This window comes from Pseudophaeobacter arcticus DSM 23566 (genome assembly GCF_000473205.1).
Classification (GTDB): Bacteria; Pseudomonadota; Alphaproteobacteria; order Rhodobacterales; family Rhodobacteraceae; genus Pseudophaeobacter; species Pseudophaeobacter arcticus.
On sequence record NZ_AXBF01000005.1, the window covers coordinates 1 to 114,214 of the forward strand.

Annotated in this window: 103 protein-coding genes and 3 pseudogenes (1 of these 106 cut by a window edge); 59 read left to right on the forward strand and 47 right to left on the reverse strand. The window is 59.2% G+C overall.

Features of this window, described 5'->3' with window-relative positions; genetic code table 11:
• The first annotated feature begins 171 nt into the window (after positions 1 to 171).
• A complete protein-coding gene (locus ARCT_RS0101345) occupies positions 172 to 1,329 on the forward strand; it encodes an acyl-CoA dehydrogenase family protein (protein WP_027238495.1) in 1,158 nt (385 codons plus the stop codon).
• 21 nt (positions 1,330 to 1,350) lie between these two features.
• Here the strand turns inward: ARCT_RS0101345 and ARCT_RS0101350 are convergent, their stop codons facing one another.
• Positions 1,351 to 2,517: a CaiB/BaiF CoA transferase family protein gene (locus ARCT_RS0101350; RefSeq protein ID WP_027238496.1), complete on the reverse strand. Its 1,167-nt coding sequence runs from the start codon at positions 2,515 to 2,517 to the stop codon at positions 1,351 to 1,353.
• A gap of 28 nt (positions 2,518 to 2,545) precedes the next feature.
• Positions 2,546 to 3,691 (reverse strand): CaiB/BaiF CoA transferase family protein, encoded by a 1,146-nt coding sequence (locus ARCT_RS0101355; RefSeq protein ID WP_027238497.1) that lies wholly within the window; start codon positions 3,689 to 3,691, stop codon positions 2,546 to 2,548.
• A 104-nt stretch (positions 3,692 to 3,795) separates the two neighbouring features.
• Here ARCT_RS0101355 and ARCT_RS0101360 point away from each other — a divergent pair, with 104 nt between their 5' ends.
• The 10 genes from ARCT_RS0101360 to ARCT_RS0101405 all read left to right on the forward strand — a co-directional run bounded on the left by ARCT_RS0101360 (position 3,796) and on the right by ARCT_RS0101405 (position 12,913).
• Entirely contained in the window at positions 3,796 to 4,173 is a 378-nt protein-coding gene (locus ARCT_RS0101360; RefSeq protein WP_027238498.1) for a Zn-ribbon domain-containing OB-fold protein, read from the forward strand.
• 3 nt (positions 4,174 to 4,176) lie between these two features.
• On the forward strand, positions 4,177 to 5,328 hold the full coding sequence (locus tag ARCT_RS0101365; RefSeq protein ID WP_027238499.1) for a thiolase: 1,152 nt from the start codon (positions 4,177 to 4,179) through the stop codon (positions 5,326 to 5,328).
• 23 nt (positions 5,329 to 5,351) lie between these two features.
• Complete coding sequence (locus tag ARCT_RS0101370) at positions 5,352 to 6,209, forward strand: MaoC/PaaZ C-terminal domain-containing protein (protein WP_027238500.1); 858 nt, start codon at positions 5,352 to 5,354, stop codon at positions 6,207 to 6,209.
• 9 nt (positions 6,210 to 6,218) lie between these two features.
• Positions 6,219 to 7,355, forward strand: a complete 1,137-nt coding sequence (locus ARCT_RS0101375; protein WP_027238501.1) for a CaiB/BaiF CoA transferase family protein — start codon at positions 6,219 to 6,221, stop codon at positions 7,353 to 7,355.
• 65 nt (positions 7,356 to 7,420) lie between these two features.
• Positions 7,421 to 8,140: a transglutaminase-like domain-containing protein gene (locus ARCT_RS0101380; protein ID WP_027238502.1), complete on the forward strand. Its 720-nt coding sequence runs from the start codon at positions 7,421 to 7,423 to the stop codon at positions 8,138 to 8,140.
• The gene (locus tag ARCT_RS0101385; RefSeq protein WP_027238503.1) at positions 8,137 to 8,577 is read left to right on the forward strand and encodes a MaoC family dehydratase; all 441 of its coding nucleotides are present in this window, start codon (positions 8,137 to 8,139) and stop codon (positions 8,575 to 8,577) included. Before ARCT_RS0101380 ends, ARCT_RS0101385 begins: the two co-directional genes overlap by 4 nt.
• Positions 8,574 to 9,698, forward strand: coding sequence for an acyl-CoA dehydrogenase family protein (locus ARCT_RS0101390; protein WP_027238504.1), 1,125 nt, complete (start codon positions 8,574 to 8,576; stop codon positions 9,696 to 9,698). The genes ARCT_RS0101385 and ARCT_RS0101390 overlap by 4 nt, the downstream gene beginning before the upstream one ends.
• Complete coding sequence (locus tag ARCT_RS0101395; RefSeq protein WP_027238505.1) at positions 9,695 to 10,846, forward strand: acyl-CoA dehydrogenase family protein; 1,152 nt, start codon at positions 9,695 to 9,697, stop codon at positions 10,844 to 10,846. The genes ARCT_RS0101390 and ARCT_RS0101395 overlap by 4 nt, the downstream gene beginning before the upstream one ends.
• Before the next feature lie 33 nt (positions 10,847 to 10,879).
• Positions 10,880 to 11,689, forward strand: a complete 810-nt coding sequence (locus tag ARCT_RS0101400) for an enoyl-CoA hydratase/isomerase family protein (protein WP_027238506.1) — start codon at positions 10,880 to 10,882, stop codon at positions 11,687 to 11,689.
• 27 nt (positions 11,690 to 11,716) lie between these two features.
• Positions 11,717 to 12,913, forward strand: a complete 1,197-nt coding sequence (locus tag ARCT_RS0101405) for a phenylacetate--CoA ligase family protein (RefSeq protein ID WP_240476190.1) — start codon at positions 11,717 to 11,719, stop codon at positions 12,911 to 12,913.
• A gap of 181 nt (positions 12,914 to 13,094) precedes the next feature.
• Here ARCT_RS0101405 and ARCT_RS0101410 read toward each other — a convergent pair whose 3' ends face one another.
• Genes ARCT_RS0101410 through ARCT_RS0101420 form a run of 3 tightly spaced genes read right to left on the reverse strand, consistent with a single transcriptional unit; the run spans position 13,095 to position 16,321 of the window.
• Positions 13,095 to 14,261, reverse strand: a complete 1,167-nt coding sequence (locus tag ARCT_RS0101410; protein ID WP_036783917.1) for an acyl-CoA dehydrogenase family protein — start codon at positions 14,259 to 14,261, stop codon at positions 13,095 to 13,097.
• Positions 14,262 to 14,278: 17 nt separating this feature from the next.
• Positions 14,279 to 15,517: a thiolase family protein gene (locus ARCT_RS0101415; protein ID WP_027238509.1), complete on the reverse strand. Its 1,239-nt coding sequence runs from the start codon at positions 15,515 to 15,517 to the stop codon at positions 14,279 to 14,281.
• A 15-nt stretch (positions 15,518 to 15,532) separates the two neighbouring features.
• Complete coding sequence (locus ARCT_RS0101420; RefSeq protein WP_051360495.1) at positions 15,533 to 16,321, reverse strand: enoyl-CoA hydratase/isomerase family protein; 789 nt, start codon at positions 16,319 to 16,321, stop codon at positions 15,533 to 15,535.
• Positions 16,322 to 16,434: 113 nt separating this feature from the next.
• Between ARCT_RS0101420 and ARCT_RS0101425 the strand changes: the two genes are divergently transcribed.
• Positions 16,435 to 17,538 (forward strand): CaiB/BaiF CoA transferase family protein, encoded by a 1,104-nt coding sequence (locus ARCT_RS0101425; protein ID WP_036783920.1) that lies wholly within the window; start codon positions 16,435 to 16,437, stop codon positions 17,536 to 17,538.
• 22 nt (positions 17,539 to 17,560) lie between these two features.
• Here the strand turns inward: ARCT_RS0101425 and ARCT_RS0101430 are convergent, their stop codons facing one another.
• From ARCT_RS0101430 to ARCT_RS0101515, 18 genes are all read right to left on the reverse strand, one after another.
• The gene (locus ARCT_RS0101430) at positions 17,561 to 18,349 is read right to left on the reverse strand and encodes an SDR family NAD(P)-dependent oxidoreductase (RefSeq protein WP_027238512.1); all 789 of its coding nucleotides are present in this window, start codon (positions 18,347 to 18,349) and stop codon (positions 17,561 to 17,563) included.
• A 12-nt stretch (positions 18,350 to 18,361) separates the two neighbouring features.
• Positions 18,362 to 19,153 (reverse strand): ABC transporter ATP-binding protein, encoded by a 792-nt coding sequence (locus ARCT_RS0101435; protein WP_027238513.1) that lies wholly within the window; start codon positions 19,151 to 19,153, stop codon positions 18,362 to 18,364.
• A gap of 62 nt (positions 19,154 to 19,215) precedes the next feature.
• On the reverse strand, positions 19,216 to 20,454 hold the full coding sequence (locus ARCT_RS0101440) for an ABC transporter substrate-binding protein (RefSeq protein WP_027238514.1): 1,239 nt from the start codon (positions 20,452 to 20,454) through the stop codon (positions 19,216 to 19,218).
• A gap of 35 nt (positions 20,455 to 20,489) precedes the next feature.
• Entirely contained in the window at positions 20,490 to 21,542 is a 1,053-nt protein-coding gene (locus ARCT_RS0101445) for a branched-chain amino acid ABC transporter permease (protein ID WP_027238515.1), read from the reverse strand.
• Between the two features lie 3 nt (positions 21,543 to 21,545).
• The gene (locus ARCT_RS0101450; RefSeq protein WP_027238516.1) at positions 21,546 to 22,430 is read right to left on the reverse strand and encodes a branched-chain amino acid ABC transporter permease; all 885 of its coding nucleotides are present in this window, start codon (positions 22,428 to 22,430) and stop codon (positions 21,546 to 21,548) included.
• A gap of 15 nt (positions 22,431 to 22,445) precedes the next feature.
• On the reverse strand, positions 22,446 to 24,422 hold the full coding sequence (locus ARCT_RS0101455; protein WP_027238517.1) for an AMP-binding protein: 1,977 nt from the start codon (positions 24,420 to 24,422) through the stop codon (positions 22,446 to 22,448).
• Between the two features lie 25 nt (positions 24,423 to 24,447).
• Entirely contained in the window at positions 24,448 to 25,209 is a 762-nt protein-coding gene (locus ARCT_RS0101460) for an ABC transporter ATP-binding protein (RefSeq protein WP_027238518.1), read from the reverse strand.
• 839 nt (positions 25,210 to 26,048) lie between these two features.
• Positions 26,049 to 26,801, reverse strand: coding sequence for an SDR family NAD(P)-dependent oxidoreductase (locus ARCT_RS0101465; RefSeq protein ID WP_027238519.1), 753 nt, complete (start codon positions 26,799 to 26,801; stop codon positions 26,049 to 26,051).
• Positions 26,802 to 26,892: 91 nt separating this feature from the next.
• On the reverse strand, positions 26,893 to 28,056 hold the full coding sequence (locus ARCT_RS0101470; RefSeq protein WP_027238520.1) for an acyl-CoA dehydrogenase family protein: 1,164 nt from the start codon (positions 28,054 to 28,056) through the stop codon (positions 26,893 to 26,895).
• Positions 28,057 to 28,059: 3 nt separating this feature from the next.
• The gene (locus ARCT_RS0101475) at positions 28,060 to 28,854 is read right to left on the reverse strand and encodes a citryl-CoA lyase (RefSeq protein WP_036783923.1); all 795 of its coding nucleotides are present in this window, start codon (positions 28,852 to 28,854) and stop codon (positions 28,060 to 28,062) included.
• Positions 28,854 to 29,768, reverse strand: coding sequence for an SDR family NAD(P)-dependent oxidoreductase (locus ARCT_RS0101480; protein WP_027238522.1), 915 nt, complete (start codon positions 29,766 to 29,768; stop codon positions 28,854 to 28,856). The genes ARCT_RS0101475 and ARCT_RS0101480 overlap by 1 nt, the downstream gene beginning before the upstream one ends.
• Before the next feature lie 11 nt (positions 29,769 to 29,779).
• Positions 29,780 to 30,739: a hydroxymethylglutaryl-CoA lyase gene (locus ARCT_RS0101485; protein WP_027238523.1), complete on the reverse strand. Its 960-nt coding sequence runs from the start codon at positions 30,737 to 30,739 to the stop codon at positions 29,780 to 29,782.
• A gap of 4 nt (positions 30,740 to 30,743) precedes the next feature.
• A complete protein-coding gene (locus tag ARCT_RS0101490) occupies positions 30,744 to 32,750 on the reverse strand; it encodes an acetyl/propionyl/methylcrotonyl-CoA carboxylase subunit alpha (protein ID WP_027238524.1) in 2,007 nt (668 codons plus the stop codon).
• A gap of 10 nt (positions 32,751 to 32,760) precedes the next feature.
• Positions 32,761 to 34,368 (reverse strand): acyl-CoA carboxylase subunit beta, encoded by a 1,608-nt coding sequence (locus ARCT_RS0101495; RefSeq protein ID WP_027238525.1) that lies wholly within the window; start codon positions 34,366 to 34,368, stop codon positions 32,761 to 32,763.
• Complete coding sequence (locus ARCT_RS0101500; RefSeq protein ID WP_027238526.1) at positions 34,365 to 35,756, reverse strand: phenylacetate--CoA ligase family protein; 1,392 nt, start codon at positions 35,754 to 35,756, stop codon at positions 34,365 to 34,367. The genes ARCT_RS0101495 and ARCT_RS0101500 overlap by 4 nt, the downstream gene beginning before the upstream one ends.
• 26 nt (positions 35,757 to 35,782) lie before the next feature.
• Positions 35,783 to 36,943, reverse strand: a complete 1,161-nt coding sequence (locus ARCT_RS0101505) for an acyl-CoA dehydrogenase family protein (RefSeq protein ID WP_027238527.1) — start codon at positions 36,941 to 36,943, stop codon at positions 35,783 to 35,785.
• A 9-nt stretch (positions 36,944 to 36,952) separates the two neighbouring features.
• Entirely contained in the window at positions 36,953 to 37,732 is a 780-nt protein-coding gene (locus tag ARCT_RS0101510; RefSeq protein WP_027238528.1) for an enoyl-CoA hydratase/isomerase family protein, read from the reverse strand.
• Positions 37,729 to 38,910: an acyl-CoA dehydrogenase family protein gene (locus tag ARCT_RS0101515; protein WP_027238529.1), complete on the reverse strand. Its 1,182-nt coding sequence runs from the start codon at positions 38,908 to 38,910 to the stop codon at positions 37,729 to 37,731. The genes ARCT_RS0101510 and ARCT_RS0101515 overlap by 4 nt, the downstream gene beginning before the upstream one ends.
• 96 nt (positions 38,911 to 39,006) lie before the next feature.
• On the opposite strand from ARCT_RS0101515, the gene ARCT_RS0101520 reads away from it, so the two are divergent.
• From ARCT_RS0101520 to ARCT_RS0101550, 7 genes are all read left to right on the forward strand, one after another.
• Entirely contained in the window at positions 39,007 to 41,040 is a 2,034-nt protein-coding gene (locus ARCT_RS0101520) for an FAD-dependent oxidoreductase (protein ID WP_027238530.1), read from the forward strand.
• Positions 41,041 to 41,486: 446 nt separating this feature from the next.
• Positions 41,487 to 42,053 (forward strand): flavodoxin family protein, encoded by a 567-nt coding sequence (locus tag ARCT_RS0101525; RefSeq protein ID WP_027238531.1) that lies wholly within the window; start codon positions 41,487 to 41,489, stop codon positions 42,051 to 42,053.
• Between the two features lie 513 nt (positions 42,054 to 42,566).
• On the forward strand, positions 42,567 to 43,037 hold the full coding sequence (locus ARCT_RS0101530; RefSeq protein ID WP_027238532.1) for a MarR family winged helix-turn-helix transcriptional regulator: 471 nt from the start codon (positions 42,567 to 42,569) through the stop codon (positions 43,035 to 43,037).
• 397 nt (positions 43,038 to 43,434) lie between these two features.
• Entirely contained in the window at positions 43,435 to 43,968 is a 534-nt protein-coding gene (ectA, locus tag ARCT_RS0101535) for a diaminobutyrate acetyltransferase (RefSeq protein ID WP_027238533.1), read from the forward strand.
• A 36-nt stretch (positions 43,969 to 44,004) separates the two neighbouring features.
• The gene (gene ectB / locus ARCT_RS0101540) at positions 44,005 to 45,297 is read left to right on the forward strand and encodes a diaminobutyrate--2-oxoglutarate transaminase (protein WP_027238534.1); all 1,293 of its coding nucleotides are present in this window, start codon (positions 44,005 to 44,007) and stop codon (positions 45,295 to 45,297) included.
• A gap of 5 nt (positions 45,298 to 45,302) precedes the next feature.
• Positions 45,303 to 45,698 carry an ectoine synthase gene (locus tag ARCT_RS0101545; protein ID WP_027238535.1) on the forward strand — a complete coding sequence of 132 codons (396 nt, stop codon included), beginning with the start codon at positions 45,303 to 45,305 and terminating at the stop codon, positions 45,696 to 45,698.
• 1 nt (position 45,699) lies between these two features.
• Positions 45,700 to 47,124, forward strand: a complete 1,425-nt coding sequence (locus ARCT_RS0101550; RefSeq protein WP_027238536.1) for an aspartate kinase — start codon at positions 45,700 to 45,702, stop codon at positions 47,122 to 47,124.
• 546 nt (positions 47,125 to 47,670) lie between these two features.
• Here ARCT_RS0101550 and ARCT_RS0101555 read toward each other — a convergent pair.
• The 3 genes from ARCT_RS0101555 to ARCT_RS0101565 all read right to left on the reverse strand — a co-directional run bounded on the left by ARCT_RS0101555 (position 47,671) and on the right by ARCT_RS0101565 (position 51,340).
• Complete coding sequence (locus tag ARCT_RS0101555; RefSeq protein WP_027238537.1) at positions 47,671 to 48,525, reverse strand: SDR family oxidoreductase; 855 nt, start codon at positions 48,523 to 48,525, stop codon at positions 47,671 to 47,673.
• Positions 48,522 to 50,459, reverse strand: a complete 1,938-nt coding sequence (locus ARCT_RS0101560) for an AMP-binding protein (RefSeq protein ID WP_027238538.1) — start codon at positions 50,457 to 50,459, stop codon at positions 48,522 to 48,524. The genes ARCT_RS0101555 and ARCT_RS0101560 overlap by 4 nt, the downstream gene beginning before the upstream one ends.
• A 119-nt stretch (positions 50,460 to 50,578) precedes the next feature.
• The gene (locus tag ARCT_RS0101565; RefSeq protein ID WP_027238539.1) at positions 50,579 to 51,340 is read right to left on the reverse strand and encodes a glucose 1-dehydrogenase; all 762 of its coding nucleotides are present in this window, start codon (positions 51,338 to 51,340) and stop codon (positions 50,579 to 50,581) included.
• A gap of 126 nt (positions 51,341 to 51,466) precedes the next feature.
• Here ARCT_RS0101565 and ARCT_RS0101570 point away from each other — a divergent pair, with 126 nt between their 5' ends.
• Positions 51,467 to 52,804, forward strand: coding sequence for a TetR/AcrR family transcriptional regulator (locus ARCT_RS0101570; protein WP_036783927.1), 1,338 nt, complete (start codon positions 51,467 to 51,469; stop codon positions 52,802 to 52,804).
• A gap of 18 nt (positions 52,805 to 52,822) precedes the next feature.
• Here ARCT_RS0101570 and ARCT_RS0101575 read toward each other — a convergent pair whose 3' ends face one another.
• The 6 genes from ARCT_RS0101575 to ARCT_RS0101600 are packed head-to-tail and all read right to left on the reverse strand — an operon-like array spanning position 52,823 to position 57,807.
• Positions 52,823 to 53,227: a PaaI family thioesterase gene (locus ARCT_RS0101575; protein ID WP_240476194.1), complete on the reverse strand. Its 405-nt coding sequence runs from the start codon at positions 53,225 to 53,227 to the stop codon at positions 52,823 to 52,825.
• Positions 53,224 to 53,706 (reverse strand): PaaI family thioesterase, encoded by a 483-nt coding sequence (locus tag ARCT_RS0101580; protein WP_027238542.1) that lies wholly within the window; start codon positions 53,704 to 53,706, stop codon positions 53,224 to 53,226. Before ARCT_RS0101580 ends, ARCT_RS0101575 begins: the two co-directional genes overlap by 4 nt.
• 11 nt (positions 53,707 to 53,717) lie before the next feature.
• Positions 53,718 to 54,521 (reverse strand): enoyl-CoA hydratase-related protein, encoded by an 804-nt coding sequence (locus ARCT_RS0101585; RefSeq protein ID WP_027238543.1) that lies wholly within the window; start codon positions 54,519 to 54,521, stop codon positions 53,718 to 53,720.
• Positions 54,514 to 55,368 (reverse strand): SDR family NAD(P)-dependent oxidoreductase, encoded by an 855-nt coding sequence (locus ARCT_RS0101590; protein WP_027238544.1) that lies wholly within the window; start codon positions 55,366 to 55,368, stop codon positions 54,514 to 54,516. The genes ARCT_RS0101585 and ARCT_RS0101590 overlap by 8 nt, the downstream gene beginning before the upstream one ends.
• A gap of 10 nt (positions 55,369 to 55,378) precedes the next feature.
• Positions 55,379 to 56,578: an acyl-CoA dehydrogenase family protein gene (locus ARCT_RS0101595; protein WP_036783930.1), complete on the reverse strand. Its 1,200-nt coding sequence runs from the start codon at positions 56,576 to 56,578 to the stop codon at positions 55,379 to 55,381.
• A 14-nt stretch (positions 56,579 to 56,592) separates the two neighbouring features.
• On the reverse strand, positions 56,593 to 57,807 hold the full coding sequence (locus ARCT_RS0101600) for an acyl-CoA dehydrogenase family protein (RefSeq protein ID WP_051360496.1): 1,215 nt from the start codon (positions 57,805 to 57,807) through the stop codon (positions 56,593 to 56,595).
• Between the two features lie 132 nt (positions 57,808 to 57,939).
• Here ARCT_RS0101600 and ARCT_RS0101605 point away from each other — a divergent pair, with 132 nt between their 5' ends.
• The 5 genes from ARCT_RS0101605 to ARCT_RS0101625 are packed head-to-tail and all read left to right on the forward strand — an operon-like array spanning position 57,940 to position 64,140.
• Complete coding sequence (locus ARCT_RS0101605) at positions 57,940 to 58,725, forward strand: enoyl-CoA hydratase-related protein (RefSeq protein WP_027238547.1); 786 nt, start codon at positions 57,940 to 57,942, stop codon at positions 58,723 to 58,725.
• A gap of 21 nt (positions 58,726 to 58,746) precedes the next feature.
• Positions 58,747 to 60,546, forward strand: coding sequence for an acyclic terpene utilization AtuA family protein (locus tag ARCT_RS0101610; RefSeq protein ID WP_027238548.1), 1,800 nt, complete (start codon positions 58,747 to 58,749; stop codon positions 60,544 to 60,546).
• A gap of 11 nt (positions 60,547 to 60,557) precedes the next feature.
• Positions 60,558 to 62,027 carry an acetyl-CoA carboxylase biotin carboxylase subunit gene (locus ARCT_RS0101615; RefSeq protein ID WP_027238549.1) on the forward strand — a complete coding sequence of 490 codons (1,470 nt, stop codon included), beginning with the start codon at positions 60,558 to 60,560 and terminating at the stop codon, positions 62,025 to 62,027.
• Positions 62,027 to 62,530, forward strand: a complete 504-nt coding sequence (locus ARCT_RS0101620; protein WP_240476197.1) for an acetyl-CoA carboxylase biotin carboxyl carrier protein subunit — start codon at positions 62,027 to 62,029, stop codon at positions 62,528 to 62,530. Before ARCT_RS0101615 ends, ARCT_RS0101620 begins: the two co-directional genes overlap by 1 nt.
• Positions 62,531 to 62,532: 2 nt before the next feature.
• Entirely contained in the window at positions 62,533 to 64,140 is a 1,608-nt protein-coding gene (locus ARCT_RS0101625) for an acyl-CoA carboxylase subunit beta (RefSeq protein WP_027238551.1), read from the forward strand.
• Between the two features lie 145 nt (positions 64,141 to 64,285).
• On the opposite strand, the gene ARCT_RS0101630 is transcribed toward ARCT_RS0101625, so the two are convergent.
• Positions 64,286 to 64,897 (reverse strand): acyltransferase, encoded by a 612-nt coding sequence (locus ARCT_RS0101630; protein ID WP_027238552.1) that lies wholly within the window; start codon positions 64,895 to 64,897, stop codon positions 64,286 to 64,288.
• A 291-nt stretch (positions 64,898 to 65,188) separates the two neighbouring features.
• Here ARCT_RS0101630 and ARCT_RS0101635 point away from each other — a divergent pair, with 291 nt between their 5' ends.
• The 7 genes from ARCT_RS0101635 to ARCT_RS0101665 all read left to right on the forward strand — a co-directional run bounded on the left by ARCT_RS0101635 (position 65,189) and on the right by ARCT_RS0101665 (position 73,607).
• Positions 65,189 to 66,373: a lipid-transfer protein gene (locus ARCT_RS0101635; protein WP_027238553.1), complete on the forward strand. Its 1,185-nt coding sequence runs from the start codon at positions 65,189 to 65,191 to the stop codon at positions 66,371 to 66,373.
• A gap of 24 nt (positions 66,374 to 66,397) precedes the next feature.
• Positions 66,398 to 67,228 (forward strand): SDR family NAD(P)-dependent oxidoreductase, encoded by an 831-nt coding sequence (locus ARCT_RS0101640; protein ID WP_027238554.1) that lies wholly within the window; start codon positions 66,398 to 66,400, stop codon positions 67,226 to 67,228.
• Positions 67,229 to 67,407: 179 nt separating this feature from the next.
• The gene (locus ARCT_RS0101645; RefSeq protein WP_027238555.1) at positions 67,408 to 68,037 is read left to right on the forward strand and encodes a TetR/AcrR family transcriptional regulator; all 630 of its coding nucleotides are present in this window, start codon (positions 67,408 to 67,410) and stop codon (positions 68,035 to 68,037) included.
• 3 nt (positions 68,038 to 68,040) lie between these two features.
• Positions 68,041 to 69,639, forward strand: coding sequence for an acyl-CoA carboxylase subunit beta (locus tag ARCT_RS0101650; protein ID WP_027238556.1), 1,599 nt, complete (start codon positions 68,041 to 68,043; stop codon positions 69,637 to 69,639).
• Between the two features lie 10 nt (positions 69,640 to 69,649).
• Positions 69,650 to 70,444 carry a crotonase/enoyl-CoA hydratase family protein gene (locus tag ARCT_RS0101655; RefSeq protein ID WP_027238557.1) on the forward strand — a complete coding sequence of 265 codons (795 nt, stop codon included), beginning with the start codon at positions 69,650 to 69,652 and terminating at the stop codon, positions 70,442 to 70,444.
• Positions 70,441 to 72,444, forward strand: a complete 2,004-nt coding sequence (locus ARCT_RS0101660) for an acetyl/propionyl/methylcrotonyl-CoA carboxylase subunit alpha (RefSeq protein ID WP_240476198.1) — start codon at positions 70,441 to 70,443, stop codon at positions 72,442 to 72,444. The genes ARCT_RS0101655 and ARCT_RS0101660 overlap by 4 nt, the downstream gene beginning before the upstream one ends.
• Positions 72,441 to 73,607 (forward strand): acyl-CoA dehydrogenase family protein, encoded by a 1,167-nt coding sequence (locus tag ARCT_RS0101665; protein WP_036783935.1) that lies wholly within the window; start codon positions 72,441 to 72,443, stop codon positions 73,605 to 73,607. The genes ARCT_RS0101660 and ARCT_RS0101665 overlap by 4 nt, the downstream gene beginning before the upstream one ends.
• Before the next feature lie 157 nt (positions 73,608 to 73,764).
• Here ARCT_RS0101665 and ARCT_RS0101670 read toward each other — a convergent pair whose 3' ends face one another.
• The gene (locus ARCT_RS0101670; RefSeq protein WP_051360497.1) at positions 73,765 to 74,565 is read right to left on the reverse strand and encodes an IclR family transcriptional regulator; all 801 of its coding nucleotides are present in this window, start codon (positions 74,563 to 74,565) and stop codon (positions 73,765 to 73,767) included.
• Positions 74,566 to 74,654: 89 nt separating this feature from the next.
• Here ARCT_RS0101670 and ARCT_RS0101675 point away from each other — a divergent pair, with 89 nt between their 5' ends.
• From ARCT_RS0101675 to ARCT_RS0101710, 8 genes are read left to right on the forward strand one after another with little or no spacing between them, the layout of a single operon-like run.
• The gene (locus tag ARCT_RS0101675; protein ID WP_036783938.1) at positions 74,655 to 75,821 is read left to right on the forward strand and encodes an acyl-CoA dehydrogenase family protein; all 1,167 of its coding nucleotides are present in this window, start codon (positions 74,655 to 74,657) and stop codon (positions 75,819 to 75,821) included.
• Positions 75,822 to 75,823: 2 nt separating this feature from the next.
• Positions 75,824 to 76,249, forward strand: coding sequence for a PaaI family thioesterase (locus ARCT_RS0101680; protein WP_051360498.1), 426 nt, complete (start codon positions 75,824 to 75,826; stop codon positions 76,247 to 76,249).
• A gap of 12 nt (positions 76,250 to 76,261) precedes the next feature.
• Complete coding sequence (locus ARCT_RS0101685; protein ID WP_027238563.1) at positions 76,262 to 76,642, forward strand: Zn-ribbon domain-containing OB-fold protein; 381 nt, start codon at positions 76,262 to 76,264, stop codon at positions 76,640 to 76,642.
• Entirely contained in the window at positions 76,639 to 77,793 is a 1,155-nt protein-coding gene (locus ARCT_RS0101690) for a thiolase (protein WP_027238564.1), read from the forward strand. Before ARCT_RS0101685 ends, ARCT_RS0101690 begins: the two co-directional genes overlap by 4 nt.
• Positions 77,790 to 79,898 (forward strand): acetate--CoA ligase family protein, encoded by a 2,109-nt coding sequence (locus ARCT_RS0101695; RefSeq protein WP_027238565.1) that lies wholly within the window; start codon positions 77,790 to 77,792, stop codon positions 79,896 to 79,898. Before ARCT_RS0101690 ends, ARCT_RS0101695 begins: the two co-directional genes overlap by 4 nt.
• Complete coding sequence (locus tag ARCT_RS0101700) at positions 79,898 to 80,761, forward strand: MaoC family dehydratase (protein ID WP_027238566.1); 864 nt, start codon at positions 79,898 to 79,900, stop codon at positions 80,759 to 80,761. Before ARCT_RS0101695 ends, ARCT_RS0101700 begins: the two co-directional genes overlap by 1 nt.
• Positions 80,758 to 81,519, forward strand: a complete 762-nt coding sequence (locus tag ARCT_RS0101705; protein ID WP_027238567.1) for an enoyl-CoA hydratase/isomerase family protein — start codon at positions 80,758 to 80,760, stop codon at positions 81,517 to 81,519. Before ARCT_RS0101700 ends, ARCT_RS0101705 begins: the two co-directional genes overlap by 4 nt.
• Positions 81,516 to 82,973, forward strand: a complete 1,458-nt coding sequence (locus ARCT_RS0101710) for a hypothetical protein (protein ID WP_161631280.1) — start codon at positions 81,516 to 81,518, stop codon at positions 82,971 to 82,973. Before ARCT_RS0101705 ends, ARCT_RS0101710 begins: the two co-directional genes overlap by 4 nt.
• Positions 82,974 to 83,094: 121 nt before the next feature.
• On the opposite strand, the gene ARCT_RS25110 is transcribed toward ARCT_RS0101710, so the two are convergent.
• Positions 83,095 to 84,021, reverse strand: a complete 927-nt coding sequence (locus ARCT_RS25110; RefSeq protein ID WP_051360500.1) for a LysR family transcriptional regulator — start codon at positions 84,019 to 84,021, stop codon at positions 83,095 to 83,097.
• Positions 84,022 to 84,203: 182 nt separating this feature from the next.
• Here ARCT_RS25110 and ARCT_RS0101720 point away from each other — a divergent pair, with 182 nt between their 5' ends.
• From ARCT_RS0101720 to ARCT_RS28890, 8 genes are all read left to right on the forward strand, one after another.
• On the forward strand, positions 84,204 to 85,334 hold the full coding sequence (locus ARCT_RS0101720; protein ID WP_027238569.1) for a TAXI family TRAP transporter solute-binding subunit: 1,131 nt from the start codon (positions 84,204 to 84,206) through the stop codon (positions 85,332 to 85,334).
• A gap of 76 nt (positions 85,335 to 85,410) precedes the next feature.
• Positions 85,411 to 87,363 (forward strand): TRAP transporter permease, encoded by a 1,953-nt coding sequence (locus ARCT_RS25115; RefSeq protein WP_205855506.1) that lies wholly within the window; start codon positions 85,411 to 85,413, stop codon positions 87,361 to 87,363.
• Positions 87,364 to 87,379: 16 nt separating this feature from the next.
• Positions 87,380 to 88,045: a 3-oxoacid CoA-transferase subunit A gene (locus ARCT_RS0101730; protein WP_027238570.1), complete on the forward strand. Its 666-nt coding sequence runs from the start codon at positions 87,380 to 87,382 to the stop codon at positions 88,043 to 88,045.
• Positions 88,042 to 88,677 (forward strand): 3-oxoacid CoA-transferase subunit B, encoded by a 636-nt coding sequence (locus tag ARCT_RS0101735; protein ID WP_027238571.1) that lies wholly within the window; start codon positions 88,042 to 88,044, stop codon positions 88,675 to 88,677. The genes ARCT_RS0101730 and ARCT_RS0101735 overlap by 4 nt, the downstream gene beginning before the upstream one ends.
• Positions 88,678 to 89,136: 459 nt before the next feature.
• Positions 89,137 to 90,873 (forward strand): acyl-CoA dehydrogenase family protein, encoded by a 1,737-nt coding sequence (locus ARCT_RS25120; protein WP_036783941.1) that lies wholly within the window; start codon positions 89,137 to 89,139, stop codon positions 90,871 to 90,873.
• A gap of 8 nt (positions 90,874 to 90,881) precedes the next feature.
• Positions 90,882 to 92,204, forward strand: a complete 1,323-nt coding sequence (locus ARCT_RS0101745; RefSeq protein WP_027238572.1) for an MmgE/PrpD family protein — start codon at positions 90,882 to 90,884, stop codon at positions 92,202 to 92,204.
• Positions 92,205 to 92,423: 219 nt separating this feature from the next.
• Positions 92,424 to 93,431: an IS30 family transposase gene (locus ARCT_RS0101750; RefSeq protein ID WP_027238573.1), complete on the forward strand. Its 1,008-nt coding sequence runs from the start codon at positions 92,424 to 92,426 to the stop codon at positions 93,429 to 93,431.
• 216 nt (positions 93,432 to 93,647) lie between these two features.
• Complete coding sequence (locus ARCT_RS28890; protein WP_407691456.1) at positions 93,648 to 93,875, forward strand: DDE-type integrase/transposase/recombinase; 228 nt, start codon at positions 93,648 to 93,650, stop codon at positions 93,873 to 93,875.
• Between the two features lie 109 nt (positions 93,876 to 93,984).
• Here the strand turns inward: ARCT_RS28890 and ARCT_RS0101755 are convergent, their stop codons facing one another.
• Positions 93,985 to 96,888 carry a Tn3 family transposase gene (locus ARCT_RS0101755; protein ID WP_027238574.1) on the reverse strand — a complete coding sequence of 968 codons (2,904 nt, stop codon included), beginning with the start codon at positions 96,886 to 96,888 and terminating at the stop codon, positions 93,985 to 93,987.
• A gap of 94 nt (positions 96,889 to 96,982) precedes the next feature.
• On the opposite strand from ARCT_RS0101755, the gene ARCT_RS0101760 reads away from it, so the two are divergent.
• From ARCT_RS0101760 to ARCT_RS27370, 3 genes and pseudogenes are all read left to right on the forward strand, one after another.
• A complete protein-coding gene (locus ARCT_RS0101760; protein WP_027238575.1) occupies positions 96,983 to 97,591 on the forward strand; it encodes a recombinase family protein in 609 nt (202 codons plus the stop codon).
• Positions 97,592 to 97,663: 72 nt separating this feature from the next.
• Positions 97,664 to 98,221 (forward strand): methyltransferase family protein, encoded by a 558-nt coding sequence (locus ARCT_RS0101765; RefSeq protein ID WP_009807988.1) that lies wholly within the window; start codon positions 97,664 to 97,666, stop codon positions 98,219 to 98,221.
• 140 nt (positions 98,222 to 98,361) lie between these two features.
• Positions 98,362 to 98,815, forward strand: a pseudogene (locus ARCT_RS27370) (L,D-transpeptidase); the annotation flags it as partial.
• A 25-nt stretch (positions 98,816 to 98,840) separates the two neighbouring features.
• Here ARCT_RS27370 and ARCT_RS27375 read toward each other — a convergent pair.
• The 3 genes and pseudogenes from ARCT_RS27375 to ARCT_RS0101780 all read right to left on the reverse strand — a co-directional run bounded on the left by ARCT_RS27375 (position 98,841) and on the right by ARCT_RS0101780 (position 101,489).
• Positions 98,841 to 100,457 (reverse strand): annotated as a pseudogene (locus ARCT_RS27375) (ISL3 family transposase).
• A gap of 77 nt (positions 100,458 to 100,534) precedes the next feature.
• Positions 100,535 to 100,858: pseudogene (gene petA / locus ARCT_RS25130) on the reverse strand (ubiquinol-cytochrome c reductase iron-sulfur subunit); the annotation flags it as partial.
• Positions 100,859 to 100,964: 106 nt separating this feature from the next.
• Positions 100,965 to 101,489, reverse strand: a complete 525-nt coding sequence (locus tag ARCT_RS0101780; protein ID WP_009807993.1) for a hypothetical protein — start codon at positions 101,487 to 101,489, stop codon at positions 100,965 to 100,967.
• A gap of 27 nt (positions 101,490 to 101,516) precedes the next feature.
• On the opposite strand from ARCT_RS0101780, the gene ARCT_RS0101785 reads away from it, so the two are divergent.
• A complete protein-coding gene (locus tag ARCT_RS0101785) occupies positions 101,517 to 102,131 on the forward strand; it encodes a Crp/Fnr family transcriptional regulator (RefSeq protein ID WP_009807994.1) in 615 nt (204 codons plus the stop codon).
• Between the two features lie 5 nt (positions 102,132 to 102,136).
• Here the strand turns inward: ARCT_RS0101785 and ARCT_RS0101790 are convergent, their stop codons facing one another.
• The 7 genes from ARCT_RS0101790 to ARCT_RS0101820 all read right to left on the reverse strand — a co-directional run bounded on the left by ARCT_RS0101790 (position 102,137) and on the right by ARCT_RS0101820 (position 106,724).
• A complete protein-coding gene (locus ARCT_RS0101790; RefSeq protein ID WP_009807995.1) occupies positions 102,137 to 102,589 on the reverse strand; it encodes a DUF411 domain-containing protein in 453 nt (150 codons plus the stop codon).
• Positions 102,586 to 103,497, reverse strand: a complete 912-nt coding sequence (locus tag ARCT_RS0101795; protein ID WP_009807996.1) for a sterol desaturase family protein — start codon at positions 103,495 to 103,497, stop codon at positions 102,586 to 102,588. Before ARCT_RS0101795 ends, ARCT_RS0101790 begins: the two co-directional genes overlap by 4 nt.
• A gap of 6 nt (positions 103,498 to 103,503) precedes the next feature.
• Positions 103,504 to 104,463 (reverse strand): cation diffusion facilitator family transporter, encoded by a 960-nt coding sequence (locus ARCT_RS0101800; RefSeq protein WP_452596440.1) that lies wholly within the window; start codon positions 104,461 to 104,463, stop codon positions 103,504 to 103,506.
• Between the two features lie 34 nt (positions 104,464 to 104,497).
• Positions 104,498 to 105,154, reverse strand: coding sequence for a TVP38/TMEM64 family protein (locus ARCT_RS0101805; RefSeq protein ID WP_009807998.1), 657 nt, complete (start codon positions 105,152 to 105,154; stop codon positions 104,498 to 104,500).
• Between the two features lie 3 nt (positions 105,155 to 105,157).
• The gene (locus tag ARCT_RS0101810) at positions 105,158 to 105,607 is read right to left on the reverse strand and encodes a DUF6010 family protein (RefSeq protein ID WP_009807999.1); all 450 of its coding nucleotides are present in this window, start codon (positions 105,605 to 105,607) and stop codon (positions 105,158 to 105,160) included.
• A 161-nt stretch (positions 105,608 to 105,768) separates the two neighbouring features.
• Entirely contained in the window at positions 105,769 to 106,206 is a 438-nt protein-coding gene (locus ARCT_RS0101815; protein ID WP_009808000.1) for an ion channel, read from the reverse strand.
• Positions 106,207 to 106,295: 89 nt separating this feature from the next.
• A complete protein-coding gene (locus tag ARCT_RS0101820) occupies positions 106,296 to 106,724 on the reverse strand; it encodes a rhodanese-like domain-containing protein (protein WP_240476200.1) in 429 nt (142 codons plus the stop codon).
• Between the two features lie 233 nt (positions 106,725 to 106,957).
• On the opposite strand from ARCT_RS0101820, the gene ARCT_RS0101825 reads away from it, so the two are divergent.
• From ARCT_RS0101825 to ccmI, 7 genes are all read left to right on the forward strand, one after another.
• A complete protein-coding gene (locus ARCT_RS0101825; protein ID WP_009808002.1) occupies positions 106,958 to 107,680 on the forward strand; it encodes a response regulator in 723 nt (240 codons plus the stop codon).
• Positions 107,680 to 109,146 carry an ATP-binding protein gene (locus ARCT_RS0101830; RefSeq protein ID WP_009808003.1) on the forward strand — a complete coding sequence of 489 codons (1,467 nt, stop codon included), beginning with the start codon at positions 107,680 to 107,682 and terminating at the stop codon, positions 109,144 to 109,146. Before ARCT_RS0101825 ends, ARCT_RS0101830 begins: the two co-directional genes overlap by 1 nt.
• Entirely contained in the window at positions 109,082 to 109,387 is a 306-nt protein-coding gene (locus ARCT_RS28555; protein ID WP_240476201.1) for an SHOCT domain-containing protein, read from the forward strand. Before ARCT_RS0101830 ends, ARCT_RS28555 begins: the two co-directional genes overlap by 65 nt.
• A gap of 64 nt (positions 109,388 to 109,451) precedes the next feature.
• A complete protein-coding gene (locus tag ARCT_RS0101840; protein WP_027238579.1) occupies positions 109,452 to 111,464 on the forward strand; it encodes a heme lyase CcmF/NrfE family subunit in 2,013 nt (670 codons plus the stop codon).
• A gap of 8 nt (positions 111,465 to 111,472) precedes the next feature.
• Positions 111,473 to 112,039, forward strand: a complete 567-nt coding sequence (locus ARCT_RS0101845) for a DsbE family thiol:disulfide interchange protein (RefSeq protein ID WP_009808006.1) — start codon at positions 111,473 to 111,475, stop codon at positions 112,037 to 112,039.
• A complete protein-coding gene (locus ARCT_RS0101850) occupies positions 112,036 to 112,509 on the forward strand; it encodes a cytochrome c-type biogenesis protein (RefSeq protein WP_009808007.1) in 474 nt (157 codons plus the stop codon). Before ARCT_RS0101845 ends, ARCT_RS0101850 begins: the two co-directional genes overlap by 4 nt.
• Complete coding sequence (ccmI, locus tag ARCT_RS0101855) at positions 112,506 to 113,657, forward strand: c-type cytochrome biogenesis protein CcmI (RefSeq protein WP_009808008.1); 1,152 nt, start codon at positions 112,506 to 112,508, stop codon at positions 113,655 to 113,657. The genes ARCT_RS0101850 and ccmI overlap by 4 nt, the downstream gene beginning before the upstream one ends.
• A 28-nt stretch (positions 113,658 to 113,685) precedes the next feature.
• On the opposite strand, the gene ARCT_RS0101860 is transcribed toward ccmI, so the two are convergent.
• Positions 113,686 to 114,214, reverse strand: partial view of a protein-disulfide reductase DsbD family protein gene (locus ARCT_RS0101860; protein WP_009808009.1) — the 3' portion only. 1,601 nt of this gene lie beyond the right edge of the window; only the last 529 of its 2,130 coding nucleotides appear in the window; its start codon lies beyond the right edge, outside the window; it ends in the stop codon at positions 113,686 to 113,688.

Below are 114,214 nucleotides of genomic sequence, written 5' to 3' on the forward strand. Positions count from 1 at the left end.
CCTGACAGCCATTGCTGGCGGGCACAAACAATCGGACATCAAAGAGTTGCTGCCCTGGAACTACGCCAAGCCCGTGTGACCGGCGCACCGCTTACGGTATGGATCGTTGTCAAAAAACAAAACAGTTGTTAGATTTTTTCTAATTCTCGTAATGTTCGGTAGGAAAACAACATGTCTTTGATTAAGAACTCCCCAAATTGGGCGACCGGTGAACACAAGATGTTCGCGGACAGCACCCGCAAGCTTTTTGATGCTGAAATGGCTCCGAACATTGATAAATGGGCAGAGCAAGGCATCGTCGATCGTGATTTCTGGACGACTGTTGGCGAACAGGGCGTCATGGGCGGATCCATTGACGAAGAGTACGGCGGGTTTGGTGGCGGCATCGGGTTCGATGCGATCACCGTCTATGAACAGGGCCGCACCGGTGACACCGGTTGGGGCTATGGCATTCAGACCATCGTGATCCATTACATCAACGCCTATGGCAGCGAAGAGCAGAAGAAAAAATGGTTGCCGAAGTTGATCAGCGGCGAGAACGTTGCCGCGATTGCCATGACCGAACCGGGAACGGGGTCCGACCTTCAAAACGTGCAAACCCACGCGGAAAAAGACGGCAATCACTACAAAATCAACGGCTCGAAGATTTTCATCACCAATGGACATGCCGCCGATCTCATCGTGGTCGTGGCCAAAACGGATCGCGGCGCCGGTGCCAAGGGTGTTTCGCTGATCGTTCTGGAAACCGAAGGCGCCGAAGGGTTCCGCCGCGGACGTAACCTCAAGAAATTGGGCATGAAGGGTTCGGACACGGCAGAGCTGTTCTTTGAGGATGTGCGCGTGCCGACCTCAAACCTGCTTGGCGCCGAAGAAGGGCAGGGGTTTTATCAGTTGATGAAGCAACTGCCATGGGAGCGGTTGATGATCGGCATCACGGCGCTTGGCTTTATTGACTTCGCCATCGACGAAACCGTGAAATACGTTCAGGACCGCAAAGCCTTCGGCAGCCGGATCATGGATTTCCAGAACACCCGGTTCAAATTGGCCGAATGCAAGACCAAGGCCGAATTGCTGCGTAGTTTTGTCAATGACGGCATTGCGCGGCTTGAGGCCGGCGAACTGGATGCGGCCACAGCGTCCATGGCGAAATGGTGGGGCAGTCAGACCCAGAACGAGGTCATGCATGAATGCCTGCAACTGCACGGCGGTTACGGCTTCATGATGGAATATCCGATCGCGCGTCTTTATGCCGACAGCCGGGTGCAGATGATCTATGGCGGCACCAACGAGATCATGAAAGAATTGATCGCCCGGTCGATGGATATCTGATCGGTTCGGGACCGGGTGGGGTTAGGCCTTATCCGGTCCCAAAATCTCGTCGCTGTGCTCTCCAAGGCGGGGGGCGGGGCGATAATCATGACGCGCCGGGGTTGCCGAGAATCGTACCGGCGGCTGCGTTGTCCAGATCGCCCCTTCGGTCGGGTGATCGACTTGCTGAAAGAAACCGGTGGCCGCAAGATGCGGGTCGCTCGGCAGATCCGCCAGATTGCGCACCGGCATGGCGGGAATATCGGCGTCCTCCATCATCGCGAGCCAGTCATCGGTAGTCCGTGTCAGCGCAAGTTGCGCCACCATATCATAGACCGCTCCAATGTTGCGGCTGCGGACATCCATATCTGTGACCCAAGGGTGGTCGAGCATGTCATCGCGTCCGACGGCTTTGAAAAAACGCGCCCATTGCATGTTGGTGTAGGGGAGAAGCGTAATATAGCCATCTGCGGTCTGCACCGGACGGCGGTGCGGCACCAGCATACGTGCATAGCCGAAATCCTGCGGTTTTTCTTCGAATGTTGCACCATCCATATGTTCAGCCAGCAGGAAGGATGCCAGCGTTTCAAACATCGGCACCTCGACATGTTGGGCTTCGCCTGTGCGTTCGCGGTGGAATAGCGCGGCCATAATGGCGTAGGCGGCGGTCACCCCGCCAAGCTTATCGGCGAGGATTGTGGGGGCATATTCGGGCGCGGCGTCGGGGTCGCGTAGGGTTGCGAGGCTCGCCAAACCCGAAACCGATTGAACGATGTCGTCAAAGGCGGGCTTGGCGGCATAGGGTCCATCTTGACCGTAGCCGGTCGCGGAGACCGTGATCAGGTTCGGATTGGCGCTTCGCAAGCTGTCAGGGTCGAGCGACAGCCGCGCAAGCGCTGCGGGCCGGATGCTTGAAATCATCACATCGGCTTCGGCCAGCAGCTTTTGTAGCCGGTCGCGATCGGCTTGGGTTTTCAGGTCGAGCACAACACTGCGCTTATTGCGGTTGGCACCGAGAAAGGCCGCTCCCATCAACTTGTTGCGGGAGGGTTGGACTTGACGCAAAAGATCGCCGTCCGGGCCTTCGACTTTGATGACATCGGCACCGAGATCACCGAGCATTTGCGTGGCCAACGGGCCGAATACCACTGACGTTAGATCGATGACCCTGACGCCATCAAGGATCGCAGGTTTCTGTGCGGATGTCATATGTGCGCGTGTCCTGTATTATGCTCGGTTATGACCGGGGTCCGAATTCGGCACGAATTGCCGTGCCGTCGGCGTCGAAGGCCGGCGAGGGGCCTAATGTGGGTGCGCCGCTGTTGCGCCGGATCGGCGGCGTCGGGACATTGATTTCGCCGGAGGGGGTGCCAATCGTGGACCTGTCGAGCTGCGGGTGGCCCGATAGGGAGGCCACATCGTTCACGGCTCCGGATGCGATCCCTGCGGCGTTCAGCCGTTCGAGCATTGCGGCGCGGTCATGTGACGCGAACTCGGCCTTGATGATTTTTTCGAGCGCGATCTTATTGTTCAGGCGCGAGGTGTTGTCATGGAACCGTGGATCGGTCGCAAGGTCCGCGTTGCCGAGGATATGCGTGCAGAACCGATCCCATTCGCCGGAATGTTGCACGGCAACGACGACCTGTTCACCGTCGCCGCATTCATAGGCGCCATAGGGGCAGATCACCGTGTGGTTCAATCCAACACGCGGTGTCTCCTTGCCAAGATAGTCGTGATAGAGCAGGGGCACCGCCATCCAGTCGGCCATCACGTCGAACATTGCCACTGAAACACCGCTGCCTTTGCCGGTCTGGTCACGGCCGACCAAAGCTTCGCAGATGCCTGCGTGGGCTGTCATACCGGTGGCAATATCGCAGACCGAAACGCCAACTCGCCCGGGCCCGTCCGGTGTGCCGGTTACCGAGGCCAATCCGCTTTCACACTGCACCAGCAGGTCATAGGCTTTGGCGTTTTTCATCGGGCCATCTTCGCCGTATCCGGTGATATCACAGGTCACGAGACGCGGAAATTTTTCCCGCAAGGTGGCCGAATCGAGCCCGATCTTCGCCAGAGCACCCGGCAGCAGGTTTTGAATGAAGACATCGGCATGTTCCAACATCTTCAACAGGATTTCGCGGTCTTCGGCGTCCTTGATGTCCAAGGCGATCGATTCCTTGCCCCGGTTCAGCCATGTGAAATAGGCGCTTTCGCCGTTCACTGCGGTGTCATAGGCGCGGGCAAAATCACCGGCGCCCTTGCGCTCGACCTTGATGACCCGCGCACCGGCATCGGCCAAACGCGACGAGCAGAAGGGGGCGGCGACCGCCTGTTCGAGCGCGACAACGAGTTTGCCCGCAAGGGCAGATGAATGTGAACCTGACATGAGTTTCTCGCAATTGATCCTAAGGGCTTGACTAATTCTAACATCTGTTAGAAATTTTATCAACACGGTTAGCTAGCTACCGGATCATTTGAAGGAGACCGCAGGTGCAGAACACCACAGGACCAGACCACGTTTTTCAGCGTGCACTCGCCAATAACGAAATTCTGTTGCCCAAGTGTGATGACTGCGGCGCGTTTCACTTCTTTCCACGGGTTATGTGCCCACATTGCCATAGCAGCGCGATTTCGTGGACACCCGCCAGCGGCAAAGGCCGGGTTCACACCACCACTGTGGTGCGTCGCAAGCCCGAACGCGGCGGCGACTATAACATATGTATGGTCGAGCTGGAGGAAGGTGTTCGCATGATGAGCCGGGTCGAGGGGATCGCCCCCGGCGACGTTGCCATCGACATGGACGTGACCGCCTTTGTGGGCGAGGCCGACGGGGCGCCGGTCGTACTTTTCAAGCCGGTGGAGGAATAACCCATGACCAATGATCTTCGAGGAAAAACTGCCATTGTGGGCACCGGACACGCCGGGTTTGGCGAGGCACATGGTCTGACGGCCTATGATGTCATGGCGCAATCGGCGCTTGCGGCGCTTGGCGATGCCGGGCTGAAGCTGTCCGACGTTGACGGGCTGTTCTGCACCATGATGGAAGACAGCATGCCGGCCCTTATGGCGGCGGAATATCTGGGTATTCAGCCGCGCTTTATCGACGGCACCATGCTGGGCGGGTCGTCTTTCGTGAACTACCTGACATCTGCGAGCATGGCGCTTGAGGCCGGTTTGTGTGATGTCGCGCTGATCGTGTATGGGTCGAACCAACGCACGGCGTCGGGGAAACTGGTGACGGCCTCGCGCCCGCCGGCCTATGAGGCACCGTATAATCCGCGCTATCCGATTTCTGCCTATGCGATGGCGGCGGCACGGCACATGCATGAATATGGCACCACCCGCGAGCAATTGGCCGATGTGGCGGTTTCGGCGCGTGCCTGGGCACAGCACAATCCCGAAGCGTTCGAGCGCGGTCCATTGACCCGTGAAGACGTGTTGGGCGCGCGTATGGTCGGGGATCCGTTGACGGTGCGCGATTGCTGTCTGGTAACCGATGGCGGCGGCGCGATCGTCATGGTGCGGTCCGACCGCGCCAAGGATTTCCCCAAGGCGCCCGTCTATGTGTTGGGCAGTGCGGCGGCAAGTTCGCACCGGCAAATATCACAAATGAAGGATTTCACAGTGACGGCCGCGCGCGAGTCGGGTCAGCGTGCCTTTGAGGCGGCGGGCGTATCACGCAGCGACATTCAGGCGGTGGAACTCTACGACGCCTTCACCATCAACACAATTTTGTTCCTCGAAGATCTCGGCTTCTGCGCCAAGGGCGAGGGCGGCGCCTTTGTCGAAGGCGGACGCATTGCGCCGGGCGGGGTTTTGCCGGTGAACACAAATGGCGGCGGGCTGTCTTGTGTGCATCCGGGCATGTACGGCATTTTCACCGTGATCGAGGCCGCGCGCCAAATCCGTGGCGATGCGCCCGGTATGCAGTTGAAGGATGTCGATCTGGCATTGGCCCATGGCAACGGCGGCGTGTTGTCGAGCCAGGTCACGGCCATTTTGGGGTCACAAAATACACTCTGAATGTAATCAAGGGAGGAAAGATTATGCCATTGGATTTCGAAGAACTTTCGAATTGGGACTTCGCAGAGATCGATCAGACGCTGACAGAGCGCGATACCATCCTATACGCGCTCGGATTGGGGTTTGGCGAAGACCCAACCGACAAAAAGGAACTGGCCTATGTTTATGAGGACGGCCTGAAGGCGGTTCCGTCGATGGCGGTGACGATGGGATATCCCGGCTTTTGGCTGCGCGATCCCAAAACCGGCGTGAATTGGCAAAAAGTGCTGCATGGTGAGCAGTGGCTGGATATCTACAAGCCGCTGCCAACAAAGGGCCGGATTATCGGCCGGACCAAGATCGACTTCATCTCCGATAAGGGCGAAGGCAAAGGCGCGGTGATCTACCAAAGCCGCGATATCATTGATGCAGACACCGGCGACAAGCTGGCGCGCGTGGCGATGTCGGCGTTTTGCCGCGGCGATGGCGGGTTTGGCGGCGAGAACAAGGCCGGCCCTGCTCCTGCGGCATTGCCGGATCGTGCGCCCGATCATGTTTGCGATATCGAAACCCTGCCGCGTCAGGCGCTTATCTACCGTTTGAGCGGTGACTATAACCCGCTGCACGCGGATCCCGATGTTGCCCGTTCGGTCGGATTTGATCGCCCGATCCTGCATGGTCTGGCGACTTATGGCCTTGCGGCACGTGCGATTTTGAAGTCCTCGCTTGATTATGATGCGTCCCGGCTTGTCGGTCTGGACGTGCGGTTCTCGGCACCGGTCTATCCGGGCGAAACCGTGCGGTTCGAGATTTGGGAAGAGGATGGCGAGGCACGGTTCCGTGCGTCGATCCCGGAACGCGATGTGTTGGTGTTGAACAACGGCGCCGCGCGATTCGCGTAAGTTAAGGGGATGTCACAGCCTCTTAAGGACATCCTCGTGCTGGATTTCAGCACCCTTCTCCCCGGCCCGATGGCGACGCTTATGCTCGCCGAGGCCGGGGCGGAGGTGATCAAGGTCGAGCGTCCCGTGACAGGCGAGGACGCGCGACACACCTCTCCGAAGATCGACGGCGAAAGCATTGGTTTTGCCGTTTTGAACCACGGCAAAAAATCGGTGGCCATCGATCTGAAGTCCGAGGACGCGCGCGCGATTCTGCGTCCCTTGCTTGAGAAGGCCGACGTTGTGGTTGAGCAATTCCGCCCCGGCGTGATGGATCGGCTCGGGTTCGGATATGAGGCGGTGCGCGCGATCAATCCGCGAATCATCTATTGTTCGATCACCGGATATGGTCAGACCGGACCAAAGGCCAAATCGGCGGGTCACGACATGAATTATGTCGGCGATGCGGGCGTTTTGTCGCTGAGCCGTGGGCCGGTGGATCAGCCCACCGCGCCCTTCGGGTTGGTCGCGGATGTCGGCGGCGGCACCTATCCTGCGGTCGTCAATATCTTGCTTGCTTTGATGGCGCGGAAACAGACCAACGAAGGGGTTCACCTCGATATTGCGATGTCCGAGGGCGCGTTTGCCTTTGCCTATTGGGCGCATGCGCAAGGCGTGATTGCCGGACAGGACATTGGCAGTGCATCCGCCCGTTTGACCGGTGGGCTTGCGCGTTACCGGCTTTATTCGGCGTCCGATGGTCGGCAGATTGCCGTCGGCGCGGTGGAAGAGAAATTTTGGCAAGCTTTTTGCGATGTTATCGGCCAACCGGAAGCGCTGCGCGATGATTGGAGCGACCCGGACGCCTGTGCGGCAGAGGTTGCGCGCCGCCTGGGAAGCCAGCCGTCCACGCATTGGGAGCCATTGCTGATTGCTGCTGATTGTTGTTGTTCCGTGGTGAAAACCCCTGCCGAAGCGGCGCGGGATCCGCATTTCACCGCGCGCGGCGTGTTCGACCGGACGTTGAACATTGCCGGTCAGGAGGTGCCAGCCCTTCCTTTGCCCATCGCGCCGGAATTCCGTTCGCCCGCAGGTTCTGCCGGACGCGCGGCCACTTTGGGAGAGGACAATGTCCGCTTTGGCGCGGATTTGCGCGACAGAGAATGAATCTCGTTGACGGGCAGGTTTTCAGTCATTAATCTAACACTTGTTAGAAAACGAGGGAGGAAATAATGGTACAGTCGAAAGATGACCTGCCGGCAGAAGCGGAACGCTATGTCATGCCGTCGCATTACGTCGAGAGCGACAGCCTTGAAGTGCAAGGTTTCGTGTCGTCCGCATTGCGCGAGCTTCCTGCGGATGCCTCCGATCGAGACAAGGCGATTCGCCTGTTTGAGGCGGTGCGCGACGATATCCGTTATGATCCCTATTGTTTTGCGCTGGATGAGGATTCTTATCGCGCCAGCCGCATTGCCGGAGCCGAAGCCGCGTTTTGCGTGCCCAAGGCCATTCTCCTTGCCGCCTGTTTGCGGGCGGTTGGTATTCCCGCCGCTTTGGGGTTTGCGGATGTGCGCAACCACCTGAACACGCCCAAGCTGCAAGAGCTGATGGAAACCGATCTGTTTATCTATCACGGCTACGTTCAATTGTGGTTGGGTGATGAAACCTACAAAGTCACGCCTGCCTTCAACATGGAGCTTTGTGAACGGTTCGGGGTCAAGCCATTGGTCTTTGACGGGTATCATGATGCCTTGTTCCACGAGTTCGACGAACAGGACCACCGGCACATGGAATATGTGAACGACCGGGGCCTGTATTTCGATGCGCCGATGGAAGAGTTTCTGATCGCCTTCAAAGAAACCTACCCGAAACTGGAAGAGTTCAACCGCGTGCGCATCGCCAAGGATTCCAGCGGCTATGATGCCGGTTTCTCGAAGGAGGGGACATCTTGAAGTATCTTGATGACTTTTCCGCAGGTCAGGTTTTTCACTTTACCAGCAACCCGATGAGCGCAGAGGCGATCAAAGCCTTCGCCCATGAGTGGGACCCGCAGCGGCTGCACACCGATGAAGATTACGCCGCCACCATTCATGGCAGTTTGATCGCTTCGGGTTTTCAGACCATGCTTGAGGTCTTCAAGCCCATCATGACGGAATTTATGATCGATGTTGCCAATATTGGCGGCATGGGCTTCGACAATCTGCGCTGGCTGCGGCCGGTTCGGCCGGATGAACCTCTTGAAGTCGAAATGAAAATTAATTCGGTGACACCGTCAAAAAGCAAGCCTGACCGCGGCGTTTTGCACTATACGCTGAGCGCCAAAAACCCCAAGGGCGAGGTCGTTTTTACAACCGACACGCCCGTTATGATCCAGCGAAAACAAACATGACACAGACTGATATGCTTTCCAGCGACCAAGAAGACCTTCGCATGCTGCGTGAGAGCGCGCGCACCCTGTTTGAGCGCGCCGGCGGCAGCGGAAGATCCAGAAAATTACGCGATGCCGATGGCGGATGGGACGCGGATATGATCCGTGAACTGGCCGAGGCCGGCGTTTTCGGCGTGACCGTTCCCGAAGACAATGGCGGGCTTGGCATGGGGCTGGCGGCCGGTGGTGTCATCGCCGAGGAAGTCGGCCGTGTGATCGCGCCGGAACCGGTGGTGGTGACCGTCGGGTTGAGCCTTGGCCTTTTGCGCCGGCTTTGCCCCGATCATGCCAAGATGGAACAACTTGTCGGCGGGACCACCGTTCTGGCCGTTGCATGGCAAGAACGCGGGCCGAATGGCGGTCCCGCTGAGGCGACCTGCCGCTACGCTGACGGAAAGCTGACCGGCAGCAAGGCTTGGGTGGTTGGCGCCGACGGAGCCGATGGTTTTCTGGTTGTGGCCGACAGCGACGCCGGGCCGGTTCTGGTTCTGGCAGAGGCCAAAGCAAGCGGATTGTCCGTGGAAAAAAGCCCACAGGCCGATGGCAGCGCGATGGGCGAGCTTTCGTTCTCGGGCACGCCAGCAGAGCAGCTTGCAGATGGTGCCGCGGTGCAGGACGCCCTTGCCGATGCGGTCAGCGATGCCACGGCTCTTGCCGCCGCCGAGCTCGTCGGGCTCAGCGATCGCGCCTTTGAAATCACCTTGGATTACATCAAGACCCGCGAACAATTCGACAAACCGATCGGGTCGTTTCAGGTTATCCAACACCGCGCGGTGGACTTGCATGTGATGCGCGAAGTCGCCCAAGCGGGCGTTCGCGAAGCCCTGGCGCAAATGGACAGCGAAGCCGATCCAAAGATCCGCGCGCGTCTCGCCAGCCGTGCCAAGGCGCGGGCCGTGAGTGCCGCGAAAAAAATCACCCGCGATTCCATCCAGTTGCACGGGGCGGTCGGTTATACCGACGAGTTCGATATCGGACTTTACCTGAACCGGGCGCTGGTGCTGTCGGCTTGGTTGGGCGATGACGCCTATCACCGGCGGATGTGGTTCGATGCGCGCGAAGAAGAAGGGGCAGCACAATGACTGATTGGAACGCAATGAGCGACGCGGAGTTCCGCAAGGAAGTGCGTGGGTTCTTCGAAGCGGAATATCCCGAAGAGTTGCGCCATCTGCCGCACCGTCCGAAATTTGCCGAGATCGAGCATTGGCATGTCAAGCTCCACGCCAAAGGCTGGGTTGCGCCTGCGTGGCCTGCGGAATTTGGTGGCATGGGCCTGAACGCCGCTAAGCTGTTGATTTTCTACGAAGAACAGCAGCGTTGGGGCGTGAACCGTGGCCGCGACATGGGCATTCAAATGGTTGGCCCGCTGATCATCAAATTCGGCACGCAAGAGCAAAAAGATTATTGGCTTCCGCGTATCCTGAGCTGCGAAGACATCTGGTGCCAAGGCTATTCCGAACCCGGTGCCGGCTCTGATCTGGCCAATCTGCGCACCCGCGCAGACATTGAGGGCGACGAGTTTGTCATCAACGGCCAGAAAATCTGGACCACGATGGCGCATGACGCCACGCATATCTTCATGTTGGTGCGCACCGATCCGGATGCCCCGAAGAAACAGCAAGGGATCAGCTTCCTGCTGGCACCGATGGATCAACCGGGCGTCGAAGTGCGCACGATCACCACATTGTCGGGCGAAACGGAATTCTGCGAGGTGTTCTTTGACAACGCCCGCACGCCGAAGGACAACCTTGTTGGCGAGCTGAACAAAGGCTGGACCATGGCCAAGGCGCTGTTGAGCTTTGAGCGTATCTTCATCGGCTCGCCCAGCTTGGCGCAGAACGCGCTCGGGCAGCTTGAAAGCTTTGCCCGTGGCCGCGGTGCCTTTGACGATCCGGTGTTCCGCGACCGTTTCGCGCAGGCCGCTCTCGACGTTGAGGATCACGCTGCGCTCTATGGCCGTTTTGCGGACCAACTCAAACGGGGCGAAACCCTCGGCGCGGATGTCTCGATGCTCAAGATTTGGGTGACCGAGTGTTTCCAACGCATCACCGAATTGATGATCGAGGCGGCTGGCCCTGATGGCGGCACCATCGGCCCGCTTCAGGTCGGCAATGTCAACGTTGATGTCTTGGCGAGCTTTTACAAGGCCCGCCCAACAACGATCTACGGTGGATCCAACGAGATCCAGCGCAACATCCTTTCCAAGGCCGTCCTCGGATTGCCTGGTTAAACCCGCACTGACATCTGATAGAGGAAGTAAGATATGTCTGATCGCTATGCAAAGTACCACAAGATGAAGTTCGACTACCCGGCGGATCGCGTTTTGCGCATCACGTTCGACCGGCCAGAGTCGTTCAATTCCGTTGACGCGGAAACCCACACCCAGATGACCGATATGTGGATCGACATCGACCGCGACCCCGATATCAACGCGGTGATCGTAACCGGTGCGGGCAAAGCCTTCTCCGCAGGCGGCGATTTCAGCCTGATCGAAAACATGATCGGCAACTCGCATGAGATCATGAAAACGTGGAAAGAGGCCAAAGACCTCGTCTACAACATCATCAACTGCAACAAGCCGATCATTTCGGCCATCAACGGCCCGGCTGCGGGCGCGGGTCTTGTTGTCGCTATTCTCGCGGACATCTCGATTGCCGGCAAACGTGCCAAAATCGTCGATGGTCACCCGCGCTTGGGTGTTGCCGCCGGTGACGTTGCTGCGATCATCTGGCCGCTGCTGACCTCGATGGCCAAAGCGAAATACTACCTGATGACCTGCAAGCCGGTGTCTGGCGAAGAAGCAGAGCGCATCGGTCTCGTTTCGATGTGCGTCGAAGACGAAGAGCTGCAGCAAACCGCTTTGGATACAGCTGTTGAGCTGGCCAATGGATCGCAAAGCGCCATCCGCTGGACCAAATATTCGCTGAACAACTGGCTGCGCCAGGCAGGCCCGATTTTCGACGCTTCGACCGCGTTGGAAATGCTCGGCTTCATGGGCGAAGACGTGAAAGAAGGCGTGCTGTCGCACCGCGAGAAACGCGCACCGAACTTCCGCAAAGACTGCCCGCTCTAAGCAACACAAGGTCAAGGAGGCATAGATATGTCCGTAAACATCTACAAAGACATCGCGCAAACCTATGCCGCAGCGGCCGAAAAGGCACCGGGTTTAAAAACCCGGTTTGCGGCTGCCGGATTCGATCCGGCAGCCGTTGAAACGCTGGCGGATCTATCGAGTCTGCCGGTGATGAAAAAAGAAGAACTCCTGAAGATTCAGCGTGAAAAGCCCCCTTTTGGCGGGTTTCTCGGCGCGGACCTGAAGGACATCGGGCGGATTTATGTGTCCCCCGGCCCTATTTTTGAACCCTCGCTTTCCGGCATCGGTGGGCATGGGCTTGATCTGCTGTTCAAAGCCGCAGGCGTCGGCGCAGGCGACGTTATCCTGAACACATGGATGTATCACCTCGTACCGGCGGGGCTGTTGTTTGATGAAGCCGCGCAGGCCGCAGGCGCCACGGTCATTCCCGGCGGCGTTGGCAATACCGAGCTTCAGGCGCAGATCATCGTCGAAACCGGCGTGACCGCGATTTGTGCCTCGACGGCGTTTTTCCTGACGCTCGCGGACAAGGTGATCGAAACCTATGGCCGCGACGCATGGAAGGTCAAAACCGCCTTCCTTGGCGGCGAAATGGGCGACTGGATGGCCAAACGCCGCCGGATTGAGGCGGATTATGGCGTGTCGACCTGGGCGGCCTATGCCACCGCCGATCTGGGTCTTGTGGCCTATGAGGACGGCGGCGAAGGCTATGTGGTGCATCCCGACCGCGTGGTGCAAATCTGCGATCCAGTCAGCGGCGCGCCGGTGGACCAAGGTGAGCCGGGCGAGGTTGTTGTCACCGCCTGCGATGCAACCTGGCCGATGATCCGGTTTGGCACCGGCGACAGTGCCTTTGCGCTGGAAAGCAATGAAGATGGCAGCGTCAAACGCGTTTCCGCGTTGCAAGGGCGCGTCGGCGCGGCGGTTAAAGTGCGCGAGATATTTGTCTATCCGCGCGTGGTCGAGGAAGTTGTCATCGCCACACCGGGGGCCAAGGCGGCGCAGGCCGTGGTAACGCGCGAGAACGACCGCGATATGATCCGCATTTCACTGGTCCTTGAAGAGGGCGCATCAGCGTCTGATGCGGAAACTTCCGCCGCAGAGGCTTTCAAACTGCATGCAAGAATTCGCGCCGATGAGGTGGCTGTCGTCGCCCAGCTGCCGGAAAATGCGGAGCTGATCATCAATCAAAAAGATAACTGAGACCGTTCCCGAAATATACGGGCGTTCAGCAGTTGGAATAGAAACGGGCGGCAGGGAAACTTGCCGCCCGTTTTCGTTTAATACCGCGCCGCGTATCCTGTGCGATATGATTTCGCGGGTGGGAACCATACGGCATTGGTCGCCATGATAGGTGACCAATGCCGTGGGAAACCGGCCCTTTTTAGAACGCGCTCAAACCCGTCAGGTTTCGCCCGATAACCAATTTTTGGATCTCGGTGGTGCCATCCGGGATCGGCATGACCTTGGCATTGCGGAAGTGCCGCTCAACGGGGAACTCTTTGGTGATGCCGTTGCCGCCGTGGATTTGAACCGCTTTGCCGGCGATTTCGACCGCCATTTCCGTCGCATACCATTTCGCCATCGAGGTTTGGGTGTCACAGCGCACGCCCAGATCCAGAAGTTGCAACCCACGCTGGCACAACAGCCGCGCCGCGTCGAGTTGGGTCGCCATGTCGGCAAGATAGCCTTGGATCAACTGGTGCCCGCCGATGGGCTTGCCGTGCTGCTCGCGTTCTTGGGCATATTTCACCGCACATTCGAGCGCCGCCTGACCAATCCCGATGCTGGTCAACCCGACGAAAACGCGCGCACTTTCGAACAGCTTCAAGGTCTGGAACAGACCGCCACCGGAGTTGCCGAGAACATGATCGGCAGTGGTTTCGGCCTTGTCGAAGAACAATTCGCAGGTCGATGCGCCCACAAGGCCCAGCTTGCGCAGCTCGCGGCTTTCATAGCCGCCCTTGTCGCGATCGACGATGACCATGGAAATCCCGTCATCGAGATTGCAAACCACGATGGCAAAATCCGATTGCGCGCCGTTGGAAATCCAAAGCTTCTGTCCGGTGACAAAAATCTTGTCGCCCACACGTTCCGCACGCGTCTTGACCTCGCGCACGTTCGAGCCAACTTCCGGTTCGGAAATGCAGGTGGCGCAGATGCGTTCGCTGCGCAACAGCGGCTTGAGATAGGCTTCTTTTTGCGCGGCGTCGCCCAGAAGGTTGACCGCAAACACGGCGTGGCCCTGGATCAGAACCGCAATCGCCAGATCCGCCCAGATACGGGCCAATTCCTCATAAAGGATGCCGTAGGTCATCCGGTCGATGCCCGCACCGCCGGCTTCTTCTGGGATGAGGCCACTGATCAACCCGAATTCCTCAACCTTGGCGAACAGGGCTTTCAAGGTTTCCGCATCGGGGGGGTGGCCGAGTTTTTCGTATTTCTCGGCCAGAGGAGTGAACTCCGTCTCGGCCATTTTGCGAAAGTTTTCCAGCAACATGCGTTGCTCGTCTGTGTAAATTGCCTGAGCGGCAGCGATCACATTTTCCATTTTTTCTTTTCCTTGTTTCAGCGACCTAGAATGGTGACGCAGGCGGCGGCTTCTTCGACGCCGTGCAGACCACCACCGTTTTCGGCAATGGCGTTTTGCGCGCCTTCGACCTGACGCGAGCCGGCTTCGCCGCGCAGCTGCGTGACCAGCTCAAACACCTGTCCGATTCCGGTGGCCCCGACAGGGTGCCCTTTGGATTCGAGCCCGCCCGAGGGGTTCACGGGGATACGCCCGCCGATGCTGGTTTCGCCGCGCAGGCTGGCCGGTCCGCCGTCGCCAAACTCGACAAAGCCGAGGTTCTCGATCTGGATCACCTCGCCCACGGCGGTGGCGTCGTGCACCTCGGCGACCGACATGTCTTCCGGGCCAAGCCCCGCCTGTTCATAGGCTTGAAGCGCGGCAAGGCGGGTCAGGTGGTTTTTGTAATCCTCGGGCGGACGGTCGGTGCCCGAGCGCAGGATCGCGGCCTTGACCTTGATCGCGCGGGCGGGATCAAGGCCCATCCGTTTGAGCCCTTCGCCGGTGCACAAAATTGCCGCCGCCGCACCGTCCGAGATTGGCGCGCACATCGGCAGAGTCAGCGGGTAGGTGATCGGCGGCGCGTTCAAAACCTGTTCGACGGTCATCGCATCGCGGTATTGCGCCAAAGGGTTATGAGCAGAATGCGCGTGGTTCTTGGCAGAAACGGCGGCAAACTGTTCTTGCGTGGTGCCGAAGGTCTTCATGTGCAGCCGTGCAAAACCGGCATAGACGTCCATGAACACGCTATAGGGTTTGGGCGATTTCGACCCTTCGGGTTCCTCGATACCAGCGCCCAGATCGGCAAGCCGCTGCGCGACTTCTTCGCCGTTGCTGACGTCCCAACCGCTGTCAAAGGCGGAAAACATCAACGCGCGGTCGTCGGAATACATCTTTTCGGCACCGACAGCCAAACAGCAATCGCCATTGCCCGCCTTAAGGAAATCCACCGCCAGCTTGAAGCCGGTCGAGGCGCTGGCGCAGGCGTTTTCGACATTCACCACCGGAATGCCCTGAATGCCCATTTCGCGCAGCGCGATTTCGCCGCGGATCATGTGCTGACCTTCCATATGGCCTTGCACTGCGTTTGAGAAAAACGCACCGTCAATGCGATCTGCCGCCACGCCGGAGTCAGCCAAAGCCGCGGCGACAGCTTCGCCCGTCATATCCTTGATGGTCTTGTCCCGAAATTTCCCGAACTGCGTCATCCCGACGCCTACAACGTAAATATCCTGCATTTTGCAGTCTCCTATTCAGTAACCGCGAAACTGCGGTTTGCGTTTTTCAGTGAATGCTGTCAGCCCTTCGAGCATGTCCCACGAGCGCATGTGTGCGCGCAGGTTCAGCATTTCTTCGGACAGGGCGGCGGCTTCGTCGACATTCAAGGACCGGTTCGCGACCGTCTTCATGCGGCGCAACACGGCGGGGCTTTTGTCGGCGATCCGGTCGGTGAAGGTCTGCACGGCGTCGCGCAATTCTGCGTCCGGCACGACCTTGTTCACCAGTCCCCAATCCATCATTTCACGGGCCGAAATATTTTCACCCGAGAACAGCAGGTATTTGGCACGGTTCAACCCGATCCGGCCGGGCAGGATTGCCGCCCCACCTGCGCCGGGGAAGACGCCGAAATTGGAATGGGCATCGCCCATTTGCGCGCTTTCGGCGGCAAAGACCAAATCGCAGGCCATCACCATTTCCAAACCGCCCGCCATCGCCAGCCCGTTCACGGCAGCGATCACTGGCTTGGGGCCATGACGCATCAAACCAAAGGTATGATCGACGAGATCAAGCAGATCCGGCTCGCCGGGTTCATGTTTGGCACCGGCGACTTCTTTGAGGTCTGCACCGGCGCAGAACGCTCGCCCCGATCCGGTCAGGACAATGGCACGCACGCCGTCGTCGGCAATTGCGGCCTCTAACGCGGTGGTCATTTCGCGCAACATCTGTGTCGACATCGCGTTCAACTGCTCGGTGCGCAGGAAGGTGATCCATTCGGTCCGCTCGATGCGTTCCACAGACAGGGTTTTTGGACCTTCAGTCATGTTAAGCTCCTGAAATAAAACGATTTATTTTGCATTTTTGGTTGCTTTCCACACCGGATTGCGCTGCTATGGGGCGGACCCGCACGCGGAAAAAATGATAGTTGGAGATCGATATGAGCACTGCACCCCTGGCCGGCCTGAAAATTCTCAGCCTCGCAGAACAATTTCCCGGACCCTATGCGACAATGTTGTTGTCCGACATGGGCGCCGAGGTCATCATGGTTGAACGCCCGGGCGTCGGCGATCCGGCCCGGCAGTTCCCGCCGCTGTTTCGGGCGCTGAACCGTGGCAAGCGCAGCGTGGCGCTTGATCTGAAATCCGCCGAGGGGTTGGCACAATTTCGCACCCTTGCGGAAACCGCCGATGTCATCGTCGAAGGCTTTCGCCCCGGCAAGCTCGCGGCGCTGGGTGCGGGTTTTGAGGATATGCGCAAGGTCAACCCAAAGCTGGTTTATGTGTCGATATCGGGCTACGGGCAAGACGGGCCGTATCGCGACAGGGCAGGGCATGATCTGAGCTACGAAGGTGTTGGCGGGTTGCTGGCGGATCAGGCCGACGCCGGACAGCCGGGGCAGGTGCCGGGTTTGCCTCTGGCCGATGTTGGCGCGGCGCTGTTCGCGGCCATCGCGATCCTGTCGGCCACTCTGTCGAGCCAACGCACGGGACAGGGACGTTACGTCGATGTCTCCATGTCCGATGCGGTGGTGTCGATGCTCACGGCATTTTTGGTTCCGGCGGCGAATGGCACCCCATTGGGCGAGTTCATCGCCGAGCCGGCTTACGGCGTTTTCACCTGCAAGGATGGTAAGTTGATGACCCTGTCCATCGCGCATGAGGATTGGTTCTGGAAACCCTTCTGCGCGGTGATTGGCAAGCCGGAGCTGGCCGGATTGAAGGGCCGCGACCGCGTGGCGCAAAAGGACGCGCTGCGCGAAGAGATCGCGGCGGTTTTGGTCAGCAAGACGCGCGCCGATTGGGGTGATTTGTTTGATGGCGCTGGCGTGCCATGGGGTCCGCTCAATTCGCTGGTTGAAACGCTGAACGACCCGCATGTGCGCGCCCGCCAGTTGATGCGGACCATCGCACATGATGGCGGCAAGACCGAAACCTTCTTGGTGCAACCGTTGAAGTTCGACGGTTTTGAATCTCAGATTTCTGGTTTGCCGCCTGAGATCGGGGCCGATAATGAAAGCGTCTTTGCGGGCGGCTCCGACTAACGGAGACCGCCCAAAATGGGCCTTAACAGGCAAAGGAATACCCGCCGTTCACCGGGTAAGTTTGCCCGGTGATCCAACTGGCGGCGTCCGAGCACAGGAACAAGATCATGCCGGCCGGATCTTCCGGCTCACCAAGACGGCGGATCACATATTGCGACAGCGCGCGCTTTTCGGTTTCGGCGTCGGGGATCAGGTCCGCAACAGCAGGCGTTCTCGTGCCGCCCAAAGCGACGCAATTCGCGGTGATCCCGAACCGGCCACTGGCCTTTGCAATGGCGCGCATGAAACCCGCGGCACCGGCCTTGGCCCCCGAATACACTGCCAGATGCGGCTCTCCGACGCGGCCCGCGTCGGAGATGACGGTGACAATGCGCCCGTAGCCGCCTTTGACCATCAACGGCATGGCATGGCGGGTGCAGTTTAGCACGCCATCGAAATTGGTCGCCATCCAGCGGCGCCATTCGTCGGGATCGGATTCCCAAAACGGCACAAGATCATCCAGCCGCGAGGTCGGACCGGCGTTGCCGGCGTTGTTGACCAGAATATCCACACTGCCAAAGGTGTCTTTCGCCGTGTCAAAGGCCGCGCCTACAGCTTCATAATCGGAGACGTCAAACGCCAGCGGCAATGCCTTGGCGCCCGCCGCTTCGACTTCTGCGGCAACGCTTTCGGCGCGCTCTGCGTGGAAATCGTTGATCACAACCGCACCCGCGCCATGCTGTGCCAGATAGAGCGCGACCTGACGGCCCACGCCTTGACCCGCACCGGTGACAAATGCGGTGCGCCCTTTTATGTCGAGCAGTTCACTCATGATATTTACCTTTTATCCAAGCCACCTTTTGCGGCGCCGATAGTGTTTGATCTCGCGGTAGCTTTTGCGTTCACCAGAGGCGGTGACCCCGAGATAAAATTCTTTGATGTCTTCGTTATTGGCGAGCTTGTCCGCCGGTCCGTCCATCACGATACGCCCGTTCTCCATGACATAGGCATAGTCGGCGATCGACAGCGCTGCGGCGCTGTTCTGCTCGACCAAGAAGAACGTCGTGCCTTCGGATTTGAGTTGCTTGAGCACCTCATACACATCGCGGATCATCATCGGGGCCAACCCCAGCGACGGCTCATCAATCGCGATGATTTTCGGTTTTGCCATCATGGCCCGGCCGATCAACAGCAATTGCTGTTCACCGCCGGACATGAAGCCCGATGTGCGGTTGCGCAGATCCGCAAGGCGCGGCATCAGCGTGTAAACGTGATCCAGCCGCTTTTTCAACTCGGCGGCGTTGGGCACCATATGCCCGCCGACGATCAGGTTCTGCTCTGAGGTGAGGTGACGCAACACGCGCCGCCCTTCCATCACATGAACCAGACCGTTTTTCACCACATTCGAGGCTTCCATGTTTTGAACAGGCGTGCCGTCCAGAATGATGGAGCCCGCCGAAACGGTGCCGTCTTCGGATTTGAGCGTTCCGGAAATAGCCTTGAGCGTCGTGCTTTTTCCCGCGCCGTTGCCGCCCAGAAGGGCAACACATTGACCTTCCTTGACGTTCATCGATACGCCCTTGAGCGCGAGGATGACGTCGGAATAGGTCACTTCTACGTTGTTGAGTTCCAGCATGGTCATTGTGCCCGGTGCTAAGGATCAGGACGGGCGCCGCGATTGCGGCGCCCGGGTTTGATTTACCATTTGCGAACGTTAGGAACGTCCACGCCGGTGGCTTCGATGACGATTTTGCCATCTTTGACGGTGCCCACGTTCACTTGAAGACCTTTCAAAGGGAAGGGCGCTTCGGGAGTGAAGGTCAAGGTCGGCAGGAACCCGCGGGTTTCTTCGGTGGTGATCGGTTGGGCAAAGAGCGCTTCGCGCACCATCTCGCCGGTCAGACCCTCGGCCCCGTTTTCCTCAATCGCGTGCCCGATTACGGCCGCAGCATAGAGACCTTGCGACATCCCCATAGCGGTCACAACGTTCCAAGGCGCTTCGAGACCATATTCGGCGACCAGTTTCTCATAGAATTGCCGCGCGGGCGTATCTTCGTCGGCCGCAACCGCCATCCCGTAGGTCTCAAAATCGCCTTCAAGTTGGTCAAGCCCGCCAAGTGCGCCGCCGGAGGCCGGCAGCCCGTTGTGAGAACTCATCAAGATCGGGATGTCCGCGCCATTGGCCTGCAACCCGCGTTTCGCCGCAACCACGATCGAAGTGTTGGTCTGGATGATCAGCGCCTCGGCACCGGCGCGTGCGACACGGCGCATTTGCGCCGTCAGATCAGTCGGCTGCACTTCGGTATAGATGACCTCGACCAGCTCAAGCTCTTCGGGATTTTCCTCGGCGTAAAGTTCCAGACCCTTTGCCATATCGACATAGGCAGGCGACGCCTCGGAGGCCATGATTGCGGCCTTGAGCGGTGCGTCTCCGCCGCGCTGCTCTTTCATCCATGCCAAGAAGGCGGCGCTTTCATGTGAATAGGTCGGACGCGGGTTGAAGATCCAAGAATCCGGTTGCCACGCATAACCGTAGGCGGCTGTGGCCATGAACATCGGGATCTTGTCTTCCGGCAGGCGCTCGGACAGGGCGGCAACATCCGGCCCGCCAAGGCCGAGGACCGCAATCGGATCAAGTTCCGATTTGATCCCTGGCCAAAGGCTCGCGACCTGGGCCGCGTCATAACGGGTTTCGTAGTTCTTATAGTTCAGCTTGACGCCAAGCTCTTTGCCACTGGTCGCGTTCCACCAGTTTAAAACGGCTTCCCGGCTTGCGGTCCAGATTGGCATGATATCGGCATAGGGGCCGGAAAAGTCCGAGAGCAGAGCAAGGTTATACGTTTCTTCTGCTTGCGCTTTCATCGGCATCGTTGCCGTTAGGGCGACAGCACCCGCTGCTAACAGGCCGCGAAGCCCCGGTTTCATTTTGTAGCTCATTATTCTTCCTCCCAGGTTGAAAGCCGTTGTTCCTATCAATAGGGGAACGGCCAGATACGGTAAGACGATTTCAGGATATTCCAGCGGTGCATCAGCCCCTTTGGCTCAACGATCATGACCCCTGCGATCACGCCGCCGAGAATGACATTCATACCGGCGAAAACGATGTCTCCACCCAGAAAGGAGACCGAGTCGGCGATATTGGGGCCGACCGTTGCGATAACTTCCTGAATGACGCGGATGACGAACACACCGACCAAAGCGCCGACAATGGACCCCATGCCGCCGACGATGATCATCGCGATAAAGAAGATTGAGTTGAACAAGGTGAACTGATCGACCCCGACAAAACGGATCAAATAGGCCCAAAGCGCCCCGCCAACCCCGGCGTAGAAGGCACCGATCAAGAAGGCATTTGCCTTGGTTGCCGCGACGTTGATGCCCATGATACCGGCGGCGACGTCATCGTCTCGGACCGCCACAAAGGCGCGGCCAAAGCGGGATCGGATGATGCCAAATGCACCCGCGATCATGATCGTAGCAACCGCAAGGTTCATGTAGAACTGTGAGGTTTCGCCAACAATGCGAAATCCGAAAAGTTCAGCAGGCGGCACGGTGATCCCGTTTGATCCGCCCATCCATGACGATGGCAGGTTCAGAACCGCAAAGTGAAACAGGAACTGCGCGGCAATGGTGGTGAGCGCGAGATAAAACCCCTTGATCCGTGCCGCTGTCAGGCCAAATAAAAATCCGAACAGCGCCGCCGCAAACCCCGCCAAGGGGATCGTCAACAGAAACGACATGCCGGTTTTCGAGGCCAATATCGAGGCGGTATAAGCCCCAACCCCCATGAAGGCGGCTTGGCCAAGGTTGATCTGGCCGGCGTAGCCGGTGCAGATCTGCAGCCCGACGGCGATGACGGCGCTGATCAACATCATGTTCAGCACGGCGATGATACGCCCGCTGGCAAGATAGGGTGCCGCTAGCAGGAGACCCATGAACACAGCAAGGGCGATGGCCTGCCAGCGTGTGCGCACAACACGTCGGTCGGTGCGATAGCTTGTGGGGAAAATTCCAGAAGGATCCATGGCTTACACCCGCTCGATTGTGCGCCATCCGAACAGGCCGGTGGGCCGGATCAGCAAAATGGCGAGCATGATAATATAGGGCACAACACTGCCCAGCGAGCCACCGATCATCGGATCAAGGTAGTTGGTGGTCAGGCTTTGCGCGACGCCGATGATCACCCCCGCCAAAATGAGCCCGCCGATTGATTCCAAGCCGGCAAAAAGCGCCACGGGCAGCGCCGCAAACCCGATATCGGAGGCCAGAAAGGTCAGCGACTTGCCGCTGAGAAAGATCATGGCGCCAATGGTGGACAAGATCGCACCGAGAACCCAAGCGAAGGCAATCGAACCCTTCACGGAAATACCCATCGAGGAGGCCACAACGTGATCTTCCGCGACGGCGGTCATCCGAAGGCCGGATCGTGTCCGGTTAAAGAACCACGAGAGGCCAACAGCGGCGACAATGGTGATGATGCCCCCGGCCAGCAGGTTCATCGGGATCAACATATCCCCAAGGAACAATGGCTTGAGCGGAAAGATGATCGGGAAGGGCCGCACAGCAGGGCCAAAGAGCAACAGCACAAGCCCGCGCAACAAAATCAGCAGACCGACCGTGACCATGACCATCGAGAACACCGATTCACCGATGAGCTTTGTCAGGAAAATCCGTTCAATCGCGTAACCGACCAAACCGGCCAGAACCAGCGAGAGCGGGATCGAAAGCCAAAGGCTAAGGCCCAGCTGCATGGTTGTGAACCAAACGATGAAACCGCCGATGATGACAAGTTCGCCCTGTGCGAAATTAAACACCTTACTGGCGCGGTAGATAACGACGAACCCCATCGCAACCAATGCGTAAAGCAGGCCGATCAAAGCCCCGGTGATGATGTCATTGATGAAATAAACCAATTTCCCCGACCTCCCTTAAGTTTGCGACTGCAGCGTGGCAGCCTTTGATGCATTTTCGACATCCGATACCCGAACCGTGGCTTTGAGAACGCCCTGACGGCCATCTTGATAGGTCACGGCGATTTCCAGATCGGTCATGTCATCACCGCCATAAATCGCGTCGACGAGTTTGGCATAGCGCTCTTCCAAAAAGGCCCGCCGCAGTTTCCGGCTGCGGGTCAGCTCGCCTTCGTCCGGGTCGAGTTCTTTCGGGAAATTCGCAAACCGCGCCACGCGGGAGCCTTCGGGCAACAGCGCATTGATGCGCGCCACTTCGCCTTTGATAAGCTCCAAAATCTCGGGCTTTTGCGACAGGTCAGTATAGGTCGAGAAGCTGATCTTGTTCTCTTCGGCCCAACGGCCGAGCACTTCCATGTCAATATTGATCAAGGCGCTGACAAACCCTCGGGCCTCGTCGCCCAAGGTCATCAGATCCTTGATGAAAGGACTGTAGCGCAGCCGCGTTTCGATGAACTGCGGCGGGTAGCTGTGGCCATTCGCCAAACGGCGCATGTCCTTGACCCGATCAAAGAACAACAGCTCTCCATCGTCAGTCATCGACACGGCGTCGCCGGTTTCATACCAACCATCTTCGGTCAGCGCCTCGGCGGTCTTGTCGGGTTTGCCGTGATATCCGCCGAACCCAGATCCGCCGCGTACATGAAGTTCGCCTTCTGGCGACACCCGGTATTCCAACAAATCGCCGTAGGTGGTATTGGTTTGCATCCAGCTGCCGCTTGTCTCAAGCTGATAGCTCTTGCCCATATGCGCCGTCAAAAGCCCGATCTCGGTCGCGCCATAGACGTTGCGCAATTTGACGCCCATTGCGTGGAACATCCGGAAAACGTCCGGCGCCATCAATGCGCCGCCGCTCATTGCATTCTTGGCCTTGCCGAGGCCAAGGTTGTCGCGCAGATGGTGCAAGACCAGCGCTTCGGCAAAGGGGAGTTGCAGCCGCGCGGCAAGGCGCGGGCTGCGCCCTTCCAACCGTTCGACATGCACGTCACGGCCGACCTTCATTCCCCAATTGTACATTGCGGTGCGGAACTTACCGGCGCCGAGCATCCGCGCTTGCACGATGGAGGCGAGATTTTCCCACTGCCGCGGGCTGAACACCAATGCGTCCACCGCCAGTTCGCGGATATTGTCGAGCACTTCTTCCGGCCCTTCGGGGAAGTTCACGACCATGGGCGCGATCAAACCGATGGACAGGCCAAAAATTTGTTCGGTCACCCAAGCGGGTGAAATATAAGTCAGGTATTCGGTGCCCGGCGCGATGTCGATGGCCCCCATCACCCGCGAGCTGTTGTCGAACAGGTAGCGATGGCTGATGATAACACCCTTGGGTTTTCCAGTGGTCCCCGAGGTGTAGGACAGCATGGCAATATCTTCGGCGCGGCCGCGTTTGACATGTTCTTCAAAGCGCGACGGCTCTGCGGCGTGGACCTGACGACCGGCATCGCTTATGCTGTCGAAGGAATTCAACAGCGGGTGGTCGTAGTTCCAAAGCCCCGATCCATCCCAAAACACAATCGCAATGGCACCGTTGTATGTGTCGGCCACTTCGATGCATTTATCGACCTGTTCCTGATCCTGCGCCAGAAATACGCGGGTCTGGGAATCTTCTGCCAGATAGAGAATTTCATCGGCGGTTTGGTCGGGATAGACAGACAGGATTTTCCCGCCCAAAGACTGCACGGCGTATTCCGCCCAAAAATGTTCGGGCTCATTCTCGCCAATTAACATGACAGAATCGCCGGCTTTCAGGCCTTTTGCCTCCAGTCCGAGCGCCAGCGCACGGACCTTTTCAAGCACGTCACTCCACGTGAATTCGCGCCAGATACCAAGGCGTTTGTGGCGTTCGGCAAGCGCGTCGGGCGTGAATTTTGCGCGGGCCAACAGGACTTGCGGCAGGGTTTCGCTCTGCGTGACGGCGGGGTCTGTGTAGACCATTGCTGTTCGTTGTTTGACCATTCCGCTACCCCAGATATGCTTTGATCACGGCCGGATCTTTCTGGATCTCCTCGGGGGTGCCTTCGGCGATCACCCGCCCGAAATCCAGCACCACAATCCGGTCGGCAAGATCCATCACTACGCCCATGTCATGTTCAACCAAAACCACCGGAATCTTGCGCGCCTCGCGCACATCGAGAATGAAGCGCGCCAGGTCTTCCTTCTCTTCCGAATTCATACCGGCCATCGGTTCGTCCATCAGTAGGATCGATGGTTCTTGTGCCAGCGCACGGCCCAGATCGACCCGCTTGCGCAGCCCGTAGCCCAATGTGCCCACTGGCCTGTTTCGTATCGCTTCGATTTCCAGAAAATCGATGATTTCCTCGGCCGCTTCGCGATGCTCCGATTCTTCGCGCATCACCGTGCCATATTGGAAAAAGGCCTGAATCACATTCGACTTCATCAACATGTGTCGGCCGATCATGATGTTTTCCACCACGGTCTGTCCGGCGAAAAGGTGGGTACCTTGAAAGGTGCGGGCCAAACCGTGCCGGGCGATTTGATCGACACGCCGACCGGTGACGTCTTTGCCGGAAAGCTCGACACAGCCCTTTTGCGGACGGTAGAACCCTGCCGTGACGTTCAATAGAGATGTTTTTCCGGCCCCGTTCGGGCCAATGATGGCAAGCAACTCGTCATCGTTTACGGTGATGCTGACATCGTCAAGCGCCGTCACTCCGCCGAATTTCAATGTTGCGTTGCGAACCGCGAGCGGCGCCGCCGTCATGACGTGACCCCGATTTTCCCGCGACATATTGTACGTTCAGACACAGTGGCATCGACCGCGCAAGCGCGGGTGCAAGGGCGTATTCCCATTATTTCTCCTCCCACCTCTTTGTTCAGAGGTTCACTCGGCCAACCATGCCAAGCACTCACGAGACAAACCTAACATACGTTAGAAAGGCAAATCAACAGTTGACTTATCGTATTTTAAAAATGAGTTAAGCTATTGATTAATAACAATAATATCAGAAAAATCCGGTGCCGTACCAGCGCCAAGCCGTGTCTGTATCAAGGCTTGAGAGGCCAAGACGTTGCAACCTGAGAGGTCGTGTCAGAGACGAGGTCGCGCAAGAAAATCGTCCGGTCGAGTCTTCACTGGTCTTGCGGCAAGATTGAGGAGCAGTGTGCATTTGCAGCGGCCGACGAGCGACAAGCTCAGACTAGGATTCAGTGTCAGACGCGTCGCCGTAATGAAGGCGATGCGCATTGAATGTCAGCGCGCAGTACCGAACAACGATAGAGGGCCGAGCGTTAGGGTTGGGTTGTCGAAGTCATCTCCTGTGGCAGGTCGGGTAGGTGCGGCGCCGGTGAGGGCGGAGTGATACCGCGAAAGGCCACCGACTGACGCCTCTGACTGCAAAGCGCGTTGCCGGTTGAGTATGCGTGATTCACCCTTATACCATCGCAGCCGTTTTCGGACCCTGCATCCCCGTGCATCGCAACATGCTGATCACGCGCGAGGGCATCAAGACAGCGGTTCGGCAACGCTGTAATCAATAGCGATTGCGCCCGCCGGACTGTCTTGACCCTATGGTTATACCAGCTCTACCGAGGGCGCCGGATCTATTGCGCGGTATAGCCGCCATCGACCACCATTTCCGAGCCGGTCATAAAGGAGGCATCATCCGACGCCAGAAACAACACCGCCCGAGCCACCTCTTCCGGTTGGCCTGCGCGCTGCAAAACCGTTGTTCCAAGCATTGCCTTTTCGCCATGCGGATCGCCTAGAATGTCTTCGGTCATTGAGGTGCGTATCACGCCCGGATGGATCGAATTCGCCCGGATGTTGAATTCGGCGTAATCCACCGCTGTCGATTTGGTGAACAATCGCACCGCACCTTTGGTCGCTTGGTATGCCGCCGCCGAGGGCGCGCCGACCAAGCCGTAGATCGACGAGATATTGACGATCGATCCGCCGCCTGCGGCCTTCATGTTCTCTAAAACCGCTTTGGTGCCCAAAAAGACGCCCTTGGTATTGATCGAGAAAATCTTATCCCAGTCGTCTTCGGTGGTGTCCTGAACGGGCTTCATGAGCAAAATACCGGCGTTGTTGACCAACACGTTGATGTTGCCGAAGGCCTTGTTTCCCTCCGCGATGGCCGTTTGCCAGCTTGCGGCGTCAGAAACATCCAAGTGGACCGCAGTTGCACGGCCACCCGCGTCCTCGATCTCCTTGGCCACGGCACTTGCGCCCGCGTCATCGACATCGGCGACAATGACCTGTGCGCCTTCTTTAGCAAAGAGCCGCGCCTCGGCGGCCCCCATGCCTTTGGCTGCACCGCTGATGAGTGCGATCTTTCCTTCAAGTCGTTTCATATCGATCTTCCTCCACAATTGCTGTGCAGCAATTGTGGAGGATTCGATTAGTCCTTCATATGATGGAGATCAATTCCCGCGCATGAATATCTTAGAAGGAGCGGGGCATCCCCAGAATATGTTCGCCAACATAGGACAGGATCAGGTTGGTCGAAATCGGTGCCACCTGATACAAACGGGCCTCGCGGAATTTGCGTTCGATATCATATTCGCGCGCAAACCCGAACCCGCCGTGGGTTTGAATACAGGCATTGGCCGCTTCCCAACTGGCCTCGGAGGCCAGCAGTTTGGCCATGTTCGCCTGCGCCCCGCAATCCTGACCGGCATCAAAGCGTTTACAGGCTTCAAACCGCATCAGATTGGCGGCCTCGACATTCACGAATGCCTTGGCGATGGGAAATTGAACGCCCTGATTTTGCCCGATGGGACGGTCAAAAACGATGCGTTCGCCCGCATAGGCGCGGGCCTTGTCCACGAACCAATAGCCGTCGCCGATACATTCCGCCGCGATCAATGTCCGTTCGGCGTTCAAACCGTCAAGGATATGATAGAAACCGCGCCCTTCGGTCCCGATCAGGTTCTCGGCCGGAATTTCGAGATTGTCGAAAAACACTTCGTTGGTCTCGTGGCCGGGCATGTTGGCGATGGGGCGAACCTCCATCCCGTTGCCGATGGCATCCTTTAGATCGACCATGAAGATCGACAGACCCTGAGATTTCTTTTTGACATCCTTCAACGGGGTGGTGCGCGCCAGCAGGATCATCAGATCCGAATGCTGGATACGGCTGATCCACACCTTTTGGCCGTTGATCACATAGCGGTCGCCCTTTTTGACGGCTGTGGTCTTGAGCTTGGTGGTATCGGTCCCAGTGGTGGGTTCGGTCACGGCCATGGATTGCAGGCGCAACTCACCGCTGGCAATGCCCGGCAGGTATTGCTGCTTTTGCGCGTCCGAGCCGTGCCGCAGAAGCGTGCCCATGTTGTACATCTGCCCGTGGCAGTGGCCGGCGTTGCCACCGCAACGGTTCACCTCTTCCATGATGATCGATGCTTCGGTCAGACCAAGGCCCGACCCGCCGTATTCCTCGGGGATCATCGCGGCCAACCAACCCTCGCGGGTCAAGGCATCAACGAACTCCTCGGGATAGGTTTCATCCTCGCCGAATTTACGGTGGTATTCCGGCGGAAACTGCGCGCAAAGCGCGCGCAGCGCGTCACGCAGATCAGTATGGTTTTCTGGGGCAGAGGTTTGCATGATTTACGTTGCTCCGGGGCCGGAGGTTTCGAGGATTTCCTGCTCGGCACGCTGCCACAGTTCATAGGAAATCGGGTTCTCGCTTTCCTCAAGGATATGCCCGACCAGCCCGATAGACCGCGCCATGACACCGAAACCGCGCACGATTTTCCAAGGGAAGCCGAATTCACAGCAAATAGCACCAATCGCGCCGGTGGCGTTGATCGGCAGCATTTTGCCCGACTTTTCTTCGGCCACGGCCTGAATTTTCTGGATCAATTCGATGTATTCACCAGACTTGCCGTTCTCGGCCGCAATTTGGAACAGGCGCGGAGTGCGCGGATCGACCGGTTTGTGCACCGGATGGCCAAGCCCCGGCACGATGGTCTTTTTGGCGCGGAATTTCTCGACTGTTTCCAAGGCAATCGCATCCAAATCAGCGCCAGTGCCCAGTTTTTCTGGTGGCAGCGCCTCATAGAGCATCTTCGATGCGCCTTCCATGGAGCCGACAAACACCGTGCCCAAACCACATAGGCCAGCCGCGACAGCCGCCTGAAGCGATTCCGGCGCGCCCATATAGGTCATGCGCGCGGCCATGGCGGACGGTGTAATGCCGTGTTCGACCAAGGTGATCACGATGGCGTTGAAGACGCGGCTTTCCTCTGGCGTGGCCTTGCGGCCCGTCAGTTGCAAAAAGGCAAGATCACCAAGGTTCATGTGACCCAGGATTTCGTTTGGCAGGTCGAGCCCGCGCACGCTGATCTTATCTGCGGTGCTCCATGCGATATCGGAGCTGATTTTTTCTTTGCGCTTACCCATTAGACCGGATCCCATGAAAAGACATCCGCCGACACTTCGAGCGGTGTGAATTGCGATTTGAGCGCAGGAATAGCGCGCTCGGCGATTTCATCTGCGGTCCAACCGTCACCGGAATGCACGGAGCGCACCGGACGGGGTTGGTTGAACAAAAAGATTTCGTTCTTGCGCACAGCAAAGATTTGTCCCGTCACGTCCGCTGCGCGGTCGCTCATCAGGAAACAGGCCATGGGTGCCACCTTGGCCGGTGTCATTTCTTTGATCTTTGCGACCCGCGCTTTTTGCTCGTCCGTGTCGGTTTTGATCGACGAGATCATCCGGCTCCACGCGAAGGGCGCGATGCAGTTCGAGCGCACGTTCCAACGCTGAAGGTCCAGCGCCACAGATTTCGAGAAGGCGGCGATGCCCAGTTTCGCAGCGGAATAGTTCGCCTGCGCCAAGTTGCCGATCAACCCCGAGGTCGAGGTCATATGCACCAAGGAGCCGCCCTCTTGCTCGCGGAAATAATCTGCGGCGGCACGGCTGGTGTTGAAGGAGCCATAAAGATGGACCTTCACCACTGCGTCGAAATCTTCATAGGTCATTTTGTGGAAGAACCCGTCGCGCAGGATGCCGGCATTGTTCACCACGGCGTCGATGCGGCCGAATTCCTTCACACCGGCTTCGATCATAGCGCGTGCGGCGTCAGGATCGGTGACGTTGCCGCCATCGGCAATCGCATCGCCGCCTGCGGCTTTGATTTCCTCAACCACCTTTTGCGCTGCGCTTTCGGTCTGGCCGGTGCCTTTCAGCGACGCGCCCAAATCGTTGACCACCACAGCGGCGCCTTCGGAGGCTGCCATCAGGGCGATGTCACGTCCGATTCCGCCACCTGCTCCGGTGACCAGAACTACTTTTCCATCAAGTGCCTTTGTCATCTTCGTCTCCCTCAGCTTGCTTTGCGGTATTTGTCGAGACCGCCAGTGTGCATGACGCGGCCCATAAGCGGCGCGGCAATGATCTCTTCCGCCTTGACGGCGGCGGCTATCAGTTTGTCCAAATCGATGCCGGTTTCAATGCCCAACTCGTGGCACAGGAAAACCGCATCTTCGGTGCAGACGTTGCCCGCAGCACGCGCATGGCCGTGGCCAGCGAACGGACAGCCGCCAAGACCGGCGACAGAGCTTTCGAACATGTCCACACCCATCGACAAAGCCGCATGAAGATTGGCAATACCAAGTCCACGCGTATCGTGGATGTGCATCCCGATGCGGGCCTCCGGTGCCATGTCGCGCAGCGCCCCGACCATCCGCTTGACGGCTTCGGGATTGCCCCAACCCATCGTATCGGCGATCACAAGGATGGGCAGGGGAATTTGCTCATCTTTGCAAAGCTCAATGATAAAGCGGAAATCGTCCAGAATGCGTTCTTGCGGGATGGCGCCTTCGAAGTTGCACCCAAAGGCCGTCATCACATAGGCCGCATCAACGGTGTAGCCTTCTTCTTTGTAAAGCCGAACCCAGTCGCGTTGTTTTTCGCGCATCTCTGCCGAAGAACAATTGTTGTTCGATTGCGCAAAGGCTTCGGAGGGGTAGAACAACAGGCGCGGGTCGATATCGACCTCATGCGCGGTCAGGGCCTTGCGGAAGCCTTTGTCGTTCAACCAAAGCGAGGTGTAGTTCACGCCGGGTTTGCGTTTGATGCGTTGAAACAGCTCGCCGGTATCTGCCATTTGCGGCACATATTTCGGGCTGACAAAGCTGCCGACCTGAATGCGCTTCAATCCGGTTTCGCTGAGCATGTCGATCAATTCGATCCGCTCTTCGATCGGGTAGATCTTTTTTTCGATTTGAAAGCCTTCACGCGGGCCTTCTTCTCTGAACTCGACGAATTTTGGAAAATCGCTCATTTTATCACTCCTCGGATGGTAGTATCTCGGCGATGACTTGGCCGCGATCGACCATGTCCCCATTCGAGACGGATATGTTGCTGGCGATCCCCGCAGCGGTCGCGCGGATCGAGATTTCAAGTTTCATGGATTCCATCACCGCGATCACGTCGCCTTCGGTCACGTCTTGACCATCGGCCACCTTGATTTCGACGATCATACCGGTGAGCGGCGAGGCCACAGCGCGATCACCAGCTGCATCGCCACCGGCGAAGTCCAAAGGCGCGGCAGGACGGAAAACAAGCCGTCCCTCAGGCGTGTCCATTTCGATCACGCCCGCATGCAAGCGCGCATCAATCAAGAAGACGTCATCGCCGTCGCTGATGCGCCACCGGCCCGAAGTGATTTCACGCATGGCCAAGGTCAAAGCATCGCCGTTTTCCGACAGGACGGTGTAAGTATCCACAGCTTTGATCGGCCCGACGCGGAACTCCTCGGAGGTGTCGGCAGCATCGGTCAGCGTGACATGCTGCCCTGCTTCCATCGCATCACCGCCAAGGCCAAGCCGCCATCCGGTAAAGGTATCGCGGTTGGTCCATGGATTGGTGCTTGCGTCGCTCCGCGATGCGGCCACGAAAAGAATGGCCGCGGCGGCTTTCCAAAGCGCAGGACGGGACAGGGTATGTGCCTGCGTAAGCTCATCGAGCCTGCCGTCGATCCAGCGCGTATGCACCTGCATCTGTTCAAATTCGGGATTGCGCGCCAGAGCTGTCAAGAAAGCCCGGTTGGTTTGCACCCCTTCGACCGCGACATGGTCCAAGGCTGTCGCCAGCCGCGCCAATGCGGTTTCGCGGTCGGCGGCATGCACCACCAGTTTGGCGATCATCGGATCGTAAAACGGCGTCACTGCGTCGCCCTCTTCGACACCACTGTCGATACGCAAACCCTCGGGTAGGCTCAGCGTGGTCAATGTGCCTGTCGAGGGGGCGAATTGCATCGCCGGATCTTCGGCATAAAGCCGTGCCTCGACCGCGTGGCCGTTGATCTTGAGGTCATCCTGTACCAAGCCAAGGCCCGCGCCTTCGGCAATCCGCAGGTGCAGCGCAACCAGATCCAAGCCGGTGATCGCTTCGGTCACGGGGTGTTCCACCTGAATACGGGGGTTCACTTCGAGGAAGAAATATTCTTCCCCCGCGACCAGAAATTCCACCGTGCCAAGGCCGCGATAGTCAAGCGTTTCGCCCAGACGGACCGCGTCCTGCGCGATCTTGTCCAAAAGCGTGCGGGGCAAGCCCCAAGCCGGCGCTTCCTCGATGACCTTTTGGTGACGGCGCTGCAGCGTGCAATCGCGTTCAAACAGGTGCACCACATGCCCCTTGCCGTCGCCCGCGATTTGCACTTCGACATGGCGCGCTTCGGGCAGGAACCGTTCCAGCAAAAGCCCTTCGGAGCCGAAGGTCGACTTTGCCTCGCGCAGCGCGCCTTCGATGTCTTCCACCAGGGTGGTTTCGTCGGTCACCAGACGCTGACCGCGTCCACCACCGCCACCGACGGCCTTGAGCAAGACGGGCAAGCCCATCGCGCGCACCTCGTCGGCGATCTCTTGTGGATCAGACCGCGCGCCTTCGGCGCCCGAAATAACCGGAACGCTGGCGGCCACGGCGGCCTCTTTGGCGCTGGCCTTATCGCCGAACCGTTCAAGCGTGTCCGGCGTTGGCCCCATAAAGACCATACCGGCGGCTTCGACTGCACGGGCAAAATCGGAGTTCTCGGCCAAAAAGCCATACCCGGGATGGATCGCATCCGCGCCGACCGACTTTGCAGCGGCAATCACCGCGTCGATCTTCAGGTAGCTTTCGGAGGCCGGTCCGGCCCCGATGCAAACGGAATGCCCGATTTCGCGGACATGAAGGGCATTGGCATCGGCATCGGAATGCACGCCAACAGGGGTGATACCGCTGGCCCGCGCGGTGCGCGCGATCCGGCAGGCAATTTCGCCGCGATTGGCGATTAGAAGCGTTTTGATTTTCATGGATCGCTCCTCACATCCTAAACACGCCGAAATTGGTTTCGACCTTGGCTCTGCGCGACGTCACATCCAGCATAAGCGCCATGACGTTGCGGGTTTCACACGGTTCAATCACGCTGTCGATCCAGAGGTTCGATGCGAAATTATAGGCCCCTTGAAATTCTTCGTATTCCTTGCGGATCGGGGCCTTAAAGGCTTCCTCTTCCTCTGGGGTCCAGGTTTTGCCTTCGCGTTCGTTGATCTGGGCGCGCACCTGCGCCAGAACGCTGGCCGCTTGCTCGGGGCCCATGATCGCGGAGCGGCCCGTGGGCCACGCGAACATCGCGTCCGGTTGGAACGGACGGCCCAGCATCGCCAGATAACCGGCCCCGTAGGAGCCGCCGGTGATGATGGTGAACTTCGGCACCCGTGCCGAGGACATGGCGGTGATCATCTTGGCACCTGCTTTGGCGATGCCCATCTGTTCGACCTCGCGGCCCACCATAAAGCCGTTCACATCGGCCAGGAACAGCAGCGGAATATCGCGCTGGACACAAAGATTGATGAAATGCGTGGCCTTCAACGCGGCCTCGACAAAGAGCACACCGGTGTTGGCGATAATGCCGACTTCGTGGCCATGGATACGGCCCCATCCGGTCATGATGGTGTCACCATAGAGCGGTTTAAACTCGTGGAAATCACTGTCATCGACCAGACGTGCGATGATCTCGCGGTTGTCAGTCGGCACCTTGGGGTCGCGGCTGATGATGCCGTAAATTTCCTCGGTCGGGTAGGCCGGCGGACGCGGTTCGGCGGGTGTTTTGCGGGGCACGGGCTTCTCGCCCAAGTGACGCACAATATCGCGGGTGATGGCCAATGCGTGCGCATCATCTTCGGCCAAATGGTCGGTCACACCGGAAACGGAGGAGTGCATTTTGCCGCCACCCAACTCTTCGGCTTCGACCTTTTCGCCGGTTGCGGCAAAGGTCAATTCCGGCCCGCCCAGATACATAAAGCCCTGACCGCGCACGATCACGACTTCGTCGCAGAGCGCGGGAATATAGGCGCCGCCTGCGGTGCAGGGGCCCATAACCACAGCGATCTGCGGAATGCCGTCGCCAGACATACCGATCTGTTGGTGGAAGATCGAACCGAATTGACCCTCATCAGGGAACAGATTGGCTTGGTCGGGTAGGAAAGCGCCGCCGGAATCCACCAGCGTGATGACAGGCAGGCGGTTTTTCCACGCGACTTTCTGCGCGCGCACGTGTTTGCGGCAGGTGATCCCGAAATAGGTGCCGCCCTTTACGGTGGCATCATTGGCGATGATCATGCACTGACGGCCTTCGATCACACCAATGCCGGTGATGATGCCGGCGCCGGGCGGAACGCCCTTGTGCATATTCAACCCGGCCAGTTCGCCGAGTTCCAAAAACGGCGTGCCCGGATCGATCAAGCGCTCGATGCGCTCGCGCGGCAGGATCTTGCCTTTGGATTCGTGCCGTTCGCGCGCCTTTTCGGGGCCGCCGACGCGCTGCGTCCGCCGAAGCGCATGCAGATCGTCAACTTTGGCGCGATACTGCGCATCGTTTTCCCGGAAGTCATCAGACCCGGTGTCGAGGAGGGATTTCATTTTTGTCATGGCAGATCTGGATATTCTCTCAGAACAAAGGCGACCTTGGCGGCGCCGGGTTTTTCAAAGGTGTCAGGGGCCACCAGATGAACATCGGCCTTGAAGACAAGAGCGTCGCGCAGGCGCTGTTCGATCTTTTTCTTGAGGGCCGCGTCATCTGCGGGGTCACGGTCGGGCCCGCGTTCAACAATCACCGTCAGCGCGCCCTGCGTGGTGTGGCCGGTGAAATCGGCCACGATGCGCATGACGCCATTGGTGTCCGGCACCATTTCGGTGACCACGCTGTTGACCGCCGAAGGGAACACATTGGCCCCGCGCACAATCAGCATGTCGTCGGTCCGGCCGGTGCAGCGGATCTTGGGCCCGGTGCGCCCGCAGGTGCATTCGGTGTCGATCACTTCGATATAATCGCCGGACCGGAACCGCACCACAGGGCTGGCCTGACGGCCAAGCGCGGTGTAGATCATTTCGCCTTCGGCGCCCTTTTCCCACGGAATGATTTTGCCGCTTTCAGGGTCAAGCAATTCAGTGATAATATAGTCCATGTTGACCATATGCATGCCCGATTGCGCGTCGCATTCGGCCCAATAGGTCACGCCGAGATCGGTGCCGCCTAGCATTTCACAGCATTTCGCGCCCCAAGCCTCTTCGATTTTGGCACGGATGGCAGGAATGCCGCCGCCGGGTTCGCCGCCGACGATCACATGTTCGACGCCCAATTCGCTGGCCTTGCAGCCAAGCACCTCAGGCGCTTTTTCGGCCAGATGCAGAACGAAATTCGGCGCGCCGACAATGCAGCGCGGGCGCGTGTCGGCACAGGCGCGCAAGAGCCGTTCGGCCCCGCCATCGGCGCCCACCGGCACATCGACTGCACCCATGTATTGCAAACCTTGCATCACCGGAATGCCGCCAACAAAACCTTTGGCCAGTGCAAAGGCATGCAGCACCATATCGCCCGGACGCACGCCATTGGCAAAGAAACAACGCGCGGTCATCTCGTGCCACATTTCGCAATCAGCTTCGGTCATTGCCACGTAAGACGGGCTGCCGGTTGTGCCGGACGAGGCTTGCATCTGGACGATGTCCGCCATCGGTGCGGCCCGATGCTTGCCAAAGGGCGGCTCCGCCGCAAGGCTTTCGCGGATCTCAGTTTTATAGGTATAAGGCAGCTTTTGCAGATCTTCGATGGTGCGGATATCATCAAAATCCACGCCCGCCTCGGCGAACTTCTCCTGATAGAAGGTCGAGTTTGCCTTGAGATAGGCCATTTGATCGCGAAGCCGCTCTTCCTGAATCTGGCGCACTTTATCGAGAGGCATGCCCTCGATCTCGTGCCAGAAACGATCATTTACCTTGTCGGCGGCATCCTGCCGCCGGAAGCGCATTCCAAATTGCATATCGTCCTCCGTTCCGGGCTGCGCGATCAATAAGATCGCGGCAGACCCATGACCTTTTCACCAATGAAGCTGAGGCACAGCTCGCGGTTGACCGGCGCCGTGCGCAGCAAACGCACCAGCGGGTACATCTCGTAAAGCCCTGTATCCTCGGTAAAGCCCGATCCGCCATGCGCCTGTAGCGCGGCATCTACGGCCTCGATCCCGGCTTCGGCGGCGGCATATTTTGCCATGTTCGACGAAGCACCAGCAGGCAGTTTGTTGTCAAACTCCCATGCCGCGCGACGGGTCATCAGGCTGGCCATTTCGACCGCTGTGTGCGCTTTGGCCATCGGGTGTTGCACGCCTTGGTGCGCGCCGATCGGTTGACCGAATACGTTGCGCTCGGAGGCATAAGCCACGCCTTTGTTCAGCGCGAACCGGCCGATGCCGCAGCACAGTGCGGAGAGGATGATGCGCTCGGGGTTGAGGCTGTCGAACAGGATCGAGAAGCCTTCGTCCACTTCGCCGACCACATCTTCGGGGCCCAGATCCACGTCATCAAAGAACAATGTCCACTGTTCCTCGGGCAGCGGGATCGAGATCTTAACCCGCTGCTTGTCGACGCCTTTTTTCTTCAGGTCGACCGCAAAGAGGGTAAAGCCGTCGGTCTTACGGTCGACTTCATTGTGGGGTTTGGTCCGCGCCACGACGAGGCAGTAATCCGCCACTTCGGCACCGGTGATAAAGGTTTTTTCGCCCGACAGCGTGAACCGGTTGCCATTGCGCTTGGCCAGTGTCGTGGCCTTCATGGTGTTGGATCCGGCACCGGGTTCGGTGATCGCGAAACAGAACTGGATGTCACCGCGGCAGGCCGCCGGCAGCAGCTCTTTCTTGTGGAATTCGGTGCCGTGGCTGGCGAGGTGAGCCAGCGACATGGTCGGTCCGACCACCATCATCAAAAGCGGAATACCATGGTTGGCGGTGCCTTCCATGAACAACGCCATTTCGGTCATGCCAAGGCCGGCGCCGCCGTATTCTTCCGGCACCATGATCCCCAAGAAGCCGTCATCGGCAATCTGTTTGAACATGTCGTGCGGGAATTCATGCTTGCGGGCGTGCTCGAGCCAATAGGTGTTGTCGTATTGCTGGGCCAGCTGGCCGCCGTATTCGTAGATCTGACGTTGTTCGTCGTTCAGAGTAAAATCCATGGTTCTTCCTTAGCCCTTGAATTCAGGTTTGCGCCGGTTTTCGAAAGCATTAAGGCCTTCGGCGACGTCATCACTCGGCAAAGCGCGCACAGCTGCGTCGCGCTCAAGCCGCATTTGCTGATCGATGCCAAGATCGGCACCTTCGCGCGCCAAACGCTTCATCTCGGCGATACCGGGACGCGAGCGGGTCGCGATCTTCTGGCAATATTCCAGCGCGGCCTCGTGCAAATCCGCATCCGGCACGATGTAATTGACCAGACCGGCCTCTTTGGCCTCTCCCGCCTCGAGCCAGCGCGCCGAGAACATCAGATCAAGCGCGCGGCGCTGACCCATCAACCGGGTGAGCCGTTGCGATCCGCCCCAACCGGGGATCAAACCGAATTGCGCGTGTTGATCGCCAAACTGGGCGCTTTCGGCAGCGAAGCACACATCGCATGCCAACATAAGTTCGATCCCACCGGCCAGACACAAACCCTGCACGGCCACGACGACAGGGAGGGAGGAGGTTTCGAGCGCACGCAGGTTTTCCATGCCAAAAGCAATGAAATGATCCAGCGCGGCGGGATCGTTCAATTTACCTTTCACTTCCGTCAAATCGGCACCGGTGCAAAAATGCTTGCCCTGCGCACGGATGAGGATCGCCCGGATGTCCGGGTTTGCCTCGAATTCCGCACGCGCGGCAGTGATGCGTTCATGCACGTCAAGTGACAGGCAATTGAATTTCTCAGGGCGGGCCAGATCAATGATGCCGGTGGCACCTTCGATGCTGGCGACTACGGGGTCGCTCATTTCGATGCTCCCTTCGCCTTTTTGTCGTATTGCAGCGCCATCCGGCCGACTTTTTCACGCGCGATCACAAGTTTCTGGATCTGTGCGGTGCCGTCGCCGATTTGCAGGCCAAGAACGTCGTTGTAACGCTGATGATGCGGCAAATCAGTGGTATAGCCATAGTGCCCGTGCAGGATCAGGCATTGGTGCAGGATCTCGCAGGCGGTTTTGGGCAAATACCATTTGCACATCGCCGCTTGTGACGTGTGCGGCATGCCGCGATCACGCAGATCCAGCGTGTAATAGCAAAGCTGACGCATCATGGTCAGTTGCGTTTCCGCCTCGGCCAGCGGGAAGCTGACGCCTTGGTATTGCACGATGGGGGCGCCGAACGCCTCGCGTTCCTGAACATAGGCCCAAGTTTCATCTACCGACGCTTGCGCCGCGCCCAAGCATTCCAGCCCGATCAACGCGCGGGAATAATCGAAGCCCGCCATGATCGTGCCAAAGGCGCGGTCCTGTTCGGCCATCATATTTTCAGCCGGCACGAAGACATCGTCAAAGAACACAGACCCGCGTCCGACAGGCTTGGTGCCGATGTCGTCGAAATGGGTGCGCTTGATGCCCTCTTGGTTCAGGTCGACAAAAAAGGCGCTGACGCCGCGTGCGCCGCCGTCCGGGTCGCCGGTGCGGGCAAAAACCACCGCCGCATCGGCTTGGCTGGCAAAGCTCATGGACGTTTTCTCGCCGTTCAGAACCCAACCGTTGCCGGATTTTTCGGCTTTCAAAATCAGGTTCGCCGCATCCGACCCGCCACGCGGTTCGGTCAGGCCCAAACCAATCACGGCCTCGCCGGACACAACCTTGGGCACCCATTCCATCGCAATCTCTTTGGACGCGTGTTTGGCGACCATGCCGCCCATGAGCGAGCCCAAAAGCTGCACGTAGCTGGCGTTGAAATCGGCATAAGCGATCTCTTCGACAATCAGCCCCGAGGTGACAGAGCTTTGCCCCATCCCGCCGAACTCTTCGGGCAAATCTGCCCCGATGAGACCCAGTGCGCCCATCTCCTTGATCAGCGCGCGATCGAATGTGTGGCCGCTTGCGCGCTCCAAATAGCTCGACGCCAGCTTCTCTGTTGCGAATCGTTTCGCTGTCTCGCGAAACGCCTTTTGATCTTCTGTTGCTTGGAATTGCATCGGTGCTCCTCCCCATGACCGAAAAATATCTTCTTCCCTAAAATCTAACAAATGTTAGAATACACTTCAAGAGATGTTTTGAGGAGGAGGACCAAAATGAAAAATTCGCAGAAAGACAACTTCGACACCATGCTGTCACCGATCCGTGCGGGTCAACATATGTTGCGCAATCGCGTTATTATGGGGTCGATGCACACCCGGTTGGAAACCGAACCTGATGGTATTGCCAAACAGATCGCCTTTTATGCCGAACGGGCACGGGGCGAGGCGGCGATTCTGGTCACGGGCGGATTTTCGCCCAATGCCGAAGGGATATTCGACCCCGAAGGCCCGCGGGTCGACGATCCAAAGGAGGCGGAAAACCTGCGCCCGATCTGCGAAGCGGTCCAAGCCGAAGGCAGCCTGCTTTGCGCACAGCTTCTTCATGCTGGACGCTATGCAAAGATCGAAGGCTGCGTCGCCCCCAGCCCGATTCGCGCGCCGATCAACCGCTATGTTCCGCGTGAAATGACCGATGCCGATATTCGCCGCACCATCGAGGATTTCGCCAAATCGGCCGCCAATGCACAGGCCGCAGGATTCGATGGCGTCGAAATCATGGGCTCCGAGGGCTATCTGATTAACGAATTCACCGTCCCCCACACCAACAAACGCGAAGACGAATGGGGTGGCAGCGCCGAGAATCGCCACCGCTTTCCGGTCGAAATCGTGCGCGCGGTGCGCGAACGTTGCGGGCCCGGTTTCCTTGTTATTTACCGGATTTCGGCCGCCGATCTGGTCGAGGGCGGTGCGCCCGCTGATGAAATCGCCGACTTGGCGCGCAAGATCGAGGCCGCAGGCGCGGATATCCTCAACACCGGTATCGGGTGGCACGAGGCGCGCGTGCCGACCATTGCCTATCCGGTTCCGCGCGGCGCATGGCGCAAGGCGGCGGCAAACGTAAAAGCGGCGGTCTCAATTCCGGTGGTCGCCTCCAACCGAATCAACACCCCCGAGCTTGCCGAAGACATTCTGACCTCTGGCGAGGCGGATATGATCTCGATGGCGCGTCCCTTTTTGGCCGACCCGCATTTCGTCAAAAAAGCGCGCGAAGGCCACGCCGACGAGATCAACACCTGTATCGCCTGCAACCAAGCCTGTTTGGATTTCATCTTCTCGGACCGGCCGGTCGGCTGTCTGGTCAACCCACGCGCCGGACGCGAAACCGAATTTCGCGACACACCAACCGAATCACCCAAGAAGGTGGCCGTTGTCGGCGGCGGCGCCGCAGGCATGGCCACGGCATCCGAGGCCGCAAGACTGGGGCACGACGTTACCCTGTTCGAGGCGCAAGACAAGCTGGGCGGTCAGTTGAACCTGGCGCAAGCGGCACCGGGCAAGGACGAGTTTAACGAGACCCTGCGCTATTACAGCGGCCAGTTGCAAAAGCATGGTGTCAAACTGCGCCTTGGACAGCGCGCCGAATTGGACGATCTCAACGGTTTTGACCATGTGGTTATTTCCACCGGAGTCACGCCGCGTATTCCCGATCTGCTGGGCGTCGACCATCCCAGCGTCGCGACCTACGCCGAGATCCTCTCCGGCGCCCGCGCCGCAGGCGAAACCGTCGCGGTGATGGGGGCAGGGGGCATTGGCCATGACGTGGCCGAATTCCTTGTGACCGAACCGGCCGAAGCTCATAACACCGACGCGTTCTGTGATACCTGGGGCGTGGACCCGAAATTTGCGACATCGGGTGCGCTTGCGGGTGATCCGTTGGCGCCGAAGCCATCGCGCCGCAAGGTTGTCATGCTTCAGCGCAAGGCCTCAAAACCGGGAACGGGGCTTGGCGTTTCGACGGGGTGGATCTTGCGCAACGCGCTGCGCAAACACGGGGTCGAAGCCTTGGGCGGCGTGGTCTATGACCGGATCGATGACGCGGGCCTGCATATCATGGTAGATGGCGCGCCAAAGACCATCGCCGCAGACACCATCGTGCTTTGCACCGGTCAGGAGCCGGAGCGCGCTTTGGCAGAGGATCTCATAGCCCGCGGGGCCACCGTCACCATGATTGGCGGCGCAAAGGAGGCTGCGGAACTCGACGCGTTGCGCGCCATTGATGAAGGCGTGCGTTTGGCACAAAGCCTCTGAGCTGCCAAAGCAAGAGAAGATGCGACGGTTGACCGAGCCACCCACCAGCATATCGCGCGGTGGGTGGCTTGTGCCGCGCAACAGAGGTGATCGTTGCAACATGTGATCGCGTGATTTCACTTCAGTCCGCTTCACGGATCGCCGCTATGGACCCTTCGCAAGGTCGACCGGCAGACGTCAGGGATCTGGCCGCCGATGAAAAACCGCGCAACCTATGACGCACTCGGCGCACAATGGTTGTGCGGCTGCGCTCACAGGCCCTTGAGTGAACGCCTAACGTATCTATATTTTTATTATATTACAATTACTTACTGGAAATTCTGAAAATCCTCTACAGTCGGAGCAACCGGCTGCGGCTTTGGTTCGAAAACACAATCCGCTTTCATTCGGGAGCCAACCTTCCTAGGTCGGAGCCATTAGAATTCAAGCAAAAGGTGTACCGAACCATGACGAAAGTCGCGATTGTCTATTACAGCGGATATGGCCACACAGAAGTGCAAGCCAAGGCCGTTGCCGAAGGGGCCAAGGGTGTCGAGGGCACCGAGGTCGAATTGCTGAAACTGTCCGAAGACGGAGAGCTGAACGAGGCAGCATGGGCGGCGCTCGATGCGGCCGATGCCATCGTCTATGGCAGCCCGACCTATATGGGCGGCCCCGCATGGCAGTTCAAAAAGTTCGCCGATGCCAGCTCGAAGCCTTGGTTTACGCAAAACTGGAAGGACAAGATCGGCGGCGGTTTTACCACCTCGGCCACAGTCAATGGCGACAAGTTTTCGACCATCCAGCAGTTCATTACATTGTCTCAGCAACATGGTCAGCTCTGGTGCGGCGTTGGCTTGATGCCAGCGAACACCAAGGCCGACGGCCCGGAAAAGCTGAACTGGACGGGCGGGTATTCCGGCCTTCTGGCGATTGCCCCCTCTGACAGCTCCCCCGAGGAGTATCCGACAGGCGGCGATCTGGATACCGCGCGCGCCTATGGCCAACGGTTGGCCGAAGTCGCCAGCCGCTGATCCGGTTTTGCAATACATGTTCCGGCCGCCCGAGCGCGCGGCGGCCGGAGCGCTTTTGGCGCAAGCGCCCACCATTCAGCAGCGCCACACCGCCCAATTCGCGTTTCGGCCGCCATCACGACCAGTTTGCTGTCCTGTGCGTGAAAACCTAGGCGCGCATTTCGCAAATGGTTTGGATTCTGCCCCGCTCCACCACATCGGCGACACATCAAAACCGTTCGTCAATTGACGGGGTGGCTGTTTGCGCGTGCCAGATAAACAAAGCTGCGGCGCAAAGGACAACAACGAGACGGGCACACCCTGATGACCCCGTCGCCCACATTTGCTTTGATGATCAAAGTATTGCAAATGCCAAAAAGCCTCAATTCCCGCGAAAATAGTGCTTGATGCGCGTCAGTTACGCCAAGGGCAGCCATTTAGTAATTAGCAAAACGAAACTTATTCTGGTGAATTTGCTTGATGCATGGTGGTAATCCTGCCAAATATTATTGATACACCACAAGGATGGCCTCCATGGATCGAATTGACAGCAGCCTTGTCGCTCTGCGCCGCATTCTGCGCACGACCGAGATGTTCGGGCGGGAGTTGGCGCAGTCGGCAGGCTTGACTGCGGTCCAGTTCCGCGTGCTGCAAGTTGTGGCCGAAACGGGTCAGACCACAGGCAAGGCAATCTCCACCCGGATGCGGGTGAGCCAGGCCACAATCACGGCCCTTGTCGACAAGCTGGTGGCGCAAGGGATGGTCATGCGTGAAAAATCGCAAGCCGATCGCCGGCAAACCAATATCATCATTACCGAACATGGCCGCCGCACGATTGAAAATGCGCCGGACCCGCTGCAACAACGCTATGTGCGCCGCTTCAAGGAAATGGAGCAGTGGGAACAGGCAATGCTGCTTGCATCACTGGAGCGCGTCGCCACGATGTTGGATGCTGAAGAGCTTGACGCCGCGCCAGTGCTGGATGCCGGTGATCTGCGGCAATAGGGCGACAATAAATGTGGCAAAGCGCTGAATGACCGCCGGTCATGCGGGCGCACGTGCCAAGAATAAAGCATGCCCGCAGCGGCTAAGATCACGCATGACATTTCACCATCGACGCGACTGCGCGACCCCCTTCCGATCCTATGGCAGGTGTTTACTTGCCCAGAGCAGGTGCGGCTCACGCCGCGTGTGAACCCCTTACGCCTAACAATTCAATTGAAATGATTAGCACTGTCGAAGTAGTGACTCACCTTGCCCATGAGGCAAAAAGCATTCGCCACAGGCATTTTGCATGAATTCTGACTGTGGAGCGCCGCCTATTTGGGTATTTTGGGGTTCGGGTTGACGTTCTAACCATCGCGCACTACTTAGCTTAGCTAATAAACGAGAGGTTAGACCCATGCCGAAAGATATCGAAAACTCCGCAACGCAGATGCCGCATCTGCGCAAACCCGATACGACGGATGGGGCCGACATCTGGGCGCTGGTAAAAGCCTGCAAGCCGCTCGACGAAAATTCGATGTACTGCAATCTGGTTCAGGCCGACCATTTCCGCGACACCTGTGTCGTCGCCGAAATGGATGGCGAGATCGTTGGCTGGATATCAGGACACATGATTCCCGCGCGCGATGAGCTTTTCGTCTGGCAAGTGGCGGTCAGCCCCAAGGCGCGTGGCCTCGGACTTGGCCGCACCATGCTGCGCGAGCTGATCGAACGCGACGCTTGCGATGCGGCGACGCATCTCAAGACCACCATCACCAAAGACAACGACGCATCATGGTCGCTGTTTCGCAGTCTGGCCCGAGATATCGGCGGCGAACTCACTGATGCACCGCACTTCGAATGTGAAACGCATTTCGAAGGGCTCCACGATACCGAACACATGGTGACAGTCACGCTGCCCGCCCCAGAGGCGATGGCCCGCGCTGCCTGAACCATTTTCCCCGTAATAAATCAAATAGGACGTTTCATGACTTCGGATATGATCGACTTCTCTACTATCTTTGATCGCCGCGAAAGCGCCGTGCGCTCTTATTGCCGCGGAATGCCCGCAATGTTTCAAAGTGCCAGCGGCTCGGAACTGAAAGATGCCGACGGGCGCAGCTGGATCGATTTCCTTGCCGGATGTTCATCGCTGAACTATGGCCATAACGACCCGGATATGAAGGCGGCGCTGATCGACCACATTGCGGGCGACGGCATCGCCCATGGTCTTGATCTCCACACCGGGGCCAAAGGAAGCTTTCTCGCCGCCTTCGAACGGCACATTCTGGCCCCCCGTGATATGGACCACCGGGTGATGTTCACCGGCCCCACCGGGGCCAACGCCGTCGAAGCGGCGATGAAGATCGCACGAAAGGTTACCGGGCGCACCAACATCATCGCCTTTACCAACGGGTTTCACGGTGTCACGGCAGGGGCCTTGGCCGCGACCGGAAATTCCTACCACCGGGGGGGCGCGGGCATGATGCTCAATGGCGTGACACGCCTGCCCTATGACGGATATATCGCAGGTCAGTCGGACACGGCGGATTATCTGGAGGCCATGCTTGATGACCGCTCCAGCGGGCTCGACGCGCCCGCAGCAATTATCCTTGAAACCGTGCAGGGCGAAGGCGGGCTGAACGTCGCCCGTCCCGAATGGGTCCGGCGCATCGCCAAACTGGCCAAAAAGCATGGGGCCCTGTTGATCATCGACGATATTCAGGCCGGCTGTGGCCGTTGCGGGACGTTCTTTTCCTTCGAGGAGATGGGCGTGACCCCGGACATCGTGACCATGGCGAAATCACTTTCGGGATTTGGCCTGCCGATGGCCTTGGTGCTGGTGCGGCCAGAATATGATGTCTTTGAGCCGGCCGAGCACAACGGCACGTTTCGCGGCAACACTCACGCCTTTGTCACCGCACGCGTCGCGATCGAAAAATTCTGGGCCGACGAGACGTTCCAGAACGAGCTGACACAAAAGTCCGATCTGATCCACGATGCGCTGTCCGATCTGGCGGCGCTCATCCCCGGTGCCAAACTCAAGGGCCGCGGCCTGATGCAGGGGGTCGATGTCGGCTCGGGCAAGTTGGCAGGCGACATTTGCGCGCGCGCCTATGACAAGGGACTGGTGATAGAAACCTCTGGCAACGAGGATCAGGTCGTCAAAGTGCTTGCACCGCTGACAACGTCACCTGAAACCTTTGGCCAGGGCTTTGACATCCTGCTCGAAGCTGCACGTGAGACGCTGACCGAAACGACCAATATAGCTGCGGAGTAAAAGACATGATTGTCAGAGACTTTAACAAAATTGTCGAAAACGAACCTGATCGCGTGGTTTCGGATGCAAGCTGGACCTCGGTGCGGTTGCTGCTGGCGGATGACGGAATGGGATTTTCCTTTCACATCACGACGCTGGATGCGGGGTCCGAACATACTTTCGAATACAAGAACCACTTTGAAAGCGTCTATTGCATGCGGGGCAAGGGGTCGATCACCGACCTCGCCACCGGCGAAACCCACAAGATTGTGCCGGGGGTGATGTATGCGCTAAACGATCATGACCGCCATATCCTGCGCGCAGAGGAAGAACTGGTCATGGCCTGCTGCTTTAATCCGCCCGTCACCGGCACCGAAGTGCACCGCGAAGACGGGTCTTACGCAGCCGCCGACGAGGCCTGATATGAGCCACACAGTTGAGAAAATCGGCGGGACATCAATGTCCCGTCTGGATGAACTGCGCGATACCCTCTTCATCGGGGGCCGCGAAGGGGCTGACCTGTACGGGCGCGTGTTTGTGGTGTCGGCATTTGGCGGCATCACGGATCTTCTACTGGAGCACAAGAAAACCGGTGCGCCGGGGGTCTATGCCTATTTCGCCAATGACGATACCAACCATGGTTGGCACGATCAGCTCGACTCTGTGGCCGAAGCCATGAAAAAAGCGCATGGCCGCATTCTCAGCCATTCCGCAGATCTTCAACAGGCAGATGCCTTTGTCGATGAACGCCTGCACGGCGCGCGCGGCTGTCTGATTGACCTGCAGCGGCTGTGCTCATACGGCCATTTCCGTCTGGCAGAGCACATGGCCCAGACCCGCGAACTGCTCTCGGGGTTGGGCGAGGCGCATTCGGCTTTTGTCAGCATGCTGTTGCTGCAACGTGCGGGCGTGAATGCGCGGTTCGTCGATCTGTCGGGCTGGCGCGACGAGGGCGACGTGACCTTGAACGAAAGGATCGCCAAGGCCTTTGAGGGCGTGGATCCTAGCACCGAGATGCCGATCGTGACCGGCTATGCGCAATGCGCCGAAGGGTTGATGGGGGAATATGACCGGGGTTATTCCGAGGTGACGTTTTCGCGGCTGGCGGCACAGACTGGCGCACGCGAGGCGATCATCCACAAGGAATTCCATTTGTCGTCCTGCGATCCAAAGCTGGTTGGGGAAGGAACGGTTCGCAAGCTCGGCCGGACAAATTACGACGTCGCCGACCAACTGTCGAACATGGGGATGGAAGCAATCCACCCCAAAGCCGCAAAAGTATTGCGTCAGGCCAAAGTCCCGCTGCGCGTCACCAACGCGTTCGAGCCAGAGGATCCGGGCACGCTGATCGACGATCAACCCGCTGAGGAACCGGGTGTCGAAATCATCACGGGTCTTGAAATCGTGACACTTGAAGTGTTTGAACAGGACATGGTCGGAGTGAAAGGCTATGACGCCACGATCCTCGAGGTCCTAAAGCGCCACAATGTCCCGATCGTGTCAAAGGTGTCGAACGCCAACACCATCACGCATTATCTCGACACCTCGCTCAAAAACATGCGCCGGATCGAAAAAGATCTCACGACGCATTATCCTTCGGCCGATATCACCACGCGCCGGTTGGCCATGGTGTCAGCGATTGGCCGCGACCTGACGTCCCTATCGGTGTTGTTGCGCGGACTGCGGGCGCTGGAGGAGGCAGGTCTCGAAGTGGTGGGCGCCAGCCAAGGTCCAAGAAGTGTCGATGTGCAGTTTGTTCTTGATCAGGACGCGTTGAAACCTGCGATCCAGAGCTTGCATGCAGAGTTGATCGAAAAGCATGAGCCACGCCTAAAACGCGCGGCCTGATACGCGTTTCAGACCTCTCGAATTGACGGGGCCTTTCAATGCGCGGATAGGCCCTGTCGCAGATCTTGAAGGGAATGAGGTCCGCATCCGCCCGATCCGACGCCATGCCGCGCATGTCGGCCGTGCCCATCATCATTTTATCGGGCACATTGCACCACCGCGTGCTCTCACTTCGCCCGATTCATCCGTGACGGCCTACCTTGGCCCATCGTTGCGATGCGCCGCCGAGCAAAAGCCCAAAAGACAGCCGGAACCCATGAAAACACGGCGCACTGCGTGGCCGAACCACCTTGGCACGCCGGTGTTGGATCACATCTTGCGCGTCCGCTGCAGTCCCGGGCAACAGAAGAGGCGGTGGAAACTGCGCGGGCCGCAACAGGGCGCGCGAGCGACACAGGCAAATTGCCGTCACCGGCCCTGCCGGACCTCACAGAAAAGATGGCGGCGCACCGCCCGCGTCCACCGCCGCGCAGGAGAATCTGATCCAGCTGCGCCGCCACACCTGCGGAGCGTGTTAGCTCAAAATCGAGCGGCGCAGCCGTCTGGTCACTGAACGAAGGCGTCCCGATTCTCGGTGACAAAATCGCGGAAGCTGCGCGCCGGACGTCCGAGCACATCACTGACCGTGGTTTCAATGCCTCCGAGGTATCCCTTGGGCGCGATCGAGGCCAGTTCCACCATCGCGGCGGCGACTTCGTCCTGCATTCCGCCCGCGACCATGGCCGCCTTGGCCTCATCGGCGGACAGGGTCACCGAAGTAATGGGTTTGCCGGTCACCTCGGACAGAACCGCCGCGATCTCGTCGCCGGTGAGCGCTTCGGGGCCGGTCACGCCATAGCCCTTGCCCGCGTGATCCGTACCGGTCAACGCCTCGGCGGCGACATCGGCGATATCACGGGCGTCGATCCAGGACACGGGTCCGCCCAGATCGTCGTAATACACCCCATTCTTTGCAATACTATCGGCCTGCCACATCAGGTTTTGAATGAAATAGGTCGGCTGCACAAAGGTCCAGTCAAGGCCGCTTTCCTTTAGCAATTCCTGACTTTCGGAATGCCATTTGCCAAAGGTCAGCCCCGCCTTGGGCGATGCGCCAAGTCCGGTGGCCAGAACCACATGTTTCACACCTGCGGCCTTGGCCGCCGCAATAGCATTGGCCTTCCACTGACGCATATCCAGATGCGCAGGGGTCACCAGATAGATCTTTTCGGCTCCGGCACAGGCCTGTTCCAGCGCGGCAGGGTCGGTGAAGCTCGCGGTGACGGCCTCGCATCCTTTGGCCTTCAGCCCGTCAATCTTGGCAGGATCGCTGGTCACGGCGCGCACGTCCGCACCCTTGGCCAGAAGGGTCTCAACAAGCGGTGCGCCGGTGGTTCCGGTGGCTCCAAAGACTGTGATCATGGCTTTTCCTTTCTGAGCGCCGCAATGGGCGGGATGGTTTCGGGATTGTTGACGGATGACAGGTCACCGAGGTCTTCATCAAGGAAGGCCGCGCGCACGATCCGGCGCATGGTTTTCATGCTGCGGGTCTTGGGCAATCCCTCAACAAAATAAATCTCGCGCGGGCGGAAGGGTTTCGAGACGATCTCGCCCACCTGATTTTTGAGCAGTTCGACAAGGGCATCATCGGGGGTCACCCCCGGTGCCACCACGCAGACGCACACCACGGCCACGCCCTTGATATCGTCGGGCGCCGCGATGGCGGCGGCGTCCACCACTTTTCCGGTTTCGGTCAGGGCGGCCTCGATCTCGGGCGGGCCGATGCGTTTGCCGGCGATGTTCAACGTGTCGTCGGAGCGCCCCAAAATATACCATGTGCCGTCCGGGTCGCAGCGCACCCAATCGCCGTGCCGCCACATGCCGGGGAAGGTGGACCAATAGGTTTCCAAATACCGCTCGCGGTCGCCCCAGATGGCCGGCGTCAATCCCATGGGCGGTTGGGTCACGACCAATTCGCCGACCTCGCCAAGGGCGGCTTCGCTGCCGTCCTCGCGCAGCACCTTGGCCCCGACACCCAGTGCCTGCGCAGAAAACCCGCCGGGTTTGATCTCATGCAGCACGGTCGACGTCAGGATCGCGCCAAAAAGCTCGGTCCCGCCGGAAATGTTCAACGGCACCGCGCGGCGGCGACAGATATGGTCAAGCTGCCAAAGCCATGCGTCGTCGGTCCAAGGCTCGCCGGTCGAGGCGACGATGCGCAACGGCGACAGATCATAACCTGACAGCGGCGCGCGATCTTGCGTCATGAATTGCCGCACCAAGGTCGGCGCAACACCCATATGTGTGACTTTCATTTCTGACGCGAGACGCAAAAGCCGAAACGGATCGCCGGGCATCGATGGCGCGCCCTCGGCCAGAACCAGGGTCGCCCCCGACAAAAGCACCGACAAAAGCGTCAGCGGTCCCATGACCCACCCCATATCGGTCATCCACAGATGCCGGTCGTCGCGTTTCATGTCGAGCCCCAACAGGAAATCGGATGTGGCCTTGGCCTGCACGCCAAGATGGGTGTGCACCACGCCCTTGGGGCGTCCGGTGGTCCCGGAGGTATAGGCAATGAGCAGCGGCGCGTCCGCCTCTACCGGATGCGCGGGATAGGCCGGATCGGCCTTTCCGACGGTCTCTTGCCAATCGAGATCACGGGCCGGAACGGCCACCGCGCCATCAAAGCGGCGCAGGCTGATGACGGTATGGGTCGAGGGCACCTCTTCGAGGGCTTCGGCCAGTTTGGCCTCCATCCAGACGGGCGTGCCCCGACGCGGCGATGCATCTGCGGTCAGCACCGCCACGGCTTCGGCATCGTTGAGACGGCTGATGATGGCATGCGGTGCAAACCCCGAAAACAGCGGCACCGCCACGGCACCCAAACGCGCAATCCCCAAAAGCGCGGCCTGAATTTCAGGGATCATCGGCATGTAAATACCCACCGCCTGACCGGGTTTCACTCCGCGGCTGGACAGCGCCGACGCGATGCGCGCGGCCTCATTGGCAAGCTCGGTATAGGTCCAGCTGCGGCGGCTTCCGTCCTCGCCGACCCAGTCGATTGCGATTTTGTCGCCAAGTCCGTCCTCGATACGGGCGTCAAGACAGGTTTCCGTGAGGTTCAAAGCGCCGCCAACGGCCCATTTGATCGATTCTGGCCCATCGGACATATCTCGTAGCTTGGTGTAGGGGCGGGAGAACCGTATTCCGGCGTAGTCGATAACCCGACCCCAGAACCAGTCCGGCTCGTCATTGGCCCGGCGGGCGAGGTCCTCATAGCTGTCCGCACCGCACTCCTTCAGGAAGGCTGTAAGTGTGCTTGAACGCTGAATGTCAGAAGCTGGCTGAAACATGTTTTATCTTTCTTCAACGCAAAAAGGGCCGCGCCGTTGGCGCGGCCAGTTTGGGAGGTAACCCTCTTGAATATGGCTTGGCGGCCGTGCCCTGTGACAGACGCGGCCGCCGCCAACGGTCAACCGTGCATCGACAGACCACCAGAGACCGAAATCACCTGACCGGTGATGAAACCGGCGTCGTCGGACGACAAGAAGCAAATGGCGCCGGGATAATCGGCCGGCTGTGCCAGACGTTTCATCGGGATGGCCCGCTTGAGACCCTCTGCGATCTTTTGACCGGCTTCGCCTTCGGCAACTTGGGCAAACAGCGGCGTGTCGGTCGGGCCGGGGGCAACAGCATTCAATTGAATACCCTTGCGCGCCAGTTCCCGCGCCACAGTTTTGGTGAAGGAGATGATCCCACCTTTGCAAGCCGAATACACAGCCTCACCCGAGGACCCAACACGGCCAGCGTCCGACGCGATGTTGACCACGCGGCCGCCACCGTTCTTGACCATGCCCGGAAGCACCGCATGATGCATGTTCAGCGGGCCATAGAGGTTGATGTCGATGACTTTTTTCCAAAGATCGGCATCGGTATCGAGGAACGGTTTGATCACGTCCCAACCCGCGTTGTTCACCAGCACGTCGATCGGACCGCCCGCTTCGAAGGCAGCAACCGCTTTATCGACTTCAGCGCGGTCAGTGATATCCGCCTTATAAGCCGTGGCTTTCCCACCGGCGTCCTGAATCAGCTGTGCTGTTTCTTGCGCGCCTTTTTCATTCATATCGAAGACAGCGACTTCAGCGCCCTCTTGTCCAAACCGTTCGCAAACCGCGCGACCAATGCCGCTGCCGCCGCCTGTCACGATTACCCGTTTTCCACTCAGCCCTCGCATATGAAGGTCCTCCTCTTGCATTAAAATCGTAGCAAAGAACTTGATTCGATGGTTCTTTGGTGTATTCTAACAGTTGTTAGATTTATTGCAATGGACAGCCTTGCGGCTGACAAGTATCGACACGGGATGGTAGAACAGTATGATGTGGTTAAAACAATCGTCGACGATCTAAGTAAGTCCGAAAGGACACGCGAGGGCATTCTTGCTGCGGCCGCTCGGCTTTTTCGGCATGAAGGCTATTACGCGACGACAATGCGCGACATCGCGCAAGAATCCGGCATTGAAGCCGGAAGCATCTATTATCATTTTGAATCGAAGGACCAGATTCTGAGTGAGGTGCTCGATATCGGTGTTCGCGAGCTTTACGAAAGCGTCAGTGAAATCGTCCGTTCCGCGCAAGATCAATCAATCGGGTTTCGGGAAACCTTCTCGCAGCTCATTGAAACACATCTGACCTACCTTTTGACCACCAGCGACTATACCTCGGCCAATATCCGAAATTATCCGATGTTGTCGGATGAAGCACGTGCTCCGCACCGTGAGTTGCGCGCCTCTTACGCGCAGGTCTGGAGCGATTTTCTCGAAGAGGCCAAGCGTGACGGCCTTTTGAGAAAGGATATTTCTATTTCGGCCATTCGGCAATTCGTGCTCAGCGCGATGAATTGGACGGTCGAATGGTATGACGTGAACCGATATCCGGTGAACCTCCTCGCCGAACGTATGAGCACGCTCATCCTTGACGGAATGTGTTCACAACAAAGCGCCGACACCGCCGGGCGGAAGATGCCCAGTGATATTATGTTCAGAGCTGTTGAAACCTCGGGCAAGGCGGCAAAAACCCGGGCGGAAATCCTGAAAGCTGCGGCGCGTGTTCTACGAGACAACGGATACAAGGCCACGACGTTGCGTCAGATCGCAGACGATGCCGATATGAAAGCGGGCAGCGTCTATTACCATTTCAAATCCAAGGAAGCGATCGTCGACGAGGTTCTGAACGCCGGGTTGAGCGATCTGCTTTCTGGCGTCAGCGCCGCAGCCGACGAGTTCCAGCCGCCATATGATCACCATGCCCGGATCGCGACTGCGATCTGGACCCATTTGCATTTTCTGTTCAAGGCAAGCGAGTTCACCTCCGCGAACATCCGAAGCTATGGCATGCTCCCCAATCAACTCAGGGAGCGGCATAGAGGCATCCGGCATCAATACGGCAGGCTCTGGGATAAAATCCTGCGCGACGCACAAGAAGATGATGCGATTAGATCGGACATCAAAATTGTCCCGTTGCGTCAGGTGATGCTCGGCGCGCTGAATTGGACGGTGGAATGGTTTGATTCGGACAAGGCCGGCGTAGATGGGTATCTGTCTTTGTCCGAATTCTCCGGCATGCTCATCAAATTGCTTCTTGAGGGCATTTGTGACAGGGAAAACGTCACCTTCTCAGAAGAAGAAAAAGGGGCGCGTTAACCGCAGCCCCTTTCACAATCACACCAATAGGAAGTGATACAATCCCTCTGCGACAGGTTTATCCCGGTCTGTTTGCCAGGTGATCACGCTGACGCTTGCGATCCGCTTGCCCTTGCGGGTCACATTTGCACGGGCAAAGAGTGGGCCCTTCACGCCAGGTCTCAAATAATCCACCGTAAGATTGATCGGCTTGGCCGGGGCTTCGCTGAAATCAGGATGGACGGCGATGGCCGCCGTTGCTTCCATGAAGCTCGCGATGATGCCGCCATGGAAATGTTCCATGACCGGATTGCCGATATGACGTTCTTCAAAGGTCATCTCCGCTTCGGCATGGAGGCTATCCAAGCTCTGAACTTCGAAGTTGAGAAACCGGAAGAACGGCACTCGGGATGCGTTGGCGTTTACAGTTTCCAAATCAATCACGAGGCTTTTCCTTTTGTCATCGCGTCGAATAGACTGACGTCACCGCGCGTTAATGCAAACGAGGCAGTGCCGCGGGCGATTTCCGCATCCTCATGGCCATCGAACCAAATACTACCGGCATTAAAGGCAATATGGCGGGTTTTGCGGAAGCAATGCGCGTGCACAATGACATCTGCGCGCGAACGCGCCGCACGCAGATAGTCAACTCTGAGGTCGAGGGTCGCCATCGTGCTGACGCCCTCGATGGCCACAAAGTTCGCCAGACCGAAAACACTGTCCAAAAGGGCGGTCAGAATCCCGCCATGGAGCAGGGTTTGATCTTGATCGACGCAAAAGTCCGGATTGAACGGCATGCGAACCCGCACGCCGTCACTCGAGACCTCTTCGATTTCGAGTGCCATATGGGTGATCAACCCTTTGCCACGCGCATTCCACATCTGCGCGATTTGCTCCATCTTCTCTTTGCTGATTTCAGCCATACGTTCTTTCCTTAGCGCCCAGTAAAATTGGGTTTTCGTTTTTCGATAAACGCAGAGATCGCCTCGTGGTGGTCTTCGGTTTGATGCATCAAGGCCTGATAGGCCGCTGCGGAATTCAGGAAGTCCGGCAGATCCATCCGTTCGGCATTGCGCATCAGGCGTTTAGCCACGCGCACCGCACGCGGTGGCTTGGCGGCGATCACGGCCGCGCGTTCGCGGGCCCGATCCAACAGCGTATCGTGCGGCACAACCTCAAGCACCATGCCGATGTCCAACGCCTCTTTGGCCTCGACCATACGGCCCGAAAAGGTCAAATCGGCGGCCAGTTGATGGCCCAGACGGCGCAATAGGAACCAGCTGCCCGCATCGCCCGGAATAATTCCGAGATTCAGGAATACTTCGCCGAACTTTGCCTTTTCCGATGCAATGCGCATATCGCACATCATCGTCAAATCGCATCCCGCGCCAACCGCCGCGCCGTTAACGGCCGCGATGGTCGGGATGTCGAGATTATAGATCGCCTGTGGAAGACGTTGCACACCATCGACATAACTTTGCGCCGCAGCGAGAGGTTCCTTGCGGAACACGCTGTCGGGATCGTTCATTTCCTTGATGTCACCGCCGGCACAGAATGCCGAACCGGCCCCTGTCAGGATCATGACGCTGACCTCGGGGTCGGCCTGCACCTTGGCAAAGGTTTCCAAAAGCGCCTCGATCATATCGTTGCCGGTGATCGGGTTGCGGCGCTCCGGATCGTTCAACGTCACTGTGGCGATGCGGTCTTTGACGTCCAGAAGGACACAAGGCTTACTCATCTTTTCCGTCTCCACGTTCGCGATTGTCAAACATCTCGGGATTGATCATATCGCGGGCATCATGCCCCATGTGCAAGGTTTCTCCGCCATCGATATAAATATCTTCGCCGGTGACGAAATTGCCCAACTTCGAGGCGAGGAAAATAATCGTACCCGCGATATCCTCGGCCGCGCCCATCCGGTTCAGGACCGAACGGTTCAGCTTTTTCCACTGCTCAGGCGGAATTGGATAGCGGCCAAGCGCCTCGGTCTTGATCGTTCCGGGCGCGACGCAGTTCAGACGAATACCATATTCGCCCCATTCGGCGGCCAGAGTTTTCATCATACCGGTCACACCGGCGCGGGCGGCAACCGTATGGGTAAAGCCGGTGAGGGCCGTGCGCGCGGAAATCGCGGTCACGAAGACCACCGACCCACCGTTCTCATACATGAAATGATCCGCGACGGCGCGGGTCATTTGCCACGATCCGATCAGGTTGTTGCGAACCACCGCCTCGAAACCTTTGTTGGTGATGTCGCGCGCGGCGGCGATATACTGGCCTCCGGCGTTATTCACCAAAACATCAAGCTGTCCGTAATGGTCCTTGATGCGGCCCATTGCGACTTCGATGCTGTCCTCGTCGCGAGTATCTCCGGGCACGACAAATGCCTCGCCCCCCGCCGCACGAATCATTTCAGCGGTTTCTTCCAATGGCTCTTCACGGCGCGCAAACAGCGCCAATTTGGCCCCGCAAGACGCCATCTCTAGCGCGGTTGCCCGCCCCATCCCGGAACCCGATCCGGTGACAAGAGCCACTTGGCCGGCCATCAGGTCCGGCGCGTAACGCGATACTTTCGTTTCAGTCATATTTTCCCCCTCAGTTTTTCAAAAGTTCGCCAGAAATGATCAGCTTGCGCACCTCCTGGGTGCCCGCGCCGACTTCAAGCACGCGGCCCGTCCGGTAAAGCCGGTTCACTTCGGTATCACGCATATAGCCAGAGCCGCCGTGGATCTGGACGGCCTTGTCGAGCACGAATGACGTCACCTCGGCGGCCTTGAAAATCGCGGCGGCGGTCAGCTTGTGAATCTCGCCGCGTCCGCCTTCGCCCTCTTCCAGACCCTCGCACATGGCAACGGTTTTCAAGGATAGGCTGCGCGCCGCTTCAAGGCGCGTATACATATCGGCCAACATCGCCTGCACCATCTGGAAACTGGCAATCGGTTTGCCGAACTGCTGGCGGGTCTTGGCGTAGTCGATGGAAATATCCAGCGCCCGTTGCGCAATGCCCAAGGCATTGAAGCAAACGATGGCGCGTTCAAGGTCCAGCCCCGACATTGTGACCGCAACACCGCCGTCCAATTTGCCAACCATGTTTTTGGCAGGCACACGGCAATCTTCGAACACCAATTCGCCGGTGGGCGAGCCGCGAAAGCCCATCTTGTTGAGTTTCTGCGCGACTTTGAAACCAGGCGTATCGGTCTCCACGATAAAGGCAGAAATGCCCTTGGCGCCCTTCTCGGGCGAGGTTTTGGCATAGACCAGCACCACATCGGCAATCGGCCCGTTGGTGATGTAGATCTTGGCACCGTTCAGGATGTAATCGTCGCCATCCTTCTTCGCCGTCGTGCGCATCGAGCCAAGCGCATCCGACCCCGCACCGGGTTCGGTCAGGCCCAAAGCCCCGATCAGCGTGCCGTTGCACAGCCCCGGCAAATACTTGCGGCGCAGATCGTCATTGGCGTTGCGGTAGATATTATTGACGCACAGGTTGTCATGCGCGACATGGGTCAATCCGATGGCGGCCGATGCCCGTGACATCTGTTCGGTGATGATGCAGGCGGATGTAAAATCCAGACCGGCACCGCCAAATTCCGGCGGCACGTTCAGGCCGAGATAGCCCATCTCGCCCAGCTTGGGGAAAACCGAGGCGGGCAGATCATCGGTGTCGTCCATTTCCGCATTCAGATGATGGAATTCGGACATGAAAAACTTGCCGGCTTGATCGGCCAGCGCCTGCTGTTCATCCGTCATGAAATGTGTCGGAAGGTCGATATCGTTGCGTAATTGCTTGGTCATGGCTGGGTCCTCCCTCAGGCGCGCAAAAGTTCTTCGGCGATGATGATCTTGCGAACTTCGCTGGTGCCCGCCCCGATCTCCAGAAGTTTGTTGGCGCGGAACAACCGGTTGATCTCGGTGTCCTGCATGTAGCCGGAGCCGCCGTGAATATGGCAGGCTTCGGTCACGGCCTTGTTGAACGCTTCGCCCGCATAAAGGCAGGCCGCCGCGGTCAGTTTATGAATCTCGCCACGACCACCGGCGCCCTTGGGCAATCCGACACAAGCCGCCAACGCGCGATAGCTAAAGGCGCGGGCGGTTTCGACCTCGGTGTAGATCTCGGCCAGCTTCGATTGCATCATTTGGAAACTTGCGATCGGCTTGCCGAATTGTTCGCGGATCTTCGCGTATTCCAGACCCAGCTCCAATGCGCGTTCGGCCATGCCAACGCAGACCGAAGCAACCATCGCGCGTTCCAGATCCAGACCGCTCATCACCACCGAAACGCCGCTGTTCTCGGCCCCCACCATGGCCGAGGCCGGCACACGGCAATCCTCGAACACCAATTCGCCGGTGGGCGAGCCACGGAAGCCCATTTTGTCGAGCTTTTGCGCCACCTTAAAGCCGGGGTTGTCGGTGTCGACGAGAAAGACAGAGATGCCCTTGGCGCCTTTGGATTTGTCGGTTTTGGCATACAGCAGCACCACATCGGCAATCGGCCCGTTGGTGATGTAAATCTTCGAGCCGTTGATGATATAATCATCTCCATCGCGGCGCGCCGTGGTGGCCATAGAGCCAAGCGCATCCGATCCCGCACCCGGTTCGGTCAGGCCCAAGGCCCCGACCAGATCGCCGGAACACAGGCCCGGCACATATTTTTTGATCTGTTCGTCTGAGCCATTGCGCAACAGGTTATTCAAGCACAGGTTGTCATGCGCCCCATGCGACAGGCCCACCGCCGGGTTCCATTTCGAAATCACTTCGGACACCAAAGCTTGGGTGAATTCGTTCTGGCCCGAGCCGCCAAACTCTTCGGGCGCGGTGATGCCCAAAAGGCCCAATTCGCCCATTTGTTTGAACAGATCGTCGGGCCACCATTCCTCTTCGTCCATGCGGGCTTGCAGCGGATGCAAGACCTCGCGCGACACCCGATCCACATGATCGACGATCTGGCGCTGCTCATCCGTTAGCGAATAATTTGCTCTGATGGCATCCAGATCAGCCAAGGCAGATTCGTTCTGACTGGTCATTTTGTATCCTCCCGAAAAATGCTGTCTACAGTGTTGACCAAAATCAAACACATGTTAGAAAATAGATCAAGCCAAGCTTTTCGCGACCTCACGTTGCGAACAAGCGGGCGAAGAAACGGGGAGGTTTCGAAAATGGTTGAGAATGTCGTTCGTTCGCACGCCCGAGGGCATGAGACGCGCATTACGATTTGTCGACCAGACCAGCGAAACGCCTTGAACCGTGAAGTTGCAGAAGGAATCATCGCAGCCCTTACCGCCGCCGAGGCAGACCCCGACTGCCGGGTGATCGTTGTGACCGGCGAGGGCGCGCGCGCTTTTTGTGCCGGCGGCGACCTCAAAGCGGGCAGAGATGGCGGCCCGTTTATGCAAGATCCGTCTGATCCGATGCATTTTGCTGGCAAGTTGTTCGACACGATACAGGCCTGCCGAAAGCCAACCATTGCGCGCGTCAATGGTGTGGCAGTGGGAGCTGGCGCGGGAATCATCTGTGCTTGCGATATGGCGGTGATGGCCGATCATGCCAAAATCGGGACGCCGGAAGTGAAGGTGGGGCTGTTTCCCATGACCATCGTTCCGCCGATGATGCGGGTACTGCCACGGCGCAGATTGATGGAGATGTTCATCACCGGCATCCCGCTGACGGCCGAGGAATCGTTACGCTATGATCTGGTCAACTATGTGACCGATGGCGCCGGATTGGACGACAAGATTACGGAACTGGTTACGCACATCGCCGCGCAATCGCCGACGGCGATTCGGCTTGGCAAATACGCCTGCCACGCGATTGAAGACATGACCTATCCGCAGCAGATGCGTTTTACAGAAACGTTGTTGCCGCGGATTGCGCAGACAGAAGATGCGCGCGAGGGCTTTGCCGCCTTCATTGGAAAACGCAAACCCGAATGGACGGGCCGCTGACAAAGCGGGGAGGAGAAGACTATGTCTGATGGAAAACTGCGCATTGGGTGCGCCTCAGGGTTTTGGGGCGATACGCCCGAAGCGGTCGGCCAATTGGTGACCAAAGGCGAGATCGACTATCTGGTGTTCGATTATCTGGCCGAAGTGACAATGTCGCTGATGGCGCGGGCCCGGGCCAAGACGCCGGAGGCGGGCTATGCACCGGATTTCGTCAAGGCTTTGGTGCCCTGGCTGTCCGAGATCAAATCCAAGGGAATGAAAGTGGTGGCCAATGCCGGTGGGGTGAACCCGCGCGGTTGCCGCGATGCACTGGCCAAAGCCGCCGCAGAGGCGGGCATTGACCTGTCCATCGGGGTGGTTCTGGGCGACGATTTGTCGGCGCAGGCCGACGATATTCGCGCCAGCGGCCAGACCGAAATGTTCTCTGGCGTCGAGTTTCCCGATGACATCTATAGCATGAATGCCTATCTCGGCGCCCGCCCGATCGCGGCAGCCTTGGGTGCCGGAGCCGATATCGTCATTACCGGTCGCTGTGCTGACAGCGCCGTGGCGCTTGGCCCCTTGATGCACGAGTTTGGCTGGGGCGACGATGACTGGGATAAGCTCAGCCAGGGCTCGCTCGCGGGCCATTTGATCGAATGCGGCCCGCAAGGGACGGGCGGCAACTTCACCGACTGGCAGGATGTGCCCGGTTGGGACAACATGGGCATGCCCATTGTCGAAGTGTCCGAAGACGGCAGTTTCATCATGACCAAGACGCCCGACACCGGCGGGTTGGTTGTGCCCGGCTCGGTCGGCGAACAAATGCTTTATGAGATCGGCGATCCGCGCGCTTACCTGCTGCCCGATGTGATCTGCGACTGGTCTGATGTCACGCTCGAACAGGTCGGCCCCGATCAGGTTCTGGTCAAAGGCGGCAAAGGCCTCGGGCGCACCGGCAGCTATAAGGTCTCGGCGACCCATGCAGACGGTTGGCGCGCGGTGACCACGCTGACGCTGGCGGCCATTGACGCCCCGGCCAAAGCCGAGCGCGTGGCCGATGCGATCCTGACCCGCTGCCGCCGGATTTTCCGCGACAAGAACCTTGGCGATTTCCGGCAGGTCAGCACCGAGGTTCTGGGGGCCGAAGCCGCCTATGGCGCCAACGCCCGCGCCCAAACGCGTGAAGTGGTGCTGAAGATCGGCGCCGCGCATGACGACCGGCGCGCGCTCAATATCTTTGCCGGAGAAATCGCGCCGATGGCCATTTCCACGGCGCAGGGCCTAACCGGGTTCTTTGCCGGGCGGCCCAAGGTGCAACCGGTGGTGCGGCTCTTCTCCTTCCTGCAAGATAAATCCGCCACCCCCGTCGCGGTCGAGGTCGACGGCAAGGATGTGCCCGTCACCGTTGCGGCCAAGGCTGTCGCACTTGAGGCGCCCGCCGCGCCACAGGCAGAAAGCCGCGATGCTGGTCCTGACGCCGTCAATGTGCGGCTGGTCGATCTGGCCTGGGGCCGCTCGGGCGACAAGGGCGATATCGCCAATATCGGCATTCTGGCCCGCAAGCCGGAGTATCTGCCCTATATCCGATCCGCCCTGACGGAAGAGACGGTGAAAGACTATTTCACTCATCTGTGCGACGGCGCGGTCGAACGCTTCGACCTGCCCGGAAGTCATTCGCTGAACTTCCTGCTGCATGAATCGCTGGGCGGCGGCGGCATCGCCTCGGTCCGCATCGACCCGCAAGGCAAAGGCTTTGCGCAAATGCTGCTCGATATCGAAATCCCCGTGCCAGCCAAAATGGCCGCGCGTGACGGGCTTCGCTCTGCCCAGAGCGCATGAAAGGAAAGAAAATGACGATTTCCAAAATTCTGGTCGCCAACAGGGGCGAGATCGCGGCGCGGGTTTTGCGCACCGCCAAAGCGCGCGGTCTTGCGACCGCCGTGTTGCGCCATGCCTCTGAACAAGAGGGGCCTGCCCATCTGATCGCCGACGAAGTTGTGACGATTGATGGCCCCACACCCGTGGCCGCCTATCTCGACATTGCGCAGATTGTCGATGTCGCACAGAGGATCGGCGCGGATGCGGTGCATCCCGGTTATGGCTTTTTGTCGGAAAACGCGGCCTTCGTCGCCGCATTGGAAAAGGCCGGCGTGACATTTGTCGGCCCCACATCCGAGGTCATCGACCTGATGGGTGACAAGATCCGCGCCCGCGCCTTTGTCGAAGAGCGCGGCTTTCCGGTGGCCCCTTCGGCCATCGAAGACGACGATCCCGCGACGTTTGTCGAACGCGCCCGCGCGGTTGGCTACCCGCTGCTGATCAAGCCCTCGGCAGGCGGCGGCGGCAAGGGGATGCGCGTCGTGCGCGACGACAGCACTTTGGAAACCGAGATCGACACCGCGCGCCGCGAGGGAGAGCGTTATTTCGGCGACGGGCGACTTTTTGTGGAATGCTATATCGAGCGCCCGCGCCATATCGAAGTGCAGGTGATGGGCGACGGGCAAGGCAATGTTGTGCATTTCTGGGAGCGCGAATGCTCGATCCAGCGCCGGTTCCAGAAGATCATCGAAGAGACGCCGTCTCCGGCATTGTCAGAGGCGCAACGTCTGGACATCTGCGAAACCGCCGCTGGAATCGCCCGCGCCGTCAACTATCGCGGCGCTGGCACGGTTGAATTCATTTATGCCCAAGACGGGTCGTTTTACTTCCTTGAAATGAACACCCGTCTTCAGGTCGAACATCCGGTGACCGAAATGGTGACGGGCTTTGATCTGGTGGCCGAACAGCTGCGCATCGCGGCGGGCGAGGGGTTGAGCGCGGCGCAGGCCGATATTCCGCAAAACGGTCATTCGATCGAATTACGCATCTGTGCCGAAGACGCCACCGCCGATTTCCGCCCTGCGATCGGGGATATCTTGTTGTTGGACGAGCCACGCGGCGAAGGCGTGCGTGTCGACAGCGGCATTCTGGACGGCGGCAAGGTCACGACCGATTTCGACCCGATGCTGTCCAAATTGATCGTGCACGCCGAAGATCGGGCGCAGGCCATCGCCCGCGCGCGTGAAGCGGTGCAAAACTACGTTATCCTCGGGGTGACGACCAACACCGGTTATCTGGATGCGATCCTTGCCCATCCCGATTTCGCGTCCGGGGATGTCTCGACCGGATTTTTGGCGGAACAGGCCGATACGCTGACCGCGCCGGGCGAAGATCTCAGCGACCTGTTGATGGCGGCTGCGGCCCTGTCGGACGAACGGTTGGTGAGTGATGTGATGCAGATACCTGAAATGCACCGAAAAATGGGCGGGTGGAGAAACTGATGCAGCGGATATTCCAGATCGACGGCGAAGAGGCCGAATGCTGGCTGTCACACGACGGCAACAACATGAATTTGAACACGCCTGATGGCGTGATCCCCTGCCAGTTGGAGCCCACGGGGACACCGGGCGGCTATGTGCTGCGGGTGCGCGGACGCGCGCAAAACGTGCGGCTGGCCGTTGGGCCCGACGCAACATTCGTGCATTTGAACGGCAAGACATATGCCGTCGGACGGGTCGATCCCGCCGAGCGGCTGGCCGGTAACGAAGGCGGCGCAGCCGATGACCGTATCGTCGCGCCGATGCCCGGCGTGGTCGTGTCGGTGAACGCCAAACCCGGCGATCACGTCAAGGAAGGCCAGACTTTGCTTGTCATTGAAAGCATGAAACTCGAAACCAGCCTGATCGCACCACGCGACGGTGTGGTTGCTGAAATACCATTTGCCGCAGGTGACAGTTTTGGGCTCAAGGCCACGCTCGCCCAGTTGGCTCCCGAGGAGGAATAATCATGCGCCGGATCGAAAGCCAGATCGACACCAATGCCCCCGACTACAAGGCAAATTACGCGGCCATGTCCGAGCGGTTGAAAGAGTTCCACGCCCGCCAACAGGCGGCGCGTTTTGAACGCCCGCAACGTGACATCGACCGCCTTGCCCGCCAGAACAAGCTGGGCGTGCGCGAACGTTTGAAACTGCTGCTGGACCCCGGCACGCCGTTTTTGGAGTTTTCCACTCTGGCCGCCTGCCGCGAATATGACGGCGCGGTGCCCGGCGCCGCCGTGGTCACCGGTATCGGCATCGTGCAGGGCCGCGAAGTCGCCATCCACGCCAACGACGCCAGCGTCAAGGGCGGCGCATGGTATCCACATACCGTCAAAAAAATCGTACGGCTTTTGGATGTCGCGCTGGAAAATCACTTACCGGTCATCCACATCTGCGACAGCGCTGGCGGCTTCTTGCCGCTGCAACACGGCGTCTTTCCCGACCGCTATCTCGGCGGGCGCGTCTTCCGCAATCAGGTCAAGCTGAGCCAAGCCAACATTCCGCAAATCGCGGTGGTCGGCGGGCATTGCACCGCTGGCGGCGCCTATGTGCCGACGCTGAGCGATTACAACATTATCATCGAAGGCACAGGTGCGATTTTCCTTGGCGGGCCGCCGCTGGTCAAGGCGGCCACCGGCGAAGAGGTCGGCGTTCAGGAACTGGGCGGTGCGGTCATGCATACCTCGGTTTCGGGTACAGGCGATTATCGCGCCGCCACCGAAGAGCACGCCTTTTCACTGGCGCGCGAGATTGTCAGCCAATGGAAGCGCAAGCCGAAAACCATCATCGAAACCGCATCCTTTGAAGAGCCTTACTACGACCCCAAGGAACTCTACGGGATCATCCCCAAGGACCGCAAAACCCAATTCGACATGCGCGAAGTTCTAGCGCGGATCGTCGATGGCTCGCGCTTCCATGAATACCAACCCGATTATGGCACCACCATGATTTGTGGCTATGCCCATATCTGGGGCTACAAAGTGGGGATTTTGGCCAACAACGGGGTGCTGTTCAACGACAGCTCGCTGAAGGCGGCGCATTTCATCCAATTGTGCAACCAGAACCGCACGCCTTTGGTCTTCTTGCAAAACATCACCGGCTACATGGTGGGCCGCGAATACGAAGAGCGCGGCATCGCCAAGGATGGCGCAAAAATGCTGATGGCGCAGGGTGGTTCGGTCGTGCCGAAATTCACCGTGATCGCCAATGCCTCTTATGGGGCCGGCAATTACGGCATGTGTGGACGGGCGTGGGATGCGCGCACGTTGTTCATGTGGCCGCAGGCCGAAATCGGCGTGATGGGCGCGGATCAGGCCGCCAATACCATGGCCGACGTCAAGATCCGGCAGCTTCAGCGCGAAGGTAAGGAATTGACCGAAGAAGAAATCGCCGCAATCCGCGATCCGGTCTTGGAGAAATTCCGCCAGGATGTGGAAGCCTATACCTCGACTTCGGAGTTGTGGGATGACGGCATTCTCGACCCGGCTGATACGCGCAATGCGCTTGGTATGTCGATCTCTGCTTCGTTGAACGCCCCGATCGAAGATCCGCACTACGGTATTTTCCGGCTTTAATGGGTTAAGATCCGGCGCGCCGCTTTGGCGCCCGGATCGACCCGCGGGTCTTCAGTGCCAGTGCCCGCCCCCTTAAGGGTGCGATGCCTCCGGCGCGGCCCCCTCGGAATTTCGGGCCGCTCCCGATACATCTTTACGCGCAGCGTCAGGTGTCCTGCTGCCGCGCTTCTTGTATCGACACCACGTCAGAGGGCGCCACCTCGGGCCGGTCCGCCTCAACTTCGTGCAGCGGCTCGACGGGTTTCAATCCGGCCAGACAATCGCGCGCCAACTGCTGATACTCGGCTGTTCCGCGGGTCTTCCACGCGACTTCCTTTTCGCTAACCTCGCGGATGATCTTTGCCGGTGATCCGACCACCATCGAACGCGGCGGGATAACCGTTTCGCCCCGTATGAAGGCCTGTGCGCCGACGATCGATTCTGCGCCAAGATCAACGCCGTCCATGATGACGGCATTCATACCCACAAGCGCATTTCGACCCACGGTGCAGCCATGTAGAATCGCGCCGTGACCGATATGACCATCGACTTCCACCACCGCATCACGCCCCGGAAAGGAATGCATGATGCAATTGTCCTGAACATTGGCACCGTCGCCAATCACGATCTTGCCGAAATCGCCCCGCAAGCTTGCCCCGGGTCCGATATAGCATCCTTTGCCAAGGATGACGTTTCCGATCAGCACGGCCTGAGGGTGAACAAATGTTCCTTCGGGCACCACGGGAACGAACCCTTTGAATTCATAGCAATAGGCCATCTTTCAATTCCTTTCTTAGGCTGGCGCCTTCGGTGTCAAAACCACGCGCCGGATGTCTTCGACCGCCTGGACGGGACATACCCAGATCCGGAAGCCTGATCTGCGACATGCGCGGTCCTTCAAAGCTGGCGGCGCAAGCACCCAAGCACATGTCAGGAATTACGGCAAGCACCCCACGTCACAGCGCGTCCTTGTTGACAGTTCCGGGCACCGGGATATAAAATCTAACAAATGGTAGAAAATGGAATGGTGCTCAGTTCAAGTAGACCGGACCACTATAGGGAGAGAGAAATGTCACAGAAAGCCTATGTCAGCGGTGTCGGGATGGTCCCATTCCAAAAGCCCGGAAAATCCGAAAGCTATGATGTCATGGCGGCCACCGCCACCCGTTCCGCCCTCAAGGACGCGGGTCTGGATTACGACAAGATCCAACAGGCCTATGTTGGCTATGTCTATGGCGACAGCACCTGTGGCCAGCGCGCCTTGTATAATGTCGGCATGACTGGCATCCCGGTTGTGAATGTGAACAACAACTGCTCGACCGGCTCATCAGCCCTGTTCCTTGCACGTCAGGCCGTTGAAAGCGGCGCGGTAGAATGTGCATTGGCGCTTGGGTTTGAACAAATGCAACCCGGCGCCATCGGTGCGATGTTCCACGATCGGATCAGCCCGTTTGCATCATTCGACGAAGAAACCGATGATCTGGTCGGCAATTCGGACATCCCCTTGGCGCTTCGCTATTTCGGCGGCGCAGGCAAGGCGCATATGGACGAGTTTGGCACACCGATGGAAACCTTCGCCAAAATTCGCGCCAAGGCCAGCCGCCATGCTGCCAAAAATCCGGTTGCCCTGTTCCGGCAGGAAGTAACAGCCGATGACGTCATGGCAGCGCAGGTCGTTTGGCCCGGTATCATGACCAAATTGATGGCCTGCCCCCCGACGTGTGGCGCGGCGGCGGCCATTGTCTGCTCCAAAGAATTTGCTGACAAGCACGGTCTCGACAGCTCGGTGCGGATTTCGGCGCAAGCGATGACAACAGACGGACCGGAAACCTTTAATGCGCACGACATGCGCGAGGTTGTCGGCTTCTCGATGGCCAAAAACGCTGCTGATCAAGTGTATGAGGCTGCGGGCATCGGACCGGAAGATGTGGACGTGGTCGAACTGCACGACTGTTTTGCCCATAACGAACTGATCACCTATGAGGCGCTTGGCCTCTGTGCGCGCGGCGATGCGGCGAAATTCGTGGACGATGGCGACAACACCTATGGCGGCAAATATGTGACCAACCCGTCGGGCGGCCTGTTGTCCAAGGGTCATCCGCTTGGTGCAACCGGTCTCGCACAATGCACCGAGCTGGTTCAGCAGTTGCGCGGACAGGCCGATGCGCGTCAAGTCGACGGCGCACGACTGGCGCTCCAGCACAATCTCGGCCTCGGCGGAGCCTGTGTCACCACGCTTTATGAAAAAGTCTGATAGCGCCACTTGGAAGGACAGAACATGACTGACAAACTCAACGGGCGCGTCGCACTGGTTTCCGGTTCCGGCCGGGGCATCGGACGCGAAATTGCACTTAAACTGGCCTCGGAAGGGGCCCGTTTGGTGATCAACGATCTGGATGCCGATCCGGCCAATGAAACCGCCGAGGCCATCCGCGCCGCTGGCGGCGAGGCTGTGGTTTGCGCAGGTAGCGTGACCGAAGACGGCTTTGCCGAACGCTTCATCAAAACCGGCGTCGACAGCTTTGGCGGTCTGGACATCATTGTGAACAACGCTGGCTACACATGGGATAGCGTCGTTCAAAAGATGACCGACGAGCAATGGCAGGCAATCATTGACGTGCACCTGACCGCACCCTTCAAAATCCTGCGCGCCGCTCAACCCGTGATCAGCGCCAAGGCCAAAGAAGAAGCCGCCGCCGGGCAAGAAGTGTTCCGCAAGGTGGTGAATATTTCGTCCATCGCGGGCACCGGTGGTAACGCAGGTCAGATCAACTATGCCGCCGCCAAGTCCGGCATTTTGGGTGTCACCCGCACGATGGCCAAGGAATGGGGCCGCTACAAGGTCAACGTGAATGCCGTAGCCTTTGGCCCGATCCGCACCCGCCTGACCGAGGGCAGCGCCGATGGCGACAGCACGATCAAGGTCGAGGAAAAAGAGATCAAAGTCGGCGTGAACCCCGATCTTCTGACCCAGATGGAGCGCATGATCCCTCTGGGCCGGGTCGGCACACCGGAAGAGGCCGCAGGCGCGGTCTATTTGTTCTGTGCCCCGGAATCGAACTTCATCTCGGGTCAGCACATTATCTGCGGTGGTGGCTTCGTCATCTGATCTGCGCCGCTTTGCTGCGCACTCCGGCCTTGGCCGTCGATCTGCATATCCGGGCAGCCATATTCTGGCTGCCCGGATGGCATTTTAAAATAAAGTTCACCCCAACAGGTTTGGACAATTGACTCGTCCGCGCCCTCAAGCTAACAGGTGTTAGTTAGGGATGCGATGAGAGAGACCCCATGACGGATGACACAGTGAGCAAGGTTAAAGAAACACCGCGCAATCCCGTCGGACGGGAAGGCGTGCAGAACGTTGCTGCGCGGCTTTTTCGCGAACAAGGCTATGGATCCGTATCGCTGCGAAAAATCGCTGATGCTGCGGGGATAAAGGCGGGCAGCATATACTACCATTTCGGCTCCAAAGACGAAATCGTAGTGGCCATTTTGGATGTCGGCATTCAGGTCGTTCACGAGAAAATGCGCCAAGCTGTTTCGGCGCTGCCCGAAGACACCGACGCCGAAACAATCCTGCGAGCTGCAATCGGGACGCATCTGCGCGCGCTTCTTGACGTGAGCGATTATACCTCGGCCAATGTACGTATTTTCGGGCAAGTGCCACAATCCGTACGGGACGCCAACCTGCCCACACGCCGCGCTTATGAGGCTGAATGGGATGCTTTACTGTCCCGACTTCAAGAGCGCGGCGCGCTTAAACCCGATGTCGACATTCGCCGCCTGCGCCTGATGTTGATCGGCGCATTGAACGCCACACTTGATTGGTTCGACCCGGACCGGGGCAGCGCCGAGGCACTGTCGCGCACCTATGCCGATGTGTTTCTCAACGGGATACTAGAAAGACAGGATAGCTGATACATGGCACGACTTGAAACTGCGGTGATGACCGCATCCGAAACCTATACCCGCAACCACGCGGCGCAAAGCGAACGCGTCGAGACATTGCGCGCGCGGATTGCCGATGTCGCATCGGGCGGACGCCCCGACATGGTTGAGCGGCACCGCAAGCGCGGCAAGCTTCTGGTGCGCGAACGGATTGATCTTTTGGTCGATCCCGGCACCGCGTTTATGGAGCTGTCATCGCTGGCCGCCTATGGCCAATATGGCGGCGAGGTTCCCGGTTCCGGCATCGTGACCGGCATCGGCATCGTGCATGGTCAGCCCTGCGTCGTGATCGCCAATGATGCGACGGTCAAGGGCGGCTCATTTTATCACGAGACGGTGCAAAAACACATCCGCGCGCAAGAGATTGCGGCGGAAAACCGGTTGCCCTGCCTGTATCTGGTGGATTGCGGCGGGGCCTTTTTGCCCGAACAGGATCGGGTTTTTCCCGACGCCCGCCATTTCGGCAATTCCTTTTATCGTCAAACCAATATGTCGGCCAGCGGCTTGCCGCAGATCTCCGCCGTTTTCGGCGGCTGCACGGCGGGCGGGGCCTATATTCCCGCGCTGTCGGACGAGGTCATCATGGTGCGCGGCAACGCCCGTATTCATCTCGGCGGGCCGTCGATCGTCAAGGTGGCGATCAACGAAGAGGTCGATGGCGAAACGTTGGGCGGGGCCGAAATGCACACGCGCGTCTCCGGCGTGTCCGACCATCTGGCCGAAGACGAGCACCATGCGCTGGCGCTGATGCGTGACATCGTGGCCGAATTGGGCCAATCGCGCCCGATGCAGCCCGACGCCGCCCCCGAAGCGCCCGCACATGATCCCGAAGAGCTGCTCGGCGTGATCAGCGCCGACCGCAAGGAACCCTATGACATGCGCGAGGTTCTGCTGCGCATGATCGACGCGGGCGAATTCCGCGAGTTCAAGCCCGGCTGGGGTGAAACGCTGGTCTGTGGCACGGCGCGCATCCACGGCTTCCGCGTCGGCATCCTTGCCAACAACGGCGCGCTTTTGTCCGACAGCGCCCTCAAGGGCGCGCAATTCGTGTCGATGTGCGATCAACGCAACATCCCGCTTTTGTTCCTGCATAATATTTCCGGCTTCATGGTCGGAACCGAGGCCGAACGCGGCGGCATCGCCAAAGACAGCGCCAAATTGGTCTATGCCATGTCGGTGGCCAAAGTGCCGCGCCTGTCGGTGCTTTTGGGCGGCTCTTACGGGGCCGGCAACTACGGCATGTGCGGGCGCGGCTTTGCGCCGAATTTCCTCTTTGCATGGCCGACGGCAGAGCTGGCCACCATGTCCGCCGACATCGCCAGCAACGTGATGCTGGAACTGCGCCGCCAAAAGGGTGGCGATGAAGACAAGATGCAAGCCGACATGGAGCAGATCGAGGCGCAGGTCCGCGCCCAATATGGCGAACAGTCCGATCCCTATTACGCCACTTCGCGGCTTTGGGATGACGGGCTGATCGAACCGGGTCAGACCCGCGATATTCTTGGCCTGTGTCTGGCCATTGTTTCTTCGGTGCCCGAGGCAGGGCGCCACACGCCCGTCTTCAGAATGTGAGGCCAATACCATGACAACCACTTACGAAACCATCCTGCTTGAAACCGACGCGCGCGGCGTCGCCACCGTAACCTTGAACCGGCCGGACAAACATAATGCGCTGAACGGCACGCTGATCGCCGAGCTATACGACGTGGCCGAAAAACTGGCTGCGGATGATGCCGTGCGCATCGTGATTTTGACCGGCAACGGCAAAAGCTTCTGCGCCGGTGGGGATTTCAACTGGTTCTCCTCCAACATCGACAAAACCCGCGCCGAGCGGGTCGACCAAAGCGCCACGCTGGCGCATTTGCTGCGCCGGCTTGATACGCTGCCCAAACCGCTGATCGGACGGATCAACGGCCCGGCCTATGGCGGCGGTGTCGGCATGATTTCGGTCTGCGATTACACCATCGGGGCCGAAGGATCACGCTTTGGTCTGACCGAGGTAAAACTGGGCCTCTTGCCCGCCAATATCTCGCCCTATGTCGTGGCCCGCATCGGCAAGGTCCATTCGCGCGAAACCATGCTGTCGGGGGCGTTGTTCGACAGCACGCGCGCCGAACGGATCGGTTTGCTGACCGAGGTCGTGAAAGCCGATGATCTGGACGCAGCCGTTGAGCGCGTCGTGCACGATCACCTGCAAGCCGCGCCGGGCGCTGTGGCCGACACCAAGGCGTTGATCGCCTATGTCGCGGCGCACGATTTGGAAACCAACATGATCTACACCGCCGACCGTCTGGCCGACGCTTGGGAAACCGAAGAAGGCATCGAAGGCATTGGCAGCTTCCTCAACAAAAGCATCCCGTCATGGCGCGTGAAATGAATTTTACCCGTATCCTGATCGCCAACCGGGGCGAAATCGCACTGCGCATCCAACGCGGGTGTCGCAAATTGGGGCTGGAAACGGTCGCCGTCTTTTCCGAGGCCGACCGCGACGCGCCCTTTGTGGCCGAGGCTGATCACGCCGTCTGCATCGGCGGGGCCGCACCAGCGGACAGCTATCTGAACGTCGAGGCCATTTTGGAGGCCGCGCGCGCGACCGGCGCGGGTGCGGTGCATCCCGGCTATGGTTTCTTGTCCGAAAACGCCGGTTTTGCCGCTGCGATCGAAGCGGCGGGGCTTGTCTTCATCGGGCCGGACGCGGACGCGATTGCCATGATGGGATCGAAGATCGAGGCCAAGGCCGCCGCCGAGGAAGCCGGCGTGCCCGTGCTGCCCGGCTATCGCGGTGCGGATCAGTCCGACGCGCGCTTGCTGGACGAGGCGCAGGCGCTTGGCGTGCCGCTTCTGGTCAAGGCCAGCGCGGGCGGCGGCGGGCGCGGCATGCGCCTTGTCACCGATCTGGCCGAGGCACCCGAAGCCATCACCTCGGCAAGGGCCGAGGCCAAAGGCGCCTTTGGCGATGCGGCGGTGTTCCTTGAACGCTATGCACCGCGCGCGCGCCATGTTGAGGTGCAGGTTCTGGGCGACAGCCACGGCAATGTTCTGCATCTGGGCGATCGCGACTGTTCGCTTCAACGCAACCACCAGAAGTTGATCGAAGAGGCTCCGGCCGCCGACCTGCCCGACGCGGTGCGCGATGACATGCGCGCGGCGGCGGTGCGATTGGCGCAATCCATTGGCTATCGCTCGGCAGGGACGGTGGAATACCTTTATGATCCGGCGCGCGGGGAATACTATTTTCTCGAAATGAACACCCGCCTTCAGGTGGAACATCCCGTGACCGAGGCCATCACCGGCATCGATCTGGTCGAATGGCAATTGCGTATCGCACGGGGCGAGGCCCTGACGCTGGCGCAAACGGATGTGCAGTTTAACGGCCATGCCATCGAAGTGCGCATCGCCGCCGAAAACCCCGCCGAAAATTTCCGCCCCGAAACCGGCGAGATCACCCTTTGGGCTCCGCCCGCTGGCGTGCGGCTCGATAGCGGCGTCGCGGCAGGGTCAATCGTCGGCCACCATTACGATTCGATGTTGGCCAAATTGATCACCCATGCGCCGGACAGGGCAGGGGCAATCCGTCAGGCCATTGCCGCGATTGATGCCTTTGCGGTGGGCGGCGTCGGGCTGAACCTGTCTTATCAGCGGGCGCTGTTGAACCATCCTGATTTTCAGGCCTTCCGGCATCACACCTCGGGCCTTGCCGAATTGTTCCCCGATGGATGGGCCGAACCCGCGCCCGAAGCCGAAAACGCAGGCCTCGCGGCCATGGCGCTGCATCTGCATTTGACGCCGGCGGGCGCATCGCCTTGGGAAAGCCTTGGATCTTGGCGGCTCACGGCCCCTGCGGGACGGCCCGGCGCGGCGTCCTATTGGACCACATCCGAGGATGATCCGATCCGCGTGACCGAAGCCGGAGCGAGGCTGACGGCCACATTGCCAGACGGCCAGAGCATCACAACCGAGGCCGGTGCCTTGACCGGTGACCGTTTGAGTGGGCGCATCGACGGCGTTCCCTTTTCGCGCGTGGCCCATATCGAGCGCAGTGGCAATTGTTGGCGGGTGCATTTACAAACGTCTGGCGGTATGCGCGTGACAGACCTGCGCGTTCTGGAAGATCAGCACCTTGCCCGTGCCAGCGGCGGATCGGGCGGCGCCGACCTGTTGACGGCGCCGATGCCAGGCGCCGTGGCCGAGGTGCGCGTTGCGCCCGGCGACCGCGTTGCCGCCGGTGATACGCTGGTGGTCCTTGAGGCGATGAAGCTCTTGCAAAGCCTGCCCGCGCCGATTGCGGGCGTGGTGACCGAAATTTATTGCGCGCCAGGCGATACCGTCGCCGGGCACGCCCCACTTGTCAAACTCGACCCGGAGGAAGAAACATGACCAAACAAGACACGATCACTGCGGCCAATGGCCCATTCAACGAAGATCTCGACATGATCCGCGACCAGCTGCGCCGGTTCATCGCCACCGAAGTAACGGCCAAGGCCGACGCATGGGAAGAAACCGGCATGGTGCCCCGCGACGTGCTGCGCCAGATGGGCGATTTGGGCGTTTTGGGCATGCGCTATGACGAAAAATATGGCGGCGCAGGATTGAATGTGATGTCCAGCGTGGTTCTGGCCGAAGAGGTCGGGCGCTCCACCTTTGGCGGTTTCGCGGCCACGGTGTTGGTGCATACCGACATGGCCTCGCCACATCTTGAAAATGCCGGAACGCCGGAACAAAAAGCCCGCTGGATGCCCTCGATCGTCTCGGGCGAAAAAATCGCCGCCGTTGCGGTGACCGAACCGGGCGCCGGATCAGACGTGGCCGGTATGCGCACCCGCGCGGTGCAGGACGGATCGGATTGGGTGCTGAACGGCACCAAGATGTTCATCACCAACGGCGTGCATGGCGACATCTATTTCGTCGGGGCCAAAACCGACCCGGATGCCAAGGGATCGCGCGGGATCACCATGTTCGCGGTTGAAAAGGGCACACCGGGTTTCTCGGTTGGGCGCGCGTTGAACAAGACCGGCTGGCTGTGCTCGGATACTGCCGAGCTGATCTTTGAAGATGTCCGCGTTCCTGCCGAAAACGTGCTGGGCGAGGTCAACAAAGGCTTCTACTCGGTGATGAAGAACTTCCAAAACGAACGCATCGTTCTGGGCGCGATGGCCTGCGCTGAATCGCAAATCGCCCTCGACATGACGCTGGATTACGTCAAGCAGCGCAAAGCCTTTGGCGGCGTGCTTTGGGACAAACAGGCGATCCGCCAGCGGTTGGCCGATTGCCAGACCCGCATCGCCGCAGGTCGTCAGTTGGTTTATCAGGCCGCCGGTCTGGACGCTGCGGGGCGCGATTGCGTGAAAGAAGTTTCGATGGTCAAAGCCTATTGCGGCGAGCTGGTGAACTCTGTGCTTTACGATTGTGTGCAGTTCCACGGCGGCATGGGCTATATGCGCGAAACCCCCGTTGAACGCATGTCGCGCGACGCCCGCGTGCAAGCGATCGGCGGCGGTGCCTCGGAGGTGATGCTCGAAGAAGTCGCCAAGCGCATGTGACCAGACCCGGCAGAGGGCTGGCGTTAGACGTTCCAGTGATGGGAGACATCTTGCGCCCGCCCTCGCCAAGGCTGATCGAAGAGGGGGTCGGTCCTCATTGGACAGCGCCCTCACCGCAGGGTGCGCCTAAGGCGCCCTTTCGGACAGGCCTTTGTCGCTAATCCGCTGACGTAGATTTTTGCGCGCCCTTGGCGGATCGACAAAACACACCGCGTTCGATCTGTTGTCCTGCCTCGGCCAAAGCCGCCGCCACGCGTTTCAGGCTATCATCATCATGCTGGCCGGCGATGCTGATGCTGCTCATGCCGATCTGCGGCACACCGCCGGCATCGCGAGCCAGCGCCGCCACGACATCAAGCCCCCTGAACAATTGGCCGCGATCCTGCGCCGTCCCGGTTTCGCGCGCGGCGACCACATCGCGCCAGTAATTATCGAAACCCGGTTCATCCTGCCAACGTACAGTTGCGTAACCCTCTTGTGTGGCGGCCTTATCAAGTCCCACCGCCGCCGCATAACAACGCCCGATAGCCCCCGCAAATACCGGCAGGCGACTGTTGCGCGCGATAGCCGCCTGCACGATATTGGGCGCCGTAAAACGGTCAATCAACACAACGCGTTGGTTTGACGTGATCTGCCAAAGGCCAATCACCACCTCATATTCCTGCGCAAGGGCCGTCATCGTTGGCCGGATAAGATCAAACGGATTCGCGCCCAAAAGCGGCGCGGCGAATTCCATAAGCCCCATCCCCACTGTGTAGGTTTTGGTGTCAGGATCAAAACCGAGAAGGCCTTCGTTGTGCAAGGTGCGTAAAATGTTAAAGGCCGAAGACACATTCAAACCGGTTTCGCGCGCAATCTGCGTCGCCCCCATCGGACGGCCCGCCGCAGCCAGAAGCCGCAGGATGCGTATGGCATTTTGCACCGCAGGCACAAGTTTCTGACTCGCTTCGATCGTCACAATATTCCCCTGATAGAATTACATTTACTATACAGAATATTCCTGATACCTCAAGTGACATCTGACGTAGGTTTGAGGAGACAACCAGAATGGCAACAGGTGTGGACAGTGACGTTTTCGAGCAGCTTGTGACAACCGTCGACCGCTTCGCCCGTGAACGTCTGATCCCGGCGGAACGCCGCGTTGAAGACGAAGACGATATTCCCGAAGAAATCGTCGCCGAGATGAAGGAAATGGGCCTCTTCGGCCTGTCCACCCCCGAAGACTTCGGTGGCATCGGCATCAATGTTCCGCAAGAAGCACGGCTGATCGAAACGCTATGCTATGCCTCGCTGACCTTTCGCTCTTTGATTGGCACCAATGTGGGCATCGGCTCGCAAGGGATCGTGATGGACGGCACCCTTGAGCAGAAACAACAATGGCTGCCGGGTGTTGCGAGCGGCGATATCATCGCATCTTTTGCTCTGACGGAACCTGATAACGGCTCGGATGCAGGCGGCATTCGCACCTCGGCCCGCCGTGACGGGTCGGATTTTATCATCAACGGGACCAAGCGATATATCACCAACGCGGTGCGGGCCGGGGTCTTTACCGTCTTTGCGCGCACCGATCCCGATACGCCCGGCGCAGAGGGTGTTTCGGCCTTCATCGTTCCGGCGGACACCCCCGGCATCACCGTCGCCACACCGGACCGCAAGTTGGGTCAGCGCGGGACCAAAACTTCGGATGTGATTTTCGAAGACGTTCGTGTGCCAGAAACCGCAATCCTTGGCGGCCCCGAACGATTGAATCTGGGGTTCCGGACCGCGATGAAGGTGCTGGACCGCGGACGCATTCATGTCGGCGCCATGGCCGTTGGCCAAAGCCAGCGCATGTTGGACATCGCCACCGACTATGCATTGGAGCGCAAGCAGTTCGGCAAACCGATTGGTGAACACCAATTGGTACAGGGCCTCTTGGCCGATTGTCAGGCGGACCTCCATGCGGCCCGTGCATTGGTGCGCGCCACGGCAGAAACCTTTGACCGCGATGGGAAGGCCATTCTTGAGGCCTCCTGCACCAAATATTTTTGCACCGAGGCGGCGGGCCGTATCGCAGACCGCGCGTTGCAGGTACACGGCGGCGCCGGATATATGGCCGAATATGATATCGAACGGCTGTACCGCGATATCCGGTTGCTGCGAATTTACGAAGGGACGAGTCAAATCCAACAGCTTGTCATCGCGCGCCGCACCTTGGCGCAAAGGGCGGGTTGATCATGGCGCGCCCAACGACACGCAGCCTGGAAGACATGCCGGCACCTTCGAATTTCTCAAATCTTCTGGGCATCGAGGTTGTGCGCTGCACCCCCGAGGAAGTGATCTGCCACATGACGGTCACGCCCGAAATGTCGAATCGCAACGGCGTCTTGCATGGTGGGGCATTGATGACGCTATCCGATACCGCAGCGGGCACATTGGCCTTTATCAACAGCGCGGCCGAATTTTCAAACACCACCGTCGAGGCCAAGACAAATTTCATGCGCCCGGTGCACGTCGGCGATACGCTGGTCGCACATAGCGTGCCGTTGCATGTCGGGCGCACGACGCTGGTGCTGCAGGTCACGATGACACGTGGCGACGGTAAAGTCGCTGGCGTGACCTCTCAGACGCATTTGCTTCTGGGGTGGAAGGACGAAAAATAAGGGGGAGACAACATGACCACATCTGACATGACCGAACTGGGACCGCAGGCCGCCTATGAGGCCCATCTGGCGGCGGGCCGTTTCATGATTCAGCACGCCAAGAGCACCGGTGAATACCTGTTCTGGCCACGGGTGGTGACCCCCTCGGGTGCAATGGATCTGGAATGGGTGGCCGCCAAAGGCACCGGCACGCTTTATGCGATTACTGTCAACCGGGCCCGCAGCGGATCGCACAATATCGCGCTTATCGAATTGGACGAAGGCGTGCGCATGATGTCCACACTCCCCGACGTAGAAACCGCCGCCATCGGCGCGCGCGTCAAGGCGCGCATCGAAGCATCCGAAAGTGGCCCGCGGGTCGTCTTTGACCTGCTACAGGAGCGCACAGCATGAGCCATAAAGATATCCGCGGAAAATCCGCAATCGTTGGCATGGCGATGGCCGGTGTCGGGGCCGCGCCCGGATTTTCCGCAATCGAACTTTTGGGACAGGCCGCCGTGGCCGCCGTCAATGACGCGGGACTGGCGCTTTCAGATATTGATGGCGTGTTCGCAGCAACCAGCAGCCATGCCTTTCCAACCATGAGCGTTGTGGAGCATCTGGGCTTGAAACCCACGTTCTTTGAAGCCACCAATGTCGGTGGCTCCAGTTTCGAGCTGCACCTGTTGCAGGCGACATTGGCGTTGCAGGCCGGCCTGTGTAATGCGGCCCTGGTCTGCTATGGTTCGAACCAACGCACCGCCGGCGGACGGCTTGTGTCGATGAGCGAACCGCAATGGCACGAAACGCCTTACAATCCGCGCCATCCCATTACCGCATACGCCTTGGCCACCAGCCGCCACATGGCGGAGTATGGCACGACCCGGGAACAGCTTGCCGATGTGACCTTGGCGGCGCGTGGTTGGGCCAATCTGAACCCCGATGCTTTTGCCCGTGGTCCGCTAACAAAGGATGAGGTTCTATCGTCGCGGATGATCTCCGATCCGCTGACGAAGGCAGATTGCTGTCTGGTGACCGATGGCGCGGCGGCTGTTGTATTGGTCCGTGCGGATCGCGCCAAGGATCTCTCGGCCAAGCCTGTGTATTTTCTTGGCGCGGGCGCTGCGAATTATCACCGGTCAATCGTGGCGATGCCGGATCTGACCACAACCGCCGCCGCCGACAGCGGCCCACGCGCATTGAAAATGGCCGGGGTCACACGTGCGGATCTGGATCTGGTGATGCTCTATGACGCTTTTACCATTAACACGATCCTCTTTCTTGAGGATCTCGGCTTTTGCCCCAAAGGTGAGGGCGGCCGGTTTGTCGAAGACGGCCGCATCGCGCCAGGCGGTGATTTGGCCGTGAATACCAATGGCGGCGGGCTGTCCTGTGTGCATCCGGGCATGTACGGATTGTTCCTGATTACCGAGGCCGTCGCCCAAATTCGCGGCGAAGCCGGAGAGCGCCAGATCGACAGCTGTGATCTGGCGCTGTGTCATGGCAATGGCGGCACGCTCTCGAGCCAATGCACGGCCATTTTGGGATCGGAGGCCACACTATGACCAGTCTTCCACATATTGATAATTTGATTGCGCCTCGCTCCGTTGCCGTGATCGGTGCCTCGGATGATGTCACACGCATTGGCGGACGACCGATCGCCGCGATGCTCAAGGCGGGCTATCAGGGCCGTATTTTGCCCGTCAATCCGAAACGCGACACTGTGCAGGGCCTGCGCTGCTATAGCAGCGTAGACGATTTGCCCGAAGTGCCCGATGCGGCGCTGATCGCGGTGCCCGCCAAACTGGTGGCCGAAACGATTGAGGCGCTTGGGCGCAAAGGTTGCACCGCAGCCACGCTGTTTTCCGCCGGCTTTGCCGAGGTCGGCGCCGAAGGCGAAGCCGCACAGCGTGAACTTGTCGAACTTGCCCGCGAACACGGTATGCGCCTTCTGGGTCCGAACACGCTGGGGGTCTATAATGTAGATATCGGGTATTACGGGACATTTTCTTCGTCTCTGGATACGGGCCACCCGTTTCCCGGCAACATCGGAATCGCAAGCCAGTCCGGTGCGTTTGGGGCGCATCTCGGGGCGCTGGCGCGGGATCGGGGGCTGGGCTGTTCGATATTGATCACCACCGGCAACGAAGCCGATATCACCGTCGCCGAAGCCATTCGATGGATGGCCGAAAGCGACACCACCGATGTGATCTGCGCCTATATGGAAGCGATCAATGATGCGCCCGCTCTGTTGGCGGCGCTCGATGCCGCACGCGCGGCAGGCAAACCCGTGCTCGCGTTGAAATCCGGACGTTCGGCCGTAGGCGCACGCGCCGCCGCATCGCATACCGCATCGTTGACAGGTGATGCCGTGGTGGCAGATGCTGTTCTCTCCGATCACGGTGCGATTATCCTGCGCGATCCCGAAACGATGATGGATATTGCCTATGCGGCCTCCAAGAAGGTCTTCCCGGCGCACCATTCTTTGGGCGTCATCACCGTCAGTGGCGGGGCGGGTATCGTCGCCAGCGACGAGGCAGAACGCGTTGGCCTTCCGATGCCCCCCATGCCCGACGCCGCGCAGGCCAAGTTGAAGGCTCTGCTGCCCTATGCCTCGCCGGTCAATCCGCTGGACTGTACGGCGCAGGCGCTGAACGATCCTTCGCTTCTGGAAAGTTTCACACAGGCCGCTCTGGAAGAGGGTGGATATGGCGCAGTGCTGTGTTTCCTGACCTATGTCGCCGGCAGTGATGCAATGTCCGAAGTGATCCTCAAGGCGATGGTGCCGCTGCGCCGCGCCTATCCCGATCGCATCATCGCCTTTTGTGCCTTGGGCGATCCCGAGATTCTGCGCCAATACGATGACGCGGGCATCCTGATTTTCAATGACCCGTGTCGCGCGGTGCGCGCGCTTGATGCAATATTGAGGCTCGGCGGCGCGCGGAACAAAGATGCCCGACCTGCGCTGCCATCGCATGGACCGGTGATCTTGCCCGCAACAAGCCCCGACGAAGCCCAAGCCAAAACACTCCTCACCACCGCCGGCATTTGCGCCGCCCCCGAACAGGCCGTCAGCAGCGCCGAAGAGGCGGTGACAGCCGCCGCCGCCTTTGGATATCCGGTGGTGATGAAAATCCTGTCGCCGGAGATTGTGCACAAATCCGATATCGGCGCTGTCAAATTGGACATTCAGGATGCGAAGGCCGTGCGCACCGCCTATGACGACATTTTGGCAGCGGCGGCCAAGCACGCGCCAGAGGCCACAGTCACCGGCGTACTTGTGGCCAAGCAACTGTCGGGCGGTGTGGAATGTCTGATGGGGATTAACCGCGACCCAACCTTTGGGCCCGTGGCCGTATTCGGGCTTGGCGGTATTTTTGTCGAACTGCTGAATGATGTGGCTGTACGGGCTTGCCCGTTTGATCCCGAAACCGCCCGCGACATGATCTTGTCGATCCGCAGCGCCGCCATTCTGCAAGGGGCGCGCGGGACACCGCCGGCAGATATTGATGCGCTGTCACATATGCTGTCGCGCCTGTCGGCCTTTGCCGCCAGTGCGGGAGAGCGTCTTGCCTCCGTCGATCTCAATCCGGTTCTGGCCATGCCAAGCGGGCAGGGCGCCTACGCTCTGGATGCGGTTATTGAACTGACCCCTCACGAGGACCCTTGATGGCCATTGACTATGATCATCTGATGCATGTCGAGATCCCGGACGTGCGGCAAACCTACGGGCCGGCGGAAGTGGGGCTTTATGGTCTTTCTGTCGGCCTCGGACAGGATCCGATGGACCTGCGCCAGATGTCATATGTCGGTGCGCTTGCACATGATCAACCTGCGATACCCGCCATCGCCAACATATTGGGCCATCCGGGATTTTGGATGAGCAAGCCGGAAACGGGCGTCAACGCGCTTAAGCCTATGCATGGCGAAGAGGGCATGACGATCCACAACCGCATTCACGCCAAAGGTGCCGGGGCGGCCAAGACCCGCGTGACGGGCCTTATCGACAAAGGCGCCGGAAAAGATGCCTTGCGCTATTCCGAGAAAGACCTGCACGACGCCGGCACCGGTGTGCATCTGGCCACGTGCCGGGGGACCACATTTTTGCGTGGGGAGGGTGGGTTTGGCGGCCCCAGCGGGCCGTTAAAAACCCCACATCCTCTCCCTGAAACTGCGCCGGATCATGTTTTTGAAACTCCCACGCGACCAGAGCAAGCCTTGCTCTATCGTTGGAACGGTGATCCCAATCCGTTGCATCTTGACCCGCGCGCCGTGCATGAGGCAGGCTTCGAACGACCCATTTTGCACGGTCTATGCAGCTTTGAATGCGCCGCCCATGCGCTGCTTGCGGTTTTATGCGACTATGATGACACGGCATTTGGGTCAATGGATGCACGGTTCACCGCGCATGTATTCCCCGGCGAAACGCTGCGGACCGAAATTTGGCAAGACGGATCATTCCGCACCCGCGCCATTGAGCGCGGTAAAATCGTCATTGGCAATGAGTTGTTCCGGCACAGGAGTGCAAAATGAGCGTCACAACAGAGCATCACGACGATGGCCTTTTGATCATCACACTCAATGACCCCGAGCGCCGCAATCCCATCGGGCATGAACGACGCAAAGCGCTACGGGCCCGGCTGTCGGAGGCCGAAGCAGACCCCGCCGTGCGCGCCGTCGTATTAACCGGCGCGGGCGGGCATTTTTCAGCCGGCGGGGATGTGCGTGAGCAAAAAGACCGCAGCATCTGCGAACATCGTGAACGGTTTGCCCTGATCAAGGATTTGGTCGGCCGGATGGCCCGGTTTTCAAAACCACTTGTTGCAGGGGTCGAAGGATGGGCCGCCGGGGGCGGTTTTTCACTGGCACTGGCGTGCCCGACGGTGGTCGCCTCGCGGAATGCCCGATTTGTCGCCAGTTTTACCAAGGTCGGGCTGATGCCTGATATGGGGTTATTTGCCACCCTTCCGGCGCGGGTCGGTCCCGCACGCGCGCGGCGATTGTTGCTGACCGGCCGTGTGATCGATGCCCCCGAAGCGTTGACATTGGGCGTGGTCGATGAATTGACCGACCCCGGCGATGCCGCGCGCTTGGCCGGGGTGCTGGCGCTTGAGGAAGCCAAAACGGCGCCGCTGCCGCGTCAATTTATTGTGGACTGGTTTGCCCGTGATCTCGGTGCGGCGCTTGATTATGAGCAAACGCTTCAGCCCGCTTTGGTGAACAGCTCCGATGCCGCCGAAGGTCGGGCTGCCTTTGCCGAAAAGAGGCCACCCAGATTTCGCGGATGTTGACCAAGGATCACACCAATGCACCCGCACCCTCCCATCCGGTTTTACAGACCGGCAGGATGGTGCTGCTGCGGGGGCTGTTGGCCTTCGTCATGCTGGTGGCGGTTGTGCTTATCTTTGCCGATGCAAAGGGGCTGACATTGGCCGGAATGGCGGCTTTGGGGCTGTACCTGATTTTGACCCTGCGCCAGTTCAGTGCTGGCACCTGGGTGCCGGTCCTGCTGTCTCTTTTGACCCTGATCGTTGCATTGTTTCGCGGAGTGCCTGCTGCCGTTCTGTGGCAAGCCTCCGACCGCATGCTTTTCCTATCGGCCTTGATCGCGTTTCTGGGCACATTGCGGTCGTCCGCCGCATTGGCGCCCGAAGTGCACCGCGCCGGTCAATATGTGACAAATCAACCGGCCTCACGCCGGTATCTGGCAATGACCTTTGGCGGGCATCTTTTTGGTGTGCTGATCAATTTCGGCGGGCTTGCGGTGCTACTGGATATGGCCAAACGCGCGATATCCACCGAAGCCGCCGCACAAATGACCCAAGAGGCCCGGAACCTGCGTGAAAAACGCATGACCTTGGCGGTGATCCGGGGGTTTTCGCTGATTGCGCTCTGGTCGCCTTTCGGGTTTGCCACCAATGCCATCCTGATCACCTTGCCCGGTATTTCCTATTTCGATTTCGGGCCGATCGGGTTTGCGATGTCTTTCGTATTCATCGCCGTCGGCTGGAGCATGGATCGATGGGAGGGGCGGCGGTATCGGCGCATGGGCCTTCCGCCGCCAAGCCCCCCGCCCAGAAGTTGGGCCGGGGCGGCGTTGCTGTTGTGCCATGTGGGGGCTTTGGGGGCGGCGGTGTTCATCGTGCATGACCTCAGCCGCCTTAATTTTCAGCAAGCCCTGATCCTTGTGGTGCCCTGTTATTCAATCTTTTGGGCCGCCATAGCGACACGGCGCACGCCGGGCGGATCGGTCGCCGGTGTCAAGACCGCCACCCGCACAAGCTGGCAACGGCTGTCCGGGGTCGGCGGTGAAATCGGGGTCTTCGCATCGGCCGGATTTTTGCCGGTTGTCTTATTGGCGTTGATCCCGTCCGAAGCCTTACGCGATGCCATTGCCGCACTTGGGTTTGGCCCACTCATATTGGCGTTGGGATTGCTGCTGATGATGGTGGTGATCGGGCTTCTTGGGGTGAACCCGATTGTGGTGGGCTCGGTTCTGGGAACCATCGCCACACAGTTGGAGGTTCCGGGACTCAACGACACGATTATTGCCTTAGCAATCAGCGGGGGATGGGCGGCTGTGATGGGGTTTTCGCCTTTCATAACCACCGTCATCATCGGGGCGGCCATAATGGGGCGCTCACCCGCACGTCTTGGCCTGTTCTGGAACGGGCCTTACTGTATCGCGATCCTGGCGGTATGGGCCGTGCTGCTGACCGCGCTGATACAAACCGGCCTGATCTAAAAAATTTAGCGGTGCACATGGATCCGCAAAGTCAACGCCCGCACCATCCGCCGGATGTGAAAATCATATCTGTGTAAAATCTCCAAACCACATTTCAGACCAAGATCGGATGGCACAGCCGTCACAGGGTGACGCCCGGCCATTGTCCCGATGCAACCATCTTATGCACTTCAGCGATCAGGAAATCGGCAAAGCTGCTGGTCAAACGCGAACCGGGGCGGTTCAACGGCGTCATCAAAACCAATGTGCGGTCGATGCTGCGCCTCTCGATCGGACGTGCAATCAACCGTCCTACACGCACCTGATTGATCACGCTGACCAGAGGCAGGATCGTGCTGCCCAAACCTCGCTCCACAAAGGCGAGCATGGTTGGCAATATGTCAACTTCCAGGATCACGTTCAGGTCGATCTGTGCGTCGCTGGCGATGTTTTCGATACATCCGCGCAACCCGTGTTCGCGATTGGGCAAAATCAGATCCTGCTTCAATGCCTCACCGGAACGGATTGGAACGCCATCATCCGCCGATGCGTGTTGAGCAGATTGAACCAAGAAAAGCTTTTCTATAATAATAGGTTGCAATGTAATTGCAGGGGGTCTTTGCCCCTCATACGCCACCCCGAGATCAATCTTGTCGCGCACAAGCCAGTCCTGCACATGGCCACTAAAACCGGAAATGACCCGCAGGTTCACATCCGGATAGACGTGCAACGCCTGTTCAATCAAATGCGTCGCCAAAATTTCCGCGACGGTCGGGGGCAGGCCAAGCGTCACCGTGCCCGAAAGGGGCGCAAGGTTGCCCGAAATTTCGCCCGCTAAATCCTCGACATCTTCCAAAATAACCTTGGCCCGGCGCGCCAATCTGATGCCTTCTTCTGTCGGCATCACCCCACGGCCGTGGCGCCGCAACAGCTGCACATTCAATTCTGTCTCTAACGATTTGACCTGTCGGCTGAGCACAGGTTGCGCAATGTTCAAACGCTCTGCGGCGGCGGTGATGCTGCTCAGCTCAACCACATGGATAAAATTACGAAGTTGGCGAAAGTCCATTCATACCTCATTGGTATAGCTGATATATCTATAATACACTTGCAACATGGCTTCCATATCATGCACTGTTTACTTCAAGGAACGTCTTTGTCCGGTGTCTTGGTGTTTTCATATACACCACAGCGCCGCCGCCGGTGGAGGATCGGCGGTTCGAGACGCTTCCATTTGACAGGGAGAGCTACATGAAAACCAGAACGCATATTGCAGCTGCCGTTAGCGGCTTGATGACACTATCGGCCTTTTCGGCCTCGGCGCAGGACCTGCCGGATACCATGATCTGGACGTCCTATGACGTTGGGTCGGCCGGTTACGCCGAAGCCTCGGCCATCGCGGACGCCTTTGGCAAGAAATTCGGCACCCGCGTGCGGATACAACCTTCCGGCAGCGGGATCGGGCGGCTTCAACCCTTGCTTCAGGGGCGCGCCGATTACGCATTTCTCGCCACCGAAGCTTTCTTCCTTTCCGAAGGCGCCTATGACTTTGCAACGCCTGACTGGGGACCAAAAGAGCTGCGTGCCATTGCCGGACGTCCGGCAGGCCTCACTTTGGTTGCGGCGGCGGACGCCGGAATTGAAACCGTGGCCGATGCACGCGGAAAACGCATTGCCTTTGTCGCCGGGAACCCCTCTGTGAACGTGAAATGTGAGGCGATCCTTGCCTTTGGCGGGCTGACGCTTGACGATGTCAAAGTGGTAACCTTCCCGACATATGCAGCCGCGATGTCGTCCATGACACGCAACGAGTCGGACGCAACCTGCACGACTCCGACCACCAGCCAGCTCTACGAACTGGCCGAAAGCCCGCGTGGCATTCATTACGCCCCGCTTGAAGCGGACAATGCGGAAGGTTGGAAACAGCTTTTGGAGGTTCTGCCAATCATGAGCCCCTCTAACGAGGATGTCGCCGCCGGTCTCGCCGAAGGCGAAGTCGCCAAAATGGGTGCCTATCGTTATCCGATCATCACCACGACCGTGGATAAATCGGCAGATGATGTTTATGCCTTTATCAAGGCTCTGGATGAAACCTATGATCTTTACAAAGATGGCACCGCCGCCATGAAACGGTGGGCGCTCGAAAGGTCCGGCAAACCGGCCATCGACGTACCCTTCCACGAAGGCGCCATCCGCTACCTGAAAGAAAAAGGGATCTGGACCGCCGAAGATGACGCCTGGAATGCAAAGCGTACCGAACGGATGGATGCGCTGATTGCCGCCTGGGCCGAATTCAAACCTCAGAATGCAGACATGTCCGAGGAAGAATTCGCCGCCGCTTGGATGGCCCGGCGCGCAGAGGTTGCTGCCAGCCTGAACTGAGCCGCGCGTTTTTGCTTCCCCCGGTGCGCTTGATCTGCCGCCGGGGGAATAAACATTGCCAGGTCGGGATTAAACAATGGTATCCGAAGACAAGAACGAGGCTCCGACCGCAGCACATGCGGCGGAGGTCAGTGCCGATGCACCGACCGGACAGCGCATAATGCGCGTGGCGGTCATGGGGCTTGGCGCCCTTGGCGTCGCTATGGCTATCAACCAACAGTTTCTTTTAAACATCCTCGGGTTTCAGCCCTTGGGAAACGCCTATCTGTATTACCTGATCGGGATTTTTCTCGCGATTGCCTTTCTCACCATGCCCGTCAGCAGATTGCACCCGCAGCGGCTTCAATGGCTGAACCCGGTTCTCGCAATTGCCGCATTGGTCAGTGCCGGATGGCTTGGGCGGCATGGGCTCGATATCATCCAACGCGGATGGGAATATGACGCGCCGCTGATGGCCGATGTGATGGCCTCAATCCTGATCATTCTGGTTCTTGAGGGCGTGCGCCGTGCAGGCGGTCCCATCCTTTTGTTCACCGCAATTCTATTTGGCACCTATCCGCTTTACGCCGGCTACATGCCGGGTTTTTTGTGGGGCACAGAATATTCGTTGATCGGGACAATACGGGCCCATGTGCTTGGGGTTGAATCCATCATTGGCATCCCGATGCAAGTGGTGGCCGAATTGGTCATTGGCTTTGTCATCTTCGGCTCGGTCTTGGTCATCACCAAGGGCAGCGATTTTTTCATGGAACTGGCGTCGGCCCTTCTTGGGCACAGCCGCGGCGGCCCCGCCAAAGTCGCGGTCATGGGGTCCGGCATTTTGGGATCTTTGTCAGGCAGCGTCATATCGAACATTCTGACATCAGGGCCATTTTCCATCCCGACAATGCGCCGCGTGGGTTACCCCGCCAGCTATGCCGCCGCGATTGAGGCCTGTGCCTCCACGGGGGCGACGCTGATGCCTCCCGTCATGGGGACTGTGGCGTTTGTCATGGCCTCGTTTTTGGGGGTGCAATATTCGACAATTGTGATTGCGGCGGTCATTCCGGCCTTGCTATTTTATGTGGCTTTGCTTTTGCAAGTGGATATGTATGCGGCCCGACGTGGGCTCAAAGGCCTGCCTCGCACCGAAATCCCCGCCATTTGGCCGGTGCTGAAATCCGGCTGGCCCTACCTGTTGAGCCTCGCGGTATTGATCTTTGTCCTGATGGGCCTGCGGATGGAGGCCCGTTCGCCTTACTACGCCTCCCTTGTCATGTTGATCGCCACCTCGTTCAAAAAAGAAACCCGGCTGTCGCTTCGCCGTGCGAAAGACCTGCTTCTGGATGTTTCTAAGAACATTGCGAGCCTTGTTGCGGTTCTGGCGGGGATCGGTCTTGTGGTCGGCGGGCTCTCCTACACCGGTGTGGCGGGCGCCTTCGCGCGAGAATTGCTTCTCTATGCCGGAGGCAACACCGCATTGATGCTGATTGCCGGGGCCGTGACCAGCTTTGTTCTTGGCATGGGGATGACTGTAACCGCCTGCTATATCTTCCTGTCGATCTTGCTTGCCCCCGCGTTGGTTCAAGCAGGCCTGAACCCGATCGCCAGTCACCTTTTCATTCTATATTGGGGCATGCTGTCCTACATCACCCCACCTGTTGCGCTCGCAGCGATCACAGCGGCCAATCTGGCCGGATCGCGCCCGATGCAAACCGGGTTCCATGCCATGCGCCTTGGAATGCCGCTGTTCGTGCTGCCGTTTATTTTCGTCTATGATCCGGCGTTGATCATGGATGGCACGTGGCCGCAGATCATCGAACGCATATCCCTGACATTGATCGCGATCTGGGCAGTCACTTCGGCTTTTGAAAGCTGGATCTACAAGGTCGGCAGGATCGGCACGGTCAGTCGCATTGCCTTTGGCGCCGGTGGTATTCTGATCATCTTCCCCGAACTGGCGACCAGCCTCATTGGCGGCGCGATCCTCACCGCCGTGATCGTGGTCAATTTGGGGATTGGACGCCGTAACAGCGCCACCGGAACCTAAGTCAGGAGATCTGCGAATGGACAAAAGCGCCCCCAATTTGCGCGATGCGGTCGCCCCAATCCCCGACGGCGCATCCGTGATGATCGGCGGATTTGGGTCCTCCGGCATACCCTTCGGTTTGATCGATGCTCTGCTGGAACAGGGGGCCACAGGATTGACCGTGATCTCGAACAACGCCGGTTCCGGCGAAACCGGGATTGCAAAACTTCTGAAGGCGGGGCGGTTGGCGAAAGTCATCTGCTCTTACCCGCGCACACCTGGATCAATCTGGTTCGAAAAACGGTACAAAGCCGGCGAAATCGGCCTTGAAGTGGTGCCTCAAGGCACGCTTGCCGAACGTATCCGCGCTGCGGGGGCAGGGTTGGGCGGTTTTCTCACACCGACAGGCTATGGAACGCTCCTCGCCGAGGGCAAGGAAACACGCATGATCGATGGTCGCGGTTACGTGCTTGAGGCGCCGCTGCATGCCGATTTCGCACTTTTGCGCGCGGAGAATGGCGACAAATATGGAAATTTGAACTTTCATGCGACAGCGCGCAATTTCAATCCCGTGATGGCAATGGCGGCCCGCCATGCCATTGCCGAAGTCCGGCACCTGTCCGAAACCCCACTGGAGCCCGAGCAGGTCGTAACACCGGGCATTTTTGTACAAAGCGTCGTGGAATACGGGGTCCGGCCATGAATTCACTGACAGATACGCAGCTCGCGGCGCGGGTCGCGCAAGACATTCCAGACGGCTCCTATGTCAATCTTGGCATCGGAAAGCCCGCGCATGTCGCCAGCCACGTCCCCGAAGGCCGCGAAGTGATCTACCATTCCGAAAACGGGATTTTAGGCGTCGGCCCGGTACCGCCCGCAGGCACCGAAGACCCCGAGCTGATCGACGCAAGCAAACGATATGTGACCGCCGCGCCCGGAGCCGCCTTTTTCGAACATTCCGACAGCTTTGCAATGATGCGCGGCGGGCATATAGATATTGCGGTTTTGGGGGCCTATCAGGTGGCAGAAAATGGCGATCTGGCCAATTGGGCAACGCTTGACGATTCATTTCCACCGGCCGTGGGCGGGGCAATGGACCTTGTCGCGGGGGTGCCAAAGATTCTGGTGATGATGCGGCATGTGAACCGCGACGGCAGCCCCAAAATTTTGAAAAAATGCACCTATCCATTGACCGGTCTGGGCGTGGTCAGCACGGTTTATACCGATCTTGCGGTGCTTGATGTGACGCCGGAGGGTTTCAAACTGGTGGAATTGGCACCGGGCAACAGTTTTGAAGAGGTTCAATCCCTGACTGACGCCGAGATCCTGACGTAAAGGAAAAGGGGCGAGCATGCGAAAGCCCAAAGACCGCCTGTCCGACAGGCCTGAAAGCGCGCTCAGGAGCGCCGGGGATCGCGTGAGGGCAAGCGCCAGACCGCAGCGCGGCGCCGGTCGGACCCGCCGCCGACATCGGGACATCGCCTCAGACGCAGGCCATGCCCGCATGGGGGAATGCCGGCCGCATTGCGATACGATCGGCCCCGCGCGCGGAGGGTCATGGGAGAGGATTGTCATGGCGATTTTTGATGAAATCCTGTATATATCCCGCGCGGGCCGAGGCTCTTGCAGCCCCCTGTGGCCAAGCGAGGAAAGATCTCGGAAGCGCAGGGCCCTCCGGCACGCCGCGCAGCGACATATCGCCAAAGCCGGACATCGCCGCGCCGCTTGGGCGGGCATAGCGCGCCGTCAAAACCGCACTGTTGCGCTGAGACGACAGCAGAAAGGCAGGAGCACATGAACGATCTGGCCCATACAAACGTCCCCGACAGTCGGGGCCTGAACGCATTTCGGACAGATCCGGCGTTTGCGGCGCTGTTGACCGTGTACCTGCCCAAGGCCCTGCATCCGGTTTTGGAACCACAACTTGACCGGATGGGCCAATTGGTGGGCGACAGATTGGAACAACTTGCCCTGACATCGGATAAAAATCCGCCACGGCTCTTGCTGCGCGACCGCACCGGAGAACCCTGCCAGCAGATCGAAAAACACCCCGCCTATGAGGAGCTTGAACGCGTTGCCTTTGGCGAATTCGGGCTGGCCGCCATGTCGCATCGGGGCGGGGTCTTTGATCAGGCGGACAAACTGCACCCCTTGGCGAAATATGCACTGGTTTATCTTTTTGTGCAGGCAGAGTTTGGGCTGTGCTGTCCGCTGAGCATGACCGACTCGTTGACGCGCACCCTATGTAAATTCGGCTCGAACGCGTTGATCGACCGCTATCTTGACCGGCTGACCAGCCAAGACATGAACGAGCTGTTCCAAGGGGCAATGTTCATGACCGAACAAGCCGCAGGGTCCGATGTTGGCGCGGTTGACACCATGGCCCGCCACGAGAACGGCACATGGAAACTCTATGGGGACAAATGGTTCTGCTCAAATCCGGATGCGGCGCTGGCGATGGTGCTGGCGCGGCCTGAAGGCGGCGGAGCGGGCACCCGCGGGCTGTCGCTTTTCCTGCTGCCCCGCCACCTTTCAGATGGCAGCCTGAACGCCTATCGGATCATACGGCTGAAGGATAAATTGGGCACCCGTTCAATGGCATCGGGGGAAATCACCCTTGAAGGGGCCGAAGCCTATCTGGTTGGCGAGGCCGGGCAGGGGTTCAAGCAGATGACCGACATGATCAACATGTCACGGCTTGCCAATGGTGTCCGCAGCGCCGGGCTGATGCGGCGCGCCACCTCGGAGGCGTTGTTCATCTCTCGCCACCGCACCGCGTTTGGCAAACGCTTGATCGACATGCCACTGATGCGCCGTCAGTTGGCGAAAATGCTTTTGCCGACGGAACAAGGGCGCAGCATGGTGTTCCACACCGCACGGGTTTTGGACGCGGCGGACCGGGGCGATGCCACGATGGCAAAGGTTTTGCGGATCCTGACACCCCTTGTGAAATTTCGGACCTGTCGGGATGCGCGCAAGGTTGCCGGAGATGCCATGGAGGTGCGCGGCGGGTGCGGCTACATCGAGGAATGGTCGGATGCCCGGGTGCTGCGCGATGCACATCTTGGATCGATCTGGGAAGGCACAAGCAATATCGTCGCACTCGATGTCGGACGCGCGGTGCGCCGTGAAGGCGCGTTGGAGGCTCTGACAGACTATCTGATTGCCTGCCTTTCAGAGGTCGAGGACGCGCTGACCTCTCCGATTGCGCAGGCGATTGAAGAGGTCAGCATTTTGATACAGGCCGCCGCAGGAGAGCATCAATCCGCGCAGGAAGCAGAAACACGCCGCGCGGCCAGCGCGCTTTATAACGTGACATCGGCTGTCTTTCTTGCGTGGGAAAGCGCCCGACTGACCGCAACAGATCCGGTTGCGGCCACGGATCGCGCGCTGCTGGCGCGTATGGTTTTGTCAGAACGCTTGACGACACGCGATCCGCTTGCCCCCGCCGAACCCGAACCGGCCTGGCTGCCCGACCTGTTGCTGCGCGCAGGTCGCGATGCAGTCGCCACACCACACTCCACAAAATGAGACATAACATGACCCTTGCCCACACCCTTGGCACATTCGCAACAGGCCCCATCACCCCCGACACGCGCATGACCCGCTTCGTGCATTGCTCTTTATATGACTGGGCCACGGTCGGCCTTGCAGGGCGCGATGAACCCGTGGCCCGCGCGGCACGCGCGATGGCGCTTCAAACCGCAGGGACCAAAAACAGTGCCACTGTATTTGGCTCCGGTCGTGCGTCACCCGCCGCCGCCGCACTTGCCAATGGCGCGGCCAGTCATGCGCTTGATTATGATGATACGCATTTCGGGTATCTCGGACATCCAAGCGTTGCGGTGGTCCCCGCAGCGCTTGCGCTGGCCGAGGCCAAAGCCGCCACAGGCGCGGATTTCATCGAAGCATTGACCGTTGGTCTGGAAACGGCCTGCCGGGTTGGTGCGTGGATGGGCCGACCGCATTACGAAGCAGGATTTCACCAGACCGGCACATCCGGCGCATTTGGTGCAACCGCAGCAGCGGGGCGGATACTTGGGTTGAACGCGGACCAGATGGCACAGGCCTTAAGCCTGACGGCCACACGTGCCGCTGGGTTGAAAAGTCAATTCGGCACAATGGGCAAACCGCTGCATGCAGGGTTTGCCGCCGAAGTCGGGGTGACCACCGCGCTGCTGGCGCAGATGGGTGCCACTTCGGCCCCCGATGCTCTTGAGGGTCCGCAAGGGTTTGGTCCCACCCATTCCGGCGCGGCGGAAATTTCTGCCCTGCACAACATCGGTCAGGAGTGGCTGTTTTCGGGAGTGTCCTATAAATTCCACGCCTGCTGTCATGGTCTTCATTCGATGTTGGAAGCCTTGCGCTCCATCGACCTCACGGACATCCCTGCAAGCGCGATCGACACCGTGTCGATCAACACACATCCGCGTTGGCTCAACGTGTGCAACCAACCCGCCCCCGAAACCGGCCTGCAGGCGAAGTTTAGTTATCGCCTGACCGCCGCAATGGTGCTCGGCGGGCTCGATACCGCTGCGCTGGACGTCTATAGCGCCGAAACCTGCGCACGCGGCGACATTTGCGCCCTCCGCGATCGGGTCACGGTAATCCCCGATGACACATTGTCGGACAGCGAAGCACAGGTCTGCATCACTGCCGGTGAAACGGTGCGCAGCGCACGCCATGATATTCTTACCACCAACGACCCCGACGCGATCAAACTTCGACTGCAAGACAAGTCGGAAACCTTGCTCGGTCGGGATCTCAGCGCTGCCCTGTGGGAAGACATCTGTTATATAGATAAACCTGACGGGCCTGCCGTGCTTGCGGCGCGCATTGGCACGACGACGCCAAACGGCTGACGGCTCTGCGTGGCGCAAAGAACCGTGAGGCACGGTTTGCTTCACATATTTGGTCGTGGCATGCTGGCCTTTCGGATATGGCCGATACCGCGACCACCATAGAGCAGGCGCCCCCGTTATTTACATAAGATAGATTATTGGCCTTATGTGGTTGATAAAGCGGGTTCCATTTTGGATTGCATCACTGGATAAATTTCTGATGCAGATCAGGAGGATGTGATGAGACGACCCTACCGCAAATTGAACTTAGATGAACGCAGAATCTTGGCGACAATGCTCCAAGCGAAAGCCACGAAGACGAAGATCGCAGAAACGCTTGGTCGAGATCGCTCAACGATCCACCGCGAGATCAAGCGCAACTGGTGGCACGACGAGGAAGTTCCGCAGGCTGATGGCTATTGGCATGTGACAGCGCAAACGCTCGCAGATCGGCGTTACCTGAAGCGCCGTAAATTGGAACGGCACGAGGATTTACGCAACGAAGTGATCGGCAAATTGAAGAACGGCTGGTCGCCCGAACAAATCGCAGGTCGGCTTAGAATCGAACCGTGTCCTCCTTACCGGATTTGCCACGAGACAATCTATCAGTACGTCTATTCTGAAAGCGGCCAGTCTCAGGAACTTGGCCGGTATCTGCCCGAGCGCCAGAGGAAGCGCAAACCACGCTACGCCCGCAAGGCCCGTGATCGTGTGTTCCCCTTGGAAATAAGCATTCACAACCGCCCCGACGAGATCAACAACCGTAGCCAGTTTGGCAACTGGGAAGGCGACTTGATGATCTTTGAACGCGCTCAAGGCAATGCCAACGTGGCGACTTTGATAGAACGTAAGACCCGCTACACGCTGCTGCTGCGCAACAACGACCGCAAGTCACGCCCTCTCATGAACAAGCTGATCAACGAGATGTCGCCCCTGCCCGCTGACGCCCGTCGCAGCATTACGTTCGACCGTGGGTTTGAGTTCACATCCTGGCGCGAACTGCACAAAGGCATGGGAACCAAATCTTGGTTCTGTGATCCACAGGCCCCGTGGCAGAAAGGATCAGTCGAGAATATGAACAAACGGATTCGCAGATACCTGCCACGAGACACTGCTCTGCTGGCGCTCCCAAGTCGATATATGAAGTCGATTTGCGACCGCCTGAACGCGACACCGCGCAAATGCCTCGGTTATCGAACCCCGGCCGAAGCGTTTCGAGATGAACTGATGAAACTGGAGCGGGGATGAAGTACCCTACCCACGCAAACCGATGCAATCAGAATGGAACTCACATAATGCCGCGTAGCTCCCCCTTCAACCATCATCATTTTTCAGGTGATATCATTCTCCGTGCTGCGTTAGCACTTGCGCTATTCGCTTTCCTGCCAAGATGTTGCCGATCTTCCGGTCGGGCGCGCATCGACTTATTACATGTGGATGAGACCTGCATACGCGTTGGCAGAAATGGCGCGGCGTGGGATCGATGCAAATGGTCCGTTGGTTGATTACCGTTTGACAGCACGGCGGGGTACTAACGCGGCTAAGGCCCTCCTGCGCAAAACTATTCTTCGTGTAGGGCTGCACCGACCCGCATCGATTTGCACGGACGGGACGCCAACTTACCGCAAGGGAATCCGGGACGAAAAGGGGGTAGATTCCGGTAGGGGGCAGGATCGTATCACAAGGCCCTGACACCCCCTTCTTTCCTCCATTTTGAACTCTGTGCCGCCTTTGTGGTGGCGATGATCGCGGTGCGTCCGTTTGGGAGCCGTGACGGTGGCAAGAAATAGGGCTGATTACTTCACAAGCTGGCCCCGGTTTGCCGCCGCCACCGGTATTCGCCAGTGAGCAGGATGTGTGCCCAGCCGAGCGGCGAGATATGCGCCAGTAAATTGGGCGCACAATTCAACCCGGCCCGCTGACGCGCGGCGACGGCCTGACCGAGATGCTTGGTGTTCCAGTAGATGATGATGGCAGCGAGCAGGTTGAGGCCGGCCATGCGGTAGTGCTGCCCCTCGGCGGTGCGATCACGGATTTCGCCCTGTCGCCCGATGCGCAGGGCGTTTTTCAGGGCGTGATGGGCCTCGCCCTTGTTCAAGCCGATCTGGGCCCGGCGCTGCATGTCGGCGTCGAGTAGCCACTCGATGATGAAGAGGGTGCGTTCGATGCGGCCGATTTCGCGGAGCGCCACGGCCAGCTCGTGCTGGCGCGGATAGGCGGCGAACTTTTTGAGCAACTGACTGGGCGGCAGGACGCCCGTCGCCATGGTGGCCACGGCACGCAGGACGCCAGGCCAGTTCTGGACGATGACGCCTTCGCGGATCTTGCTGCCGATCAAGCCGCGCAACTCGTTCGGCGCGGTGGCGGGATCGAAGAGATAGAGCCGCGTTGACGGCAGATCCCGGATGCGCGGAATGAACCGGTAGGACAGCAGCGCGGTCACGGCAAAGACCTGGTCTGTAAAGCCACCGGTGTCGGCATACTGCTCCGAGATCTTTTGTCCGGCCTCGTTCATCAGCAGCCCGTCCAGAATGTAGGGCGCCTCGCTCACGGTGGCCGGAATGTTCTGGGTGGCAAAGGGGCCGAACTGGTCGGAGACATGGGTATAGGCCTTGAGGCCTGGCTCGGAGCCGTATTTCGCGTTGATGAGGTTCATGGCTTCGCCCTGCCGGGCGGCGGGGAAGAATTGCCCGTCACTGGACGCGGTGACGCCCCCGCCCCAGAATTGGGCCATGGGCAGCCGGGCCTGTGCCTCAATTACCAAGGCGAGGGCCTGGTTGATGGCATCGCTCTCCATATGCCATCGCGACAAGCGGGAGAGTTGGAAGTAGTCATGTGTGCTGGTCGCTTCGGCCATCTTGCTGAGCCCAAGATTCAAACCTTCAGCCAACAGCACGGTCAGCATCCCGATCTGGTCTTTGCAGGGCGCGCCGGTCTGCAGATGTGTGAAGGCTTCCGTGAAGCCAATATCTGCATCGACCTCCTGCAGCAGTTCGGTGATCCGTATGGTCGGCAACCGGTCGTAGAGATCGAGCACCAGCTCGTCCGCCTCTTGCGGCACCGCCGCACTCAGGCGGTCAGTTTTCAAGACGCCATTCTCGATCGACCCGCCCGGGATCGCCCCTGCGCGAGCCGCCTTGGCCAGTCGCGCCAGCCCGTCGGTCATGCGCGCCTTGCGATCGGCAAGCCAGGTTTCCGGGTCGAGCGGCACCGTCAGCCTTGGCGCGCCCTCTACCGCCTCCGCAGGAACCAGGGCCTGCTTCAGATCAGCGTAGCGCCGGGAATGGAGGAGCCAGATGTCACCCGACCGGAACGCCTCCCGCAAATGAAACAGCACCGCAACCTCCCAGAGCCGATGGCCGTCACCGGCGGCAGCGTTCAGATGGCGGTGCCATTTCGAGCCGCGCCGCAGAAAGCCAACTGGGCGGGTTTCGGGCTTTTCATCGTCTGCGATCAGCGCGGTCGCCTGCAGCAAGGGAGCTGCGATACCCGCCGCCTCGATATCGAGAACGCGCAGCATGCGCGGGGCATAGCGCCGGAACCGAAGATAACCTTGGCCAACATGGGTCAATGGGTCTGCGGCCATCGTGTGCGTCAACTCGGCGGCGGTGGCGACCAGCCCTTCGAGCCGACCCCACCCGCAAGCCAGCTCTGTCGCCTGATCCAAGGAAGACCCATCGCTTCTGGCGTCCAGCAGGGCCGACCCGAGAGATTTGAAGGCGCGCAGGGTGTCCTGCACCGCCGCCTTTGCGTCGGCGATTTTGGCGTCGCACAGCCTCTTCGCGCCCTGCCAGGTCTTGCCGACGATCCGGTCATGGGTCTCGACCACCGCGTCGGAAATCGCGGCACACCACTCGACGGCGCAAACCGCGAGAATGGCCAGGCGGCGGTCGCTGCTGATGTCACGCAGACCATCGGCAAAGTAGCGTTCGCCCTGACGCCGCAGGCCGGTCACCCGATGGGGTGGAATGCCCGCGAGGATATCTAGCGAGATGTTCAGATCCCGCAGAACCTCCAGCCGATCGAGGAGGCGGCCAACATCGGCCGAGTTCTGACCAACCTCGAATTGGCGCAGCCAGACGAACCGGCTGACCGTGCCATCGACCATCTCCGTGAGCAGGGTGTCCAGGCGGGCCTTTCTATCCTCATCCAGCCGGTTCACGATGGCGCTTTCGATCCGGCGTTCCGCCGCCACGAGTGCATCCGCGCAGAGGCGCTCGATCACGGACACACCCGGCAAGATCGTCTGGGTCCGGCGACACTCTTCGACAAACCGGCGGGCCAGATCATGGTTGGAGGTTGCCACCTCCGCCTCGCCTGCCAGCCAGGCCTTCAGTTCCCGCGCGCGATGCCCGGAGAACATCTTGAAGCCATAGAGCTGGCGCAAGTCGACCAAATGCCTGCGCCGCGTTACGTCGGTCTCGGCGTATCGGCAAAGCTCATCCATCTCTTCGCCAAGCTGTGCTGCGATGAAGCTGCTGATGGCCTCTGGAATGACCTCACCCGACGCCAACAGTCGGCCAGGATATCGGAAAGCACAAAGCTGAAGGGCGAAGCCGAGGCGATTGCGTGCATGGCGACGGGTTCGAATGAATTCGAGGTCATCGTCCGCCAGTGTGTAGTGGTAGAGGATGGTGGCTTCGTCTGTCGGCAGATCGAACAGCGCCGCGCGCTGGCGCGCGGTCAGGATAGAGCGTCTTGGCATACGAGTTTGTCCTTGTTAGTCATTAGTCTGTTCAGGACAATTCCCGCACCAGCAAAACCAACGACTTGCAAGGCCCGATTCAAAGGGGGTTCAAATGGGACAGCGCGCCGCTATCTATGCCCGGGTTTCCACGTTCGACCAGTCCTGCGAGCGGCAGGTCACGGAGCTCACCGCGTTCGCCGAGCGCGGCGGGTATGACGTGGTGGGAGTGTTCAAGGAAAAAGCCTCTGGCGCGTCCGACAATCGCGTTGCGCGCAACCGGGTACTCGACCTGGCGCAGGCACGACAAATCGACGCCATCCTGGTCAGCGAACTTTCTCGGTGGGGGCGGTCCACTCAGGACCTGCTGGATACCCTGAACAGGCTCGCCGGCTGGAAAGTCTCCGTTGTAGCCATGAGCGGCATGACCTTCGAAGTAGAGACGCCACATGGTCGAATGATGGCCACCATGCTGGCCGGGATTGCTCAGTTTGAACGCGATCTGCTCAGCGAAAGGGTGAAATCCGGGCTCGCCGCCGCAAGGGCGCGAGGAAAGAAGCTCGGTCGCCAGCCAGGACAACGCCCAAAATCCGACAAGCTCGCGCCAAAGGTCATTCAAGCCGTGGAAGACGGTCGATCATACCGATGGATCGCCCGCGACCTTGGGATCAGCAAAAATACTGTGCTCGATATTATGAAGCGGCAGCGACAGAGTTCCTTGTGATACGATCCTGCCCCCTACCGGAATCCACCCCGACAATGCGCATCAGGAGGCGCAGGTGTTCGGACACCGCTCATGACGATTGCCCAAGGCATACTAGTGGTCGTAGGCCTGCTGTCCGGTCTGGTTTTGATTGGTGCGCTCCTTTGGTCGATCGTCCGCCCGTCCAAGCGCATCTGGCCTCCAAACAGAGAGCATTCAGTCATACCAATCATTGCATGGGGCCTCACATTGGCCGTGTTTGGGGCGGTGATCGGTTTGGGCATCGTGGATTGGAAATCCGCTTCTATGCCCAACGCGCTCCGTTGGGCAGTCGGGCCGTTCTTGATCGCAATCGGAAATCTGATCGCCTGGTGGGGGGCATTCATCATTGGACTGAAAGCCACCAGTGGGGTGAGAGACGAGCTGATCACTTCGGGTCTCTACCGTTTCTCTCGGAATCCGCAGTATCTTGCCGACATGGCCATCCTAATAGGTTTGGGTCTTCTCTTCGCCTCACCTTGGGTTTGGCCTGTCGTCATCGTTGGAGTTGCCGCGCTGGCCCTTGCCCCGCTCGCAGAAGAGCCATGGCTGTGCGAACAATACGGCACCAAGTATCGCAACTATTGCGCTGAAACACGTAGATATCTCTAGTCTCGCCGCCTCACGAGAACGTCATCAATTTTCGGTTGAAGCTCTAGCAGCTAGAGGTCGTATCCGTTCATCAACAAAAGGGCGAGGCAAAGTATATTACTGATTCAAAGAAAACACGGTGCCAGTTCGTCTCGACAACTATGATCGGACTTCTGGGAACACCTTCCCTTCTCCGTGCTCAGGAGCAGGAGCCCTCGGCGGTACGCAGAAATATTTCTGTCCTTCAGTGCGGATCCCTGGCAAGACCACTTCGATAACCTTCAGCACGGTGCAATTATGTGCGACATTGACTCGCGTGCAGTCCAGTACTGGTCGGAAGACGAAAGTGTTTACAAACTCTACCCTTCAAGTGTCCCCGCCTCGGAAGAGCTGACCCGCCGAGGATATACAGAGGTTATAAGGAAGGTGGAGAGGCCCAGTTGGCGGCCCACTCCATCAATGAAAGAGCGCAACCCCGAATGGCCTGACTATTGGCCGCCGGGTCCTGACAACCCGCTTGGAACCCACGTGCTTTATTTGTCGTGGCTGTATTACCGGGTGCACGGGACCGGGGACACACGCAAGATCGGGCGCCAGTCATCAAACGGTTGTGTCGCGTAGCCTTTAATTGGGCTCTGCCTCAATCTGTGTGGCGGAACGGTAGCATTCTCGCCCGCAACAATTCTGGACCGGCTCGGCCGTACATGGCGCGCTTGAGGGTTTTCAGGCGGTTGATCTGACCTTCCGCCTGGCCGTTGTTACAGGGCATCTCGATCGCCTTTTTGACCACATTGAAGTCCCGGTTCAAGGTGCGGGCGAAGCGCACAATGGGCGTCAGGCCGGTTTCGATGGCGTCGTCGATCCATGCAGGGAGCGGACCCGCTTGGCGGCCACGCATGATACCGTTGAAACGCATGGCGAGGCTGCGCATCGTTGTGAAGGCGGGAGAACCGGCTTTGAGCGTGTCGACTTTCCGCGCCTGATCCGAGGTGAGCTTTCCGCTGGGTTTGATGCACAGCGCGGCCGCAATGACCGGAGAGATCGCATGCCCCGTTTCCGGGCCCCGGACCGGCTCCAGGATCTGGTGCTCCACGGCGGGGCCCTTCGTTTGCTTTTCGGCTCTGCGCCCGCCCGCCAGCAGCCGCTTTTAATGCGACTGACTCCCCTCGTAACCACGCTCTTGGATCATACGGTACAGGGCGCTGCCTGTTCGAATGCCGTCCTTCCAGCTTTGGCTCAGGAATTCTTCAAAGTACCACGGCGAAGTCGGTTTCAAAGCGGCCTGTTTGCGGTCCGGTGGCGTCTCGAACTGCAGCCATTTCGCGATGCTGCGGCGCGGGAACCCTGTTCGTCGCCCGATCTCGCTACAGTTAAGCCCCTGATTTCGGAGCGCATGGATGGTGGTGAAAATCTCTTCCCGAGATGTCCTGTGCGCAAGGCGTGACTTCAGAAGGCTGCCGGCTGCGGTGATATTGTCGGCGTCGGCCAGCAGCGCTCTGCCGGTCTCAGGGCCGTGGAGGTTCATTTGCTCCTCAATGGCCTGCCGCAGGTTTTGCACGATATGGAACCGATCAGCGACCTGCTTCGCCTGCGGTGCCCCTTGCCGTGCAGTCTAGGCGTAGAGACCACACCGATCTCTGCTAATCACTTTCACCTCGGGGTGTCGCTTGAGCCAGTTGGTGCAGGTGACGACATCTCGATCCTCAAGAATGTCGATCACCACGCGACGCTCCAGATCCACAATGATCGTGCCGTAGGTTTGCGACTTCCGCCAGCTCCAGTCGTCAATCCCGATGACCGTCGGCGGCTTGGCGGTGCCCTGAGCACGCTTTTTCAACTGCCTGAGCACCGTGTAATCGCTGACCCCAAGGCCCAAACGGTGCAAGAGCCGTTCGGCAGGCCGTCCGCCGGTTGCATGCCCAAGATGACTGACAATCTCCCCGACACGCGAAGTGCTACGTGCAAACGGATGCGCAATCGAGGTGAGTTGGTCTGCGAAAGTCCGGCGTGGGCAAGCGGGTGCCAAACATCGCCAACGGCAAATCGCGAGATCAACCGTTACCTCCTCTCCATGGGCGGGATAATCCTGCAACCGCCGACGCCGCCAGCCGTGACGTCGGCGTGAATGCAATCCACAGTCTGGGCAGATGCCGCTTGGTGTCAGACTGCCCGATACGATCCACCCGCCGAAATCACTTCGCTCAACGCATTGAACCGAAACTTCGGCCCCGGGCGACCAGTGCTTCTTCGAGCTCACAACCATCCCTCCTGAATTTTCCTGTTTCAGGATAGTTGCGCCACACAAAGTGAGGCAGAGCCCAATTAAGGGCTACGCGACGCCAGCGCATCGGCGGGCAGATTGGGGTTGCGCGCCTTGCCGTCAGGCTGGTCAGAGACCGCCTCTGCCCGAGCCTGAGCCATTTCTGCCTCTGTGCGATGACGGATAAAGACAGGTTTTCCGCGCCAGTTGACGGTCAATTGCGTTCCAGGCGCGAGATCGGAAATGTCGACAGTGATCTGTGCCAAGGCGCGGACATCGGCGGAAGGGTTCATCTGGTTCACCAGTGGCCAGAGCGCGGCCCCTGCGGCCACGACCCCCGCCCCGGCCGTTGCGTAATACAGGAAATCCCTGCGCGCGGTATCCTCTGACGCTTCCATCACGGGACATGTGTCCATGTCTCCCGCGCGGGAAGGTCAACACGCGAGATGTAACGTTTTGTCAGTGCACCTCTCTACGGATCAACAAACAAGCCGTGTCGGCGCGTCAATGGTGCGGGGCTGCGCCTTTTGCCATCATGAGGTGGTGCTCCTGGTGATGCGCCCCGATGGTCATCAGGCCAAAGAAACCAAGTCCCTGAATCTGAGCGGCATCGCCATCGACACTGAGCGCCACGCCATCTTCGAGTTCCTCCGTGACAACGTCCCAGCCGGTTTCAGCCGCAAGAAAGGGCGCATGGGCGGGCACCATGGCGCGGATGGCTTCGAGAACACGGGGGGTGCCCCGAATCTCGAACCGGGCCCCTTCCGGCCGCAGGGTGCGGGTGACCACGGCCTCTTGGGTCAGAAGGTCCATATCGACCAGATGGCGGCGCAATCCGTCGATATCGACCCGCTCCCAATCTGTCTCGGGATCGGCCTGCAGGATCGCAACGATCTCCGCCAGGGCGGCAAAGGCCGATTGCCCGGTTTCCTGCGGTCCACCCATGTCATGGCCAGTCGCGGAATGGGCGTGCTGAGCGGCCACGGGTGCGGCCATCACTATGGCAAGGACGAAGGGAATGAGACGCATGGACGGATCCTTCAATGGGGTGATGTCATGTTTACGCTAGCAGGGGCGGATGCATCGCAATATGATTTCAATCATATGTTGCCAGGCCCCTATGATCTTATCCCGAGCTCAGCCCTGCGCCCACTCTCCGGCGCGGTTGGCGATGTGGTGTTTCATCAAGGTGGATCCACCCATGGTCTCTATGTCGTGCAAACCGGACGCGTGCATCTCGAGCGGGTCGGCCCAGATGGCGAGCGGTTCATCATTCACCGTGCCCAAGCCGGAACAAGCTTTGCCGAAGCTTCGGTGTTTTCAGAGGTCTATCATTGCGATGCGGTCTGTGTTGAGGCCGGAGCGCTGATCCGGATCGACAAGGCTGCCGTCTTGGCCGCCTTTGCCGACCCGGCATTTGCCCGCGCCTATGGCCGTCAGGCCGCTCAACAGATACAGGCGCAGCGACAGATGCTCGAGATCGTCGGAATTCGGCTTGCAGAAGACCGGGTGATGGCGGGTCTGGTCGCGGGCCTGCTCGAAGGCTCCGTGGTCGAGTTCGCCGCCCGGTTACAGCTGAGCCATGAGGCGACCTACAGGGCGCTGCGAAAGCTTGTGCAGGACGGGCGGGTCAAAAACCCCGCCCGCGGGATTTATCACCTGCGCCCATGACCCGATCAGCTGTGGCTCGCGAAGACCGAGGTCACCCCGTCGGAGCCGACAAGCAAGGTATCAAAAGTGTCACCAGCCCCGGGACCGCCCATGCCGGGCGAACTCATCGGCATGCCGGGAACCGTCAACCCGCGCGCCACCGGTTGTTCTGCCAGCAGCCGCGTGATGTCCGCGGCAGGCACGTGGCCCTCGATAAAATAGTCACTTATGATCGCCGTGTGACATCCAGCAAGTTCCGGAGCGATTTGTAGCCGGTCTTTGAACGCATAAAGCGCATCCTGATCGACATCCTGCGCCTCGACCGTGAAGCCCGCTTGCCGGACATGATCGACCCAGGCGGTACAGCACCCGCAGGTGGGGGTTTTCAGGACTTTAATGACCGGTTCTGTGTTGGCCAGTGCTCGCAGGGGGAGTGTGGCAGCCGCTCCGGCCAGCAAAAATGTGCGTCTTTTCATCATGTGTTCCTTTTTGAAGTATCCGAGACCGTAGAACTGTGTGTTTGAGAGTCCAGAGGCTGTTCCTGCTCTGTCGGCGAGAGGGCGGGTGCATCCAGGGCGTGCCCGCTTGCCGGCCCGCGAAGGGGCTGGATCAACATCTTGTCGACCCAGAGGTCGCGCGTCGTGCGAAACTGCTCGATGCCGATCGTCATTCCCTCGTGGCCCTTCGCGGGCTGGGCAACGTAAGTACCCATGAGGCGGTCCCACCACGGCAGGTTGAAGCCGTAGTTTGAGTTGGTTTCGCGCGGATCGACAGAATGATGCACGCGGTGCATGTCGGGTGTGACGACGATCCATCTGAGCCACCGGTCGACTGGTCTCGGCAGGTTGATGTTGGCATGGTTGAAGAGTGCCGTGGCGTTGAGGATGATCTCGAACAACAAAACCGCGACGGCGGGCGGACCAAGCGCTGCGACCAAGCTTAGCTTGATCGCCATCGAGATAAGGATCTCAATCGGGTGAAAGCGCAATCCCGTTGTGGCGTCGAACTCGAGGTCCGCGTGGTGCATCCGGTGCAGACGCCACAACGTAGGGACGGCATGGAACATGACGTGTTGCAAATAGATGGCCAGATCGAGAAGCAGCATGGACAGGACAACGGCCAACCAATACGGCGCGCCGATAGTGTTGAATAAACCCCAACCCCGCTCCTCGCCCATGACCGCCAGACCAACGGCCAGGATTGGGAAAGACAACCGCAGGATCGCCGTATCGATCACGACAAGAGCCAGATTGTTCGACCAACGGATGACACGCGGAATGTCACGCCGCCGACGCGGGGCGGCGAGTTCCCAAAGCGCCATGGCGGCCAGCACACTCAAAAACGCCGTCAGACGAATCTCCGGCTCTGCGGCAAGTATCGTGTCCATCACAGTCTATGGCCCTTCTGTGTTAGGGCTTGGGTGCGGATGCGCATCTCGCACATCAGTCTTTTCTTGCGCAGCCTTTGCAGCCGCTATCTGGACTATATCAACATCCAGCGCGTGGCGCTCGTCGAGACACGCGGTTTCGAGCTGCAGCGTGACCATGTGAAACCCATACTGTTCCGTCAGCCGCCGATAGGCCCTGTTCAGCAAGTCCGCGGCCTCGGCGGGTGACTGATGGCGGATATGGGCGGAAAACGCATGTTTGCCGCTGGTCAGCGTCCAGGCATGCACATGGTGAACATCCAGAACCCCGTCCTGGCCGTTCAGGTCCGCCGTCACAGCATCGAGATCCGTTCCCTCGGGCGTGCCCTCCATGAGAATGTAGACCGCTTCCTTGATTACGCCCACAGAGGCCCAGAGGAGAACCACTCCGAACGCCATGCCGAGGATCGGGTCAATTGCCAGAAAGCCGGTGAACTCGATCACGAGAGCGGTGACGATGATCAGGAGGCTGCCGACAAAGGTCTGGATGATGTGCCAGAGCGCGCCACGGGCATTCAGATCGTCTTTGCTCGATTGCCACATCAGCGCCAGAGAGACCACTTCCGTGACCAGGCCCCCGAAGGCGACCCAAAGCATGGGGCCTGTGGCCAGGTGGATCGGATTTCCGAGCCGCATCGCGCCCATCCAGATCACGAGAATCGCCATGCCGAGAAGAAACCCGCCATTCACCAGCGCGCCGATGATCTCGGCGCGGTACCAGCCGAAACTGCGCGCCGAATCCGCTGGACGGCGCGCAATCCGCTGCGCGGTGATGGCCACGAGAACGCCGCCAACCGCCGACAGGGTGTGAAACGCATCCGACAGGACGGCAATCGAGCCAGTCCAGAGCCCGACGGCCAGTTCAATCACGAAGTAGACGCCGGTGAGCCAGGCCGAAATCACAAGGGCCTTGCCGGAGGTGGGCATGTGCCCGGCGTGAGAATGATTGGCCATATCAGCTCTACTCCCGTTGCGCGCCGGTCTTTCGCGTCGCGGCGAAGAGAACCGACAGGCCGGTAAAGCCACCTAGCGCAAGCGCGGTCCATGTGGCGGTGCGGGCATCTCCGTTCATCGCCTGGCTGCCCATGTGAGCGAGCAAAAAACTCGCTGGAATAATCCCGGCCAACGTGGCCAGCGCGAACCTCCAAAGATGCAGCTTGCTCAGACCTGCGGCGTAGCTGATCATATCGAAGGACAGAAACGGCAGTAGGCGACTGCCGAAGACTAGGAAGGTCAGAGTGTTCTGCGACCCAAACAGGCCCGCGTTTATCTTCTGACCGAGATGACGCTCAACGAAGGGACGACCCAGGCCGCGGGCCAGACCAAAGGCGGCAAGCGCACCGAGTTCCGCGCCAAGAACGACAAAGAGTGTCCCGAACGTGTGTCCATAAGCCGCTCCGGCGGCGAGTGCGATCGGCGCGGAGGGCAGGGGGCTTGCGACAATAGCGATTGTCATAAGCGCCACGATAACAATTGGTCCGGCAAGACCTGCCGCCTCGATCCAGCGGTCAATTTCCGCACGATCCGGCAGGCGAATGTCGACGCCAAGGACGTCGGGGAAGGCCAATGCGACGACTCCCATCAAGATCACCGCAAGAAGAAGAATGCGCATCATCATGGTTCAAAACACGGCATAGAGCAGAACGAAGAATGCCGCTGCCAAAAGGTCAAAGGCCACGCAGAATGGAATATACCAGTTCGGAATCCGGGCGAGACGATAAGAATTGTGGTGTGACATGTCCCAAAGGGCGTGCAGGGCCAAGCCCAAGGGGAGGAAGGCCCAATGCCATATCAGCCCCAGGAAGGCTGCCGAGCCGAACAAAAGGGCCACGGCGAGCTCTGCCCAGAACACGCGCGCTCTGCCGTCCGCGGCGCCAAAGCCGATATAGGCACCGCCAATCAAAGCAAGCGTGATCGAAGCAAGAGCTATCGAGCTCTTTTCATCCAAAAACAAGTGAGCCGGCATTGAGAGCAAGACAATCAACACGCCAACCCATACGGGAAATTTCAAGATATCCCCGTGTCGATGGTGCGATAAGTGATCGCCTGTCTTTTTGAAAATCTGTGCCATGGCTTGGTACCTAGGGATTCCAGCAACTGGAAGGTCAAGGGTTATTCATCCACGCGCGCAACGCGGCGCTCACTCAACCGTTCCACGGGGAGGTCAAAGGACCGATATCAGGACGCATTTGACGCTGACGCCCGGTTCATGTCCGACGCGCGTGGCGATTTTCAGTCATCTTTCGCCTTCTGCCAGACTTGCTGGCAGGCTGAGTAAAGAAACGTCGCTGACCAGGTCAGCAACATGAAGCCCAAAAGCGATTGCAGCATCAGCAACAGTCGAAAGGGCCCGACCACCTCTATGGACGAATAGCCAAGGGTCGAGAACGAGATGCCCGTAACATAGAGAACATCCTGAAACATCGGCGGGTTGTTGCTGAACGATTGCGGCAGAACGCTTGCCACCACCATCGTGTTGAACACGGCGAGCGTCACAAGTTCCAATACGTGCAGCAACAGCAACGCGGAAAACGTCAGGATGATCCGAAAGCCGGAGCCATCCGACCGCTGCGGGGAAAACTTCAGAATGCCCGACAACGCATAATGATGGACAATTCCCATCAGGATCGCCGCGCATATTCCGACAAACATGGCCATCAACTCGGTCATACCCCCAAACCCGTCTTCCTATTCAAACAGGTCAATCTGACCATACATCAGGCTTTTTAGCACAACTGGACCGATTGATTCTTCACAGGTCAGGCCAACGCGGGGGGCAACCCGTTCAGGGCGACATCCACCGGAACGGTCGGCAAGTTCGATGCGATCCAGCCAGGCCCTTCGCCTGATCCCAACATCCCTTCCGAGATATCGGCGTAGCCCGAATAACCAGCTTGTCTTAACGCTCGAAGCAGCGATGCGGAGCGTCCGCCAGTGGCGCAGATCAGTCCAACGGTGCGATCACCGCTCAGTTCCTTCGCCCTGAACAATCGGTCCGGAAAACCGGACGCGTGCATGCTTATCGGCCATACACCAGCACCTACGCCGGTTTCTTGCCACTCTTCGCGCGTTCTGACATCGATGATCCGCGCCGTATCCGATAGAAGCGCGTCAAAGGCATTCTCTGCCGACCAGACAGATCGGCTCTGCGCCAGCAGCGGTGACGCCGTGACGGTCAGCACCGTCATATGAGCACCCATAACGAAACGGCGCCGGTTCAAATCAAGAGCCATATTCGAAAACCTCATCCTTTGATCGGTTGCGATCCCAAAGGTCACATAACATGCCGGCGACGCTACCCGGGAGCACGACACGGTGCAGGCACAGATTTGTATCCATCTGTAGCAAGGGAATGACCTGATACAAATGGCTACAATTCTGCCCATGAAACACGATGCAACGATGATTTAGGAAAGACACCATGGGACCGCCACCTCATATCCTTATCGTGGATGACCACGCACAGATACGTGAAAGCGTCGCGCGCTTTCTGGAGAAGAACGGAATGCGCACGACCGTCGCCAGGGATGCCGTGGAGATGGATGCCAAGCTGGCCACCGGTCACTTCGACCTCCTCGTGCTCGATGTCATGATGCCGGGCGAGGACGGCTTGTCGGTCTGCCGCAGACTTGCGCCAGAGGGTGATCTTCCGATCATCATGCTGACGGCGCTTGGTGAGGAAACGGATCGGATCGTGGGGCTGGAAATCGGTGCGGACGATTATCTCGCCAAGCCGTTCAATCCACGAGAACTGCTGGCCCGCATCAAGTCGGTACTCCGGCGAAGCAACCGCGATGAACCCGTGGCCGGAACCCTGGCTGGGAGGAAGGTTTGTTTTGCGCATTGGGTACTGGATACCGACCGACAGGTACTGATTGACGAGGCCGCAACCGAAACGCCTTTGACGACTTCTGAGTTCAAATTACTGGCGGTCCTGCTGGAACGCGCGAGGATGGTGCTCAGTCGTGACCAGTTGCTTGACCTGACCGCTGGTCGGACCGCTGGCCCGATGGACCGCACCATCGACAATCAAATCAGCCGTCTCCGCCGCAAGATCGAGCCGGATGTATTGCGACCGAGTGTCATCAAGACTGTGCGGAATGGCGGATACTGTTTGGCTGCCGACGTCGAGGATGCGACATGATGTGGCGTGCGATGAGCTCTCTCAGCGGACAATTGATCCTGCTTGTGGTCGCGGCGCTTGTCGTGGCCCAAGCAATCAGCCTGTTCCTCTTCGCTGACGAGCGCAGCCTCGCCATCCGTGCTGCTTTGGGGTTCGAGGCTGCTGGACGCGCAGCGAATGTGGCGCGGTTGATCGAAGAGGCCCCGTTGGACCTGCAGGACTCCATCCTTCGCGCAGCAAATTCACCACTTATCCGGTTTGATCTGTCAGACGCTCCGAGTGTGGAACACACCAGTCATTCGCATGGCGACCTTGTTGAAGGGCGTATCCGTGCGCTAATGGACGATAGCTACAGCCGCGATATTCGCGTTGAACTGCACGAGATCGAGGGCGAATTGAGGCCCTTGCCCAATCTTTCTGACGAAATGACGGAAATGCATCTCGCGATGATGCGCGGAGAGTTGACAGCGGTTGAAATGAACCTGTCGATCGCGATCAAGGGGGCGCGTTGGCTAAATGTCGGAACGCGGTTCGAGCGTCCGCCGATCCAATGGCCATTCTACTCGATGCTGACCTTCGGGATTTCCGCCGGACTGCTTTTGGTGGCGATTTTCTGGTTTGTCATGACGCGCCTGACGCGTCCTTTGCGGCACCTATCGAAGGCCGCGGACCATCTTGGCCGGGGCGAGGACGTGCCTGAATTGACCGTCGCGGGGCCGACCGAGGTCAGGGATCTGACCGTTGCCTTCAACCGCATGCAACGACGGCTGACCCGGTTCGTCAGTGATCGGACACGTATGCTCGCAGCCCTTGGCCACGATTTACGCTCGCCGTTGACTGCTATGCGTGTCCGCGCGGAGCTGGTTGACGAAGAAGAGACGCGGGACAGCCTCATCGCATCGGTCGAAGAGATGCAGAGTATGGTCGAAGCGACGCTCACCTTTGCACGCGGCCTTACCGGATCCGAGGGTGCTGAAGTGGTCGATCTGCGCAATTTTCTGGACAGCTTGTGCAGCGATATGGCGGCACACTGCACCTTTGCCCCGAGTGATGATGTTGCCGTGCGGCTTCGACCCAACGCGTTCCGAAGGGCACTGAGGAACTTGCTTGAGAACGCCGTTCGCTACGGTGGTGCCGCAAAAGTCAGCTGGGCGACCCACGGTTCGAACCTCGTACTCAACATCGATGACAATGGGCCCGGCATTCCCGTCGACCAGTTGGAAAAGGTCTTCGATCCCTTCTATCGCCTCGAGCAATCGAGGTCTCTGGAAACGGGCGGTTATGGGCTTGGGCTCTCAATCGCGAGGACAATCGTCCAATCCCATGGTGGCGATATCCAGCTGGTCAACCATAACAGCGCGGGTTTGCGGGCCATTGTCACCATCCCACTGGATGAAAGCGAACTAATCGAAGGAGAAACAGATGAAACTGAAAACGCTCATTCCAACGTTGCTGGCCAGCTTGCCCGCCAGCATGGCGCGAGCTGATGGTCCAGGCTCCTGGACAGGTCACATGTGGGGCGGAGGCTATGGCTTTATGGGCGGCTTCATGATGCTCGCCTTCTGGGGCGCCGTGATCGCATTGATCGTGTTTCTGGTACTCAGGCTGCGGGACAATGGCACCCGTCCCCCGGACTCGGACGCGCAGGAAGCGCTCCGGCGCCGCTTTGCGAATGGGGAAATCGACGAAGAAGAGTTTCGCCGACTGAAAGCAACGCTCGACGAATAGTCCACATTGCGGATTTGAACTCCGTACCACGCGACGCCACCAACCTTAGATAGGAAAGAACGCCATGGTCCCGGAAATCGGTCACTTCGCACTGGCCCTCGCGCTGGCCCTCGCACTTGTTCAAAGTGTTCTGCCGATTGCGGGGGCGTCACGCGGAAATACCGTCTGGATGAAATCCGCCCAGGCGACAGCCCTTGGTCAGGTGCTGTTTGTGAGCATTGCCTTCGCAGCGCTGATGCAGGCTTTCATCGTCAGCGATTTCACCGTCAGGAACGTCGTCGAGAATTCCCATTCGCTAAAGCCGATGCTTTACAAGGTTGCGGGAACCTGGGGCAGCCATGAAGGATCGCTTCTGCTCTGGATTTTGATCCTTGCGGTATTCGGCGCGGGGGTTGCCTGGTTCGGATCGAATATCCCGGCCGAAACCAAGGCGCGCACCCTGTCGGTTCAGGCGTGGATCAGTGTCGGCTTCCTGACGTTTCTGCTGCTGACGTCGAACCCGTTCGATCGGGTGTTCCCGCCGCCGCTCGATGGCAATGACCTGAACCCGTTGCTTCAGGACATGGGTCTCGCCATGCACCCGCCGCTCTTGTATTTCGGGTATGTCGGTTTCTCCATCGTGTTTTCCTTTGCCGTTGCGGCTCTTCTGGAAGGGCGCGTCGATCCAGCCTGGGCCAGATGGGTCCGCCCGTGGACATTGGCCGCGTGGGTCAGCCTTACGGCAGGTATCGCTCTTGGATCGTGGTGGGCCTATTATGAACTGGGCTGGGGCGGCTGGTGGTTCTGGGATCCGGTCGAGAATGTAAGCTTCATGCCCTGGCTTCTGGGCACGGCGCTGCTGCATTCCGCCATCGTCACCGAAAAGCGCGACGCGTTCAAAAGCTGGACCATCCTGCTTGCCATCCTGCTTGCCATCCTGACTTTCTCGCTTTCACTGCTCGGGACGTTCATCGTCCGATCCGGCCTGCTGACATCCGTGCATGCCTTCGCCGTCGATCCGGAGCGCGGGCTTTACATTCTGGGTCTGCTGGCCGTGTCCATCGGTGGGTCGCTGGCGCTCTACGCCTGGCGGGCGCCCGAAATGGAGCCGGGTGGTCTGTTTCGCCCGATCAGCCGCGAAGCCGGGCTGCTCGTGAACAACCTCATTCTGGCCGCCGCTACGGGAACGGTCCTGTTCGGGACGCTTTATCCGCTGATCCTAGAGGCTGTCACGGGGGACAAGATCTCGGTGGGTCCACCTTTCTTCAACGCGGCCTTCATTCCGATGATGCTGGCGCTGGTCGTGTTCATGGGTCTTGGTCCATTCCTGTCATGGAAGCGGGCTGATATCGCCGGTTTGCTCGATCGCATTCGGTTCGTGGCCGTGCTGGCGGTCATCGCAGCCTCGGCCGCGTGGTATCTTCTGAATGGCGGGCCGATCATGGCCTATCTTGCCATCCTCGGCGCAGCGTGGCTGCTTTTTGCGACCCTACGGGAATGGGCGCTACGCATCCGTCTGTTCGAGGTTTCCCTTGCGGAGAGCGCGAGACGCGCGCGCAACTTGCCACGCGCCTCTCACGGTATGACGCTTGCCCATGCCGGCGTCGCTGTGTTGATGATGGGGATGATCGGCTCGACCGGATGGAAGAGTGAGGAGATCGTCTTTGCCGCCCCCGGGACCGAAGTCACGATCGCCGGGTTCGACATCACCTTCGAAGGGGCCGCAAAGGTTCAAGGGCCGAACTACATCGCGGATCGCGGCACCCTTGTGGTGCGTCGGGATGGCGAATTGGTCACGACACTTTTCCCGGAACGCCGGTATTACCCGGTCGCGGAAAGTCAGACGACGGAGTCGGCCATCCGGTCCACATTGGCGGGTGATCTCTATACGTCGATTGCAACGCCAGCCTCCGATCAAGTGAACAACGCCGGAGCCTGGACCCTGCGGATCCTCTATGAACCGCTCGTCAACCTGATCTGGATCGGCTCGATCTTGCTGGTGATCGGTGGCTGTTTGTCCTTGTCGGATCGCCGTTTGAGGGTCGGGGCGCCGCGCCGCGCCAAACAGCCAGCCAGCGATGCTGTTCCTGCCGAGTAGGAGAGAAAATGAAACGTCTCATTGCCGGGCTGCCGTTTATTGCGGCGGTCATATTCGGGGGGTTTTTTCTCTGGGGGCTCAATCCCGAGCGGGATCCCAACGAGATCCCTTCCGTCCTGATCTCGCAACCCGCCCCGGCGTTCGACCTCGATCCCGTGCCAGGGTTGGAGACACCCGGCCTGGCCCGAAGCGATCTTGTCGGCAACGAACGACCGGTCGTGGTCAATGTCTTTGCGTCCTGGTGCGTGCCCTGCCGCGCGGAGCATGCCGTGTTGACACGCTTTGTCGAACGCGAGGGAATGCGGTTGTTCGGCATCAACTACAAAGACAAACCAGAGGATGCCGTGAAGTGGCTCAAAGACCTCGGCAATCCCTACGAGCGGATCGGGTCCGACCTGTCGGGCCGCACCGGGATCGAATGGGGCCTGTCGGGCGTGCCGGAAACCTTCATCGTCGATGGCGATGGCACCGTTTTGTTTCGCTATGTCGGGCCGGTCGTGGGTCCGGACGCCGTCGAACGGTTCACGCAAGCCCTGAAGCAGGCAGGCGCACTGCCAAATGGAGCAGCATCATGAGACAGTTGATTTTCGCATTTTGCATCGGGCTCTTTCCCTTTGCCGCCAATGCGGTGGAACCGGACGAAATGCTGACCGACCCGGTATTGGAACAGCGTGCGCGGGGGATTTCCAAGGATCTGCGATGCGTCGTCTGTCAAAATCAGGACATCGACAGCTCGAACGCGGGTGTGGCGCGGGACTTGCGTCTGCTCGTACGCGAGCGCTTGGTCGCCGGAGACAGTGACACCGAGGTGATCGAATATATTCGGGCGCGGTACGGGGATTACGTGCTGCTCAAACCGCCTCTGGAGCCTGCGACCTACGCGCTTTGGTTTGCGCCGATCGCTTTCGTTCTGGTCGGGGTTTTCGTTGGTGGTGGGGTACTGATGAGTCGGCGAAAGCAAGAGCCATTTGAAGATTTGGGCTCAGAGGATGAGAACACCGTTTCCGAAATTCTCAGACAAAACGAAGCGGGGGATGCGCCATGATCTGGGGTATTTTCGGTTTTTTGACGCTGCTCGCGATCGGAATAGTCCTCTACCCGCTGCTGCTGTCCAAATCGAACACTCTCACCAGAGGAGATGCGGTACCGGCCATCCTCGCCGATCAGATGCAGGAAATCGAACGAGACATGGACCGCGGTTTGATTTCTGAACAAGAAGCTCAAGCAGCCAGACTCGAGATCAAGAAACGGATCCTCGCGACGACCCGCAATTCGGAAGAAAAAGCCGGATCGTCCCGTAGTGGTGGCAGAGTCACTCTCGTTGTCGCGTCGGTCCTCGCGCCGGTTATTGCCGCGGGCTACTATCTGACAATGGGATCGCCGGAGGTGCCTTCAATGGCCTTCGCTGCCCGTGCAGAGGAGCGCGCACAGACTGATGAAGTGACGGCGCTTGCAATACAACTTCGCGAAAGGCTTGTATCCGATCCGACCGGCGGCCCCAGCGAAGGGTGGATGCTGTTAGGCCAGACCTATCAGCGCATGGGCAGAGCAGCCGATGCCGTCGCAGCCTTCGAAGTGGTCGCCGAACGGGAGGATGCCACCTCCGCGACATTCTCCATGCTGGCAGAGGCCGTCGCGGTTGCCAATGACGGCGTTGTTATTCCACGGGCAAAATTGGCCATTGATCGCGCTTTGGACCTTGACCCATCCAATCCTGCGGCAACCTACTTCGAGTCTCTGTATTATCTCCAGAAAGAAGAGACGCGTAGGGCCTACGAGTTGCTGGTTTCCCGGCTGGATCAGGAAGAGGCTTACGTTCCATGGATGGAAACCTACGCTTTGCAGATCAACCGGATCGCCGCCGCCGCAGATCTTCCGATCGTCGATCTACCCAGCGCGCCGACATCCCCACCCGGCCCGAGTGCGGCAGATGTCGCGGCGGCATCGGAGATGAGTGGCGCGGATCGCGCGGAGTTCATCCGCTCGATGGTCTCGCGCCTGGCCGAGCGACTTGAGGATGAACCGGTGGATCTGGATGGTTGGATGCGGCTGGCAAACGCCTACGCCGTCCTTCAGGAAGAGGATCGCGCCATTGAGGCCTACCGTAAGGTTGAAGCGCTGTTGGAGCAGCAGCCCGCCAATGATCCTCGGCGTGCTGCGGTCCGTGACGCGCTCGAGCGGCTCGGCGGCTGACTGCTGGTCGGTGTCCCGCCCGGGCAGGTCACTCCTGTTCGGCAACCTTTGCGGAAACATCCCGACCGCTGGCTTGCGCCAAGGCGTCCATCACGTCCTCGGTCGTCAGCAATTCGGACAGCACAATGCCCTCCGGTGCCGACGGTCCATAGACGGCATTGAAGGGGATGCCATATCTACCGAAACTCTCAAGGTAACGGGAAATGCGCGCGTCCGGACGTGTCCAATCTGCCCGCATCGGCGTGACACCTGGCGTGTCCAGCGCACTGCGGACTGGCTCAGGGTCGATCACAAGTGCCTTGTTCGCTTTGCAAGTCAGGCACCAGTCAGCGGTCACATCGACAAAGACGACCTCTCCCTCTGACACACGTTTCGCTATGTCCGACCGGTCAAATGCGATCCAAGCCAATGCCGATTGCGACTCTGAACGGGCCGGCGCGGACTGCTGCAGGAGAGGACCTGCGGCAAGAGCCAGGACAAGGCTGGCTGTGGCAATAGACCACCTGAATTGGGACTGCACATTCGGGAGGGATAGTATCAGAACGGCGAGACCGGAC

What these genes read in the sequence shown, in the direction of transcription:
- ARCT_RS0101605 (WP_027238547.1), top strand. Translation starts at nt 57,940, where the DNA reads ATGGTTGAGAATGTCGTTCGTTCGCACGCCCGAGGGCATGAGACGCGC.
- ARCT_RS0101795 (WP_009807996.1), bottom strand. Translation starts at nt 103,497, where the DNA reads ATGGACACGATACTTGCCGCAGAGCCGGAGATTCGTCTGACGGCGTTT.
- ARCT_RS0101355 (WP_027238497.1), bottom strand. Translation starts at nt 3,691, where the DNA reads ATGTCAGGTTCACATTCATCTGCCCTTGCGGGCAAACTCGTTGTCGCG.
- ARCT_RS0101345 (WP_027238495.1), top strand. Translation starts at nt 172, where the DNA reads ATGTCTTTGATTAAGAACTCCCCAAATTGGGCGACCGGTGAACACAAG.
- ARCT_RS0101735 (WP_027238571.1), top strand. Translation starts at nt 88,042, where the DNA reads ATGAATTCACTGACAGATACGCAGCTCGCGGCGCGGGTCGCGCAAGAC.
- ARCT_RS0101410 (WP_036783917.1), bottom strand. Translation starts at nt 14,261, where the DNA reads ATGGAAAATGTGATCGCTGCCGCTCAGGCAATTTACACAGACGAGCAA.
- ARCT_RS0101635 (WP_027238553.1), top strand. Translation starts at nt 65,189, where the DNA reads ATGTCACAGAAAGCCTATGTCAGCGGTGTCGGGATGGTCCCATTCCAA.
- ARCT_RS0101370 (WP_027238500.1), top strand. Translation starts at nt 5,352, where the DNA reads ATGCCATTGGATTTCGAAGAACTTTCGAATTGGGACTTCGCAGAGATC.
- ARCT_RS0101515 (WP_027238529.1), bottom strand. Translation starts at nt 38,910, where the DNA reads ATGCAATTCCAAGCAACAGAAGATCAAAAGGCGTTTCGCGAGACAGCG.
- ARCT_RS0101610 (WP_027238548.1), top strand. Translation starts at nt 58,747, where the DNA reads ATGTCTGATGGAAAACTGCGCATTGGGTGCGCCTCAGGGTTTTGGGGC.
- ARCT_RS0101765 (WP_009807988.1), top strand. Translation starts at nt 97,664, where the DNA reads ATGACGATTGCCCAAGGCATACTAGTGGTCGTAGGCCTGCTGTCCGGT.
- ARCT_RS0101780 (WP_009807993.1), bottom strand. Translation starts at nt 101,489, where the DNA reads ATGCGTCTCATTCCCTTCGTCCTTGCCATAGTGATGGCCGCACCCGTG.
- ARCT_RS0101790 (WP_009807995.1), bottom strand. Translation starts at nt 102,589, where the DNA reads ATGATGAAAAGACGCACATTTTTGCTGGCCGGAGCGGCTGCCACACTC.
- ARCT_RS0101530 (WP_027238532.1), top strand. Translation starts at nt 42,567, where the DNA reads ATGGATCGAATTGACAGCAGCCTTGTCGCTCTGCGCCGCATTCTGCGC.
- ARCT_RS0101475 (WP_036783923.1), bottom strand. Translation starts at nt 28,854, where the DNA reads ATGGGTAAGCGCAAAGAAAAAATCAGCTCCGATATCGCATGGAGCACC.
- ARCT_RS0101840 (WP_027238579.1), top strand. Translation starts at nt 109,452, where the DNA reads ATGGTCCCGGAAATCGGTCACTTCGCACTGGCCCTCGCGCTGGCCCTC.
- ARCT_RS0101665 (WP_036783935.1), top strand. Translation starts at nt 72,441, where the DNA reads ATGACCAAACAAGACACGATCACTGCGGCCAATGGCCCATTCAACGAA.
- ARCT_RS0101685 (WP_027238563.1), top strand. Translation starts at nt 76,262, where the DNA reads ATGACCACATCTGACATGACCGAACTGGGACCGCAGGCCGCCTATGAG.
- ARCT_RS0101815 (WP_009808000.1), bottom strand. Translation starts at nt 106,206, where the DNA reads ATGACCGAGTTGATGGCCATGTTTGTCGGAATATGCGCGGCGATCCTG.
- ARCT_RS0101680 (WP_051360498.1), top strand. Translation starts at nt 75,824, where the DNA reads ATGGCGCGCCCAACGACACGCAGCCTGGAAGACATGCCGGCACCTTCG.
- ARCT_RS0101755 (WP_027238574.1), bottom strand. Translation starts at nt 96,888, where the DNA reads ATGCCAAGACGCTCTATCCTGACCGCGCGCCAGCGCGCGGCGCTGTTC.
- ARCT_RS0101730 (WP_027238570.1), top strand. Translation starts at nt 87,380, where the DNA reads ATGGACAAAAGCGCCCCCAATTTGCGCGATGCGGTCGCCCCAATCCCC.
- ARCT_RS0101640 (WP_027238554.1), top strand. Translation starts at nt 66,398, where the DNA reads ATGACTGACAAACTCAACGGGCGCGTCGCACTGGTTTCCGGTTCCGGC.
- ARCT_RS0101850 (WP_009808007.1), top strand. Translation starts at nt 112,036, where the DNA reads ATGAGACAGTTGATTTTCGCATTTTGCATCGGGCTCTTTCCCTTTGCC.
- ARCT_RS0101625 (WP_027238551.1), top strand. Translation starts at nt 62,533, where the DNA reads ATGCGCCGGATCGAAAGCCAGATCGACACCAATGCCCCCGACTACAAG.
- ARCT_RS0101565 (WP_027238539.1), bottom strand. Translation starts at nt 51,340, where the DNA reads ATGCGAGGGCTGAGTGGAAAACGGGTAATCGTGACAGGCGGCGGCAGC.
- ARCT_RS0101430 (WP_027238512.1), bottom strand. Translation starts at nt 18,349, where the DNA reads ATGAGTGAACTGCTCGACATAAAAGGGCGCACCGCATTTGTCACCGGT.
- ARCT_RS0101645 (WP_027238555.1), top strand. Translation starts at nt 67,408, where the DNA reads ATGACGGATGACACAGTGAGCAAGGTTAAAGAAACACCGCGCAATCCC.
- ARCT_RS0101490 (WP_027238524.1), bottom strand. Translation starts at nt 32,750, where the DNA reads ATGAAAATCAAAACGCTTCTAATCGCCAATCGCGGCGAAATTGCCTGC.
- ARCT_RS0101805 (WP_009807998.1), bottom strand. Translation starts at nt 105,154, where the DNA reads ATGATGATGCGCATTCTTCTTCTTGCGGTGATCTTGATGGGAGTCGTC.
- ARCT_RS0101675 (WP_036783938.1), top strand. Translation starts at nt 74,655, where the DNA reads ATGGCAACAGGTGTGGACAGTGACGTTTTCGAGCAGCTTGTGACAACC.
- ARCT_RS0101415 (WP_027238509.1), bottom strand. Translation starts at nt 15,517, where the DNA reads ATGCAGGATATTTACGTTGTAGGCGTCGGGATGACGCAGTTCGGGAAA.
- ARCT_RS0101420 (WP_051360495.1), bottom strand. Translation starts at nt 16,321, where the DNA reads ATGACTGAAGGTCCAAAAACCCTGTCTGTGGAACGCATCGAGCGGACC.
- ARCT_RS0101745 (WP_027238572.1), top strand. Translation starts at nt 90,882, where the DNA reads ATGACCCTTGCCCACACCCTTGGCACATTCGCAACAGGCCCCATCACC.
- ARCT_RS0101495 (WP_027238525.1), bottom strand. Translation starts at nt 34,368, where the DNA reads ATGACAAAAATGAAATCCCTCCTCGACACCGGGTCTGATGACTTCCGG.
- ARCT_RS0101660 (WP_240476198.1), top strand. Translation starts at nt 70,441, where the DNA reads ATGAATTTTACCCGTATCCTGATCGCCAACCGGGGCGAAATCGCACTG.
- ARCT_RS28890 (WP_407691456.1), top strand. Translation starts at nt 93,648, where the DNA reads ATGGCGCGGCGTGGGATCGATGCAAATGGTCCGTTGGTTGATTACCGT.
- ARCT_RS0101445 (WP_027238515.1), bottom strand. Translation starts at nt 21,542, where the DNA reads ATGGATCCTTCTGGAATTTTCCCCACAAGCTATCGCACCGACCGACGT.
- ARCT_RS0101555 (WP_027238537.1), bottom strand. Translation starts at nt 48,525, where the DNA reads ATGATCACAGTCTTTGGAGCCACCGGAACCACCGGCGCACCGCTTGTT.
- ARCT_RS0101595 (WP_036783930.1), bottom strand. Translation starts at nt 56,578, where the DNA reads ATGACCAAGCAATTACGCAACGATATCGACCTTCCGACACATTTCATG.
- ARCT_RS0101705 (WP_027238567.1), top strand. Translation starts at nt 80,758, where the DNA reads ATGAGCGTCACAACAGAGCATCACGACGATGGCCTTTTGATCATCACA.
- ectB (WP_027238534.1), top strand. Translation starts at nt 44,005, where the DNA reads ATGACTTCGGATATGATCGACTTCTCTACTATCTTTGATCGCCGCGAA.
- ARCT_RS0101825 (WP_009808002.1), top strand. Translation starts at nt 106,958, where the DNA reads ATGGGACCGCCACCTCATATCCTTATCGTGGATGACCACGCACAGATA.
- ARCT_RS0101785 (WP_009807994.1), top strand. Translation starts at nt 101,517, where the DNA reads ATGTTTACGCTAGCAGGGGCGGATGCATCGCAATATGATTTCAATCAT.
- ARCT_RS0101480 (WP_027238522.1), bottom strand. Translation starts at nt 29,768, where the DNA reads ATGACAAAGGCACTTGATGGAAAAGTAGTTCTGGTCACCGGAGCAGGT.
- ARCT_RS0101620 (WP_240476197.1), top strand. Translation starts at nt 62,027, where the DNA reads ATGCAGCGGATATTCCAGATCGACGGCGAAGAGGCCGAATGCTGGCTG.
- ARCT_RS0101810 (WP_009807999.1), bottom strand. Translation starts at nt 105,607, where the DNA reads ATGGCACAGATTTTCAAAAAGACAGGCGATCACTTATCGCACCATCGA.
- ARCT_RS0101560 (WP_027238538.1), bottom strand. Translation starts at nt 50,459, where the DNA reads ATGTTTCAGCCAGCTTCTGACATTCAGCGTTCAAGCACACTTACAGCC.
- ectA (WP_027238533.1), top strand. Translation starts at nt 43,435, where the DNA reads ATGCCGAAAGATATCGAAAACTCCGCAACGCAGATGCCGCATCTGCGC.
- ARCT_RS0101655 (WP_027238557.1), top strand. Translation starts at nt 69,650, where the DNA reads ATGACAACCACTTACGAAACCATCCTGCTTGAAACCGACGCGCGCGGC.
- ARCT_RS0101470 (WP_027238520.1), bottom strand. Translation starts at nt 28,056, where the DNA reads ATGCAAACCTCTGCCCCAGAAAACCATACTGATCTGCGTGACGCGCTG.
- ARCT_RS0101590 (WP_027238544.1), bottom strand. Translation starts at nt 55,368, where the DNA reads ATGACTGAAACGAAAGTATCGCGTTACGCGCCGGACCTGATGGCCGGC.
- ARCT_RS28555 (WP_240476201.1), top strand. Translation starts at nt 109,082, where the DNA reads ATGAAACTGAAAACGCTCATTCCAACGTTGCTGGCCAGCTTGCCCGCC.
- ARCT_RS0101550 (WP_027238536.1), top strand. Translation starts at nt 45,700, where the DNA reads ATGAGCCACACAGTTGAGAAAATCGGCGGGACATCAATGTCCCGTCTG.
- ARCT_RS0101485 (WP_027238523.1), bottom strand. Translation starts at nt 30,739, where the DNA reads ATGAGCGATTTTCCAAAATTCGTCGAGTTCAGAGAAGAAGGCCCGCGT.
- ccmI (WP_009808008.1), top strand. Translation starts at nt 112,506, where the DNA reads ATGATCTGGGGTATTTTCGGTTTTTTGACGCTGCTCGCGATCGGAATA.
- ARCT_RS0101465 (WP_027238519.1), bottom strand. Translation starts at nt 26,801, where the DNA reads ATGAAACGACTTGAAGGAAAGATCGCACTCATCAGCGGTGCAGCCAAA.
- ARCT_RS25115 (WP_205855506.1), top strand. Translation starts at nt 85,411, where the DNA reads ATGGTATCCGAAGACAAGAACGAGGCTCCGACCGCAGCACATGCGGCG.
- ARCT_RS0101390 (WP_027238504.1), top strand. Translation starts at nt 8,574, where the DNA reads ATGACACAGACTGATATGCTTTCCAGCGACCAAGAAGACCTTCGCATG.
- ARCT_RS0101435 (WP_027238513.1), bottom strand. Translation starts at nt 19,153, where the DNA reads ATGCTGGAACTCAACAACGTAGAAGTGACCTATTCCGACGTCATCCTC.
- ARCT_RS0101585 (WP_027238543.1), bottom strand. Translation starts at nt 54,521, where the DNA reads ATGAGTAAGCCTTGTGTCCTTCTGGACGTCAAAGACCGCATCGCCACA.
- ARCT_RS0101545 (WP_027238535.1), top strand. Translation starts at nt 45,303, where the DNA reads ATGATTGTCAGAGACTTTAACAAAATTGTCGAAAACGAACCTGATCGC.
- ARCT_RS0101800 (WP_452596440.1), bottom strand. Translation starts at nt 104,463, where the DNA reads ATGCCCACCTCCGGCAAGGCCCTTGTGATTTCGGCCTGGCTCACCGGC.
- ARCT_RS0101760 (WP_027238575.1), top strand. Translation starts at nt 96,983, where the DNA reads ATGGGACAGCGCGCCGCTATCTATGCCCGGGTTTCCACGTTCGACCAG.
- ARCT_RS0101700 (WP_027238566.1), top strand. Translation starts at nt 79,898, where the DNA reads ATGGCCATTGACTATGATCATCTGATGCATGTCGAGATCCCGGACGTG.
- ARCT_RS0101350 (WP_027238496.1), bottom strand. Translation starts at nt 2,517, where the DNA reads ATGACATCCGCACAGAAACCTGCGATCCTTGATGGCGTCAGGGTCATC.
- ARCT_RS0101830 (WP_009808003.1), top strand. Translation starts at nt 107,680, where the DNA reads ATGTGGCGTGCGATGAGCTCTCTCAGCGGACAATTGATCCTGCTTGTG.
- ARCT_RS0101440 (WP_027238514.1), bottom strand. Translation starts at nt 20,454, where the DNA reads ATGAGCTACAAAATGAAACCGGGGCTTCGCGGCCTGTTAGCAGCGGGT.
- ARCT_RS0101845 (WP_009808006.1), top strand. Translation starts at nt 111,473, where the DNA reads ATGAAACGTCTCATTGCCGGGCTGCCGTTTATTGCGGCGGTCATATTC.
- ARCT_RS0101375 (WP_027238501.1), top strand. Translation starts at nt 6,219, where the DNA reads ATGTCACAGCCTCTTAAGGACATCCTCGTGCTGGATTTCAGCACCCTT.
- ARCT_RS0101570 (WP_036783927.1), top strand. Translation starts at nt 51,467, where the DNA reads ATGGTAGAACAGTATGATGTGGTTAAAACAATCGTCGACGATCTAAGT.
- ARCT_RS0101405 (WP_240476190.1), top strand. Translation starts at nt 11,717, where the DNA reads ATGTCCGTAAACATCTACAAAGACATCGCGCAAACCTATGCCGCAGCG.
- ARCT_RS0101500 (WP_027238526.1), bottom strand. Translation starts at nt 35,756, where the DNA reads ATGCAATTTGGAATGCGCTTCCGGCGGCAGGATGCCGCCGACAAGGTA.
- ARCT_RS0101650 (WP_027238556.1), top strand. Translation starts at nt 68,041, where the DNA reads ATGGCACGACTTGAAACTGCGGTGATGACCGCATCCGAAACCTATACC.
- ARCT_RS0101600 (WP_051360496.1), bottom strand. Translation starts at nt 57,807, where the DNA reads ATGACCAGTCAGAACGAATCTGCCTTGGCTGATCTGGATGCCATCAGA.
- ARCT_RS0101395 (WP_027238505.1), top strand. Translation starts at nt 9,695, where the DNA reads ATGACTGATTGGAACGCAATGAGCGACGCGGAGTTCCGCAAGGAAGTG.
- ARCT_RS0101695 (WP_027238565.1), top strand. Translation starts at nt 77,790, where the DNA reads ATGACCAGTCTTCCACATATTGATAATTTGATTGCGCCTCGCTCCGTT.
- ARCT_RS0101365 (WP_027238499.1), top strand. Translation starts at nt 4,177, where the DNA reads ATGACCAATGATCTTCGAGGAAAAACTGCCATTGTGGGCACCGGACAC.
- ARCT_RS0101505 (WP_027238527.1), bottom strand. Translation starts at nt 36,943, where the DNA reads ATGGATTTTACTCTGAACGACGAACAACGTCAGATCTACGAATACGGC.
- ARCT_RS25110 (WP_051360500.1), bottom strand. Translation starts at nt 84,021, where the DNA reads ATGGACTTTCGCCAACTTCGTAATTTTATCCATGTGGTTGAGCTGAGC.
- ARCT_RS0101520 (WP_027238530.1), top strand. Translation starts at nt 39,007, where the DNA reads ATGAAAAATTCGCAGAAAGACAACTTCGACACCATGCTGTCACCGATC.
- ARCT_RS25120 (WP_036783941.1), top strand. Translation starts at nt 89,137, where the DNA reads ATGAACGATCTGGCCCATACAAACGTCCCCGACAGTCGGGGCCTGAAC.
- ARCT_RS0101455 (WP_027238517.1), bottom strand. Translation starts at nt 24,422, where the DNA reads ATGGTCTACACAGACCCCGCCGTCACGCAGAGCGAAACCCTGCCGCAA.
- ARCT_RS0101630 (WP_027238552.1), bottom strand. Translation starts at nt 64,897, where the DNA reads ATGGCCTATTGCTATGAATTCAAAGGGTTCGTTCCCGTGGTGCCCGAA.
- ARCT_RS0101510 (WP_027238528.1), bottom strand. Translation starts at nt 37,732, where the DNA reads ATGAGCGACCCCGTAGTCGCCAGCATCGAAGGTGCCACCGGCATCATT.
- ARCT_RS0101380 (WP_027238502.1), top strand. Translation starts at nt 7,421, where the DNA reads ATGGTACAGTCGAAAGATGACCTGCCGGCAGAAGCGGAACGCTATGTC.
- ARCT_RS0101425 (WP_036783920.1), top strand. Translation starts at nt 16,435, where the DNA reads ATGAGCACTGCACCCCTGGCCGGCCTGAAAATTCTCAGCCTCGCAGAA.
- ARCT_RS0101400 (WP_027238506.1), top strand. Translation starts at nt 10,880, where the DNA reads ATGTCTGATCGCTATGCAAAGTACCACAAGATGAAGTTCGACTACCCG.
- ARCT_RS0101525 (WP_027238531.1), top strand. Translation starts at nt 41,487, where the DNA reads ATGACGAAAGTCGCGATTGTCTATTACAGCGGATATGGCCACACAGAA.
- ARCT_RS0101690 (WP_027238564.1), top strand. Translation starts at nt 76,639, where the DNA reads ATGAGCCATAAAGATATCCGCGGAAAATCCGCAATCGTTGGCATGGCG.
- ARCT_RS0101720 (WP_027238569.1), top strand. Translation starts at nt 84,204, where the DNA reads ATGAAAACCAGAACGCATATTGCAGCTGCCGTTAGCGGCTTGATGACA.
- ARCT_RS0101750 (WP_027238573.1), top strand. Translation starts at nt 92,424, where the DNA reads ATGAGACGACCCTACCGCAAATTGAACTTAGATGAACGCAGAATCTTG.
- ARCT_RS0101580 (WP_027238542.1), bottom strand. Translation starts at nt 53,706, where the DNA reads ATGGCTGAAATCAGCAAAGAGAAGATGGAGCAAATCGCGCAGATGTGG.
- ARCT_RS0101820 (WP_240476200.1), bottom strand. Translation starts at nt 106,724, where the DNA reads ATGACGGTGCTGACCGTCACGGCGTCACCGCTGCTGGCGCAGAGCCGA.
- ARCT_RS0101460 (WP_027238518.1), bottom strand. Translation starts at nt 25,209, where the DNA reads ATGACGGCGGCGCCGCTCGCGGTTCGCAACGCAACATTGAAATTCGGC.
- ARCT_RS0101615 (WP_027238549.1), top strand. Translation starts at nt 60,558, where the DNA reads ATGACGATTTCCAAAATTCTGGTCGCCAACAGGGGCGAGATCGCGGCG.